Annotated in this window: 99 protein-coding genes (2 of these 99 cut by a window edge); 31 read left to right on the top strand and 68 right to left on the bottom strand. The window is 34.5% G+C overall.

The window, feature by feature from the left end:
- The 3 genes from MPR_RS02855 to MPR_RS02845 all read left to right on the top strand — a co-directional run.
- Positions 1 to 477, top strand: partial view of a tetratricopeptide repeat-containing sensor histidine kinase gene (locus tag MPR_RS02855; protein ID WP_041888942.1) — the end only. The gene continues 1263 nt to the left of window position 1, outside the view; 477 of the gene's 1740 nt are visible here — the last part of the coding sequence; its start codon lies off the left edge, out of view; its stop codon occupies positions 475 to 477.
- Positions 470 to 1141, top strand: coding sequence for a response regulator (locus MPR_RS02850; protein WP_041888939.1), 672 nt, complete (start codon positions 470 to 472; stop codon positions 1139 to 1141). Before MPR_RS02855 ends, MPR_RS02850 begins: the two co-directional genes overlap by 8 nt.
- 147 nt (positions 1142 to 1288) lie before the next feature.
- On the top strand, positions 1289 to 1627 hold the full coding sequence (locus MPR_RS02845; RefSeq protein WP_006260559.1) for a hypothetical protein: 339 nt from the start codon (positions 1289 to 1291) through the stop codon (positions 1625 to 1627).
- 33 nt (positions 1628 to 1660) lie between these two features.
- On the opposite strand, the gene clpX is transcribed toward MPR_RS02845, so the two are convergent.
- The 14 genes from clpX to MPR_RS02775 form a co-directional block, all read right to left on the bottom strand.
- A complete protein-coding gene (gene clpX, locus MPR_RS02840; protein ID WP_041888936.1) occupies positions 1661 to 2902 on the bottom strand; it encodes an ATP-dependent Clp protease ATP-binding subunit ClpX in 1242 nt (413 codons plus the stop codon).
- 3 nt (positions 2903 to 2905) lie between these two features.
- Positions 2906 to 3565, bottom strand: coding sequence for an ATP-dependent Clp endopeptidase proteolytic subunit ClpP (clpP, locus tag MPR_RS02835; protein WP_006257315.1), 660 nt, complete (start codon positions 3563 to 3565; stop codon positions 2906 to 2908).
- Between the two features lie 93 nt (positions 3566 to 3658).
- Positions 3659 to 4981 (bottom strand): trigger factor, encoded by a 1323-nt coding sequence (tig, locus tag MPR_RS02830; protein ID WP_006257316.1) that lies wholly within the window; start codon positions 4979 to 4981, stop codon positions 3659 to 3661.
- Positions 4982 to 5078: 97 nt separating this feature from the next.
- Positions 5079 to 5435, bottom strand: coding sequence for a phage holin family protein (locus MPR_RS02825; RefSeq protein WP_006266328.1), 357 nt, complete (start codon positions 5433 to 5435; stop codon positions 5079 to 5081).
- A gap of 33 nt (positions 5436 to 5468) precedes the next feature.
- Positions 5469 to 7097, bottom strand: a complete 1629-nt coding sequence (locus tag MPR_RS02820) for an SGNH/GDSL hydrolase family protein (protein WP_041888933.1) — start codon at positions 7095 to 7097, stop codon at positions 5469 to 5471.
- Between the two features lie 18 nt (positions 7098 to 7115).
- Positions 7116 to 8369: an OmpP1/FadL family transporter gene (locus MPR_RS02815; protein ID WP_041888932.1), complete on the bottom strand. Its 1254-nt coding sequence runs from the start codon at positions 8367 to 8369 to the stop codon at positions 7116 to 7118.
- A 321-nt stretch (positions 8370 to 8690) separates the two neighbouring features.
- Positions 8691 to 9470, bottom strand: coding sequence for a glutamate racemase (murI, locus tag MPR_RS02810; protein WP_041888930.1), 780 nt, complete (start codon positions 9468 to 9470; stop codon positions 8691 to 8693).
- 69 nt (positions 9471 to 9539) lie between these two features.
- Positions 9540 to 10055, bottom strand: a complete 516-nt coding sequence (locus MPR_RS02805; protein ID WP_006257321.1) for an OmpH/Skp family outer membrane protein — start codon at positions 10053 to 10055, stop codon at positions 9540 to 9542.
- A gap of 35 nt (positions 10056 to 10090) precedes the next feature.
- On the bottom strand, positions 10091 to 11350 hold the full coding sequence (locus MPR_RS02800) for an OmpH/Skp family outer membrane protein (protein ID WP_041888928.1): 1260 nt from the start codon (positions 11348 to 11350) through the stop codon (positions 10091 to 10093).
- A 32-nt stretch (positions 11351 to 11382) separates the two neighbouring features.
- The gene (locus tag MPR_RS02795) at positions 11383 to 14049 is read right to left on the bottom strand and encodes a BamA/OMP85 family outer membrane protein (RefSeq protein ID WP_041888926.1); all 2667 of its coding nucleotides are present in this window, start codon (positions 14047 to 14049) and stop codon (positions 11383 to 11385) included.
- Between the two features lie 12 nt (positions 14050 to 14061).
- Entirely contained in the window at positions 14062 to 14802 is a 741-nt protein-coding gene (gene uppS, locus MPR_RS02790) for an undecaprenyl pyrophosphate synthase (protein ID WP_041888924.1), read from the bottom strand.
- The gene (porG, locus tag MPR_RS02785) at positions 14803 to 15516 is read right to left on the bottom strand and encodes a type IX secretion system protein PorG (protein WP_041888922.1); all 714 of its coding nucleotides are present in this window, start codon (positions 15514 to 15516) and stop codon (positions 14803 to 14805) included.
- Positions 15517 to 15654: 138 nt separating this feature from the next.
- A complete protein-coding gene (locus MPR_RS02780) occupies positions 15655 to 16542 on the bottom strand; it encodes an NAD kinase (RefSeq protein WP_041888920.1) in 888 nt (295 codons plus the stop codon).
- Position 16543: 1 nt separating this feature from the next.
- Entirely contained in the window at positions 16544 to 17212 is a 669-nt protein-coding gene (locus MPR_RS02775; protein ID WP_041888918.1) for a CBS domain-containing protein, read from the bottom strand.
- Positions 17213 to 17306: 94 nt separating this feature from the next.
- Here MPR_RS02775 and MPR_RS02770 point away from each other — a divergent pair, with 94 nt between their 5' ends.
- Positions 17307 to 18020, top strand: coding sequence for a pyridoxine 5'-phosphate synthase (locus tag MPR_RS02770; protein ID WP_041888917.1), 714 nt, complete (start codon positions 17307 to 17309; stop codon positions 18018 to 18020).
- Positions 18020 to 18790 carry an alpha/beta fold hydrolase gene (locus MPR_RS02765; protein ID WP_041888916.1) on the top strand — a complete coding sequence of 257 codons (771 nt, stop codon included), beginning with the start codon at positions 18020 to 18022 and terminating at the stop codon, positions 18788 to 18790. Before MPR_RS02770 ends, MPR_RS02765 begins: the two co-directional genes overlap by 1 nt.
- 405 nt (positions 18791 to 19195) lie before the next feature.
- Here MPR_RS02765 and MPR_RS02760 read toward each other — a convergent pair whose 3' ends face one another.
- The 3 genes from MPR_RS02760 to MPR_RS02750 are packed head-to-tail and all read right to left on the bottom strand — an operon-like array spanning position 19196 to position 23392.
- The gene (locus tag MPR_RS02760) at positions 19196 to 19705 is read right to left on the bottom strand and encodes a gamma carbonic anhydrase family protein (protein ID WP_041888915.1); all 510 of its coding nucleotides are present in this window, start codon (positions 19703 to 19705) and stop codon (positions 19196 to 19198) included.
- Positions 19706 to 19755: 50 nt separating this feature from the next.
- Positions 19756 to 20760 carry a PorP/SprF family type IX secretion system membrane protein gene (locus tag MPR_RS02755; RefSeq protein ID WP_041888913.1) on the bottom strand — a complete coding sequence of 335 codons (1005 nt, stop codon included), beginning with the start codon at positions 20758 to 20760 and terminating at the stop codon, positions 19756 to 19758.
- Positions 20761 to 20767: 7 nt separating this feature from the next.
- Positions 20768 to 23392 carry a T9SS type B sorting domain-containing protein gene (locus MPR_RS02750; protein ID WP_235280518.1) on the bottom strand — a complete coding sequence of 875 codons (2625 nt, stop codon included), beginning with the start codon at positions 23390 to 23392 and terminating at the stop codon, positions 20768 to 20770.
- A gap of 114 nt (positions 23393 to 23506) precedes the next feature.
- Between MPR_RS02750 and MPR_RS02745 the strand changes: the two genes are divergently transcribed.
- On the top strand, positions 23507 to 24406 hold the full coding sequence (locus tag MPR_RS02745; protein WP_041888911.1) for a NifU family protein: 900 nt from the start codon (positions 23507 to 23509) through the stop codon (positions 24404 to 24406).
- A gap of 171 nt (positions 24407 to 24577) precedes the next feature.
- On the opposite strand, the gene MPR_RS02740 is transcribed toward MPR_RS02745, so the two are convergent.
- Positions 24578 to 26857, bottom strand: a complete 2280-nt coding sequence (locus MPR_RS02740) for an inorganic phosphate transporter (protein WP_041888909.1) — start codon at positions 26855 to 26857, stop codon at positions 24578 to 24580.
- Positions 26858 to 27009: 152 nt separating this feature from the next.
- Between MPR_RS02740 and MPR_RS02735 the strand changes: the two genes are divergently transcribed.
- Positions 27010 to 29013, top strand: coding sequence for a thioredoxin domain-containing protein (locus MPR_RS02735; RefSeq protein ID WP_041888907.1), 2004 nt, complete (start codon positions 27010 to 27012; stop codon positions 29011 to 29013).
- A gap of 2 nt (positions 29014 to 29015) precedes the next feature.
- A complete protein-coding gene (locus MPR_RS02730) occupies positions 29016 to 29783 on the top strand; it encodes a mechanosensitive ion channel family protein (RefSeq protein WP_041888905.1) in 768 nt (255 codons plus the stop codon).
- 64 nt (positions 29784 to 29847) lie between these two features.
- Here the strand turns inward: MPR_RS02730 and tsaB are convergent, their stop codons facing one another.
- The 28 genes from tsaB to MPR_RS02595 form a co-directional block, all read right to left on the bottom strand.
- Positions 29848 to 30519 (bottom strand): tRNA (adenosine(37)-N6)-threonylcarbamoyltransferase complex dimerization subunit type 1 TsaB, encoded by a 672-nt coding sequence (gene tsaB / locus MPR_RS02725; protein WP_041888902.1) that lies wholly within the window; start codon positions 30517 to 30519, stop codon positions 29848 to 29850.
- Positions 30520 to 30521: 2 nt separating this feature from the next.
- Positions 30522 to 31772 (bottom strand): efflux RND transporter periplasmic adaptor subunit, encoded by a 1251-nt coding sequence (locus MPR_RS02720; protein WP_041895134.1) that lies wholly within the window; start codon positions 31770 to 31772, stop codon positions 30522 to 30524.
- 4 nt (positions 31773 to 31776) lie between these two features.
- Positions 31777 to 33216, bottom strand: coding sequence for a TolC family protein (locus MPR_RS02715; protein ID WP_041888899.1), 1440 nt, complete (start codon positions 33214 to 33216; stop codon positions 31777 to 31779).
- Between the two features lie 86 nt (positions 33217 to 33302).
- Positions 33303 to 33536: a hypothetical protein gene (locus MPR_RS02710; protein WP_041888897.1), complete on the bottom strand. Its 234-nt coding sequence runs from the start codon at positions 33534 to 33536 to the stop codon at positions 33303 to 33305.
- Positions 33537 to 33548: 12 nt separating this feature from the next.
- The gene (locus tag MPR_RS02705; protein WP_041888896.1) at positions 33549 to 34088 is read right to left on the bottom strand and encodes a DUF420 domain-containing protein; all 540 of its coding nucleotides are present in this window, start codon (positions 34086 to 34088) and stop codon (positions 33549 to 33551) included.
- 10 nt (positions 34089 to 34098) lie between these two features.
- Positions 34099 to 34722, bottom strand: coding sequence for an SCO family protein (locus MPR_RS02700; protein WP_006266309.1), 624 nt, complete (start codon positions 34720 to 34722; stop codon positions 34099 to 34101).
- Position 34723: 1 nt separating this feature from the next.
- Entirely contained in the window at positions 34724 to 35344 is a 621-nt protein-coding gene (locus tag MPR_RS02695) for a hypothetical protein (RefSeq protein ID WP_041895130.1), read from the bottom strand.
- Positions 35345 to 35460: 116 nt separating this feature from the next.
- Positions 35461 to 35817: a cytochrome C oxidase subunit IV family protein gene (locus MPR_RS02690; RefSeq protein ID WP_041888894.1), complete on the bottom strand. Its 357-nt coding sequence runs from the start codon at positions 35815 to 35817 to the stop codon at positions 35461 to 35463.
- Positions 35818 to 35835: 18 nt separating this feature from the next.
- Positions 35836 to 36816, bottom strand: coding sequence for a cytochrome c oxidase subunit 3 (locus MPR_RS02685; protein ID WP_041888893.1), 981 nt, complete (start codon positions 36814 to 36816; stop codon positions 35836 to 35838).
- 44 nt (positions 36817 to 36860) lie between these two features.
- Positions 36861 to 37442: a cytochrome c oxidase subunit 3 gene (locus MPR_RS02680; protein ID WP_006257348.1), complete on the bottom strand. Its 582-nt coding sequence runs from the start codon at positions 37440 to 37442 to the stop codon at positions 36861 to 36863.
- 6 nt (positions 37443 to 37448) lie between these two features.
- Entirely contained in the window at positions 37449 to 38363 is a 915-nt protein-coding gene (gene cyoE / locus MPR_RS02675) for a heme o synthase (protein ID WP_041888891.1), read from the bottom strand.
- A 628-nt stretch (positions 38364 to 38991) separates the two neighbouring features.
- A complete protein-coding gene (locus MPR_RS18655; protein WP_158438865.1) occupies positions 38992 to 39153 on the bottom strand; it encodes a hypothetical protein in 162 nt (53 codons plus the stop codon).
- 152 nt (positions 39154 to 39305) lie between these two features.
- On the bottom strand, positions 39306 to 40052 hold the full coding sequence (gene deoC / locus MPR_RS02670; protein ID WP_041888889.1) for a deoxyribose-phosphate aldolase: 747 nt from the start codon (positions 40050 to 40052) through the stop codon (positions 39306 to 39308).
- A 57-nt stretch (positions 40053 to 40109) separates the two neighbouring features.
- Positions 40110 to 40490, bottom strand: coding sequence for a VanZ family protein (locus MPR_RS02665; protein WP_041888888.1), 381 nt, complete (start codon positions 40488 to 40490; stop codon positions 40110 to 40112).
- Entirely contained in the window at positions 40480 to 40860 is a 381-nt protein-coding gene (gcvH, locus tag MPR_RS02660) for a glycine cleavage system protein GcvH (protein WP_006257352.1), read from the bottom strand. Before gcvH ends, MPR_RS02665 begins: the two co-directional genes overlap by 11 nt.
- Positions 40861 to 40917: 57 nt before the next feature.
- Positions 40918 to 48417, bottom strand: a complete 7500-nt coding sequence (gene sov, locus MPR_RS02655) for a T9SS outer membrane translocon Sov/SprA (protein ID WP_041888887.1) — start codon at positions 48415 to 48417, stop codon at positions 40918 to 40920.
- A 3-nt stretch (positions 48418 to 48420) separates the two neighbouring features.
- Entirely contained in the window at positions 48421 to 49002 is a 582-nt protein-coding gene (gene ruvA, locus MPR_RS02650) for a Holliday junction branch migration protein RuvA (RefSeq protein WP_006257354.1), read from the bottom strand.
- A gap of 95 nt (positions 49003 to 49097) precedes the next feature.
- A complete protein-coding gene (locus tag MPR_RS02645) occupies positions 49098 to 51377 on the bottom strand; it encodes an NADP-dependent malic enzyme (RefSeq protein WP_041888886.1) in 2280 nt (759 codons plus the stop codon).
- A gap of 64 nt (positions 51378 to 51441) precedes the next feature.
- The gene (queG, locus tag MPR_RS02640) at positions 51442 to 52368 is read right to left on the bottom strand and encodes a tRNA epoxyqueuosine(34) reductase QueG (protein ID WP_041888885.1); all 927 of its coding nucleotides are present in this window, start codon (positions 52366 to 52368) and stop codon (positions 51442 to 51444) included.
- A gap of 19 nt (positions 52369 to 52387) precedes the next feature.
- Positions 52388 to 53416, bottom strand: a complete 1029-nt coding sequence (ruvB, locus tag MPR_RS02635; protein ID WP_041888880.1) for a Holliday junction branch migration DNA helicase RuvB — start codon at positions 53414 to 53416, stop codon at positions 52388 to 52390.
- Between the two features lie 90 nt (positions 53417 to 53506).
- Positions 53507 to 55309 (bottom strand): cytochrome c oxidase subunit I, encoded by a 1803-nt coding sequence (locus MPR_RS02630; RefSeq protein ID WP_006257358.1) that lies wholly within the window; start codon positions 55307 to 55309, stop codon positions 53507 to 53509.
- 29 nt (positions 55310 to 55338) lie between these two features.
- The gene (locus tag MPR_RS02625) at positions 55339 to 56505 is read right to left on the bottom strand and encodes a cytochrome c oxidase subunit II (RefSeq protein WP_041888878.1); all 1167 of its coding nucleotides are present in this window, start codon (positions 56503 to 56505) and stop codon (positions 55339 to 55341) included.
- Between the two features lie 17 nt (positions 56506 to 56522).
- Complete coding sequence (locus MPR_RS02620) at positions 56523 to 57836, bottom strand: hypothetical protein (protein ID WP_041888874.1); 1314 nt, start codon at positions 57834 to 57836, stop codon at positions 56523 to 56525.
- A 31-nt stretch (positions 57837 to 57867) separates the two neighbouring features.
- Positions 57868 to 58416: a c-type cytochrome gene (locus MPR_RS02615; protein ID WP_025125387.1), complete on the bottom strand. Its 549-nt coding sequence runs from the start codon at positions 58414 to 58416 to the stop codon at positions 57868 to 57870.
- A gap of 1 nt (position 58417) precedes the next feature.
- Positions 58418 to 58945 carry a DUF3341 domain-containing protein gene (locus tag MPR_RS02610; protein ID WP_006257362.1) on the bottom strand — a complete coding sequence of 176 codons (528 nt, stop codon included), beginning with the start codon at positions 58943 to 58945 and terminating at the stop codon, positions 58418 to 58420.
- A gap of 6 nt (positions 58946 to 58951) precedes the next feature.
- Complete coding sequence (gene nrfD, locus MPR_RS02605) at positions 58952 to 60361, bottom strand: NrfD/PsrC family molybdoenzyme membrane anchor subunit (RefSeq protein ID WP_041888873.1); 1410 nt, start codon at positions 60359 to 60361, stop codon at positions 58952 to 58954.
- A 38-nt stretch (positions 60362 to 60399) separates the two neighbouring features.
- On the bottom strand, positions 60400 to 63453 hold the full coding sequence (locus MPR_RS02600; RefSeq protein ID WP_041888872.1) for a TAT-variant-translocated molybdopterin oxidoreductase: 3054 nt from the start codon (positions 63451 to 63453) through the stop codon (positions 60400 to 60402).
- A gap of 34 nt (positions 63454 to 63487) precedes the next feature.
- Positions 63488 to 64762: a c-type cytochrome gene (locus tag MPR_RS02595; protein ID WP_006266302.1), complete on the bottom strand. Its 1275-nt coding sequence runs from the start codon at positions 64760 to 64762 to the stop codon at positions 63488 to 63490.
- Between the two features lie 217 nt (positions 64763 to 64979).
- Between MPR_RS02595 and MPR_RS02590 the strand changes: the two genes are divergently transcribed.
- Positions 64980 to 65360 carry an SPOR domain-containing protein gene (locus MPR_RS02590; protein ID WP_041888871.1) on the top strand — a complete coding sequence of 127 codons (381 nt, stop codon included), beginning with the start codon at positions 64980 to 64982 and terminating at the stop codon, positions 65358 to 65360.
- A gap of 159 nt (positions 65361 to 65519) precedes the next feature.
- Here MPR_RS02590 and leuS read toward each other — a convergent pair whose 3' ends face one another.
- A complete protein-coding gene (gene leuS / locus MPR_RS02585; RefSeq protein ID WP_041888870.1) occupies positions 65520 to 68333 on the bottom strand; it encodes a leucine--tRNA ligase in 2814 nt (937 codons plus the stop codon).
- A gap of 244 nt (positions 68334 to 68577) precedes the next feature.
- Between leuS and MPR_RS02580 the strand changes: the two genes are divergently transcribed.
- From MPR_RS02580 to truB, 4 genes are read left to right on the top strand one after another with little or no spacing between them, the layout of a single operon-like run.
- Positions 68578 to 69459 (top strand): cell division protein FtsX, encoded by an 882-nt coding sequence (locus tag MPR_RS02580; RefSeq protein ID WP_041888869.1) that lies wholly within the window; start codon positions 68578 to 68580, stop codon positions 69457 to 69459.
- Positions 69460 to 69461: 2 nt separating this feature from the next.
- Positions 69462 to 69704: a DUF3098 domain-containing protein gene (locus MPR_RS02575; RefSeq protein ID WP_006257370.1), complete on the top strand. Its 243-nt coding sequence runs from the start codon at positions 69462 to 69464 to the stop codon at positions 69702 to 69704.
- 14 nt (positions 69705 to 69718) lie between these two features.
- A complete protein-coding gene (locus MPR_RS02570) occupies positions 69719 to 70525 on the top strand; it encodes an undecaprenyl-diphosphate phosphatase (protein ID WP_041888867.1) in 807 nt (268 codons plus the stop codon).
- A gap of 2 nt (positions 70526 to 70527) precedes the next feature.
- Positions 70528 to 71244, top strand: coding sequence for a tRNA pseudouridine(55) synthase TruB (truB, locus tag MPR_RS02565; protein WP_041888865.1), 717 nt, complete (start codon positions 70528 to 70530; stop codon positions 71242 to 71244).
- Positions 71245 to 71307: 63 nt separating this feature from the next.
- On the opposite strand, the gene MPR_RS02560 is transcribed toward truB, so the two are convergent.
- The 3 genes from MPR_RS02560 to MPR_RS02550 all read right to left on the bottom strand — a co-directional run bounded on the left by MPR_RS02560 (position 71308) and on the right by MPR_RS02550 (position 73328).
- Positions 71308 to 71868: a helix-turn-helix domain-containing protein gene (locus MPR_RS02560; RefSeq protein WP_041888862.1), complete on the bottom strand. Its 561-nt coding sequence runs from the start codon at positions 71866 to 71868 to the stop codon at positions 71308 to 71310.
- Positions 71869 to 72210, bottom strand: coding sequence for a type II toxin-antitoxin system HigB family toxin (locus MPR_RS02555; RefSeq protein WP_041888860.1), 342 nt, complete (start codon positions 72208 to 72210; stop codon positions 71869 to 71871).
- 242 nt (positions 72211 to 72452) lie between these two features.
- On the bottom strand, positions 72453 to 73328 hold the full coding sequence (locus MPR_RS02550; protein ID WP_235280513.1) for an AraC family transcriptional regulator: 876 nt from the start codon (positions 73326 to 73328) through the stop codon (positions 72453 to 72455).
- A gap of 121 nt (positions 73329 to 73449) precedes the next feature.
- Here MPR_RS02550 and MPR_RS02545 point away from each other — a divergent pair, with 121 nt between their 5' ends.
- Positions 73450 to 74499: an MBL fold metallo-hydrolase gene (locus MPR_RS02545; RefSeq protein WP_041888858.1), complete on the top strand. Its 1050-nt coding sequence runs from the start codon at positions 73450 to 73452 to the stop codon at positions 74497 to 74499.
- Between the two features lie 262 nt (positions 74500 to 74761).
- Here MPR_RS02545 and MPR_RS02540 read toward each other — a convergent pair whose 3' ends face one another.
- Both MPR_RS02540 and MPR_RS02535 read right to left on the bottom strand, forming a co-directional pair.
- Positions 74762 to 75223: a hypothetical protein gene (locus MPR_RS02540; protein WP_041888856.1), complete on the bottom strand. Its 462-nt coding sequence runs from the start codon at positions 75221 to 75223 to the stop codon at positions 74762 to 74764.
- 813 nt (positions 75224 to 76036) lie between these two features.
- On the bottom strand, positions 76037 to 76405 hold the full coding sequence (locus tag MPR_RS02535; RefSeq protein WP_041888853.1) for a hypothetical protein: 369 nt from the start codon (positions 76403 to 76405) through the stop codon (positions 76037 to 76039).
- Positions 76406 to 76719: 314 nt separating this feature from the next.
- Between MPR_RS02535 and MPR_RS02530 the strand changes: the two genes are divergently transcribed.
- Positions 76720 to 77343 (top strand): YiiX/YebB-like N1pC/P60 family cysteine hydrolase, encoded by a 624-nt coding sequence (locus MPR_RS02530; protein WP_041888852.1) that lies wholly within the window; start codon positions 76720 to 76722, stop codon positions 77341 to 77343.
- Positions 77344 to 77455: 112 nt separating this feature from the next.
- On the opposite strand, the gene MPR_RS02525 is transcribed toward MPR_RS02530, so the two are convergent.
- Entirely contained in the window at positions 77456 to 78055 is a 600-nt protein-coding gene (locus MPR_RS02525) for a thioredoxin family protein (protein WP_041888850.1), read from the bottom strand.
- Between the two features lie 192 nt (positions 78056 to 78247).
- On the opposite strand from MPR_RS02525, the gene MPR_RS02520 reads away from it, so the two are divergent.
- The 7 genes from MPR_RS02520 to MPR_RS02490 all read left to right on the top strand — a co-directional run bounded on the left by MPR_RS02520 (position 78248) and on the right by MPR_RS02490 (position 85529).
- On the top strand, positions 78248 to 79045 hold the full coding sequence (locus MPR_RS02520) for a patatin-like phospholipase family protein (protein ID WP_041888849.1): 798 nt from the start codon (positions 78248 to 78250) through the stop codon (positions 79043 to 79045).
- A 45-nt stretch (positions 79046 to 79090) separates the two neighbouring features.
- On the top strand, positions 79091 to 79810 hold the full coding sequence (gene pyrH / locus MPR_RS02515) for a UMP kinase (RefSeq protein ID WP_041888848.1): 720 nt from the start codon (positions 79091 to 79093) through the stop codon (positions 79808 to 79810).
- 9 nt (positions 79811 to 79819) lie between these two features.
- On the top strand, positions 79820 to 80383 hold the full coding sequence (gene frr, locus MPR_RS02510; protein WP_041888847.1) for a ribosome recycling factor: 564 nt from the start codon (positions 79820 to 79822) through the stop codon (positions 80381 to 80383).
- Between the two features lie 160 nt (positions 80384 to 80543).
- Positions 80544 to 81641 (top strand): Glu/Leu/Phe/Val dehydrogenase dimerization domain-containing protein, encoded by a 1098-nt coding sequence (locus tag MPR_RS02505; protein ID WP_041888845.1) that lies wholly within the window; start codon positions 80544 to 80546, stop codon positions 81639 to 81641.
- Between the two features lie 259 nt (positions 81642 to 81900).
- On the top strand, positions 81901 to 83334 hold the full coding sequence (gene asnS, locus MPR_RS02500) for an asparagine--tRNA ligase (protein ID WP_006257388.1): 1434 nt from the start codon (positions 81901 to 81903) through the stop codon (positions 83332 to 83334).
- Between the two features lie 112 nt (positions 83335 to 83446).
- Entirely contained in the window at positions 83447 to 84901 is a 1455-nt protein-coding gene (gene rpoN / locus MPR_RS02495; RefSeq protein ID WP_041888843.1) for an RNA polymerase factor sigma-54, read from the top strand.
- A 13-nt stretch (positions 84902 to 84914) separates the two neighbouring features.
- Entirely contained in the window at positions 84915 to 85529 is a 615-nt protein-coding gene (locus MPR_RS02490) for a hypothetical protein (protein ID WP_041888841.1), read from the top strand.
- On the opposite strand, the gene MPR_RS02485 is transcribed toward MPR_RS02490, so the two are convergent.
- From MPR_RS02485 to MPR_RS02475, 3 genes are read right to left on the bottom strand one after another with little or no spacing between them, the layout of a single operon-like run.
- Positions 85517 to 86224 (bottom strand): porin family protein, encoded by a 708-nt coding sequence (locus MPR_RS02485; RefSeq protein ID WP_041888839.1) that lies wholly within the window; start codon positions 86222 to 86224, stop codon positions 85517 to 85519. The genes MPR_RS02490 and MPR_RS02485 overlap by 13 nt on opposite strands.
- Positions 86225 to 86236: 12 nt before the next feature.
- Complete coding sequence (locus MPR_RS02480) at positions 86237 to 87436, bottom strand: DUF3078 domain-containing protein (protein ID WP_041888837.1); 1200 nt, start codon at positions 87434 to 87436, stop codon at positions 86237 to 86239.
- 3 nt (positions 87437 to 87439) lie between these two features.
- Positions 87440 to 89206 carry a 1-deoxy-D-xylulose-5-phosphate synthase gene (locus MPR_RS02475; RefSeq protein WP_041888835.1) on the bottom strand — a complete coding sequence of 589 codons (1767 nt, stop codon included), beginning with the start codon at positions 89204 to 89206 and terminating at the stop codon, positions 87440 to 87442.
- Between the two features lie 72 nt (positions 89207 to 89278).
- Between MPR_RS02475 and MPR_RS02470 the strand changes: the two genes are divergently transcribed.
- From MPR_RS02470 to pbpC, 3 genes are read left to right on the top strand one after another with little or no spacing between them, the layout of a single operon-like run.
- Positions 89279 to 89722 (top strand): nucleoside deaminase, encoded by a 444-nt coding sequence (locus tag MPR_RS02470; RefSeq protein ID WP_041888833.1) that lies wholly within the window; start codon positions 89279 to 89281, stop codon positions 89720 to 89722.
- Positions 89723 to 89738: 16 nt separating this feature from the next.
- The gene (locus MPR_RS02465; RefSeq protein ID WP_041895126.1) at positions 89739 to 95264 is read left to right on the top strand and encodes an alpha-2-macroglobulin family protein; all 5526 of its coding nucleotides are present in this window, start codon (positions 89739 to 89741) and stop codon (positions 95262 to 95264) included.
- A 59-nt stretch (positions 95265 to 95323) separates the two neighbouring features.
- The gene (gene pbpC, locus MPR_RS02460) at positions 95324 to 97702 is read left to right on the top strand and encodes a penicillin-binding protein 1C (RefSeq protein WP_041888831.1); all 2379 of its coding nucleotides are present in this window, start codon (positions 95324 to 95326) and stop codon (positions 97700 to 97702) included.
- A gap of 471 nt (positions 97703 to 98173) precedes the next feature.
- Here the strand turns inward: pbpC and MPR_RS02455 are convergent, their stop codons facing one another.
- Together MPR_RS02455 and MPR_RS02450 are read right to left on the bottom strand one after the other, a co-directional pair.
- Complete coding sequence (locus MPR_RS02455) at positions 98174 to 99730, bottom strand: Rne/Rng family ribonuclease (protein ID WP_041895124.1); 1557 nt, start codon at positions 99728 to 99730, stop codon at positions 98174 to 98176.
- A 288-nt stretch (positions 99731 to 100018) separates the two neighbouring features.
- Positions 100019 to 100315, bottom strand: a complete 297-nt coding sequence (locus MPR_RS02450; protein WP_006257401.1) for an HU family DNA-binding protein — start codon at positions 100313 to 100315, stop codon at positions 100019 to 100021.
- 117 nt (positions 100316 to 100432) lie between these two features.
- On the opposite strand from MPR_RS02450, the gene mutY reads away from it, so the two are divergent.
- From mutY to gldD, 3 genes are read left to right on the top strand one after another with little or no spacing between them, the layout of a single operon-like run.
- The gene (mutY, locus tag MPR_RS02445) at positions 100433 to 101503 is read left to right on the top strand and encodes an A/G-specific adenine glycosylase (RefSeq protein WP_082027816.1); all 1071 of its coding nucleotides are present in this window, start codon (positions 100433 to 100435) and stop codon (positions 101501 to 101503) included.
- Positions 101504 to 101507: 4 nt separating this feature from the next.
- Entirely contained in the window at positions 101508 to 101951 is a 444-nt protein-coding gene (locus MPR_RS02440; RefSeq protein WP_006260551.1) for a single-stranded DNA-binding protein, read from the top strand.
- A 40-nt stretch (positions 101952 to 101991) separates the two neighbouring features.
- Entirely contained in the window at positions 101992 to 102582 is a 591-nt protein-coding gene (gldD, locus tag MPR_RS02435) for a gliding motility lipoprotein GldD (RefSeq protein WP_041888826.1), read from the top strand.
- A 264-nt stretch (positions 102583 to 102846) separates the two neighbouring features.
- Here gldD and MPR_RS02430 read toward each other — a convergent pair whose 3' ends face one another.
- From MPR_RS02430 to MPR_RS02410, 5 genes are all read right to left on the bottom strand, one after another.
- Entirely contained in the window at positions 102847 to 103716 is an 870-nt protein-coding gene (locus MPR_RS02430) for an IS3 family transposase (protein WP_432416612.1), read from the bottom strand.
- Positions 103717 to 103748: 32 nt separating this feature from the next.
- Entirely contained in the window at positions 103749 to 104282 is a 534-nt protein-coding gene (locus MPR_RS18080; protein WP_052472623.1) for a transposase, read from the bottom strand.
- Positions 104283 to 104418: 136 nt separating this feature from the next.
- Positions 104419 to 104778: a heavy-metal-associated domain-containing protein gene (locus tag MPR_RS02420; RefSeq protein ID WP_041888821.1), complete on the bottom strand. Its 360-nt coding sequence runs from the start codon at positions 104776 to 104778 to the stop codon at positions 104419 to 104421.
- A gap of 98 nt (positions 104779 to 104876) precedes the next feature.
- The gene (locus MPR_RS02415; RefSeq protein WP_041888819.1) at positions 104877 to 106928 is read right to left on the bottom strand and encodes a M16 family metallopeptidase; all 2052 of its coding nucleotides are present in this window, start codon (positions 106926 to 106928) and stop codon (positions 104877 to 104879) included.
- A gap of 19 nt (positions 106929 to 106947) precedes the next feature.
- Positions 106948 to 108267 carry a M16 family metallopeptidase gene (locus tag MPR_RS02410; protein ID WP_041888818.1) on the bottom strand — a complete coding sequence of 440 codons (1320 nt, stop codon included), beginning with the start codon at positions 108265 to 108267 and terminating at the stop codon, positions 106948 to 106950.
- A 369-nt stretch (positions 108268 to 108636) separates the two neighbouring features.
- On the opposite strand from MPR_RS02410, the gene rplU reads away from it, so the two are divergent.
- The 3 genes from rplU (at position 108637) to MPR_RS02395 (ending at position 110989) form a co-directional block, all read left to right on the top strand.
- Positions 108637 to 108999 (top strand): 50S ribosomal protein L21, encoded by a 363-nt coding sequence (gene rplU / locus MPR_RS02405; RefSeq protein ID WP_006257408.1) that lies wholly within the window; start codon positions 108637 to 108639, stop codon positions 108997 to 108999.
- Between the two features lie 24 nt (positions 109000 to 109023).
- A complete protein-coding gene (gene rpmA / locus MPR_RS02400) occupies positions 109024 to 109284 on the top strand; it encodes a 50S ribosomal protein L27 (RefSeq protein WP_006257409.1) in 261 nt (86 codons plus the stop codon).
- Between the two features lie 328 nt (positions 109285 to 109612).
- A complete protein-coding gene (locus MPR_RS02395; protein ID WP_041888817.1) occupies positions 109613 to 110989 on the top strand; it encodes a hypothetical protein in 1377 nt (458 codons plus the stop codon).
- An 88-nt stretch (positions 110990 to 111077) separates the two neighbouring features.
- Here the strand turns inward: MPR_RS02395 and dgt are convergent, their stop codons facing one another.
- The 5 genes from dgt to MPR_RS02370 form a co-directional block, all read right to left on the bottom strand.
- Positions 111078 to 112424 carry a dGTP triphosphohydrolase gene (gene dgt, locus MPR_RS02390; protein WP_041888815.1) on the bottom strand — a complete coding sequence of 449 codons (1347 nt, stop codon included), beginning with the start codon at positions 112422 to 112424 and terminating at the stop codon, positions 111078 to 111080.
- 14 nt (positions 112425 to 112438) lie between these two features.
- Entirely contained in the window at positions 112439 to 113155 is a 717-nt protein-coding gene (locus MPR_RS02385) for an AAA family ATPase (RefSeq protein ID WP_006257413.1), read from the bottom strand.
- A gap of 138 nt (positions 113156 to 113293) precedes the next feature.
- Positions 113294 to 114373: a hypothetical protein gene (locus MPR_RS02380; RefSeq protein ID WP_041888813.1), complete on the bottom strand. Its 1080-nt coding sequence runs from the start codon at positions 114371 to 114373 to the stop codon at positions 113294 to 113296.
- Positions 114374 to 114498: 125 nt separating this feature from the next.
- On the bottom strand, positions 114499 to 114723 hold the full coding sequence (locus tag MPR_RS02375; protein WP_006257415.1) for a hypothetical protein: 225 nt from the start codon (positions 114721 to 114723) through the stop codon (positions 114499 to 114501).
- Between the two features lie 83 nt (positions 114724 to 114806).
- Positions 114807 to 115343: the 3' end of a ribonucleoside-diphosphate reductase subunit alpha gene (locus MPR_RS02370; protein WP_041888811.1), read on the bottom strand. Its footprint extends 1857 nt past the window's final position; 537 of the gene's 2394 nt are visible here — the last part of the coding sequence; its start codon lies beyond the right edge, outside the window; the stop codon is at positions 114807 to 114809.

Genomic DNA, 115343 nt, shown 5'->3' with positions numbered 1-115343 from the left:
AATCATTTACTATCTGATCTGGAGTCTATCTATAAAAAAGCAAGAAACATTTCTCTGCAACATAGCTCTATTGCAACGGATGAAACCTTTGTTACGCATTTGACTAATTTATTCAATGAATACACTACTGATAACTGCCAGATTATCATCTCAGGGCTTGACAGCTTTGATTTTTCTCTACTTGATAAGAATCAAAAGATAACCATCTATCGAGTAATACAAGAATTATTAGTCAATATGAAGAAACATAGTATGGCTACTATAGTAGTGTTCAAATTCAATGAAGATAAAAAGTACTTTAAAATATTCTATTCTGATAACGGCGTAGGAATCATACAGGAAAATATTAAATCAAAAAATGGGCTTTCAAATGTGGAAAACCGTATTACTAATATTGGAGGAACATTTATATTTGATTCAACTAATAAACTGGGTGTAAAGTATAATATCCAATTACCGAAAAAAAATTATGTTTAAAAAGATATTAGTTGTCGAGGATTATGATAGTATCAATATTGGTATTGTACAAGCCCTAAGTGACAACATTCCACAGGTCGAAGTATACAGTACTAAATACTGTGATGATGCTTGGCTAAAAATTCAAGGTGCTAAGAACAATAACTCACCGTTTGATTTAATTATCTCTGACTTGTCTTTTCAAGAAGACTATAGAGAAACTAAACTAAAGGGAGGAGCAGACTTAATCAAATTAATACGTGAACAAGATGACAATCTTAAAGTCATTGTCTATTCTATAGAAAACAGATTTATAGAAGTAAGTGAATTAATAGATGATTTAAAAGTCAATGCTTATATCAGCAAAGGGAGAAATAGTATTAAAGAACTACTAACAGCTATCACCTATATCCAACAAGAGAAAAAACCTTATCTATCACCAGATATCAAAGATGTAAAAGACAATCCTGTCACGCTAGTACTACAAGAGGAAGATTTAACTATTCTTCGTCTACTAGCAGAAGGATACTCTCAAAGTGAAATGAGTCATAAGTTTAAAGAAGATAACCTATCAATAGCAAGTACAAGTAGTATCGAAAAGAGAATAAGCCGTTTAAGAGTTTCTTTTAATGCTAAAAACACAACACACCTTATTGGTATTGTAAAAGATATGGGAATCATTTAAACCCAGATTCTCATCCATTAGCCAAATACTACAGTAAACTCTAATACTCATCTATCTTTTTGACATAAATATTCACTAAATGAGGTTTTCCGTAAAACACTGTCATTTTTAGCCAGTACTTTTACCTTCCATAAATCATGCTGTATTATGCAAAAATATGTTTATCTATTAGTTATCTCTTTCTTTCTTCTTTTTTCTGGTTGTAATGAAGGGCGATATACAGTAATGGAGCCTACAGAAGAAGATAAAGCTTACCAAGTAGAAATAGACTCTATACTGACTATTTACAGTCAACATGCTTCTATCTACTCAGAAATATACCCGAAAGCGCTATATGGTAATAAAGAGGCTTTAAAAAGATACTCTGATCTCATGTTAGATATTAATGTATTAGATAATAAATTAAATCTATTAATTAATCAGAACAGAATAACATCCAACCAACTTAAGAAATATATGAAATTGAGAAAACAATTTACTCAATAAAAAAAAAGCAGGAAGAACTTTCCTGCTTTTTTATTATGATGCAACTTCTAGTCGTTGCAATAAGTTTTTATTCAATGCCTGAGCCGTGTAGTCTTTATCTACATTTAACTCTTTTATTCCATCTTGGCTAGGTAACTCGTACATAGCGTCTGTTAGAATAGCTTCACATAACGATCTCAATCCTCTAGCACCTAACTTATACTCTAGTGCTTTATCTACAATATAATCTAATGCCTCATCAGTAATAGAGAACTTAATACCATCCATTTCGAATAGCTTTTCATATTGTTTTATTAGAGCATTTTTAGGTTCCGTAAGAATTGCACGCAATGTCGTCTTATCTAATGGATCCATATGCGTTAATACAGGTAACCTTCCAATAATCTCAGGGATTAATCCATAGTCCTTAATATCCTTTGGAATAATATACTGCATTAAGTTAGTACGATCAACCTGATCTCCTTCTACTGTAGACTTATATCCTACAGCTTGCATATTTAATCGTTTAGAAATAAGTCTTTCAATACCGTCAAAAGCTCCTCCTGCTACGAATAGAATATTCTTTGTGTTTACTTCTATAAACTTCTGATCTGGATGCTTTCTTCCTCCTTTAGGTGGTACATTTACTATACTTCCTTCTAGAAGCTTTAATAAAGCCTGCTGAACTCCTTCTCCTGATACATCACGTGTTATAGATGGGTTATCACTCTTACGCGCGATTTTATCTATCTCATCTATAAAGATGATACCACGTTCTGCTTTTTCTACATCGTAATCTGCAGCTTGCAAAAGTTTAGTAAGAATACCTTCTACATCTTCTCCTACATAACCAGCCTCTGTTAATACTGTCGCATCTACAATAGCTAATGGTACATTCAACATTCTAGCAATTGTTTTTGCTACTAATGTTTTACCTGTACCTGTCTGTCCCACCATCAAGATATTACTCTTTTCGATTTCGATATCTTGATCATCTCCATTCATTTCTTGCAGAAGACGTTTATAGTGATTATAAACAGCTACAGACATTACTTTCTTAGTTTGATCTTGCCCTATGACATACTCATCTAAGAACGCTCTTATTTCCATTGGTTTCTTAAGTAATAAATCACTTGACAAATCACTTAAATGTTTTGACTGTTGTTCTTCTAATACTATACCATAAGCTTGCTCTACACAACGATCACAAATATGAGCATCTATACCAGCAATTAGAATATTTGTATCAGATTTAGCACGCCCACAGAATGAACATGACATTTCTTCTTTAGCCATAAATTATTTTCTAATTAAAACCTCATCAATCATTCCATATTCTTTAGCCTCTTGTGCAATCATCCAGTAGTCACGGTCACTATCATGATGTACTTTCTCCATAGATTGTCCAGAGTGCTTAGAGATGATTTCGTATAATTCATCTTTTAATTTTAATATCTCACGAGCTGTAATTTCGATATCAGAAGCTTGTCCTTGTGCTCCTCCTAATGGTTGGTGAATCATCACTCGTGAATGTGGTAATGCAGAACGCTTTCCTGCAGCTCCAGCACATAATAACACAGCTCCCATTGATGCTGCCATACCTGTACAAATCGTTGCTACATCAGGTTTGATTAACTGCATAGTATCATAGATACCTAATCCAGCATAAACACCTCCTCCAGGAGAGTTCACATAGATACTAATGTCTTTCTCGTTATCTACACTTTCTAAGAATAATAACTGCGCCTGTATAATATTCGCTACATAATCATCAATAGCTGTTCCCATGAAGATGATTCTATCCATCATTAAACGTGAGAACACATCCATAGAAGCAACGTTCATCTGTCTTTCTTCTATAATGTAAGGAGTCATACTACTAACGATTTTATCGTAGTACATACTATTTATTCCTTGGTGCTTTGTAGCAAATTTTTGAAACTCTTTACCAAAATCCATATTCTTCTTCAATTTATTTTAAATACTATATAAAAAAATAAGCGCCTCTCTTTAACAGAAAGACGCTCAAATATACTTATTTTTTTCCGGATATTATTCTCCGTACATTTCCTTAACGAAATCTTTGTAAGATACTTCTTTTACTTCAGCTTTTACTTTATCGTTAAATAAAGCTAATACTTTTTCATTCATTACTTGCTCAGAAATACGTCTAACTTCATCTTGGTTAGTCATTACTCTAGCAACAATATCTTCAACTACTTTAGCTTCAGGATCCATTTGTCCAAACTGAGCCATTTGATCTTTAATCAACTTAGTAGTATACTCTTTAATTTCTTCGAAGTTTAATTGTAAGTCATATTGAGACATTACTTTTCCTTCTACTAATTGGTAACGTAAACCTTTTTCTGATTTTGTGTACTCAGCAGCAGCCTCTTCAGCAGTCATTGGAGTCTCACCTGCATCCATTAACCATTTAGTTAAGAAAGCAGCTGGTAATTCAAATGAAGTATTCTCTAATAAATGTTCGTAAACATCGTTTAAGAATTTTTGATCTGCTTGACTAGCAAATTGCTTTTCAGCATCTTCTTTGATTTTTTCTTTTAATTGCTCAACAGAAGTAACAACTCCTTCTCCAAACAATTTATCGAATAACTCTTGGTTTAATTCAGCTTTCTCTGTTTCATTGATTTCGTTGATAGTAAATACTACATCAATTTCTAATCCGTGAACTTTATCGTGATCAACAGCTAAAACTTCCATTAATTTATGGTCATCTTCGAATAAACCTTTAGTACTTACAGTAACTTGGTCACCTACTTTTTTACCAATAAATTTCTTTTGGTTTGTTTTAGTTCTGATATCGCTTACAGCGATTTTAACTTCATTATTGATTCCCTCTTCTTCGTTAGCGAAAGTACCTACCATTTCTGATGTTTCTTCTACTACCTCTTTAGAGATCATTTTTCCGTATTGTTTTTGAATAAACTCAACTTGCTCGTCAAGCATAGCGTCATCAGCTACAACTTTGAACTTCTTGATTTTATTTTTACCTTCTAAGTCTAAAGAAAACTCAGGAGCTAATCCTAATTCAAAATCAAATTTTAATACATCTGCATCCCAGTTAATATCATTAGCTACTGGTAATGGATTTCCTAAAATATCTAATTTTTCTTCTACAAGATAGTTACTTAATTTTTCTTGCAAAATTTTGTTTACTTCTTCGAACAATACAGCTTTACCATATTGTTTTACGATTAAACTCATTGGAACTGCACCTTTTCTAAATCCAGGAACGTTTGCGTTCTTTTTGTAGTTAGATAAAACGTTATCTACATTACCTTGGTAATCTTCTTTTGCAAGCTCAATAGTTACGATTGCATTAAGAGCATCTACATTATTTCTTGTAATATTCATTTTTGATGTATTTACATATAAAATTGGGTTGCAAAAATATATTATTTTTACAACCCAAACAACTTTTTAAGTAATTGTATTTCAACTATTAATTTTTTTATCCTCTTCTAGGCTCATCTTTTTGTAAAAACCCATTTACTACAGATTGACAAAATGTCAATACAACACTAAATAGTAATGCAGTCCAAAATCCACTTACCGTAAATCCTTTGACAAAATAGGCTGCTAACTGTATGATAACTGCGTTAATTACAAGTAAGAACAATCCCATAGTAACAATAGTCGCAGGTAATGTCATAAACACTAAAATAGGTCTTAAAAACATATTTAATATCCCTAGCGCTACTGCCACCCATAGTCCAGTAGTAAAACTCTCTACAAAAACTCCTGGTAATATATTTGCCAATAAAACAACTAAACCAGTAGTAATTAATAATCTAATGATAAATCCCATATTTAATTTTTTTGTTTAAAATTAAAAAGAATTTTACTTATTACCAACCATTAATGTTGGCCCAGGGTATACAGCAGGATTAACTAATGGTATACTAGCCTTATAGTGTTTATTAATAGATCTTAAAATCTCTGAAGCTATAAATGCATATCCTCTTCCATTTAAATGTACCCCATCTAATGAGAACATAACTGTATTTAAATTCCCCATTCCCTGAAAATAATTAGCTGTATAGATTTGACCATCTTCTACTCTAAGTCCAGAAACTGCTTTATTTAAAATATCATTCATATCAGCTACAGCTAATCCTTTACTAGTAGCTGTTGCTTTAATAATACTATTAAATTGAACTGTAGCTTCTTTGATATTTGCTTGTTCTGTAGGATTAAGTACAAAAGAATCACTGATAGGGAAACTAACTCCTTTTTTCAGCATAGCATCCATTGTAGGATTTCCTGTTGATTGAGGTAATGAAGCTCCGATCTGTGCTTTGCTTGTTAACAGCATTAAATCTTTTGCAGTCGCATGTCTAGCTTGTCCATAAGACATCGCGATAAACTTGATTTGCTCAGGTGTTAATTTTACAGGAAATAAACCTGCCCCAACTACTTGTGTTAATCCTCCTTCTAATAAAGCAGACATATCTGCCAACGTTTTATCTTGAATTAAAAGTGGATTAGCTGAAGTTTTAGATATCAACTGAAGTCTATCCCCTTGTCCTCCTTTTGCTAAAATTTGCTTTAATAATCCTATTAGACTATTTAGTTGATCTATATTCCCTTCACCAATAAGTTTAGGAGATAATGGATTATAAGGTACTGTAGTAAAAAATGGAATAGCAGTCACATCAGGAATAGTAGCTACTACACCTTTTGCACCTTCAGAAGTTAGTGTATTTGTAATTTGCTCATACACTTGTTTAAACACTCCTGCATGAGTAATATCATTTGAACCATACATAGCAGGATTAGTCCCTCCTGCTTTATTTTGATCCACACCTTCTCCTCCTGAAGTAGCATATGCTAATACATCATTAGCCCCAATCCAGTTCGTAAAGAATGTTGGTTTCAAACTCATCGCATCACCTAATACTGTCGCATTATCAGCCGTAGCCGTACGTACAAAATATGGGTTAGCGGTAGCAGGAGTAGTTAATAATCCTGATGGATTACCATAACCAGGTGCTATTAAATGGAAAGTCTTAGCACCAGGTACACCAGCATTGTGATATGCTTTTTTCTGTTGCTTAGTTGCTTCTATAGTTACTGCTCTATCAATATTTTGAGGCCCTATAGCTTGTCCATCTGCTCCAGGCATCATATTAACAATCATTCTTGTTGGAAAGCCTGGATTCGCTTGCCCTGCGAATAATAAACCTCCTACATCATTAATATCATCTTCAAATGATGGTTGAGTAAACTCGCCACCACCTACTATCTTAAATTGGGTTGCTAATATATTAGGAAATGAGTTCTTCTGTCCTGATTTAAAAACAGTTCCGTCCATAAAACCAGAAGTAAGAGAGTTTCCAACAGCTACATATGAACTAAAGTCAGCTTCTCCTGCATAATAAGTTCCTGAATTAATCTCGTCTTTAATCGAAGGTTCACATGCTGCTAATAAAGCAATGGCAGGTAATAATAATAAATATCTTTTTTTCATGATTTCTTCCTAATTAAATTAAAAACTATAGCTTACTCCTAGACCACCACTGATTACAGAAGACTTATAAGTCCCTCCAAAAGATACATTCTGACCATCTTCCATAAAATAATCATAAGAACTATTTGTATCACTAAAGTGTAAGTAAGTCAATGACATATCTATTGCTATACCATTCTTGAATTTATAACTAAACCCTCCTGTATATGCACGAGAATCATTACGTGGTGTTTCTGGAGCAAAGTATCCCTCTTGTACAGGGCTTTCGTCATAATACCAACCAGCTCTAAGTGTTAACTGATCATTCATTGTATACTGTAATCCTAAACGATATGTACTTGAATCTTTATAATTACGAGGATTTACAGATGTTCCAATTGCAGGGTTGTCTACGAACTCAATCTCTAATGCTTTATATGCATTCCAGAATGTTCTATTATAATCAAAAGCAAATAACCACTTATTCCAAGTATAAGACGCTCCTACTGCCAATTCTGCTGGCAAAGGCATTTCTGCTTTAATTTTCCCGTTTTTAAACAATCCTTGACCATATCCTGGTACATCATAGAATTTTGACTTACCACTCTTCTCATCCATGACAATTTTAGAACGATAGTTTAATCCTAATCTTAGATGATCATCTACATTCACCATATATCCAGCTGTCCATCCCCAAGCAGTAACGTTTTTAGCTTCTACTGTTACATTCGTTCTATTCCCTTGCTCATCAGTCATACTACGAGACAAGTTTTTATTAAATGTAACTCCACCATTTACGAAAATAGGTCCCCCACCAAAACTGAAGTGTTTACTAACTTTAATAGCTACAGTTGGTTGAAAATAGATTGCCTTTAAATCAATATTATTAACTAAGTGTGAACCTTGCCAATCTTTATCCCATTCTACTTTACTACCGTATGGCGAGTAGATAGCTAAACCAACTGTCATCCAATCAGTAGCTTTATAAGTACCATATGCATAGAATGGTGTTCCTGGATTACGAGTTTCATTCTCCCATCCATAAGTTTTATTCTGAAATTTAGTATCAGCGACTAAAACGCTAACACCTCCTGAAAAATTAAACTTATCTTCCAAATAAACAGATGCAGCAGGGTTAAAGAATAAAGATTCCGCACCACTACTTATGACTGCTACTCCCGTATGTCCCATTGCAAGTTGTTTATTTCCTTGCATTGCAACTCTATACCCCCCAGCAAAGGCTGATGTAGATATCAAAGTAAGTAGAGACAGTGATAATAATTTTCTTATCATAATTAACTGTTATTTATAATTCGTTTATTTCAAATATATACAGTTCTATTAGTTTTACAAATATTTAAGTCTATTTTTAACATTCATATTTTTACTTTTTAATTATTATTAAAATATAACTCAAATAAACTCATTTTAATACAATACAATTAACAAATTAAAAGAATTATGCATGCATACATTAACAGCACATATATTTAAAAACCAACAACATCTTGCATTTTTACTAAATCACTGATTATCTAACAACAAAAACAGTCAATAAAAAAGAGATATACACTCGGTATATCTCTTTTTACAATATTTCTTAATCCACATAGACTAAAAATTTCTATACTCCACTATCCCATTAGAAGGAACAAACTCTTTAAGGATAGACACATCTGTATTACTAAAAAAATAATTAGTACCTCTACTTTCTCGAGTAGTAAGTAAATCCAACTCTTCTAATACTTTTTTTGTTTGTTTAGCAACTGCTTTTCCAGAATCAATAATCTTTATTTCTTTTGGAATAATCGTTTCTATAATAGGTATAAGATAAGGATAATGAGTACAACCTAAAACTAGAGTATCTATTCCTTTCTCTACCATAGGATCTAAATATGATCGCAGTAAATCTTTCATTTCTTGAGAATCAATACAACCACTCTCTATAAGGTTAACTAAGTTATAACCTATTTGCTCAATGATCTCAATATCTGGATACATCTTTACCTTAGAAGTAAAGAAGTCACTTGTAATCGTTCCTTTTGTCGCTAAAATACCAATCTTAGAAGTCTTCGTTAAAATAGTAGCTGGTTTAATAGCTGGTTCGATTCCTATAATAGGAATATGGCACCTAGCTCGCATCTCGCTTATTGCATTAGTCGTTGCCGTATTACAGGCTACTACTACAATCTTACAATTCAGAGAGACTAAATACTCAACATTTTTAAGAGATAAATCTATTATTTCTTGTTTTGTTTTGATTCCATAAGGAGCATAAAGTTGATCACCTATAAAGATAGTATCTTCGTTTGGCATTAAGAGATTAATCTCTTGCCAAATAGTTGTTCCTCCAATTCCTGAGTCAAATAAACCTATAGGGTTGTTCTTAGTCATATACAAATATAAAAAAAACCACTCTTTAATAAGAGCGGTTTTTTTTATGATTATCTAGTTAAACTAAAATTAATTAGCTCCTAATTCTTTTTTTACATCAGCTAAAAGATCTGCACCTCCTGCTAATAAAACTCCAGAACCATTAGAAGAATCTAATACATAGTCAAATCCTTTAGATTTTCCTACTTTCTGGATAGCTGCTAAAGCTTTTTCTACGATAGGTTGAGTTAACTCTAATTCTTTTTTACCGTAATCTTGTTGAGCAGTTGTTTGGAACTGTTGAATTCTTTGTTGTAATTCGTCGATTTCTTTAGCTCTTTCTTCATTTTTAGCATCACCTGCAGTAGCAGCTTCTGCTTGGTATTGTTGAATCTTAGTTTGGTAAGTAGACATCATTGTAGAAATTTCTTTCTCGTATCCCTCACCTATTTTCTTTAATTCAGCATTAGCGTTTTTCATCGCTGGTAATTCTGTCATTAAAGCTCTTACGTCGATATGTGCTACTTTAGATTGAGCCATTACCGCTGTAGTACTAACTCCAAAAAACATTGTAGCTGCAATTAATAAAGATTTCATTTTTCTCATCTTTCTCGATTTTTGATTTATATTTTATTGTTATTCTATTTTTTATTAGCTTCTTCAGCTTTCTTTCTCGCCTCTTCTTGCTTTTGCAAGATTAATAATTTTCGGTCTTCTTGTTCCTTTAAGATACGCTGTCTTCTTTCTTCTTGCTTACGGAGAGACTCATCTATTAACTCTTGTCGTCTTTTCATCGCCTCTTCCTGCTTACGCTTTTGATCAGCTTCTCTTTTCTCTTGAGCTAGTCTACGTTCCTCTTGTAATTTCTCGATATCCACAGAAGATTTCTTTGACTGATGATCTAAAGCTTGTTGTTTTCTTCTCTCTAGCTCATCTTGTATCAGTTTATCTCTTTCTGCTTTACGTCTATCAGATTCCGCCTGTTGCTCCTCCATCATCTTTAGACGCTCTTGAGTTGCCTGCTCTCTGTTCTTCTCATTTTGAAGACGTTTATCCTCTGCTTGTTGTTGACGCTCTTGAATCAACTTCTTCTGAGCTTCAATCTTATCCGCCTTCTCTTGTTTCAGTTTCTCCTGTCTCTCTATCTGCTCTTTGATTTGTTCCTCTTTTCTTCTCTGAAGTTCTTGCTCTTTTTGATAGTTAACATCATTTGCTAGCTCTTCTTTTCTCTTCTTCTCCTCAATTCGCATAATACGTTCAGCTTCTTCCTTACGTCTCTGTTGCTCTTCACGTCTACTCTGTCTTAGAGACATTGCATCCTCTTTCTGCTCTTCTTCTTCAACAGCTTGTGCTTCTGATTTAGTCATACCTTGCTTCCTACGAGCAGTAGCTAGTCTACGTAAAACTAAGTCGCTAATATCGTGTTTTTTTGTAGCAATCACCATAGTAGCTTCAGAATTTTTATCTAAAACGTAATCAAATTTACGAGCTTCAGCAATATCTTCCACTACAGCAAAAACTTGATCTTGTATTGGTTTAGCCAACATGATTTTCTGTGTTATCAAATCACCTGACGTTCCAAATCTTTTTTGTTGATATTGAAAAAGTTCTTCCTCTAATATTGATATCTCTTCTTCTTTCTCTTCTATCAAATCTCTAGTTAGAAGAATTCGCTCAGCAGCTAAGTTATCTTTTAGCTTTTTGATCTCAGCCTTCTTTTTATCAACATCACCTTTCCACGTATTCGCTCTTTCATCTAACTGGGTAGTAGCCTGTAGATACTCAGGTGTCTGACTTAAGATATACTCCATATCAATGTAGGCTACACGAGCACTACCACCTTGAGCCACTACCGATACTAATCCAAAAATACTAAATAATAAAGTTAAATACGTTTTCATTCTAAATCAAGTTTTATGATGTAACTAGTACATTAAAACGATTGCCCAAGAATAAAGTGTGTTTGGAATCCACTCTTCTGAGTAGTACCTGGTACAGAATCGAATCCATATCCAAAATCAATACCTAACAATCCGAACATCGGCATAAACACACGAACACCAAAACCAGCAGAACGTTTTAATTCAAACGGACTATAGTCTTTAAATGATGCAAATGAGTTCCCTGCTTCTGCGAAAGTCAACACATAAACTGATGCACTTGGCTTTAATGTAATAGGGTAACGTAATTCTAACGAAAATTTATTATAAATAGTACCTCCGATTTGTTCTCCTCTATCATTATATGGAGTTAATGTCTGATTTTGGTATCCTCTTAACTGAATTACCTCACGACCATCTAATGAATAATTCGCTAGTCCATCACCTCCTACATAGAATCTTTCAAACGGAACTACTCCTCTATTATTGTTATAAGCCCCCATATATCCAAATTCTCCTAGTGCACGAACTACTAATTTATCATAGATAGTTGTGTACCAATCTCCTTTGAATTTTAGTTTATAGTATTCTAACCAATTAAATTTCTTTTGATCCACTTTAGCTACATCTGCTGTCGCATCTTCCCAATTATTAACTGGTCTATAGCTAGAATCTAAATAAGTTCCTACAGGGATAGTCGCTCCAGTAACTGGATCTATCGCTCCTGCTTTTGCTCTTAATTTATATTCTTGTTGATCACCAAGGTTTTTATAATCTACATTGTTAAACAATGAATATGGAGCAGTAAACTTACCACTTACACTAAAGAAAGAACCAAACGTTGGGAATATCGGGTCATTACCACGATTATCACGTCTTAATTCAATCTGATAAGCTAAGTTACGAGAGTCTCCATCTCCGAATGTAAATAATCCTGTATTATAATTTTTCATATTATAATACTGGAAACTCAAAGTATGAGATAATACAAAGTTATCATCTGGCACACTTAATTGTTTAGCAATACCAAATTGTAATGTTGTAATATCAAATCCTCTACTTCTATCTGTACGACGGTTTACATAATCATAAAGATTCTGTGTACTATACGCTACTGTACCAAAGAAGTTAATAGGCTTACGTCCTCCGAACCATGGCTCAGAGAAACTTATACTATATGTTTGATAGTAAGTACTTCCTTGTAGACGTAGTGATAAAGACTGTCCATCTCCCATTGGGAATGGTTTATAAGACTTCTTGTTAAATATATTTCTCAACGAGAAGTTATTAAATGATAGTCCTAATGTACCGATGAATCCTCCTCCACCATATCCTCCTTGTAACTCAACCTGGCTTGATCCCTTTTCAGTTACTTGCCAATCGATATCAACTGTTCCAGAGTTTGGATCAGCATTTTTTACATCTGGAATAATAGCTTGTGCATCAAAAATATTTAATCCTCCAAGTCTACGAATTGTTTCCATCACTAAAGACTTACTCCATATCTCCCCTGGACGAGTTCTTAAATCTCTATGAACTACGTGATCGTGTGTATTATCATTACCAGAAACAGTGATATTATTAAACCTTGCGATAGGACCTTCTACAATTCTTACTTCGAAATCGATTGTATCATTTGCAGTTTTAACCTCAACAGGGTTAACGTTAGAGAACAAATATCCGTTGTTCTGATAAACGTTTGTAATATCATAAGCATCAGGATTAGTTTTATCTTGGATACGTTTATCTAATAGAACACCATTATAAACCTCTCCTTTATCGATACCTAATACTTGCTTTAATTGACTATTGGTATAAACAGTATTACCAATAAAACGAATATCACCGAAGTAATATTTATTCCCTTCAGTAACGTCAATATTTATACTGATTCTATTCGTAATTGGGTCATAGCTTGTTGTATCAGCTATTACACGTGCATCACGGTAACCACTTTCTTTATACTTATCAACAAGTTTACCTAAATCCTCTTCATATTTAGCTTTAATAAACTTAGAAGGTTTGAAAATACGCAATGGATTAAAAGGACTACGTTGTTTAGTCTCTTTCATTGCTTTTTTCAATTTCTTATCACTTAACTGTGTATTACCACTAAAAGCAATCTCTTGTATACGAACCTTTTTACCTTTATCTATTCCAACTACTAAATCCACTGTTCGACCAGTCGAATCAGCAGGAATAGTATTTAAAGTTACTTTTGTATTATAGTAACCATCCTTCTTATACTTATTTAATAAGAAATACTTAGTTGTAGACAAAAAGTTATCATTAACTATTTTTCCTCTGTTAAGTTTTGCCTCTTTAATAAGAGCTTCAGACTTTGCCTTTTTAAATCCTTTAATCTTTACACTTTTTAAACGAGGTAGCTCGTTTAATGTAAGTTCTAAACTAATAGTATCATTTACGACAGATGTCTCATAGAAGTTAATATCTGTAAATGAACCTACTTTCCATAACTTTGTAAGAGCATGTGAAAGCTCTTCACCAGGCACAGCTATTTTTTGGCCTTTAGAAAGCCCTGTAAAAGTAACTATCGTTTGTGGGTTTAAGCTATATTTTCCTGTCACAGTTATATCTCCTAATGTATAGATTTTAGGAGCTTCAAAAGAAGGGGCTTTTATACTGTCCTGTGCATGCACATGAGAGTATACTAAACCAGCAATAAACAGTGCAAAAAGAGATGTACCTTTTTGAAACATTAGATTCGTTTTTTATTTTATTTGTTCACTTGTTTTTCCAAACCTTCTTTCTCTATTTTGATAAGTAAGAAGGGCTTTATAGAGTTCCTCTTCCGTAAAGTCCGGCCAGAGTACCTCTGTAAAATAAAGCTCAGAATAAGCTATTTGCCATAACAAAAAGTTACTTATTCGTTGCTCTCCACTTGTTCTAACTAATAGGTCAACATCAGGTAGATCACTCGTGTAAAGATGATTATTTATAACTGATTCATCTATATCAGCCTCCGAAATTAAGTTATTTTTAACTTTAAATGAAATTTCTTTTACAGCTTTTATTAGTTCAGCTCTAGAACCATAACTCAACGCTAATGTTAAAGTCATTTGAGTATTGTCTTTAGTCTGATCTAATACCTCTCTTAATTGAGCTTGCACTTTCTCAGGTAATAAAGATAAATCACCTATCGCATTAAGCTTAATATTATTTTTTGTAAAAGTTGGGAGTTCCTTTTTTAGTGACTTCACTAACAATTTCATTAGCATTTCTACTTCTAATCTAGGACGATTCCAGTTCTCTGTAGAAAATGCATATAAAGTCAAGTTCTTGATTCCTAACTTAACACATGCGCTAATAGTAGTACGCACGGACTTAACACCATTCTCATGGCCTAGCGTTCTTAAGAATCCTTTTTGTTTTGCCCATCTACCGTTACCATCCATAATGATAGCTAAGTGATTAGGTAAGTTGTCTGTGTTAATCTGTTCTTTCAAATTCATTTAATCTGCACAATAACATGGATTATTTCCAAAAGTATAACTTATAGATATACCTGAGTAAAAAAACCAATCATTTCCGTTTTTACCAAAGCTATAAGACTTTTTATTTGCATCTGTAGGACTACTTCCATCTAAATTATTAGTAAAAGTATAATGTGCAGCCACTTCTGCGTTCAAATTTATCTTAGGAGTGAGTCTTAATTTTAACCCACCTGCAAAAGGTATAGTCATTGAATTTTTCTTTCCTCCTTTTACTAAATCCACACTTGTCGACTCAAACCCTTCAACAGGGGTACTAGGTCTAAAGTAAATATCATTATATCTTATACCTGATACTCCAACAAAAAGATAAGGTGTAAAACCAAAATTCTCCTGATGTAAATCAAATTCAAAAAAATTGAATTCAACTCCAACTGACAATTGTTGAATAGTATTAGTAAAACTATATCCTCTTTCTTTTCGGCTTCCCATATCAGACTTAGCATCATCGCCTCCTATTTTATGGTGCGAATAGCTAACTCTAAAAGAATGCCTAGGACTTCTATTCCAACGATAAAACACATTATACCCCATATCCTTTGGTGCTATATATTGAGTAGAACCAATATCTCCTACATAATTAGAACCCCCAAGCCCTACACCGAACTCGTGAATCTGAGCTTTAGCTATAACTGTTGTAAGTAGCAGTAATAGAGATATAAGAATTTTATTCATTCTGTTAAAATAATTTACAAATATAGTAATATAGACCTTTCAAAATCTAATTTTTTCTCACGGATTGCCCAAATGAGGTTAAGCTATTTTGTTCTAAACGTAGAAAACCCTTAAAAAGTATATAGTTTGTTGACTTTTTTAATTTCTCTTATCCTCTCCCCACAGTAATTTATTTCTCAATGTCTTAATAAAACTTTGAGTAGGAAACTCCACTAAATCTACTGTGAAAGGTGCTTTAGTAATAATTAATTCTGTATCATTATCCACAGCTTTTGTAGTCGTGTCAAGTGACACTAAGAACTGTTTCTCTCTAGAACTTACTTTTAACTTAATTGTTAAATTATCTCGGATAACCAACGGTCTCACATTTAAATTATGTGGTGCCAATGGAGTTAATACAAAACACCCAGTCTCTGGTTCTATTATTGGTCCTCCACAGCTTAGAGAATATCCTGTAGATCCTGAAGGAGTAGATATAATCAAACCATCTGCCCAATAAGTAGCTAAAAACTCATCATCTAAATAAGTTTCTACTGTGATCATGGAAGTTGTATTTTTTCTTGATACTGTAACCTCGTTTAAGGCATATTGAATGTCAAAAGCATTATTCTTTTCTGGTAAACAACTTAAGCTCAACAAGGATCTTTTCGATCTCTTAAACTTATTTTCAAACAATAAAGGAATATGTTCCTCTAAATTATCGTGTTGTACATTAGCTAAAAAACCTAATCTCCCTGCATTAATCCCTACTATTGGAATATTTGTGTTTTTAATAAAATTAGCAGCACGTAGCATTGTTCCATCCCCTCCTACACTAATAAAGAAATCCACTTCACTAGTCAATGGGTTATTCGTTCCAAACGTTTGGTATTCTTTATCTAGAATATCCTGTTCATTCAATAGACTGTAAAACTTTTCTTCAAACACTACTTCTGTGTTCTCGTATTTTTGAAATAAGTTAAATAACCTACGTACTATATTTTGTACTATAGGTTTGGCAGTCTGTCCATAAATCGCAAACTTCATATTATATGTTTAGATATTTATTAAGGTATTCTGTTCTTTCCTTTAGATCATTAATATGCGTATCTTCAGAAAGTGTACTGACTATCTCATAACCATAACGTCTTAGGTCATCTAGAATAACCTTTGTATTGATACTATTAGTTTTAACTAATAGTTGAGTATTATGATTATTATTAGACAATAGTAATAGACCTATCATTTTAGCATTGTTACCTTCTACTATTTGTGTTATTTCTGAGAAGCTGTAATCTAAATGTCCTTTTTCGATGACAAAAGTAGTACCCTTTTCATCAAAAAACATTGTTTTACTCCATTCATTTAACAAATATTCTTTAGAATATATTCCTTTTATTTTTCCCTCTTCGTCTAATAGCGGAATTGTATTCGTATCACACTGACTAAACAAATCAAAAAAATCAAAAGGATTCAAATTAGAAGATTCTAAAAGATAGAACTTATCTAAATCATACATAACATCCTGAATAGTGCTATCGATATCAGCTGTATAAATATCTTCAGTGTTAATATTACCTATCCATATATCATCTTTATTTACCACAGGAAGATGAGAATAATTACTTTTTTCTAGATAAGGCAGAATATCTTTAATCAGTGTATTCAATTTACAGATCGGATAATCTGTTAGTAGAAAGAAGTCAGGAGATAACATAATTCAAGGTTATTATTTAGAAGTGCAAAATAATCAAAAATAAAACAATAGACGTTAATTATAGTTTGTATTTTTGTCTTTAAAACTTAATTTTATGACTAAGCTATCTGTTAATATCAACAAAATTGCTACTCTAAGAAACTCAAGAGGAGGAGATGTTCCTAATTTATTGCAAGTAGCCAAAGATGTACAAAAATTCGGAGCTCAGGGAGTAACTATACACCCTAGACCTGACGAAAGACATATTCGTTATCAAGATGCACGTGATTTAGTAGACGTAGTCTACACTGAATATAATATAGAAGGCAATCCTATGGATAACTTCTTAAACTTGGTATATGAGTGCAAACCTACCCAAGTAACATTAGTTCCTGATGCTGTAGATGCACTTACTTCTAATGCAGGATGGGATACTATTAAGCACAAAGCATTTTTACAAGAAGTAATTCAAGAATGTAAATCTCGCAATATCCGTACTTCTATTTTCGTAGACCCTGTATTAGAAATGGTAGAAGGTGCTAAAGTTGTAGGTGCTGATCGCATTGAGTTATATACTGAAAACTTTGCTGCTGAATATGCTAAAGGAAATGAAAACGCTATCATACCTTATACTAAAGCTGCTGAATTAGCGAACCAACTTGGATTAGGAATTAATGCAGGACACGATTTAAGTCTTGAGAATATTGAATTCTTTAAAAACAATATTCCTAACCTACTAGAGGTTTCTATAGGTCATGCTTTAATTTCAGAATCTCTTTACTTAGGATTAGAGAATGTAGTGAATATGTATATCAGAAAATTACAATAATGGCAGATATATTATACTCTAAAATAGAAGGCGAAGGCATCCCATTAATCGTCATGCATGGATATATGGGAATGTCTGACAACTGGAATACTTTTGGTAAACAAATGGCCGAAATAGGTTACGAAGTACACCTATTAGATCTTAGAAATCATGGTCGTAGTTTTCATTCTAACGATTGGTCTTATGACTTTATGGTAGAGGATATCGTTCGTTATATGGATCATCACGCTATATGTGATGCTATTATATTAGGACACTCTATGGGAGGAAAAGTAGCAATGAAGTTAGCCACTCGTTACCCAGCTAAAGTAGAAAAACTAATTGTAGCAGATATTTCACCACGTAGCTATGCCCCACATCATCAGGATATATTAGCAGCACTTAATGCTGTTGACTTTTCTACTAAACCAAGTCGAAAAGAAGTAGAAGAAATCATCGCCTCACATATTCCTGAAATAGGTACACGATTATTCTTATTAAAAAGTTTATACTGGGTAGAACCAGGACAACTAGGTTTCAGATTCAACCTAAATGCTTTTAATCAAAATGAAGATGTAGTAGGTGAAGGTGTAGAAGAAGGTGCTGAATACACAGGAAATACGCTATTCATTAGAGGAGGAGACTCTAAATACATTCAAGAAAAAGATGAAGTTCTTATCCAAGCACACTTCCCTAATGCAATCATCAAAACGATTCCAAATACCGGACATTGGTTACATGCAGAGAACCCACAAATGTTCTTTGATATCGTTAAAGAGTTTCTAGGATAGACACAAAAAATATCACTTATAATAAAGGTCTAATACTTCATCAGTATTAGACCTTTATTTATATATAAAATGTAGTTCTAAAACGCATTGGTTCTTCATTACATGACTTATAATCTATCATACTTTTTGTAAACATAAAGTATATAATTATAAATTAAACGCTACAAATTTACCTATTGAATAAGACACATGATAAACAAAGAAAGTAAATATCGTTAGCACACAAAATAGATAACAAAAAATTTCAAATCTAGAATATTCTCTTTTCATAAACAGTACTATTTAGTTAATATACTGTAATATACTACTTATTTTTTTATAACAACTACTTTCTCGTATTTATACTCCCAACAATTATTTATAGTACCTCTAGCTTGTATATTAATTGTACAAATTCTTAATTAATCATTTGTACCAACTAGAATACATCACATAATTATCTGCTATACGCTCTACCTCACCCCCAAAGTCTGACGCACTTATATCTTTTATCTTTTTAGCAGGCATACCAGCATATATAGAACCTGCCTCTACTACCGTATTCTGAGTGACAACAGCGCCAGCAGCAATTATTGTATTGCTGTGTACAACACAATTATCCATTACAATAGCTCCCATACCGATTAATACATTATCATGTATTGTACATCCGTGCACCATAGCATTATGCCCTATAGAAACATTATTACCGATCACAGTCGGATGCTTTAAGTAGGTACAATGGACAATAGCCCCATCTTGTATATTCACCTTATCCCCTATCGTAATAGAATTCACATCACCGCGAATGACAGCATTAAACCATACACTACACTTCTCTCCGAATGTAACATCACCTACTATAGTTGCATTCTCTGCCACATAGCAGTCCTCAGGTATTTGAGGATATTTTCCTCTTATCTCTTTTATAATCATAATATATAGCAATAAAAAATCCCGATAAATATCGGGATTTTTTTTATTATTTAATCTTTTACTGTCGGACAATTACACTCTAAACTTGTTCGTTTAGGGAATATATTAAACCCTACTGTGAACTGATGGAAAGCGCCATCACCGAAAGTAAGGTCTCCCATTAACTTAGTATAAGAGTATGCAAAACTAACATTCTTATAGTTTCCTCCTAGCATTGGAGAAATATACTGATAACGTTGTGTTTTAGATTTCCCATTCTCAAAATAGTCTGTTCCATTAAAATTAGATCTAAAAGACGCTCCAGCCCAAATCTTACCGAAATCAAACTGTCTATAAACCTTCATATTAACATCTAGTGCAAAATCTTCACGCTCTTCAGTATACTGAGCTAATATAGATGGTTCATAAATCCAACCTGTTCCATATCTCGTATTTCCAAATGCATACCCTGCACCTAAAATATATTTTCTAAAATTATTGCTTTCTGTATCCGAGTATAATTTACTAGAACTTGTTACTGCATTCTTCACTGTAAACATAGAGAAGAAATTTTGATAGTGATAAGCAGCACCAAAATCAACTGAGAAATAAGAATCTTTTAATTCTAGTCCGCCTGCTACATTAGGATCAAATCCTCCAAACTCACTCTCATCTAACTTCGTCTGAGCAAAACCTGCACTTAATCCAAATGACAATTGGTTTAAATCATAACGTGATTCACTAAAGGTAATATGGTGAGCATACGTCGCTTTAAAACCAGTCTGAGAGTGATAACCATTCTTATCATTGAATCCGATAATTCCGATAGCTGATTGATCAGTTAGACGAGTACTTGCATTCATCGTCATCAAACGAGGAGCATCATCTACACCACTCCATTGTTGTCTTACAGTCAATCTAACATTCGTACTATTCTTAATACCCGCCATAGCAGGATGTAAAAGATAATAATTATCTGCTAAATATTCAGAATTTACCGTTAGTCCTTCTTGTGCAAAACCAATTTGAGAAATCAATAATGCTATAGCTAAATAGCGCTTCTTTATTATATTCATAACTTAATTATCTTTTTAAAGAAAAGTGTCCTTTATAACTTACCTTACGTCCATTCATCTCATTCGGAGCTTTAAAATCATTCACAAACTCCACAGTGAACCAATAATCAGTAGACGGCATCGGTTTTCCATTCCATGTTCCATCCCATCCCTCTGTATGTGGGCTTAACTGCTTTAATAATCTACCTGAACGATCATAGATATAAATACGAGCCTCATTGTGTCCTTTTAGACCTGGTATATTCCATGTATCATTATATCCATCTCCATTAGGAGTAAAATACTTAGGATAACCAAACACTGAGAATTTAACTGATGTAGAACATCCTGTTATTCTATTTCTTGCATAAGCAATATGTTCTCCGATTGGTATATTATAAAACTGACTTGAAGGTTGGAATGCACTATTATCAATAGCAAAATCATAACCATCTGTAATAGGACTTGTTCCTCCATCCAATACACCTAATCGCACCATCGTCTCTCCTTTTTCATCAATCTCCATACTATTCAACATTCCTGTTGCATCTACTCCTTCCACTACAGCTACTGGTGGTGCTTTTACTGTCCATACTATCGTCTCTGTTGAACAAGATTGTACTCCTGGATAAGGAGAAGTAGCATAACTAGCTATTGCTCTATAATTACCAGATTTATCTATTTTAATCGAAGTCTGGTTCCCACTTCCAGGCACTGTATTATACACTATCCACCCATTCTCTCTACTTACTTCATATTGCCATGTTATAACGATAGGTCTACCTTTTACATCTTTATTCTCTACACTTAGCACTACAGGAGATATTTCATTCGTTTCTGTATTAATACATAATTGTTGAGTGCTTTCTTTAGGGAAATAATCTATAGCTAATTCTACTCCTAACGACACCTTGAAAGAAGAGTAATTTTCCGCCTTACAATCAAAACCTTCCGTCATGATCACTCTAGTATAGATTGGTCCTTTTACTTCTCCCATCTTAATAGGGTAAGCCGTTACTTTACTCTCAGGCATACGGTTTACATCAGCTTCTGCATCCTTTTCATTTTCATAATATACAGTTGTTATCTTATCTGTAGGATTTAAGTTTGGTGTATTTGTAATAGAAGTTTTCCCCATTACAGTCCCCTCATATCTTCTTAAATTTATAGTAGATTCTCCTGTATTATTCTCTACTTGACAGTAATGAAAAATTTGAGACGATACTTTTGCTGTCTCTAAATTATCATATCCTAAAGAAGCGTAGAAAAAAGCAGTATTAAAATTCTTATCTTCTAGATTCGTTAAACGAGTCCATATCTTACGCGCTTCATTTAACTTCACTGTTATCTCTACTCCTACTATTTTATTTGTATTCGCAATTGCATCTTCCTCTGAATTAAAATATCCAATAGAATATTTCCCTTTAGGATCAAATCCTTCTGCTGCTTGTTCTTCATCTGTAGCTATAGTACGCCCATCAGCTATTACTTTTGTTTGACCATCTATAGTCAAGCTGTACGATGCAATCTTGCTATCACAATAAGATATATTCTTAAGAGCTGGAATAATTGGTTTATCAATTACTTTAAATATAACTTTCTGACTTGTTGATACAATAGGGGTAGTTGATTTCGCTAGCTTATAAGAAATACGTGTTGTCACATCTGTCCCATGTGCTCCCTCATAAGGTTTAGAGATATCTATTGGATTCTCATTTCTCTGAGCATCATAAGCAGTCTTGTGAAAAGTAATTGTATAATAATCTGGGTTTTCTCCTGTGACTAATAAAGCAGGAATTGTCTTTTTCAAGTCGTAATTACCATATCTATTTGTATCGTCTTTTCTTGTCTCTACAGATTCTAATACTGGGTTAACACCACTCACCTTTAGCTTCTCTACATAAAGTGTGAACTGACGTGTAGCAGTTTCTCCATCAAGAACGATCTTCGCTTCGATTAATTGATTCTTATTGGTTGTAAACTTATCAATCTCAGCATCTGTTAGCTTAGTTCTACTAGCACCATCTACTTTGAAAAGCTCTGTATTAGAATTACCATAATACAATTGGTTTTTATCCTCTAACAAAACAAATGTAGCATTACCTTCTTTATCTGCAGATTTATACTGATCAGGACGTCCTGTAACCCTATCATTTAATGTAGCTCCTTCTTCTGGCTTCACTTTAATTAAAAATAGACTAACCGTTACTTTAGTAGCATCTACTACAGATTGTACTCTAAGAAACCTAGTCAATGGTGCTGTAGTAGGATTAAACTTATCTACATAAAGAATTTCGTCTAATTTATTAGTATTGCGATTAGCTTCCTCTTGAGTATTGTGAAAACTATAGATATAACCTTCAGGAACAATAGCATTTCCTTCAGCATCTACAACTAATCCAGTTGTTTTGTTTTTTATTGCCTCACCTAAGAATACTCTAAAATTCCCTGATGCGCTATTCTTTGGAAGAGCCTGTTCTATATCATGAGGTTTCCCAACTTTCACCTCAGGTTTTGGCTCATCTTGGTCATTATATACCTCAACTATCTCTCTATTACCTAGATATTCAAAAGGGTTTATACCTCCAGCTACAGCTCCTACTGACAGAACTCCTGAAAGTACAAATAATGAAAGCCACATTCTTTTGCCCATTTTATCGCTATATTAAATTGTTAGTGCTTACTAATGTTAATTAATTGTTTAAAAATCTTATCTTCGTGACGCTTAGCATTTTTCTTTGCTAATTTTGAAAAAAACTAAATTAACATGTCAAAAATACAAATTCAAAATACGTCAAACCCAACAATTATAAAATTTGTTTTACCAGATTTTATAGCTAAGGGTGAAAACCACGAGTTCAAAAATATTGATGAGACTGCAGAATCACCTTTAGCGAAGGAATTATTCTATCTTCCTTTTGTTAAAACGGTTTATATCTCAAATAATTTTATCGCCATCGAAAAATTTTCAATTGTCGAGTGGGATGATGTAAAAGAAACCGTTGCAGATCAGATAGAACTATTCTTGGCTAAAGGTAAGAAAATCTTAATAGATTCTAAAAAAGAAATAAAAAAGCAACCAATTACTATTTACGCTGAATCAACTCCAAATCCTTCAGTAATTAAATTCGTTGCTAATAAATTATTAACAAAAAAAGGTGTAGAGTTTAAAAATATAGATGAAGCTAGTGCTTCTTCTCTTGCTAAAGAGCTTTTTAAACAATCTTTCGTTAAAGAAGTATTCATTGATGAGAACTATGTTTCTATTTCTAAATATGACTCTTTCGAATGGGATCAATTAGTACAAGTTACTCGTGCATTTATCAAAGAGTTCTTAGAAAATGGTAATCTAGCAGTAGACGAATCTCTAATTCATGATGTTAAAGCAATTGAAGCGGCAGCTGACGAGCACTTTGACTCTTTAGATGAAAAGTCTCAACGCATCATTAATATCCTTGAAGAAAACGTAAAACCTGCTGTACAAGCTGATGGTGGTAATATCGCTTTCCAAAAATATGACCAAGAGTCTAATATTGTACATGTACTTTTACAAGGAGCATGTAGCGGATGTCCTTCTTCTACATTCACTTTAAAGAATGGTATAGAAGGAATGCTAAGACATATGCTTAACGATGAGAAAATCATTGTAGAAGCTTATAACGGATAGTAAACAACTAGATATAAAGAAAAAGGTAGCATTTATAATGCTACCTTTTTTATGCCTTATTATCTGAGTAGAAGGTAGAAAATCATAAATCTACTTCATTACACTAAATACCATAAAAACAAAATGAGGTTGCCTAGACAACCTCATTTCTTCACTTAAATTAAATATAGATTAGCTCATTCTTTTGAATGACTTCCTCTTAACGTCAATTTCGAAATCTCGAAACAATTCTAACAATCCAATTGTAGACTTGATTAGATCATCAGTCTCAAATAAAATAGAGAAGTATAACTTACTATTTTTAGGACTTGTCTCTGTCGTACGTATACGAATGATTTGTTTTTGGATTAACTTATCTACAGTAGCGATTAAATCGTCTTTTTCCTGTAGGATTTCTTCTATCTCAGAGAATTTCTCTTCTGTAAATAGTACGATTACTTTATCAAATAATATTTGAAGTTTTTTATCAATTAGTTTTAAATCTCTAATTTGATTAAACTTCAGTTTCTTATGGTTATTATCAATATGCGTATAACTATTCTGAGCAATAAAATTGATAGACTTAATCATATCTTGTAGATACCCTAGTGTCAATACATAGAATTTACTAGCTTCCACAGAAGTTTCATCTAGATTTTTAATAAAGAAGTATACATTACCACGTAAGTTATCCACTTCTTTCTCTAGCTTCTTAAGTTGCTTTCTACTTTTCTTTAATTCTGTCAATTCTTGTAGAGCCACGCCATCTATCACCGAAGTATATAGTTCATTTGCTCTTGTAATCACATTAGCAATTTGAGAAGAACTTTCTGAAGCTACCCCTTGGATAGTCATAATATCAACGCTATCTAACTTTGCTTCATTATCTGCTTTTTCTTTTGTCTTCTTATTATACATTTTATTACTTCTGTATAATAAAATTCCCACTAGAATTAACATTCCTACTAAAGCGTAGATCTCTCCTATTTTTAACACATAAGCGATCACAAAAGAAGCAATAAATGCTACAATAGCTGTTACGAACCAACCACCTATCACATTAAACACCCCTGCTACACGATACACAGCTGAGTCTCTATCCCATGCTCTATCGGCAAATGATGTACCCATCGCCACCATAAAGGTCACATAAGTAGTTGATAGTGGTAATTTCATAGAAGTACCTATAGAAATCAAAATACTCGCTACAATAAGGTTCACTGAAGCACGTACCATATCGAATGCTGGTTCATCCTTTGGAGTTCTACTCTTTGGTTTCTTAGGAATCTCAAAGCGCTTATCCATTTTGAGCTGTAGTGATTTTGGCAAGAAGTAATTCACTCCCATACCGATTAACACCATACCTCTAACGATAACCTTAGACAGAATATTAGGTGAGAATTTCTCCTCTGTACTTCCTGTATCTTGTCTTGCCAAGCTCATTTCTGTCTCGATTACATTCTTCGCTTTCTTAGATGTCCATAAAGTATACACCATGATAATACCTGCAATGGCTAAGAAATAGAAAGGAGCAACTACACTCTCTTCTGCTAACTTATTCATCATATAAGTATCAGGAGACTGTCCCGATGCCATAAAGAACTCAAATGATTGGAATGCTGCAATAGGCACACCTATAAAGTTCACTAAGTCATTACCAGCGAACGCTAATGCTAACGCAAATGTTCCGATAACGATGATTACTCTAAGTATATTTAACTTAAATATACTCATTAATAATTGAGAGAATATAGTCCAGAATACTAAACTAAGTCCTATAATAGTTAACTGATTATTACCGATCCATGTGCTAGTTTCTTTGGTAATAAAACTTGCACCTTTTAATCCTTTTACCAAGATAAAGAAAGTAATAGCAGTAATAGCTACCCCTCCGAATATCGCTCCGAAGTATTTCAACTTTTGTTCCACTTGGAAGGTAAAGATCAACCTAGAAACGTATTGTACTAAAGTACCTAACGTAAAAGAAAGTATTACTGACAGTAATATACTGACTACAATCTCGGTGGCCTTCTCCGTATTGATATAATCTGGCAACATAGACCAGCTATCGTTATTAGATACGATTTTGATTACAGCAAGACATACTGCAGAACCTAATAATTCAAAAACAATAGATACTGTCGTAGACGTTGGTAACCCTAAAGAGTTAAACACATCCAGAAGTAGTACATCGGTAATCATCACCGCGAGGAAGATGACCATCACATCATTAAAGGAGAACATACTAGGGACGAATATACCACTTCGGGCTATCTCCATCATCCCTCCTGAAAATATCGCTCCTACTAGAATACCTAGTGAAGCTACAATCATAATTGTCTTAAAAGTAACCGCTTTTGAACCCAATGCTGAATTCAAGAAGTTCACCGCATCGTTACTTACTCCAACAGTTAAATCGATAATAGCTAATACCCCTAAGGCTATAAGCATTACAATAAAAATCTGTTCCATTTATAAATTCTATTTAAATTAAGTGTGCCGCAAAATTGATTATAATAATTCATACCTATGTTAACTTAACGTTATTAATCCTTCTGCTTCTTTTTATAGTTAAAATACATTTGACTACTTTTGTTAAGCAACAACAATATCAAAATCTCATCATGAATTTATTACACTTAGAATCAAGCCCTTATTTATTACAACATGCCAATAACCCTATTTATTGGAAAGCATGGAATAAGGAAACTTTAACACTAGCTGAGCAGGAAGACAAACTTCTTGTTATTAGCATAGGATATTCGACTTGTCACTGGTGTCATGTTATGGAGAAAGAAAGTTTTGAGAACCAAGAGGTGGCAGATTTAATGAACGAACATTTTATCTCTATCAAGGTTGATCGTGAAGAACTTCCTCATCTAGATAACTTCTATATGAAAGCAATCCAAATTATGACGAAACAAGGAGGATGGCCTTTAAATGTTGTTTGTTTGCCTGATGGTAGACCGATATGGGGAGGAACTTATTTTAAAAGACAAAATTGGATAGATTCTTTATCACAGTTACATCACCTGTACAAAGAAAAACGTGATACTGTACTAGATTTCGCAACTCAACTACAAGAGGGAATCTCTATTCTTAGCCAAGCTCCTATAGCACAAGAGGAATCTAGATTCAATACTCAACTTGTATTAGAGAATTGGAAGAAGAGTTTTGATTGGGAATATGGAGGATATACACGATCGCCAAAATTCATGATGCCTACTAATTTAATATACTTACAGAAAAAAGGAGTATTACACAGAGACCAACAACTATTAGAATACATAGACCTTACGTTAACTAGAATGGCATGGGGAGGTCTATTCGATACAGTAGAAGGAGGTTTCTCTAGATATTCTGTCGATCATAAATGGCATATTCCTCACTTCGAAAAAATGCTTTATGACAATGCACAACTGTTATCTGTATATGCAGATGGATATAAACGTACTCACAATAAACTCTACAAAGAAGTTATTGACAAGACAATTAATTTTATTACCAACAATTGGGCTAATGGTGAAGGAGGGTATTATTCAGCACTAGATGCAGACAGTTTAGACAGTCACAACCAGCTAGAAGAAGGTGCTTTCTATATTTGGACCATAGAAGAATTAAAAGAATTAGTCCAACAAGATTACCCTTTATTTAGTACTGTATTTAATATCAACTCTTTTGGACATTGGGAGAACAACCAATATGTATTAATCCAAACACGTGAATTAATAGATATCGCTAACGAGAATAATATCTCTCTTGAAGACTTAGAAAATAAAAAACAGCAATGGGAAACAGCTCTAAGACAGTATAGAGCGAATAGACCTAAGCCACGCCTAGATGACAAAACACTCACTTCGTGGAATGCTATGTACATCACAGGATTATTAGATGCGTACACAGCTACTCAAAATACAACTTATCTAGAACATGCTAAAGCATTACACCTTTTCATCCATAATAACCTATGGTGTGAAGAGCGTGGACTATTGCGTACATATAAAGATGGAAATGCCAAGATAGAAGCATTCTTAGATGATTACGCCTTTTATATACAAGGATTAATTTATCTATTTGAACACACAGAAGAACAACAGTACATCACAGAAGCCAAAAATCTTATGGACTACTCTTTAGATCACTTCTTAGATCACGAGAGTAAGTTCTTCTATTTTAGCAAGCACAATCAAGGAGATACTATCACACCAGCGATAGAAACAGAAGACAATGTTATTCCTTCATCTAACGCGATCATGGCTATGAATTTATACAAACTCGGTTTGCTATATGAAAATCGTTACTACAGTGATCTTACGTTTAATATGATGAATACTGTACTATCTACGGTTGATTACCCTTCAGCATACTCACATTGGCTATTGCTACAACTATATTTAGAGCAACCATTTGAGTTAACATGGGTAGGTGCAGATGCTCTTCAACACAACCTATCGAGAAGAAGAAATATAATAACGAGAGCTTCTGTATTCTCAGTATCCTCACCATCGATTGTCCCTTACTTAGCTAAATATACACCTACAGAAGAGACTTTACATTATATTTGTATAGAGAGAGCGTGCTTAGCACCTGATACAGATCATACACAGATAGATAATTATACTTTATAAATATGCAAAAATTAGATACTTTATTATCTAGATACATTGAAGATATTATTACCTATATACCTGAGATAGTAACTTCACTTATTATCTTAGGTATAGGACTATGGGTTATTCGTTTCTTACAGAGATTAGCAAAAAAAATATTCTTAAAAAAGAATATAGATCCAACTTTCTCTAGCTTTATTCTAGATGTATTGATCTGGGGAATGCGAATACTCCTATTTGTCATCATCGCCTCAAAACTTGGTATACAGACCAGTTCATTCGTAGCGATTATTGGTGCGATGAGTTTAGCCATTGGTCTTTCATTACAAGGGTCATTGAGTAATTTCGCTGGAGGTGTATTAATTATACTGTTTAAACCATTTAGAATAGGTGATATTATAGAGGCGCAAGGAGAAACAGGTAAAGTACTTACCATACACATCTTCTCCACTCAGATACTTACCTATCAGAACAATATAGTGTACATTCCTAATGGGGTACTCTCTAATGGTAAAATCAAAAATATAACCCAGAACAACCTTAGAAGAGCCGAAATAGCAGTGCAAACAACACTACTTAAAAACACAACACTCTTTATAGAAAAACTACAAGAAGAATTAGACTCCTATGATAAAGTACTTTCACAACCAAGACCTCGAATATTAATCAAGGAGTTATTAGACACTAAGATTACATATACTGTACAGATATGGGTAGAGAATGATAACTTTACAGTTGCCACATCTTATGTACTCTTAAAGGCAAGAGAAATAAGTGATGCGCTATAATAGATAATCATTCAATAAATAAGGGCTAATAATCTATAGATTGTTAGCCCTTATTTATTATTATTTATTTCTTCTTTTGAATTAGAACAAAGTCTTTCAGATAGAAAGGCTCAAAGTAAGCCACATCCACAAACTCTTCTTTCACATACTTATCATAAGCCATCACTCCCATTTCACTTGCAGAAGGGTATGTAATCTCAGGATAGTACATAAAACCTTCCGTACCTAATGTTTCCTTACACTTCATCGCTCCATCTCCTATTAAGTGTAACATTGTTCCCTTATAGCTACTAAAAGAATTCTCATCAATAACGATTGCTTCTATTTCGCTTAGTTTATTGTACTCTTTATCAAAGACTGCTGAGAACACTTCCATTCGCCTAGCATCCAACATCGGTACGATAAGTCCTTCTGTCACCTCCACCTGTCTTGCTAAAATCTCTAAAGTGTCTAATGCTATTAAAGGAATAGATAGTCCATAACACAATCCCTTCACAGAAGATACTCCAATACGCAAACCAGTATATGACCCAGGTCCCTGACTAATCGCTATAGCCGAAAGGTCTTTTAAAGTCTTATTATTCTCTTTTAATATTTCTTCTACAAAAACATGTAGTTTTTCGGCATGAGAGAAATTCTCCTCCGCGATCTCCTTACATGCTATTACCTCTCCACTTACTGATAATGAGACAGAACAGTTCTTAGTAGCTGTCTCAATAGATAAAATCGTTATCATTATTATTTTTTACTTTCTACTTCTATTTTAGCTCCATGCTGAAGGATTCTACTCACAGTCGAATATGGTCCTGTAATAATTACATCCTTAGCATTAAGCCCTTCTATAATCTGAATATTCGAATCGTCTTTTATACCTGTTTTGACAAACTTAATCTTAGCAGTACCTCCGTCATTAACGAATACTGCTTCTCTCATTAATTCTTTGTCAAACACCTTTTTCCCTTCTGTTTTATTCATCACAGTATCCGTAGGTGTTTTCATAACTACTGCACTAATAGGTACCGCATAGATGTCATTCTTAACATCAGTAATAATATCTACAGCTGCGGTCATACCTGGTCTAAATGGAGAGTAATTCTCTATATCCTTTTTCACCAAGTCTTGGTATGATTCTGCTAAGATTTTGATCTTTACTTTAAACGTTGTTACCTGATCAGCAGATACAGTCTGATTAGAAGCCGAATTAGAGATACTAGTCACTACACCTCTAAATTCTTTCTTTAGATAGGCATCTACATTGATTCTTGTCTCATCGCCTAACTTCACTTTTACGATATCATTTTCATTAATATCTACTTCTACTTCCATACCACTAAGGTTAGCCACTCTTAATATCTCCGTACCCGCCATCTGTTGTGTACCTAATACTCGCTCTCCTAACTCTACATTCACTCTAGAGATTGTACCATAAGCAGGCGCATAAATTGTAGTTCTAAGAAGATTAGCCCTAGACTCTGCTAGTGCTGCCTTAGAGCTCTCTACATTATAGTACGCTGAAGACTGAGCTGCTTTTGCTACTTCATACGTTCTCACTACAAGATCCCACTCAGAACGAGAGATTACCCCTTTATCATACAGTCTACTATTTCGGTCATAATTAGACTTAGCCTCTTTTAACTGAGCTTCAGCTTGTGATAATCCAGCTTTACTCGTAGCCAACATCGCTTCCACTCTCTCCATAGCAGAAGTATACAAGTCTGGGTTAATCACTACTAGTAGATCACCTTTATTAACGACCTGTCCCTCTTTGATTGGCAAATTTATGATTTCTCCAGATACTTCTGAAGATATTTTAATCTCTATTTCTGGTTGTATCTTTCCTGTACCTGATACAGTCTCGATGATATTAGTCTTTTCTAATTCTAGTACCTCTACTTGAGTGCGGTCTTCCTCTTTACCGAAGACAAACTTACTGATTACTAGAGCAGCTATTATAACAATACCAACTATTACGATGTATTTTTTCTTCATCTCTCTAATTTTTAAAAAGTGGAATACCAAAATAGTACTCTAGTATCTTGGTTTTAAAAATATATTCATATTTAGACTTTAATAAGTCTGACTGTGCTGTCACAAATAAAGTCTGATTTTGATTTAGTTCAAAGATATTAATTAAGCCAACAGAATAGCGCTCTTTTGAGTACTCGAGAGACAGCTTCCTTGCTTCAAGACTTGCATTACTCGCCTCATACTTCTGATAAGCACTCTCTGTATCTGTATAAGCCTTAAATACGAGCTGTTCTAAATTCAGTGCAATTACCTCTCTTTCATTCTCGATCTGCTGTAGCGTAAGTTTCTTTAATTTGATATTATTTCTCGTAGAAAAACCATTAAAAATAGGTATCGTTAGACTTAAACCAAAATTTGAATTAAAGTTATCACTAAATTGATTAAAAAAGGAATTAGGTCCACCGTATACAGCCATACTATTCTGTCTCAATACACGCTGATTAGAACCTTCTACATATCCCACTTCAGAAGTAGACTCTAATAGGCGACTCCCCACTAATCTATCTTGGTAATTAATATTCGTCCCTAGATTATAAAATGCTTGTAGAGTAGGGCTATAAGCAGACTTAGCTATACTTACATCCTTTTCTGCCATCAGTACATTCGTCTCTGCTGTCTTAATATCTGTCAATACCTCAGTAGCTCTATCCGTAATATCCTGAGGACTATAACTAAGCATACTCGACTCTGACACTTCATAGTCTGTATCTACGATATCAAAAGACTCATAAGACCTTATTTGAAGCAATTGAGCTAAGTTTAAACGAGCCATCACTAACTCATTCTGTGAAATAATTAAGCGCTGTGTATCTATAGCTACAGTAGCTTTGGCTTCTAATAAATCACCTGCAGGTACCACACCTTCGTTTACTAACTCTTGTGTACGTTCTTGTTGGCTCTTGTCGTATTCTAATTGTGTCTGATTAGTCTTTACCAACTCTTTATTAAACAAGATTTGCAAATAGGAATTAATCACATTTAACGCAATATCTTCCTTCATCTTTTGCAGCTTATATTGAGAAGCTAACTCTGATAAACGAGCTTTCACAAGCATATTCTGTTTCTTCAGTCCACTGTACAAGTCCACATTTACCCCAAGCCCCACAGTGGTAGCTTGAATAGTCTTACTTCCCAGAGCTCCTGTTAACTGATCTGGCTGATCTGTGATAGTCCACGAATGGTTTCCTGTTAGATTGACATTAGGCATAAAGCTACCTATCGCGATATCTTTATTAATCATAGCACTCTGCTCGTCTAACTCATATTGTTTAATGCGTATATTATTCTCTATTGCATAGTCGATACACTTCTCTAATGACCATAGAGTACGCTCTTGTCCCCTCGCAAAAGAACAATATAAACACAACATTATACAAGCTCCTTTTAGGAGGTAGCGATTTATCATACTCAATATACTCTTCAGAAATTTATAAATATTTATAACTCAAGTATAAAGTAATAAAAAAAACCGCTACTATTAGCGGTTTTCGGTTATGATTTTGTACTTTTTTTGTTTTTATATATTCTGTAACTAAAATACATAGCAAAAGCAACTAGCAAATACGGAAACATCATCAGATAAACTATTCCGTCATTAACAGCCTCTGCTTTCACTCCTCCATCTTCTGTCTCTAACGTAGCACGACACATCGCACACTGAGCAAAAGCTTCTCCTGAAAAGAAAAACACAGAAAAGAGTATACTCCAAACTAACTTTTTCATCATTGCTTAATACTATTAGTTAATATAATAAGGTGAAATCATCAGATAAACAATAACACCTGTCACAGCTACATATAACCACATAGGATAAGTAATACGAGCTAATTTCTTATGTCTAGCATAAGATCCAGAAATACCACGTACGAATGTAAATAATACAAAAGGAATAATGATAATAGACAATAAGATATGCGTGATCAAAATAAAGAAGTAGATAGGACGTATAATTCCTTCTCCACCGAACTTCGTTTCTATCGAAGTCATGTGATAAGCCACATACATCGCTAAGAATGCTAAAGAACATGCAATACACACTTTTATTAAACGTTCGTGTAACTGTTTATTCCCTTTTTTAATAGCCATTACTGCCCATACTAATAATACTGCAGTAAGCCCATTAATACTAGCATAGATTGGAGGTAAAAATGATAACGGTTTTACATCATATCCTAGTTTCTGTAGATTAACTCCGAATAGGATAGCTACTACCACAGGTATTACGATAGAAAGTACCCATATCCACTTATTGTACTTTTGTTCAATATTGTTTTCCATTTTAATAATATTATTCTTCTAATAATGCTTTTATATCCTCCTTTAACCAAGCTACACCTTCATCACTTGTCCCATCGTAATAAACTACAGGATTTCCGTGCTCATCTTTACGAGAGCGGATATTCCCTTCCTTATCTATCAGAGCAAATAAACCTGAATGTTCAAACCCACCTGGTGCATCAGGATTAACTCCTGTGTATAGATTAAACTTCTTAGCTAAATCATAAATGTACTTAGCATCCCCAGTCATCATATGCCAGTAAGGGTTCTTCACACCTAATCCTTCTGCATGAGCATGTAGAGCTTCTACAGTATCACGAGTAGGATCTATCGTAATAGAAGCGATACCAAAGTCTAATTTGCCATAGAATGTATCTTGTATTTTTAACATATTCGCATTCATAATAGGGCAGATAGTAGGGCAGTTAGCAAAGAAGAACTCTACTAAATATACTTTCCCTTTATAATTATCATTGGTAATCGTCTTATTATTGTGATCCACTAATTCAAATTTAGGAGCTGTACCTATAATCTCTAAATCAGCTTTCTCAAACTTTTTAATAATCTTAGGCACAGCCCAAATTCCAAATATTAAAATAATAAGTGAGATCCAGATATACGACTTGTCTTTCATATTATTCGTTTGTATTAATTCGTTTATATTGTTTTAAAGCTAATCGATACTCAGCTAAAAGCACTTTTACATCATCCATCATATCATTATTTAACTCTGCTGCTGATATCGTTGAGTATCCTTCCTTATACTCATAATTTCCTATTTTATTCTCACCCTTACGGCCACGTACATTTCTATCTTTATCCACTAGATATACATTACTACTAGCTAAGTCGCTATCTAGCTTACCGACTAGACCTAATGATGTGAAGAACTCTTGTATCTCCTCTGGTTTTAAGAATAGATAATTCCAATTAGACATATCAGAGATCGGACTTAACTCATCCACTACCTTCTGAGCGGCTTCTTCACTTCCGTAAGGCAATACCATCACTAACTGAAAATCTTCAAAATCCTTATATCGTTTATATATTTTCTGATTTAAATTAAAGGCATCTCCTCTATCGCGGAACAAATGCGCTCCTGGGAAACCTAATACGGTAATCTTACCGTCTAAAGAAGGTATCTTATCCAAGGACGAGGTTCCTTTCGGGAAATCCTGAACACCTTCAGTAATTATAGGCAAACGCTTAAATTGATTAACACCTGTTGCAAAGAATAAGTATGCACAAATAGGCATCACAAACAGTAACGTTAGAATTAAATATTTTTTCATTTTTACACAATGTTGACTAACTAACAAAAATAAAAAAAGGCGGTCAATAAACCGCCTTTAAAATATATAATAATATGTTATTAAAATATCCACTTATATTGTGAGTTATGGAATACATCGAAGATGTAATTACCTTCTGTCAATACTAAAGTGATTAAATACACACATAAGAAAGTAAGAACTCCAGCTACAGACCATCTGAATGCTGATTTCTCTTGCTCTAAGTGCATAAACGCCCACATAATGTAGTATGCCTTAACAATCGTTAAGATAATGAAGATATAGTTCAATAAACTCAATCCAAAAATATGAACATGGTGTAAAGATTCTGGTTTAATAATACCTAAGATAACCTCTACTAGAGTAATTACAGACATGATTACGAATACTGTCCATATTCTCTTTGTATTTGAATGATGTGCTCCTTCTGCTGCCATTTTACTTTATTTTTAAAATTAAACTAAATAGAAGAATGTAAATACAAACACCCATACTAAATCCACAAAGTGCCAGTATAATCCTCCTTTTTCAACCATTTCGTAAGAACCTCTTCTTTGGTAAGTTCCTAATAATACGTTGAAGAAAATTACTACATTAATTAAAATCCCTGTAAATACGTGGAATCCGTGGAATCCAGTAATGAAGAAGAAGAAATCTGCGAATACTTTATGTCCGTACTCATTGCGGATTAAGTTAGCTCCTTCTACTACAAGAACTGCATCTTCTAAACGTTTAACTGATTGCTCTCTAGTTAAAATTTCTTTGTGCTTAGCATCTGTAGTTAATTGAGTTCTAATTCTTACGTTAGGATTAGCTTCAAAACCTGCTTTTACTTCTGCTATAGAATATGTAGGTGCATTCGCTCCTTTTACAAACCAAGTAGCTTTAGCTCTTGTTAAAGTAGCCTCATCTCTGTTTGGATCTACTTTTGCAAAATCACCTAATGCAATCTGCTTACCATCTTCTCCTACGAATTGTAAGATAGATCCTCCACGAGTCTCTACTGCTCCGTAAGTTCCGTTAATAAAGTTTTTCCACTCCCATGCTTGTGATCCTAAGAATACTAAACCTCCTACGATCGTTAAGAACATGTACACTGCTACTTTATTCTTTTTCATTTGATGTCCAGCATCTACAGCTAATACCATAGTAACCGAAGAGAAAATTAAAATAAAAGTCATCAATGCCACATAGAACATCGGCGCATCTACACCGTGTAAAAATGGAAAGTGATTAAATACTTCGTCCGCAATCGGCCAAGTATCCATGAATTTGTAACGAGTAAACCCGTATCCTACAAGGAATCCACAAAAAGTTAATGAATCTGATAATATGAAATACCACATCATCATTTTACCATAGCTTACTTTAAGAGGCTCATTTCCTCCACCCCAAGTAGTTTCTTTAGTAGCTGCTGTAGTAACTGTCGCTCCCATAAAATGTTGTTAGTTATAAAGTTTTCAAATTTAGTTTATTTTTTTTATTTAAAGAATGTAAAAAATAAAAACAAATAAATCCACAATAAATCCAAAAAGTGCCAAAACCATGCACACAATTCAATTCCAATATATTGCTGTGAATTGTACTTTTGTTTAAAATGATTATAAATTACATACAATAGTGATAAAACTCCTCCAGCTAAGTGAGCAATGTGCACTATTACGATCACATATAAAAATGATGTAGTAATCGTACTCTCACTCCCAGTGAAGAAATATCCCATAGATATTACCTCATTAAAGCCTTTGAACTGCAAAAAAACGAATAACAATCCTAATATCAAAGTAGAAACTAGATAAGTAGTTGTTTTATTGCGATCATTTTGTTTTATAGCCTTATATGCTAAGTGCATAGTAACGCTACTTATTGCGATTGCTAATGTACTATATAAAAAAGAATTTGGCAATTGAAACTCTGCTAACCAGTCTGGACGAGACTTACTTACTACATAAGCACTCGTTAGACCAGCGAAGACCATCATAATACTACCTATACCGAAAAGCATCATTACCTTTAATGCCTTCCCTTTTCTTTCGTATTGTTCTTGAGCTGTTATATCCATTTATTATTATCTTAAAATTTTATCAAGTATATAGATTATCTGTATTAACGAAATATACGTCACACTCACTAACATCAGTGAACGTGCTGCCTTATCTGTTCTTTTCTTATACAGTTTTATTCCTGCCCATAACATCCATACTCCTGCTAATAACACTAGTACTGCTGATATCGGTGTTAGGTATAATCTACCTGTAACTCCAAATGCAGGGAATACAGACGCAATGATTAACCAAATCGTGTATAAGATAATCTGTGTCGCAGTCTTAGAATCCTTCTCTCCTGTTGGTAACATAGAGAATCCTCCTTTTTTATAATCATCGTATAAGAACCATCCTATAGCCCAGAAGTGTGGAAACTGCCAGAAAAACTGAATAATAAATAATGTTCCTGCCTCTATACCAAAGTTATTAGTAGCGGCTACCCATCCTAACATGAAAGGAATAGCACCTGGAAAAGCTCCTACGAAAACTGATAGAGGGGTAATAGTCTTCAACGGTGTATATACACTCGTGTACAAAAAGATAGAGATAGCACCGAACATAGCCGTCTTAGGATTCACTACATAAAGGATAGCAATACCTAATACTGTAAGCGTACAAGCTAAAATAAAAGCTGCACTAGGCTTAACTCTTCCAGACGCGATAGGACGATTCATAGTTCGTGTCATCTTCGCATCTAGATCTCTCTCTATAATTTGATTAAATACATTAGAAGCACCTACCATACAGTACCCTCCTATTGCAAGAGCTGCTACTGTAAGAATGTCAATACTTCCTAAATCGGGTATAGCTAAAAAGTAACCAGCTATGGTAGAAAAAACTACGCTGAGTGCCAACCCCATTTTAGTCATTTCTTTAAACTCCGTCAACACAGAAGTTGACGTATTTTTTTCAGACGATAAATTCAAAGCTGTTTTCATTTGTTTTTAATGATGTGCAAATATAGTTCAATTTTTAAAACAATACCTAAAAACAAACGTTACAGCCTTTAATATAACCTTTTTTTAAATATCCTCAGTCTTTAGTGTTCTAAAAAAAAAAACATTCAAATAAATCAGCACTTTCACAAAAGAAACATTGATGATAATCACAAACAACTAAGATTGCTATGACTATCAAAACGAATTAAATATGTTTTTTAACAATTCTCACGCTTATACCAACAACTACTAAGTCAAGTTAATCCAATTCGCAACCAAAATTATACAACTCTTATCCTCTTTTTTTCTAAACTTCAACACTAAAATATAGAAACACAAGGATAATCGTTTTAAACATAAAACACAATTATGCTATCTCATTTCTGACTTAGAAATAAAAACTCAACATGTCTTTATAATTAGTCAATCACAATAAAATAGAATGCAACCATCCTATCAAAGTAATCCTAATAACAAAACACCTATTTATAAAACATACAATACTATTCACGCCAACATTAATATGCTGCACAACTCTATTACCTATTCAAAAACAGACATAAATAAACATCATTAAAAAAAAACCAATAATCCACTTATTTACAACTTAAATCTTTCTAATCGGCAGTTATTGCATAGTGGTCGCATAGTGATAGCATACTGCTCGTATATTTTTGGCTAGTTTTAATGCGATCACTACCCTATCATTATTCCATAACCATCTCATCGTACCAAAAATGATTGCTTGTACATATACGATATTATACCCCTCTTCGCTATTTCTAATCAAAGACAATAAGTTTAAAAGCTTATCTAAACATTCAATACACTTATCTAATACTTGTGATAAAACTCCTTAAAACCGCAAAAAAACATTTCACAACAAGGCACAAAAAAAGAGCATCTAAACTAGATGCTCTTATATAGAACTAAAATATAATCTTAGTAATTATCTACTGTACCTGATCCGTCAACAATGATCTTAGCAGAAGAAGTTCCTAGACGTTTCACTCCTAAATCAATTAATTTGATCGCAAAGTCTTTATCACGTACTCCTCCAGAAGCTTTTACAGGTAGAGGCCCAGCGTTCTCTAACATTAAAACCATTGCTTCTAGTGTAGCACCATTTGGTTTACCACCTTCTGTTTTATAGAATCCTGTTGAAGATTTTACAAACACTTTATCATAATCTTTCTCATTGAACTTCGATAACACCACATTTTTAATCAATGCTGTTAACTGCACAATTTGATTATCTGTCAAAGCAGCAGTCTCTATAATCCACTTCACTACTTTACCAGCATCAAGACCTAGCTTAGTACACTCAGCTACTTCTTTTTTTACTTGTTCTACTTCTCCTTTTTGGAAAGCAGTATAATCAACTACATAGTCAATCTCATCCACCCCATCAGCAATGGCTTGTTTAGCTTCAGCTAACTTCGCCTCTAGACCGCGGTTCCCTTCTGGAAAATCTATAACTGTACCGATCGCTACCTTTGAGTTAGCAGCATCCACCATTTTTCGTCCCATCTTTACTTGGTCAGGGCGAATCATTGCTAATTTAAATTTCTCATCAATTGCTTCTTGAATTAAATCAGCTACTACCTGATTATTTTCTACTTCAGTTAAACCAGCTTGATCAGCTAATTTTAAATAAGTAGAATCCATAAATTCCCTTAAGTCTCTCATAATCTAAATATATTTAAAACAAAAAAAATGACCCCTTGATGGGGTCATTTTTAAATCTTATTTCTTTCTTCTAAAAAGAGTCAAACATAGTAATACCCCAAATAAACTACCTAGACAGTTTGCTAATTCGTCAGCCCATTCTGCACTTCTCGAAGAAGTGAAGTAATACTGTAATAACTCTACAGTGGCTCCCATTAAACTAGCAATAGTAAAGATAAGAATACTTACCCAAATTCTAGATCTATTTGGCTTACTTTTCACTAAATATACAAACCAAATTATGGAAAATACAAAATAAAAAGTAAAATGTGCTACTTTGTCTTTATATGGGATATCAAATCTTGGTGCTTTTGCAATAGTATCACTATCCAACAGGCAACCTGCTAACACAAGACCTGTCCATAGTATTCCTAATACAAAAAAAGTTTTACGCCCCAATCAATTCTTTATATTGTGCATCTGATAATAAAGATGATACTTCATCCATATTAGACACTTTTACTTTAATCATCCATCCTGCTCCGTAAGGATCAGTATTTACTAACTCTGGCTCAGTATCTAAACCTTCGTTAAACTCGATCACCTCTCCTGACAATGGTAAGAATAAGTCAGAAACGGTTTTTACTGCTTCTACAGTTCCGAAAACTTCATCTCTATCTAAAGTTTGATCCAATGTCTCAACTTCTACATAAACGATGTCTCCAAGTTCTCTCTGAGCGAAGTCAGTAATTCCAATTGTAGCAACATCTCCTTCGATAGCTACCCACTCGTGATCTTTAGTGTACTTTAAATTAGCTGGTATATTCATTATAATAAGTTTTTAGCAAATGTATAATATTATTACATAATGTGGAACCAATATCCGTTAATTTCCAAAATTATATCGCATTGTAAAACCTGCTCGAATATTCGTGATTGGATACATAGTCGAAATTACCGCTTTAGAGAATGAATGATCATAGAAGAAGATCGCTGTAAGGTTCTTACTCAACATATAATCTGCTGTCAGTCTCAACGACCACATATCTTGTCCTCCTCCTGTCTGGCTATTTCCATAATCCAAATAACGTACTACAGTCTCTCTCTTGGTCAATGTGAAGTCTGCCTTAATATTAATATCACTAGCAATCCTTCCTCCCATTCCATTGTTAGCATACATCGAGTTAAATCCTACGTCTTTTACACGATATCCCAATCCTAATACAAAGTCGTTCCCATTAGTCTCTGTCAATAAATTATTGTCAAAACTCAACGATAACATTCTATCCTTTCTCATCTCTAAAGACATTCTGATCGAAGATTTGGTCTCCACATCAAAGCGGATTAAAGGATTAAACTGCTCAAATAGTGTAGCGTTGTTTACTACATATTTACTAGGGTAATTACCAAATTTATTTACTTCATTCGGAGCTTTATAATAGTCTGTATTATAACTATAAGACCCCAATGTATAAGATGCTCTATATCCATGATTAATAGAGAAGTTTTTGAAATTATCTTTAAACCAACCTATTTTCATCAATCCTCTATACTTCAAATTCCAGTTAGGCAAAGGCATTCCTTTAAACAATCCTGTAGAAACCTTATTCGCATCTTTACCTGTATACGCCGCTACAAAAGACGGTAATAATACAGATTGACTTCCCTTACTATATCCGATCGGGAATCCTTCTCTATCTAAGTTGGCTGGATTAGTAATATCAATACCACGCTCTACAGCTAATCTATTCGCTACGATAATACGATTGTCCAACATTCTGTCAAAAGTAGCCGAACTCATTAAATCACTACTAGAGAACGCTGTACTTATCATCACTGTAGACATACTGAAGTTACCATAACTATAAGGCGCTTGTCCTATATACTCTCCGTTCTGTACTACGAATTGTTCTGAATAGTTATCAGACTTCATACGCTCAGCATAAAGATCAATAGTCAAATCAGGTATTAAAGAAACTGAAGCATTCAAATTAAGTGTCTTATTACTAATCGTAGTATAAGGTTGATTCATCTCTGGGTAATCTGTTAAATACCCTTTGCGAGCAGCATCATATCTAATGTCTGCTTGGTTACCGAATACGAACCCTAAATCAGGTTTAGACGTACCAAAGAAACCTACAGTAGGTAAGAAACCTGGTAACATCGTACCACTATTCTCAGAATAATTAATCTGGATATTCTTTACTGATGTTAATACCCCTATTAATAAATCTTTCGTAGCTGTACCAAATGCTGATGGCTCCCCTTTCTCCTTGTTGTCTTTTTTCTTAGTATCTTCTTTCGCTTGTACTACTTTCTGTCCAGGAACGATAGTTGCTTTTTTCGCTTTAGAAGGAGTTCTTTTGCGATCTGAGCTTTTCACTAATCCTAAATAACGATACAAAGTCTCCATACCTAAAGTAGTGTTCAGACGTTGTGTTCTAGCATTCTGAATCGTGTTCCCCAAAGAATAATTAATACCGTCTATGTCAATATTAGAATAAGCGTCTGATGCACGTTGCCAGTTAAAACTACCTGTATAAGCATAGTTAGAACGGATAAAAGACAATACTGGAATCTTACTAAAAGGCAATTCATAGTTCACTGTTAACTGTTGGGTAAACTGATTAGGCTCACCAATATTAAAGTAATCATCCCATATTGTATTCGTATTATCTACGATTCCATTTACACTGTCATAATAATTTCGAACAATATTATTACTACCTCCGATATAGCTTAGACGAAGAGATTTAGTCAAGTCAAAGTTGAATCCAAAGTTATAATTAAAGAAATAGTTTCTTCTATACAATGGATCTAGACCTATCCCTTCTACGTCTATCAATCTAAACTCTTGTCTATTATACTGACGCATAATATTAGAACTAAACGATATATTAGTAGGCACATAATTAAAGTTAAAATCTCTAAGTAATCCCCAATATTGCCCTTTCATAAAACCGATATTTTTAAAAGGTTCTACAGACTTCGTTTCGAAAGCATAAGTATAATCAAGTGATGATCTCACTTGTTGTTCTAACATTGACTCTATTTCAAAATCGTGGTGTCTCACCTCATTATACGAGTGAGATACTGTGATATTCTCTATATCATAAATACGGTTCTTTTGTTCTGGCCCTCTCTGCTTATTAACGCCGATAAAGTTTATACTCTTACGCTTAGTATAGTCCATCGCTCTCTTCTCCGCCTCTTCTGTTTCTGCAGATGTCTTCGCTCCAGATTTAATGTAACTAAGCTTTAAGTCAGGGTTCATCGGATCGTACTCAGGTGTAATAAACTCTTCACTAATAGCATAGTTAAATGGCAATGTGATTCCCCAGCGTTTTGGTAACAACTGTCCTAGGTTTACATTCGTCATTACACTATACGACTTTCTATCTTCACGACTACGGTCATGAGGTCCTTGCTCTAATCCTCCGAAACCAATAGTAGACTTCATCCCTGTCAAAGAGATATTAGCAAAGTCTGCAATATTAGCATCGATAGTAGCTGTAGCTGCCCATCCTCCTTTATTATCCATGTCTGACATACGTAGTTCATCGAACCAGAACTCTCCTGATAAGGCTTCTGCTCCTGGCGAGATATTACGTATCCCTATCATCATCATCCTTACTTTTCCAAAGTTTGGATTCCCTTTTATCCCTAGTCTTACTTTATTAGGTTTATCTCCTGCGCTTGGATTTAACTCCTCTTCATTTACATAAAATATCTTAGAACTATCAAAACCAGGTCTAGATACTTCTCCCATCTTCATCACTTTTAGCTTCGCTAGTAAATCTATTGGAAGTTCTAATTCATTCTCTTTTGGCCAAATCGCATCAGGATTAGTTTCTCCACCATTTGTTATTTTTAAAGGTATCTCTACTTCATAGAAGTTCTCAATAACATCACTACCTATACGGATGAATGCTGCCATCTCATAATCTTGTAAACGTCTAGATACACCACTTTCTAATGACTCTCCATGGATAAACATTCTCAGTTTTTTATACTGACGCATGTCTACGTTAAAGTTCTTAAATACACCTCTAGCATCATTTGGCATCAAACCAAAAGGAGAGGCATTTTGATCTTTTGGATAAATCTTTAATGAAAGTGATTGTTCATTTTGATTAATCAATGTATTGTTCATATAAACCTGTTCTCTTCTCACTCCAGGAGGAGTTACATAAGGAATAGGTTTACGATCATAGTTATCAGTAAGGTTTACAGAAGATACGTTTATTCCTGTATTAGGATATTTCTCTTCATTATTCCCTGAAGTATCTTCCATAAGGTTTCTGTCATATCGCTTCCAATCCGATCGAACCAAATTTAAAGTTCCAAAACGAAGTGTTACTTGTTTCTCGAAACCTGTAAGATACATTCTCATAAACTTCATCGATCTCGTATCTTCTATAAGACCAACTTTCTTCCCTTTAGTGTCAATTGGAATTTTATACTGAATCCATCTCACATCAGATACAGATCCATCTGGCAACTGTACTTTTGTTTCTCTAATATCAGTTACGTATTCATCCCCTACTATAGTATTAGGTTTCACTTTCACCTTATACTCATAATAAGCGTCAATAGTATTCATGGTATTATCACCATCGATATCTTCTGTATCAGGTTGGTTATTACCTGCACGTCCACCGCCCGCTGGACTGTTATTTTCTAAACCATTATAATCTCTATAACGCTCTAGTATCCCACCTTGAGCATCTAAATAATGAACAAAGTTATCTGCTGCTGGATCGCTGAATCCTGCAAAATCTTTAAAGAAAGCTCTTTCTTCTTCATCATTTAAACCATCTAAACCTACGTCTTGTAGTCTTCTATTCTGTGCATTATTATCAAATGCATAAACTAAAGAAGGCGCTGAAGGTACTTTTCCCCAAATAGTATTAATCGTGGTAACAGCATTAGCACCTGTATCAGGTAGTCCATTCTCATACTGCTTATGTCCATCTCTTAAAATATCTTCAGAGATAAAACCTAAGTTTAACCTAAGCTCTCCTGTATTCTGAACAGTCAATGCATCACCACTCTTTCCTACATAAGGGTCCATTACCCAAAACTCTACAAACTCAATATTGGCTTGTTCAAAGTTCGTAGTTGCCAAACCACGCATAATACCTGCCCAGTTTTTTCTAGGAGTTAAAGAACGAGGATTAGTCAGATAACTTCTATCAAAGTTATAAGGCCCTCTCTCTTCTGGATAATAGGTCAAGTCTAATGTGTTAATCACACGACTCTCTCCATAAGCAATATCTTTATCAGGGAATAGCTCATTACTATAAATTCGACGAGTTCTATTAGATGATAGATCGTACTCACTTACCCCGTTTGGTTTATTCCCAACATAGAAAGTAGGGTCTATCGAATACCATGACATCTTAGACCTTCTATATCCATCTTCTAGTGAATATGCTGGTAATGCAACATCCTTGTCTTTATCACTATCGACTTCATTTAATTTATGAAACCCTACTGGCACACTCGATAACTTCCATGAAAGAGGTGACTTAACATCAATCACAGATTGCATCCCTTCGAAATCATCAATATAAGAAGTCGCTTCACCATTCATCTGATCTAATTTAGACGAACCTGGTTTTAAATAAGCGAACTCTCCTCTAAATGAAATTCTAGATTCTACATCTGTATCAATATTAGGTAATTTATTAACCATTCTAGTTAAGAAAGGGACCTCTGTAGAATACTGAGCGTTCAATCCCCAGATAGTATTATTCACAGCTTCTTGACCATAACTCGATTTATGAGTAAATGGACGTTCTGACATCTGTAAGAATGTACCTCCTAATATAAAGTCTTTGCTAAACTTATGCTCTACGTGCATTCCAAAGAAACGCTTAGTCTGCTGACCAAACATCGTATTATTCTCAACAGAAACTTCGATCGGTGTATTAGATGCTTGTAGTCCTGGATCTAATATCATCACACGTCCTCTACTATAATCTACTGTATAGTCGACTCCTTCTACTAATACCCTACCTGCAGCTCTAACAATAACTGATCCTGGAGCTACATTAAATGATCCAATAGGAATACCTTCTCCCATTGAACTAGAGAATTTCCCTTTTAACTGAAACTTATTCTTCTCATTTTGGCTTCGTAGAGCTTCTGCTTTAGTAGTACGATACATACTTCTAAAGACATATTTCGATTGGTTTTTATTATATGAACTAGATTCGTTATAATCTTCACTTAACTGATTAGCCGAAAGCTTTTTAAATAAATGTTCTCCAAAAGGCTCAACAGTTGTAAAAATAATACGACCATACATTGGGTCTATCGTAATCCCGTCAAATGTATTGCTGTTGTATTGGTTATTATTATTTCCGTATCCTCCACTGTTGCCATACCCACCGTTATTGCCGTATCCGCCATTATTTCCAAAACCACCATTGTTTCCAAAGCCGCCATTATTTCCACCATAACCTCCGTTATTACCACCATAGCCACCATTATTATTATTCCCGTAGCCGTTATTCATATTCCCTGCATTATTAGGGTTGTATGTATTCTGCATACCTCCATTAGGCAAGAAGTCAAAGAAACCATCTCCTCCTTGTTGAGGGTCATTCGTATAATTCAATCTATCTAAATGGAATACTTTTAATAATGGTGTACGCTCTACATCTGGAGGCAACGGTTTACCATCCACAGAACTAATATAATTCAATGGACTAGGATCTGTATAAAGAATATTAAATCTAAACTTATCTTGTGAGATATACATCGCATTCGGAATCTGATAGATATTCTTCATCATCAGTTTCCAAACAGGCTGACCTACTAAAGTAAAATTACTTTTTAATAACTTCAGAATAAGCGATTGACTTTGTGGTACATCAGGATTTACTTCATCTACACCAGGAGGCAATACAGTCATCCCACCATCTGTACCAAACTCACCCACTTGATATATCTTATCTCCAATAGAATATTGGAACGCTACAGCAAGAACTTCGTCATTAGAAAGTTTTTGTTGTAATGATATGTATCCTAACTGAGGATGGAATGTGAACTCATTGGCATTTAACTTACGTGCTCCCTCTAAACGTACAAAATCTCGTCCTTCTTGTACAGGTACAGTAAAACCACTTGCACCTGATGTATTTAATCGAATAGATGAATTTAAATAATTACTACCAATATTCCCTGGGTCATATTGGTTATTCGCATTATCAGGGTATGCATTAGGTACTCCATTAATAGTAAAGAAATCAGGCTCTGGCTTAGAAACAACATCTGTATTAGGTCTTCCTAATTTATTCTGTCCTTCTCCTAAATCCTGTATAGCTATAATATTACGTGCATTATTACCTGTTTGATTAACGCGTCCATATCGATTCGTTATCCATACTTCTACACGGGTAATACGTACTCTACTTTTTATAAAAGGATATTTCTCTAAAGCCTCATCATAGTTATTTCTAAAATAATGAGATAAAAAGAAGTGTCTATCCTCATCATAATCTAATGCATCTAATTCAAACTCTTCTAATGTTCCTGCTCCGTCAGCACGAATAGAAGTCGTCTGAGACTTCTGCTCTGAGAACACTCCTGTAATAGTGGTTCTACCAAACTGTAATTCTGTCTTTACTCCAAATAAACTCTGTGCTCCTCTAACAAGTGAACCACTAATAGGCATACTTACATTACCTACTTCTACTTTACGTACGATATCATCTTCGTCTGGTGCGAAAGATAATTTCATCATATTCTGAAAGTCAAAAGTAGCCTGGGTGTCATAATTAATATTCACAGCTAGTCTAGTACCTACCATTCCTTGTAATCCCATACTAATGCGTTGATTAAAATCAAACGCCATATTCTTACGATTACGCGTAGATACTACCGGGTTATCCTGTTTACTATAACGAACTCCCATATCAAACTCTACAGATCCTGTAGGTTTAACATCAATAGTATTGGATCCAAAAATAGTACTGAATAACTTCGAATTCACATAATAACGCGGTAACATATCACGCTTGATCTCTTCATTCTCCTCGCGTCCATGCATTACATTAAATCGCTGCTGAAAGTACTTACGCAACTCTGCACGCATAATAAGCTCCTCAAACTCTTTACGAGTTAGTACAAGAGGATAATTGACATTAAATCCGTCAAAGGTTTTAGTAAAGTAGTAACTATCCGTTAGAGGATCATAGGAATATGCTTCCTTAATAAGGTTAGGATCAGGTATGACAATTTTCCCAATATCATATTGAGTTTGTAAACTATCAGCTACTTGTTCATCTGGATCTTGAGCATACATCCCATGTACGCTCAAAAAAAGAACAACTAGCCAAAAAAAAATTGACTTTGATATAGGAAATTGCCCCCTCAAAATTTATAAGTTTTTTAAAGCTTGCTTAATGATGAATTCAACAGATGCATCAGGTGTTTGCTTCATAATCTTATCAACAACTTTCTCAGCTGATTTACGTACAAAACCTAATACCTCTAAAGCTGATAACGCTTCATCTGCATTTGTATTGTTAATAACAGGAGAAACTTCATCAATATTATACAATTTTATTACCTTTTCTTGTAAGTCAAGTATAACACGCTGAGCAGTTTTAGCCCCAATCCCTTTTACAGACTGGATTGTTTTTACATCAGCAGAAGCAATGGCTTGTAGAAGCTCTTTAGGAGCAATAGATGAAAGCATATTACGTGCAGTATTACCACCAATACCAGAAACTGATATCAATAGTTTAAATAATTCACGTTCTATTTTATCTATAAAACCGAACAGAGTATGTCCGTCTTCTTTTATTTGTAGGTAAGTATATAATCTCAAATTTTCTGAGGAACCAATTTGAGAAAAAGTATGCAGGGAAATATGGATAAGATATCCTACTCCCCCGCAATCTATTACCACTTCCGTGGCTGTTTTTTCTACTAGGCGTCCTTGAATATGTGCTATCATTATTATATCGAATTTTACTTCAAAAATAACAATAAATATTAACTATTTACTAACAAATAACTAATCGCACAACTACTATTCAGAGTACCAGTATATTATTTCTTTTTGCGATTCTCGCGTACTTGAGCATCTACTACAGCTACAGCTGTCATATTAACCATCTCGTCAACACTAGCACCTAGTTGGAATACATGAACAGCTTTATCTAAACCTAAAATAATAGGACCAATAGATGTCGCTTTATTCAATTCTTTCAACATTTTATAAGTGATATTAGCAGAATCTAGGTTAGGGAAAATAAGTGTATTTACTTTCTTGTCCACTAACTTAGAGAAAGGGAATTTCTTCTTCAACATTTCACTATTTAAAGCGAAGTCGATTTGAATCTCTCCATCTACAATCATATCTGGATGTTGCTCATGTAAGATACTAACTGCCTCTTTCATTTTTGTTGGAGAAGCATTAGGTGCAGATCCAAAGTTAGCATACGATAACATTGCCACAACAGGTTCCATACCAAACATACGTACAGTCTTCTCTGTCATCACAGCTATTTTAGCTAAATCTTCAGCTGTAGGATCAGGGTTAATAGCAGTATCTGCTAAGAACATTGGCCCTCTCTTAGTCATCATTAAGTTCGTTGTAGCTACTCTACTTACACCTTGTGAACGAGGTATTAACTCTAAGATAGGTTTTACTACATTAGGATAACTACGAGAATATCCTGTCAACATAGCATCTGCCTGTCCTTCATTTACTAACATAGATGCAAAGTAGTTTCTTTCTAACATTAGTTTACCTGCATCATATAAAGTAACTCCTTTGCGCTTTCTAGTTTCCCAATAAGCATTAGCAAAAGCAGCTCTTCTTTCTTTTTGTTCATCTGACTTAGGATCAATAATCTCCACATCGTCATTAAACTCTATTTCTTTCTTAAGCTCTAAAATAGTTTCTTTATCACCTAATAAGATTGGAGTTACCATTCCTTCTTCATAAGCAATCTGAGCAGCCTTTAATACATCTAAATGATCTGCTTCAGCATATACTACACGTTTTGGTTCAGTCTTAGCACGGTTGATTAACATACGTACTAATTTATTATCTGATCCCATTCTCTCTTCTAAAGAAGATTTGTACTCTTCCCAATCTGTAATTGGAGCAAGTGCTATTCCACTTTCCATTGCTGCTTTAGCAACTGCAGGAGGAACAACAGATATAAGTCTTGGATCGAATGGCTTAGGAATAATATACTCTCTACCGAAAGTAAACTTAGTCTCACCGTAAGCGATATTTACTTGTTCAGGCACTGGCTCTTTAGCTAACTTAGCTAAAGCCACTACAGCAGCCATCTTCATTTCTTCGTTAATCTTAGTAGCACGTACGTCTAATGCCCCTCTAAAGATATAAGGGAAACCTAATACGTTATTAACTTGGTTAGGGAAGTCAGAACGACCAGTAGCCATAATAACATCCTTACGTGTAGAAGTTGCAAGGTTATAGTCGATTTCAGGTCTTGGATTAGCCATCGCAAAAACGATTGGGTTATCTGCCATTCCTAAAAGCATCTCTGGTTTTAATACATCTGCAGTAGACAATCCGATAAATACATCAGTTCCTTTTAAAGCATCTGTCAGTGAAATATCACTATCAACAGCGAACTCTCTTTGTAAATCTGAAATACGTGTATCGTCTTTCTTTAAAACACCTTTACTGTTAAACATTTTTATATTCTCTTGTTTAACACCAAAAGCTACATATAACTTAGCACATGCAATAGCAGCTGAACCTGCACCTGAAACTACCATCGTAATTTCTTCCATCTTCTTACCAGCTAACTCTACTGCATTTAGCAGAGCTGCTGCTGAGATAATAGCAGTACCATGTTGGTCATCGTGCATTACAGGAATATCTAACTCTTCTTTTAACCTTCTTTCAATTTCAAAAGATTCTGGAGCTTTGATATCTTCTAAGTTAATTCCTCCGAAAGTTGGAGAAATGTTTTTTACAGTTTCGATAAACTTATCTACATCAGTAGTATCTACCTCAATGTCAAAAACATCAATATCAGCAAAAATCTTAAACAGCAATCCTTTTCCTTCCATTACTGGCTTAGATGCCTCAGCTCCGATATCTCCAAGTCCTAGTACTGCAGTACCGTTAGAGATAACAGCAACTAAATTTCCTTTTGCTGTATATTTATATACATTATTTACATCGCTTGCAATTTCCAGACAAGGCTCTGCTACACCTGGTGAATATGCTAAGGCTAAGTCTCTTTGTGATGAATACTTCTTCGTAGGAACAACTTGTATCTTACCAGGCGTTGGTTCAGCATGGTATTTAAGTGCTTCTCTACGTAAACTATCTTTATTCATATATTTACATTTAACGTGATGAACAAAGATAACCTTTTTGTAATATAATTCGGATTTACGAAATTCACTCCCCTAAAAATTGCATATTTCGCAACAAGCCCTCATATTTCGTCCTTTTAATTGCGGATTTTTTAAAAATTTCATTAAAAGTCTCCTTCGTAAGTTCTTTCCATTCGTGCTTTGAATACTCTATTAACGCATTATTAGGAATAAATCTCTGCTCTTTATGGGGAGATGCAAACCGATTCCACGGACAAACATCTTGACAAACGTCACAACCAAACATCCAATTATCTAATTTTCCACTAAATTCAGTTGGAATATCATCTTTCAATTCTATGGTAAGATAGGAAATACATTTACTCCCATTTACAATATGAGCACTTTCAATAGCTTCTGTAGGACAAGCATCTATACACTTGGTACACGTTCCGCAATGATCAGTTGTAGGGCCGTCTTCTTCTAATTCTAAATCAATTATTAATTCAGCAATAAAAAAGAAAGAACCACTTTTTCTATTAATCAAATTGTTATTCTTACCTACCCATCCTAAGCCAGCCTTAGCTGCCCAAGCTTTATCTAAAACAGGTGCAGAATCAACAAATACTCGTCCATCTACAGCCCCAATTTCACTTTCTATAAAATAAAGAAGCTCTTTTAACTTATCTTTAATCACATGGTGATAATCCTCTCCATAAGCATACTTTGATATTTTATAACTATCGCTAACCTGCCTTTCTTCTGGATAGTAATTTAAAGTTAATGACACCACACTTTTTGCTCCTTCAACAAGTAGTCTAGGATCAAGACGTTTATCGAAATGATTCTCCATATAAGACATCTGTCCATGCATCTGTTTATTCAACCACTGCTCTAAACGAGGAGCCTCTACTTCTAAAAAATCAGCTTTAGAAATACCACAAGACGAAAAGCCAAGGCGTTTGGCCTCGGCTTTTATCATATTAGAATATTTACTTTTATTTTCAATCATTTAATCACTTCTATGACCACTACATATCAAAAAGCCCTCCTTGAGGATGAACTCTTTCTCTACCTAAGTGCTTATAAGCTTTATCAGTTACCTCACGTCCCCTAGGAGTACGTACAATAAAACCTTCTTGAATTAAATAAGGCTCATAAACTTCCTCTATCGTTTCACCATTCTCAGAAACAGCAGTCGCTAATGTAGATAGTCCTACAGGTCCACCTTTAAACTTATCTATAATCGTACTCAGTATCTTATTATCCATCTCATCTAATCCAAAAGAATCTACATTCAATGAATTTAAAGCATACTTAGAAATCTCTATATCAATATCACCGTTCCCCTTGATCTGTGCGAAATCACGTACACGTCTCAACAAAGCGTTTGCAATACGAGGTGTTCCTCTACTTCTACCCGCTATCTCAATAGCAGCTTCTAGATCTATGTGAACCCCTAATATAGAGGCACTACGTTCAATAATAGTTGCTAATAATTCTTTATTATAATACTGAAGACGACTTTGAATACCAAAACGTGCTCGCATAGGTGAGGTCAATAAACCAGAACGAGTAGTAGCTCCTACTAATGTAAAAGGATTTAAATGAATCTGAACCGTACGTGCATTCGGACCAGACTCTATCATAATATCAATCTTGAAGTCCTCCATAGCAGAATATAAATACTCTTCTACTATAGGACTTAAACGATGAATCTCATCAATGAATAAAACATCGCGTTCCTCAAGATTAGTTAATAATCCTGCTAAATCACCTGGTTTATCTAAAACTGGTCCAGAAGTAATCTTAATTCCCACATCAAGTTCATTAGCTAAAATATTAGCTAATGTAGTCTTACCAAGTCCTGGAGGTCCATGAAACAAAGTATGATCTAAAGCTTCTCCCCTTTGATTAGCAGCTTCAACGAAAATCTTTAAATTCTCTAATACCTGATCTTGCCCAGCAAAATCATCAAATGACAGCGGGCGTAACTTCTTCTCAACATCTAATTCATCAGAAGAAAAGTGCTTATTAGTTGGGTTTAAATTCTCATTCATAGTACAAATATAATTCAAATATCAGAGTCTACACTAACAAAAAAAGTCATCCTTTCGGATGACTTTTTAATATCTATAAGAAATATAATCTTAGTGATGTAATTCCTCTTCACCTGCAACGAATGGCATGTTTTGAGGAGCGTAATCTTCTGGTAATCCAGGTTTACTATAGTCATAAGGCCATCTGTAAACAACTGGTAATTCTCCAGGCCAGTTACCATGAATATGTTCAACTGGTGTAGTCCACTCAAGAGAGTTACTTCTCCATGGGTTCTGAGTAGCTTTCTTACCATAGAAAATACTATAGAAGAAGTTCCATAAGAACACTAATTGGAAAGCAGATCCAACTAAAGCGAATACTGTAATTAACACGTTTACATCGTAGAACTCATCAAATAATGGGAATGCAGTATTTGAATAATAACGACGTGGTAAACCAGCTAATCCGATGAAGTGCATTGGGAAGAATACTCCGTAAGCACAAACTGCAGTTACCCAGAAGTGGATATAACCTAAGTTTTTGTTCATCATACGTCCAAACATTTTAGGGAACCAGTGGTAGATACCAGCAAACATTCCGTAAAGAGCAGAAATACCCATTACTAAGTGGAAGTGAGCAATAACGAAATATGTATCGTGAACGTTGATATCTAATGTTGAATCTCCTAAAATAATCCCTGTTAAACCTCCTGTAATAAACGTAGATACGAATCCAATACAGAATAACATTGCAGGGTTCATTTGGATATTACCACTCCAAATTGTAGTGATATAGTTGAATGCTTTTACTGCTGAAGGAATTGCAATCAACAATGTAGTAAATGTAAATACAGATCCTAAGAATGGGTTCATACCAGATACGAACATGTGGTGTCCCCATACAATTGTTGATAAGAAAGCAATACCTAAGATAGAAGCAATCATCGCACGGTAACCGAAAATAGGTTTACGAGCGTTACAAGCAATAATTTCTGACGTAATACCCATCGCTGGTAAAATTACGATATATACCTCAGGGTGACCTAAGAACCAGAATAAGTGCTCATATAATACAGGAGAACCTCCTTGGTAATGTAATACCTCTCCAGCTAAATAAATATCAGATAAGAAGAATGATGTTCCAAAACTTCTATCGAATAACAATAATAAAGCTGCTGATAATAAAACTGGGAATGATACGATACCAATAATAGCTGTAGTAAATAAAGCCCACACTGTTAATGGTAATCTTGTCATAGACATTCCTTTAGTTCTTAAGTTAATTACTGTAGCAACGTAGTTTAACGATCCCATTAAAGAAGATGCGATAAAGATTGCCATAGATACTAACCATAATGTCATCCCCATTCCCGAACCAGGAATAGCCTGAGGTAATGCACTCAGCGGAGGATATACTGTCCATCCAGAAGATGCTGGTCCTCCTTCTACAAATAATGAAATAATCATTAATACTGCAGAGATAAAGAATAACCAATAAGATAACATATTTAAGAATCCTGAAGCCATATCACGTGCTCCAATCTGCAATGGAATAAGTAAGTTCGAGAACGTACCACTTAATCCAGCAGTTAAAACGAAGAATACCATTATGGTACCGTGCATCGTTACTAGGGCAAGATAAGCATCATTTTTCATAACTCCATCAGGAGCCATTTTATCACCTAAAAACCATTTGAATACTGTGAAAGATTCTTCTGGCCAAGCAATTTGCATTCTAAATAACAGAGACATTCCAATCCCGATGATTCCCATAATAATACCTGTAATCAAGTATTGTTTAGCAATCATCTTGTGGTCTAAACTAAACACATATTTAGTAAAGAAGTTCCCTTTATCGTGATGATCATGATCATGTGAGTGATCGTGATTGTTTTCGTGTCCTTCTACTGACATAGTTATAGATTGATTTTAATATGTGAGTTTTATTTTCCTACTTGAGCGATAGCTTCAGTTTCAACTTCTTCAACTGCTGCAGGAACTTCCTCTACTGCTGGAGCAGGTGCATTACTAGCTTTTTCAGCAGCAACTTGCTCTTTTAATGTAGGAAGCTCTTTCAACCAAGATTCGAATTCTTCAGGAGTCTCTACAACAACTTTCATTTGCATGTTATAGTGAGAAGCTCCACAAATCTTATTACATAAAATTAAATAATCAAATGAATAAGGTTCTAATGCCTCTTCTCCTTTAGCAATTAACTCTTGGCTTCTTTCAGCTCTAATATCGTTAATATTACTAACTTTTTTTACAATCGCCTCACGTTCTCTCATTTCTGCTGTAGTAACAGTAGGAACGAAAGCAAACTGAGTAACCATACCAGGAACACAGTTCATTTGTGCTCTAAAGTGAGGTAAGTAAGCTGAGTGAAGTACGTCTTGTGAACGGAATTTCAATACTACTTTTTTACCTTTTGGTAGGTGTAATTCTTTTGCCATTTTATCATCAGCAGCATTCGGGTCAGACATATCCACCCCTACTAAATTGATACCTTCTATAAAACGAACGTTAGCTTTACCTAAAGTGTTATCTGTTCCAGAGTAACGAACATCCCATCCGAATTGTTTAGCATATACTTCAACAATAAGAACGTCTTCTTCTTCATCTACAAACATAATATCATTCCAAGCAAATAATCCATAAAGAATTAAACCTGATAATGTAATTACAGGAATAATTGTCCAAAGAGCTTCTAATTTATCATTATCTGAATAGAAACGAGCTTTTCTACCGTTTATTCCACGTCCTTTGAATGCAAAGTAGTGTAATAAGAACTGAGTAAAAATTTGAACAACTCCAATTAATCCCATTGAGATCCACATTAAATTGTCAACCTCTTTTCCGTGCTCTGACGCAGGGTTATCCATCAAAGGAAAGCTTCCATACTCAACTAAACAGAAGATAGTAAAGATATAGATGAATCCTAAGAAAGCGAAAGTCAAATAACCATTGATGTTATTATCCTTCTCATTAGCGATCTCTGTAGAAATATCATCAGGATGAGAACCTACTTGAGTTAAATCAAATATTTTCGTCAATTGCCATACAGCAACTCCTAATAATACAACCGCAGCTAATATTAATAAACTTGTCATTTGTTTATTTTTAAATATTAATAGTGAAAATGTTTACTCTCTTCAATCAATGGGTTATTCTTAGCTAATAATGGTGCTTTAGCAATTGCACTAAATCCTACATAGATAAATAATCCAATGAAGAAGATAAGTGAAGCTATCTCAGAAACACCAATAAACCAAGAACCTCCAACTGTACCAGGAGAGATCATCATAAAGAAGTCAATATAGTGACCTACGATGATACAAGATCCTGCCATTACAACAATCCAAGTTAAACGTTTGAAATCTGTATTGATCAATAATAATAATGGCAATAAGAAATTCAATACTAACATTCCGAAGAATGGTAAGTTATACTCTTGAATTCTGAAGATGAAGTAAGTTACCTCCTCTGGAATATTAGAATACCACTGTAACATGAATTGAGAGAACCAAAGATAAGTCCAGAATATACTTAATCCAAACATAAATTTAGCTAAATCGTGAATATGACTAGTATTAACATATTCTAAGTATCCTTTGTTCTTTAAATAAAGAGTAACAAAAGCGATAGTTGTAATAGCTGTTACGAAGAAACTAGCGAATACATACCATCCGAATAATGTACTATACCAGTGAGTATCAATCGACATAATCCAATCCCAAGATGCCATAGACTCAGTAACGATAAAGAATACTAAGAAAGCAGCTGAAGCTTTAAATATCTTTTTGTAGTAAGTTTGATCACCACTCTCATCTAAAGCTAAAGATTGTTTACGAGCATAAATTCTATAAAAGTTCCATCCTGCTAAATAGATAACTGTTCTAATTAAGAAGAAAGGTACGTTTAAGTATCCTGCTTTTCCTTGAATAATTGAATCTGCATCAACTACTGCTTGGTCAGCCCATATAAATAAATGGTTACCTCCCAATACAGATATTAATAAAATCACGAAGAATATAACCGATCCTGGTAATACATAAGCAGATAATCCTTCCATTACTCTGAATAATACTGGAGACCATCCAGCACTAGCAGCATTGTTAATAGCATAAAAAGCTAAAATACCTACAGCTACTAACATAACGAAAATACAAGCTACATATAACGCAGTCCAAGGTTTGTTTTGCATTTGACCAAGAACATGTTCTAAATGTTTTTGATGTTCAGCATGATCAGCGTCAGACACAGAGTGGTCTGCAGCAGATACATGATGCTCACCACCATCATGATGAGCTTGCTCAGTTAAGATCTGCTCTACTTCAGCAGTTGTCTTAGGGGCACTGAAGAAACCATATGCAATCCCCACAAGTCCTAGAACCATAAGGACGATTGCAAAAGTCTTCAAATTTTTTGAAAATGTGTACATATCTAAACTTTCAAATAAGTTTTACAATTTATTATTCTGATTTCAATTTTAATACGTAATCTGTAACTAACCAACGTTCATGTTGAGTTAATTGGTTAGCATGAGATCCCATTGAATTCAAACCATAAGTAATTACGTGGTAGATTCCTCCTTCTGTAAGTTCTCTATCTTTATAGTTAGGAACCCCTAAGAATTTTTCTTTTTTCACTAAATTACCTTTTCCATCCCCAGCTCCTCCGTGACAAACTGAGCAGTAAATTGTATATAACTCTTTACCTTTTTCTAAATCTTTCTCCTCAGCAGATAATGGTGATTTTAGATTTAATCTAGCCATTGCTAAACCTTCTGTAGTATTCTCATACTCCTCAGGTGAAAATCCGCGTGGTATAGATCCTTCAGCAGGTAACTGACCTTCTTTACCATTTTTAAAAACTGTAGTAGGAACTTCAGAATATGTCTCATATGCAGATGACTCATACATATTTGGCATGAATTGATAGTTTGAACGTTCTTTATTAAAACAAGAAGTAGTCAAAACTGATACCCCTACTAAAGCTACTATTTTATATATCGTTTTCATTCTACAATTGCTTTTCAATTACTTTAACTTCAACTGCTCCCGTTTGTTTGAAGAACTCAATCGCTGCTGCTTCATCAGTTTTCAAAGCTACTTCCATTAAGAAGTGATCATCTGTAGTTCTTACATCAGGATTTTCAGCTTTCTTGAAAGGCCATAATTTACTTCTCATAAAGAAAGTAAGAACCATTAAGTGAGCTGCAAATAATACAGTCATCTCAAACATAATTGGAACGAATGATGGCATATTCTGAATGAAGCTAAAACTTGGTTTACCTCCAATATCTTGTGGCCAATCTACAATCATAATATAATACATCATGAATGTACCAAAAGAAAGTCCAACTAAACCATACAAGAAAGCACAGATAGCTAATCTTGTAGGTTTTAATCCCATAGCCTTATCTAGACCGTGTACTGGGAATGGTGTATAGATTTCTTCAATATGATGATGAGCATCTCGTGTTTCTTTTACAGCATGTAACAACACATCATCATCGTTGTATAGTGCGTGAATTACTTTATTACTCATAATATATTAATGATTTAAAGATTGATGATTCTCTTTGCTGTCTCTTTCTTTTTTGTAAAACTCTCCTGAAGATTTCAAGATTGTTTTTACCTCTGCTTGTGCAATTACAGGGAAACTTCTTGAATATAATAAGAATAACACGAAGAAGAAACCAATTGTACCGATGTAAATACCAGCATCTACGAATGTAGGTTGGAACATTGTCCATGAAGATGGTAAGTAGTCTCTGTGTAATGATGTAACGATAATTACGAAACGCTCAAACCACATCCCCACGTTTACTACTAAAGAGATAACAAACGATGCTAAGATATTAGTTCTAATTTTCTTGAACCACATTACCTGTGGAGAAATTACGTTACAAGTCATCATTAACCAGTAAGACCACCAGTAAGGTCCTGTTGCACGGTTTAAGAAAGCGTATTGTTCATACTCTACTCCTGAATACCAAGCAACCCATAACTCAGTAATATATGCTACCCCAACGATAGAACCAGTGATCATTACAATAATGTTCATTAATTCAATGTGTTGTACTGTAATATAATCTTCTAAGTTAGAAACTTTTCTCATGATGATAAGCAGGGTATTTACCATTGCGAATCCAGAGAAGATAGCTCCTGCTACGAAGTATGGAGGTAAGATTGTAGTGTGCCATCCAGGAATAACTGAAGTAGCAAAGTCAAAAGATACAATCGTGTGTACAGAAAGTACAAGAGGAGTAGCTAAACCAGCTAATACTAATGACACTTCCTCAAAACGTTGCCAGTCTTTTGCACGACCTGACCAACCAAATGATAAGATTGAGTATATTCTTTTTGTAAATGGCGTTATAGCTCTATCACGTAACATAGCGAAGTCAGGTAGTAAACCAGTCCACCAGAAAACTAATGATACTGATAAATACGTAGAAATCGCGAATACGTCCCATAATAATGGTGAGTTAAAGTTAACCCATAACGATCCGAACTGGTTAGGAATAGGTAATACCCAGTATGCTAACCATGGACGTCCCATGTGAATGATAGGGAATAAACCAGCCTGAACTACTGAGAAAATTGTCATTGCCTCAGCAGAACGGTTGATCGCCATTCTCCATTTTTGTCTAAATAATAATAATACTGCAGAAATTAACGTACCAGCGTGACCGATACCTACCCACCAAACGAAATTGGTAATATCCCAAGCCCATCCAACGGTTTTATTTAATCCCCAAGTTCCAATACCTGTACCTACAGTGTAAGCCATACAACCTACTCCCCATAGAAACGCTAATAAAGCTAAAGTAAAAACTCTCCACCATAGTTTATTCGCTCTCCCTTCTACAGGTCTAGCCACATCCACAGTTATATCGTGATATGATTTCTCACCAATAACTAAAGGTTTTCTAATGGGTGCTTCGTAATGTGACGACATAATCCTTTATATGTTTCTTTAATTAATAATTCTTTTAACTAGATATTTCTAACCTTAACGTGATAGAATACATTTGGTTTTGTTCCAATGTGCTCTAATAAATGGTAAGCTCTATCTGACTCAGCTAATTTAGTAATTTCTGACTCTTTATCATTTACATCACCAAATACCATCGCTCCACTTGAACAAGCTGCAGAACATGCAGTTTCAAATTCATTTGGACGAATTGCTCTTCCTTCATTCTTAGCTTTTAAGATTGTAGATTGAGTCATTTGGATACATAATGAACATTTCTCCATTACCCCTCTTGAACGAACTACAACGTCTGGGTTTAATACCATACGTCCTAAATCATCATTCATGTTGTAATCGAAAGCATCGTTCTGAGAATATAAGAACCAGTTGAAACGTCTAACTTTGTAAGGACAGTTGTTCGCACAGTATCTTGTACCAACACAACGGTTATAAGCCATATGGTTTTGTCCTTGACGACCATGAGATGTAGCAGCTACTGGACACACAGTCTCACATGGAGCGTGGTTACAGTGTTGACACATTACTGGTTGGAAAGCCACTTGTGGGTTTTCAGCTGGATGTTCTAATTCTTGGAACACTTCACGGTATTCTCCGAATCCATTTGCATTAACTTTCTTCTCGATATCTCCTGCGAATGTATCTTCTGAAGAGTAGTATCTATCGATACGTAACCAGTGCATATCTCTACTTCTTCTTACTTCTGACTTACCTACTACAGGTACGTTATTTTCAGCGTGACAAGAGATAACACAAGCACCACATCCAGTACATGCATTTAAATCAATTGATAAGTTGAAGTGATGTCCAACTGATCTATCAAATGATTCCCAGATATCAATAGTAGAAGCTTGTACAGTCTGGTGATCGTAAGAAACCACAGGTTTAATATTCCAGTCTTCAGCATCTTTTGTATTGAAGATCTCTAATGTAGTATCTTTTAAGATATCACCTCTACTCATTAAAGTGTTTTGTAACTGAACACAAGCGAACTCGTGGTCACCACCTACTTGAGTAATTGCAGCACCTTGTACTCCATTACAGTCTTTGTATAATGTGTAAGCATTAACACCTACTTGCATTTCTTCTTTTAATGCAGCTTTTCTACCGTAACCGAATGCTAAACCGATAGTACCTTGAGCTTGTCCTGGTTGGATAAGTGCTGGCACTTTTTCTAATTTAACACCGTTAGCTTCGATAGTAACATAGCTACCATTAAGACCACCATTAGCAACGTGGTAGTTCTTGATTCCTAATGACTCAGCATCAGCTTGAGCTACAGTTACGTAGTTATCCCAAGATACACGAGTGATAGGGTCTGGAAACTCTTGTAACCAAGGGTTATTAGCTTGTTGCCCGTCTCCCATACCAGTTTTAGTATAGAATACTAACTCTAAACCATCTACTTTCTTAGCAGAAGCTAATGCAGATGCAGCAGCTGAGAAATCAGCAGAAGCACTTACTTTAGAGTTTGTTCCAACAACAGCAAAACCATCGTGTACTAATTGATTCCAAGTTTTATCAGCTACATAAGACTTACCTACATTCTTAACATAGTCATAGTAAGCAGTATTGCTTCCTGACCATAATAATAATGAATCTTGTAATTGTCTAGTATCAAATAATGGACGGATTGTAGGTTGAGTTACAGAGTAGTGACCTTTTCTGATCATTACATCTCCCCAAGACTCTAAGTAGTGTGGAGCTGCAGCAGCAACAGTAGAAAGTAAAGCTGTTTCATCTTCTTTTAATGAGAAAGAAACTGAAGTTTTTACTTTTTTCAATCCTTCTACGAAAGCAGCAGAATCAGCTAAAGTATACACTGGGTTAACACCTGACATAATCAATGTGTGAACTTTACCAGCGTTCATATCTTTTACTAATTGTCCTACTTGAGTAGCATTACCTTGTCTAACATATTTTGTTTGCTCTGGTAAGAAAGCTTCTGATTGTAACGCTTCGTTGATTGCAAACACTAATAATTGAGCATTTACATCATCAAGACCTGTTACAACAACTCCTTTGTTTCCAGCAGATTTAAGTTGACTAGCCGCTTTTTTAATAGCATCTTCGTACTTATCTACAGCTGGAGCAGAAGCACTTCCTCCTACGATAGCATTGTATAACTTAACTAAAGCAGCTTTTTGATTAACTACAGTTAAAGGAATTCTCACGTCAGCATTAGCTCCTGATAAAGACATATTTGCCTCCATTTGGATATGCTTAGACATTTTTCCATTTTTAGGAATACGTTTTTGAGCGTAAGCTGAATCGTATCCTCCACCTTGCCAATCTCCTAAGATATCAGCGCCTACAGAAACGATTACATCAGCAGCACCGAAATCGTAATCTGCTAATCCACGTACACCATAAGCTTTCTCATAAGCATCTGCAGCAGCAGATGAAGATACAGCATCATATACAACGTGTTTAGCTGTTGGGTTAGCAGCGATAAACTCTGCTATAATTTTATCAGTAGATGGGCTAGCCATTGTATTTGTTAATAATACAACGTTTCCTCCATTTGCTTTTGCATCTTGTAGACTTGCTCTAACTTTTGCATCTACTTCATCCCATGAAGCACTTTTACCACTGATTTTAGATCCTTTCAGACGAAGGCTATCATACATTGATAAAACTGATGCGTTCACACGAGCGTTAGCTCCTGAGTAAGCATTAGCTAGTCTGTTATTATCAACTTTGATTGGACGCCCCTCACGAGTTTTGATCAGAACGTTTACAAAGTCAAATCCATCAGCAATAGTTGTTGCATAATAATCTGCAACACCAGGAATAATCTCCTCTGGCTGTACTACATACGGAATAGATTTCACAACAGGTCCCTCACATGCAGCTAAAGTTGCTGCTGCAGTAGAAAAACCTACATATTTCAAAAAGTCTCGACGAGTAGTTGATGAAGAAGACAATTTACTTTGATCTCCAAGAAATTCATCAGTAGGAATTTCTTCAACAAACTCATTGTTTCTTAGCGACTCAACAATAGAACTATTTTCATTCAGCTCCTCAACACTTTTCCAGTATTTTTTGTTTGATGCCATTGTATATATATATTAGCTTCTTATTCTTAATTTATTAATAGTGACATTTACCACACTCTAAACCTCCCATTTGAGCTACAGTCAATTTCTCAACTCCGTACTTCTCTGATAATTCTTTGTGAATCTTAGCGTAGTACTCATTGCTCTCTAACTTAACGTCAGTTTTTCTGTGACAGTCAATACACCATCCCATTGTTAATGGAGAGTGTTGTCTCATAATTTCCATTTCTTCAACTGGTCCGTGACAAGTTTGACATTCTAAACCTGCAACATTTACGTGTTGAGAGTGGTTGTAGTATGCGAAGTCAGGAAGATTGTGAATTCTAACCCACTTAACTGGTTTCTCTTTTCCAGTATATTTATTTGTCGAAGGATCCCATCCTACTGCATCATATAATTTTTGAATCTCTGCAGTATAGAATTCTGGAGTGTACTTACCGTAGTCTTTTCCAGCTTCACCTGTAAACTCATTGATATTCTCATGACAGTTCATACAAACGTTCAATGAAGGAATACCTGAAGTTTTACTAGATCTTGCAGCAGAGTGACAGTATTTACAGTCAATACCGTTATCTCCAGCGTGAATCTTGTGAGAGAAGTGAATTGGTTGTACTGGCTCATACCCTTGGTCAACACCTACTTGCATCATCCATCCATACGCAAAGTATGACCCGAATAACACTAATACGATAACAGAAACAATCACTAAAAATTTATTTTTAACGAATGCTGTACACAATGGAATTGATTTACGTACTTCAGGAGTTAATCCATTAACCTCTACTACTTTGTTTAATACTCTCTTAACGAAGAATAGCATAGTCACTAGAAGCATCAATACAACAACTAAAGCCCCTAATACAATAATATTAGAAACACCGTCATTGTTAGCTTGACTAGTAGCTCCACCTTCTGCACCAACTACAGGAGCAGGAGCAGCTTTCTCTTCTGAAGTATAAGCTAAAATGTTATCAATGTCTTCGTCTGACAATCCAGGGAAGTCATTCATAACAACCTTATTCCAGTCGTTAAATAATTTAACAGCAGCAGCATCTCCAGATTTAATCAATGAAGAACTACTTTTAATCCACTTGTGTAGCCAAGCTACATCATGTCGTTCAACTACTCCACGAAGAGCTGGTCCAGTAGAATTTCCATCCAACTTGTGACATGCAGCACAGTTAGAGTTAAACAATTCCTTACCTTTTGCTACATCTTGAGCAAACGAAATTGTAGTAAACGATAGCATTAACGCTAAACAAAAGAATAAAATCTTTGAAAACGAATTATGGTTACCCACTTTTTTCATAGTTATAAAATGATTTTCAACTAAACTTGGTCTTATTTAACAGCCAATTAGACCGCTATCTTATACACCTTATTTACAAACTCCGACAAAAATACAATTTATGAGTTACTCTTAAAACCTTTACTATGCTTAAAATACAATTTATATACGTTCTAAATAACATACGATTACCTCATTATCAAGATAATTTGTAAATTTGCCATAAACATTATTCATTATGAGATTTTTAAGAAATTTTCTTGTCTTAATTCTAGTTCTATTTACTAATCACGTAATTATAGCTCAATCGTCTAAAACCACTTTAAACGAACCCTCAGCCATAAAAGAACTACTAAATAAGAAGAAAAATACAAATACGTCAACAACCGTTAACGATAAATACAAAATTCAGATTTTTTATGGCAAAAACGCAGAAGCGAGAGCTGCCTTAAACAACTTTAGAAGACTTTATCCAGATGTTAATGCTACGATAATTTATACCAATCCTTCTTACAAAGTTTTAGTAGGAAATTATAAAACTAGACTAGAAGCAGAACGCAACCTGAGAGCTATTCAAAAAGACTTTGAACTCTCACTTTTATTGCGCCCAGGCAAATAAATCACATCATATAATACAAAGGGTTATTAGTTAAATCTAACAACCCTTTTTAATAAAAAGAAACATCCTTCTAAAAAAGAAAGCCCCAACATCACTGTTGAGGCTTTTTATTTATCTATGATTCTAAGTACACTTTAAGACTTAAAATCATTCCGTAATTTATCCAACTAAGTTAATAATCTTACCAGGAACAATAATTACTTTCTTAGGCTCTCTCCCCTGAAGTTGAGCTACTGTTCTTTCGTCTGATAAGATGATTGCTTTTATCTCTTCTTCTGATAAGTCTAATGGCAACTCAATCTTGAATCTCATCTTTCCATTAAACGACACAGGATACTCTTTTGCACTCTCTACTAAGTATAATGCATTGAATTCTGGAAACTCTGCATACGTTACAGATGTAGTATGTCCTAGCATAGACCATAACTCCTCAGCAATATGCGGAGCATAAGGAGAAACCACAATTGCTAATGGTTCTAAAATAGCTCTGTGATTACATTTTAGCTGTGACAATTCATTCACACAAATCATAAACTGTGAAACTGAAGTATTGAAAGAGAAGTTCTCTATATCCTCAGTTACCTTCTTGATTGTTTTGTGAAGTGATTTATACATCTCAGCTGTTGGTTCATCATTTGTCACGATCACACCATTATCATCAGCATATAATCTCCACAATTTCTTTAAGAAACCTGCTACACCAGAGATACCAGCAGTATTCCATGGTTTAGCTTGCTCTAATGGCCCTAAGAACATTTCGTACAGACGAAGTGTATCTGCTCCATATTCATCACAGATATCATCAGGATTCACTACGTTGAAGTAAGACTTAGACATCTTCTCTACTTCATGTCCTACGATATACTTACCACTCGCATTTAATATAAACTCTGCATTTGCATAATCAGGTCTCCACGCTTTAAATCCTTCTGTATCTAATTCTGATGAAGAATTAACCAATCCAACATAAGCATATAGCTGTTGAACCTTCTCATCCTTGATCATATCTTTAGAAATGAATTTATTCGTTCCCTCTATTCTATAAACAAAGGCAGAAGTACCTAAAATCATTCCTTGGTTAATCAATTTCTTGAAAGGCTCTTCTGTTGGAGCCACTCCCATATCTTTTAAGAATTTGTTCCAGAAACGGCTATATAGTAAGTGTCCTGTAGCATGCTCACTACCTCCTATATATAAATCTACATTTTGCCAATACGCTAATGCCTCTGGAGAAGCGATATCTTCTGTATTCTGAGGATCCATATAACGCATCCAGTACCAAGAAGAACCAGCCCACCCAGGCATTGTGTTTAACTCTAGAGGGAATACCGTTACCCCGTCTATCTTTTCATTTTCTACTACTTTATTATTGACAGTATCCCACGCCCATACAGCAGCATTACCTAAAGGTGGTTGACCATCTTCTGTTGGCAAATACTTCTCTACTTCAGGAAGAACGATTGGCAAATATCTTTTATCAATCATCTTAGGAAGGTTATTCACATAGTACACTGGGAATGGTTCACCCCAATAACGCTGACGTGAAAATACTGCATCGCGCAAACGGTAGTTTGTTTTCCCCTTTCCTTGTCCTATTTTCTCTAATGCTTCGATAGCCTTAAGAGTAGCTTCTTTAAACCCTAATCCATTTAAGAAATCAGACTCTACTAATAAGAAACCTTCTTTCTCTGCATACGCCTCTTCTGAGATATCTTGGTCAAAGATATTTTTGATTGTAATACCGAAGTGTTTTGCAAAAGCATAATCTCTTGTATCACCAGATGGAACAGCCATTACAGCTCCTGTACCATATCCAGCTAATACATAATCGCCTATCCAAATTTCGATAGGCTCTTTTGTGAAAGGATGCTCCGCATACGCTCCCGTAAATGCACCAGAGATAGTCTTCACATCAGCCATACGATCACGCTCACTTCTCTTAGAAGTAGCATCTATGTAAGCTTCTACAGCTTCTTTTTGTTCTGCTGTAGTAATCTTTCTTACTAAATCGTGCTCTGGAGCAAGAGTCATAAAACTCACCCCAAAGATAGTATCAGGTCTAGTAGTAAACACTTCTATTGTATCATCACTTTCTTTCAAGTTAAATACTACAGATGCTCCCACAGATTTCCCTATCCAGTTTCTTTGGCTCTCTTTAATACTTTCTGTCCAGTCGATATCTTCTAGCCCTTGAAGTAGACGTTCTGCATAAGCAGAAATACGCATACTCCATTGCTTCATTTTTTTTCTAACTACAGGATGCCCCCCTCTTTCAGACAGACCATCTTTAATCTCATCATTCGCTAATACCGTTCCTAAAGCAGGACACCAGTTTACTTCAGTTTCTGCTAAGTAAGTCATTCTGTATTTTAATAGAATTACCTCTTTCTCATCGGCTGATAACGCATTCCACTGAGCAGCGCTAAAGATCTCGATTGCATCATCAGACACAGCTTGTACATTTGCATTCCCCTCTTTTTCGAAGATAGCTACTAATGTATCTATAGATTCCGCTTTATCACTTACTTTATTATACCACGAATTGAACAATTGGATAAAGATCCATTGTGTGTGTTTATAATAATCCGCATTCGAAGTACGCACCTCTCTACTCCAGTCAAATGAAAAACCGATCTTATCTAACTGTTCTCTATAACGATCAATATTTACTTCTGTAGTCACAGCAGGGTGTTGTCCTGTCTGGATAGCATATTGCTCAGCTGGCAACCCGAAGCTATCATATCCTTGTGGATGAAGAACATTAAAACCTTTTTGACGTTTATAACGAGTAAAAATATCCGAAGCTATGTATCCGAGTGGGTGCCCCACATGTAATCCTGCTCCAGATGGGTAAGGGAACATATCTAATACGTAATACTTAGGCTTGTCAACATTATTCTCTGTTTTGAAAGTTTGGTTTTCTTTCCAAAATTTCTGCCATTTAGCTTCAATTTCGTTTGGATAATACTTCATACTATTATATATATCAATTTTTATACTTTGGTTAGTTCTTCGATCACACTATAATAACCTAGAAAACTAATCTTGAATCCTAAATAGACAAAACCATTTTTCTAACACCATTCTAAGTTTGACAAAAAAAACCGTCAATTCAGGCAAAAATAAACTATATTTATAACAATTAGAAAACTTTAATCGTTATTGTCTCAATAAAAACATTTTTGTTTGTTATTTTTACGCACTTAAAATTTGATATATGGCTAGCTCTTATGAAAAATATCAAAAGCGAAAACTAATTTCGTCTTATTTTTCAGTTATACTTAGTATTTTCTTGGTTCTATTCCTATTAGGATCGCTAAGTCTATTCGTTATTAATTCTAAAAAAATCTCTGACAACTTTAGAGAGAATATACCTATGACGATATTCTTTGAAAAGAACACTTCTAAAGCTGAATTAGAGAAATTTGGAAAGAAACTAGAAAAGCATACTTATATAAAGGAGCACCGCTTCGTATCTAAAGAAGATGCTGCTAAAGAGCACCAAGAGACATTAGGTGAAGATTTTGTAGATTACCTAGGGTTCAACCCATTACAAGACTCTTACGATATCCACTTAAAAGGAGAATATGTCGTTAATGACAGTATAGATATTATCCTTAAAGAATTCAATGCTAATACAGCGATAAGCGATATAAAATATGACAAACAGCTAGTAGATCTAGTCAATGAGAATGTAGATAAGATCACGAAGTGGGTGCTTATTATAGCAGCTTTTCTTACAGTTATCTCTATGTTATTAATCAATAGTTCTCTACGTCTATTAATTTTCTCTAGCCGTTTTACGATTAAGACGATGCAAATGGTAGGAGCGACAAAGCGCTTCATAAGACGCCCATTTATCAGACATAGTATGAAGCTTGGGCTAATAGGCTCTATACTAGCTATCATAGCTATCACAGCACTTACATTCTATGCAGACAGTAAGTTACCTGATCTAAATATCAACCCTAAAGAAGACTATATGCCTCTAGTGATCGTATCCTGTGGAATATTAATCTTAGGAGTGATCATCACTAGTATCAGTACATTCTTTGCAACACAAAGATTCTTAAACCTAAAATCAGACGAACTTTATTAAATATGAAAGATCAAGATCAAAACCAGAATGTACTTCTTTTCACGAAGAAGAACTATATTATACTACTGGTAAGTATAGCTTTAATTGCACTTAGTTTTTTCTTAATGGCTGGTGCTACTAACGATGTTCCTACAGAGTTTAATGAAGACATCTATAGCTTTAGACGTATTCACCTAGCTCCTACAGTATTCTTTATCGGGATAGGAGTAGCAGTTTATGCAATATTTAAAAAAGACAATAAATAATATAACTACATTAAATGGATTTAATACAAGCTATCCTCCTAGCCATAGTAGAGGGATTAACAGAGTATCTACCAGTATCTTCTACTGCACACATGATATTTGTAAGTTCTGCTTATGGTATTCAAGAAGACGAATTCGTAAAATTATTTCAAACAGCTATACAGTTCGGAGCTATCCTAGCCGTAGTGGCACTATACTGGAGAAAGTTCTTTGACTTTAGTAAACTGAACTTCTATAAAAAACTAGTCTTAGCAGTTATCCCTGCTCTAGTATTAGGAAAGCTATTTGACGAAGCTATTGACAAGGTATTAGGAGAGACTATCTATATCGCGATTATGTTGATTATTGGTGGTTTTGTATTAATCTTTATAGACAAATACTTTAAAAACCCTAAGACAGTACGCGAAGAAGACATTACTGTTAGACAAGCTGTTACTATTGGATTCTGGCAGTGTCTTGCGATGATGCCAGGTACGAGCCGTTCTGCTGCATCTATCATTGGAGGTATGCAACAAGGACTTTCTAGACAAGTAGCTGCAGAGTTCTCATTCTTCTTAGCTGTGCCTACCATGGCAGCTGTGACTGTGTACTCTATTGTACTAAAGAAATATGAATCAGGAAGAATCGGATATGAGATACTACTTGACAATCCTGAGAATATGAAGTTATTCTTACTAGGGAATGTACTAGCTTTTATCGTATCGATTATCGCTATTAAATTCTTTATCGGAATCATCAAAAAGTACGGTTTTAAACCTTGGGGATACTACAGAATTATAGCTGGAGCTATACTATTATTATACTTCGGATACCTTAAATAAGAATGATACAATACAATACAGAAGCCTTTCAGAGTGGGCAAATACTATTAATAGACAAACCACTGCACTGGTCATCATTTCAGGCAGTAAACAAAATTAAATGGCTATTAAAAAAGCACTTTGACTTAAAAAAGATTAAAGTAGGACATGCAGGAACTTTAGATCCCTTAGCCTCTGGACTTCTTATCATCTGTACAGGTAAAGCCACAAAACAAATCAGTGAATTACAGGGACAAATAAAAGAATATACAGGCACCATCACACTAGGAGGTACTACTCCATCTTATGACTTAGAGACAGAGATAAACCAGACCTTCCCTACAGATCATATTACAGAGGCTCTGCTAGAAGAAGCAAAACTATCTTTTATGGGAACTACAGAACAGCGTCCTCCTATCTTCTCTGCGCTTAAGAAAGATGGTAAACGTCTGTATGAGCACGCTCGTAAAGGAGAAGAAATAGAGATAGCAACTAGACCTATCACCATAGAAGAGTTTGAATTAACGAAGACAGCTCTTCCTAATGTTGATTTTAGAGTCGTGTGTTCTAAAGGAACTTATATCCGCTCTCTAGCTTATGACTTTGGAAACAAAGTAAACTCTGGAGCACACCTAAGCGCCCTACGCAGAACCAAAATCGGAGACTTCGATGTCATCAACGCAGTCACTCCAGAAGAGTTCGAAGAACAAGTATTAAAAGCAATCGCTGACAATATATAATCAAAAAGCTACAAGATATCTTGTAGCTTTTTTTGTATCGCATCCTTTACTCCTATTAGTATTCTAACTGAATAATAACTCATCTGTTACTAGCTTAATCTTTGGTTTATTTAACACCTCAACAGCCTTATTGACCTTAACTTGATCTTCTTTAGATAAAAACCTAGGAATAAGCACACTTATATCTATTTGCAAAACCCTGTTGATTATAATCAAATCCTTTAAAGTAAAAGGCTTTATACCATTCATTAATTCTGACATATGCGTCTTACTCTTATGCCCTAGAACAAAACCTAAATTCTCTTGTGTCAAATCTAATTCCTTTAGTTTTTTTCTAATCAATTGCTTTCTTTCCTCAAAAAACGCTCTCTCTACTTCAGCAATACGCTCTGCCTCATCACTCTCTCTCAATTTCTCTTCAGTCAAAGTATCTACGTCACTCCATTCTTCTTTCTCATAACCCTCTATCAGCGCTCTAAGCTCCATACGCAACTTCTTTAGCTTACTATTTTCTTTAGCTAATATATGTAGTTTCCTATCAGCGATCAATGCACGCTCATACTCTAGCTCACTTCTAATCAAGCCTGACTCAACCAATGCGTCTATATCAAAATATGCCTTCATCTATTCAATGTAATTATTATTCCTCAACCACTTCTCTATTGTCTTTTTATTATTTTTAAAGATACTTTCATACTCTTGATGAGCACCAACCCATAATATAGTCGCCTCCCCTTCCTCATCAAACTCAATCAACACAAGAGTTCTATGGATATGAATATTAAAGAAATAGAATCCTTCACTGTGTACACAATCCATATCTGCTCTCAGCATATACAGATCTTCTTTAGAAGAATCAAACCGTTCTAAGTCCTCCATTAATTTATCAATTGCAAGGCAAAGTAATTTATTTCCAATATTCTTCTTTTTTGCTTTAAGAAGTAATTTCTTACCGATTAGCCTCATAGTTAATGATTACAAAGATACATAAGTTCGGTTTATTACCGAACTAAAACAATTAATTATTTACTTAAAACACTAATATTAAGTATTTTACAACCAAATAATCTTATCAATAATCACACCATAAAATCGTCTTTCGGTGAAACTGTGAAATCGTTTAGCTTACTATCTCAATCATTAGTCTATCCTATCATTTAAGCACATGATGCCCGAAGGGCAAAACTGTAAACTGTAAACCAAAAAACTCACACTTTAAGTCCTCGATATTGGTTAGGTGTCATATCAGTATAGCGTTTAAAATAACGACAAAACAAGGTAGTCTCCTTAAAGCCCAATTCTTCAGATATCTCATTAATACTCATCCTAGAAGACTTCAACAAGGACTTCGCATATAATACAACAGCTTCACTTATCCAATAAAGAATAGAATGCCCTGTCTGCTTGCGAATAGTGGTTGTCAAATAAGCAGTCGAAATCCTTAATCTATCCGCATAAAAACTCACCGCCTTTTCGGTCTTATAGTGTTTATACAACAACACAAAGAAATCCTCTGTAATACATTCTGCACGACTACTACTTTTTCCTTTAGACTTCAAGGTTTTCATTAATTGACTAATCTGAATAATCAATGCGTAAAGCAGATGCTCTAACACATCATGCGGAGTAAAATTAACCGTGTCATAATAGCATTGACTGATCAGCTTATAAAGCCTCTTTACAACACTATAATTTGCTTCATTTAAAGTGATCACTGGAGATTTATACAGCTGTAAATCAATACTAAAATCGTGTATCAAAGCGAGTGGAGCCACAAAATCAAAAGTGAACATAATAGATCTCATCTTTAAATCTTCTGTAAAACTAATCGGCACCACTATAGCATTAGGAGGCAGTACGATTAGCATTCCTTTCTTTAGATGATATTCTCTCAAATTAATACTTACTTGTGCCTCACCAGCTGTCACTAACCCAATAACACAAGCATCTATACTATGAGGAATAAGCGCAAAATAGTCTTTTATATCTTCCTCTCCATTTGTTATAAAAACACCAGACACAGTTAGATCCGTATGATTCTTTATAATCGAATTAAAACTATATCTCTCTACTTTTTTCATCATACTCAAATATAAATTCCACAACTACAAGATAATAAATTGCACATTATTAACCGCTATATTGTGCATTCCTTTTCTAATTATCATCTTAATTTTGTCTTATAAATCATTTAAACATATAGCTATGAACAACTTAAAGAAAAGAGGAAGAGTTATCCAAAAACAAAGGATAAAAATCTATGAAATAGCAGATAATGTATTCGCTGCTATATCACCATACAGAGGAATAAGTTGGGCTAATGCTGGTTTCATTAACCGTGGAAAAGGTCTGGTATACGATACGTTCTTTGATCTATTTCATGCACAAGAAATGAAAGAGGCATATACTGAAGTAAGTAATAATAAAACTCCTGCTTATGTAGTAAACTCTCACTACAATAGCGATCATACATGGGGAAACAAGGTATTTGAAGACTCGTGTATCATTATGCATCACAACGCAGTACAAGAGCGTCTAACAGAGAATATCCAATGGATGGATGCTGTTATTAAACGTGGTAAAGACTCATTAGAGTCTACTATTGGTGAACGCTTCTTCGCTGCCGAATTTGAAGGTTTTGATTTAACAGGAGTTGAATGGATAAATCCAGACATACAAATAACTGACGACACAATTATCAACCTTGGTAACACTGAGTTACAATTACTAAATGTAGCTCCATCCCACTCTAATAGTGATGTACTATTATGGATGCCAAAGGAGAAAGTTCTCTTCGCAGGAGATGTGGTATTCAATGGCTGTTCTGCTTATAGTGAAAAAGGTATCTTAAATTGGGTAAAAGTATTAGATCGCATCATCAATGAGATAAAGCCCGAAATAGTAGTTCCTGGTCATGGCGCTATATGTGGTGTTGACTTTGTACAAGAACAATACAGTTATCTAATGAATATTCTAGATACCATAGATAAACACTACACAGAAAATATTGATGCTCTGACTATGTCTAAACTAATCGACATCACTCCTTTTACACATTGGATACAACCAGAGCGTATCTATGCTAGTGTAGATGCTATCTTAAAAGGCAAACGCAATCAATCTGCAATACCTAACTGGAATGAAATACCAGAAAAACTGAAACTAATGCAAGCATATCAAAAAGAAAAATATGGAGACAGCTTAATAAACTGGAATCCTAAGTCTACATGGGAACGCGAGTATTATGAGATATAAACAATTAGCAATGCTTGACTAATTAATTACGAATTTCAAATTACGAATGACGTGTTGTTGGGGCTACCCTTGTGGCAGCTCTTTCTAATTAAGAATGTTTGACTGCGCCAATATAAACACATTGTGAGACTCCCCTAAACATCAAAGTAGAAACGCATTATTATGCGTGTCACATAATACCATCATCTGGAATTATCTAATAAATAACAAAGAGCTGTGAGGCTGTTAATTATACACTCTCACAGCTTCTTCTTTTTCCATATCACTTATAAGATACTGTTATCTTTCCTGTCAAATACATACTATGCCAAGTAGCAAAAATCAGTTCGTAAGCACTCTCCTTATTGATATAGTTTATTTCAACCTTATAAAATGAATTTTCAAATTGTATCTTATCTACCCATCTTTTACATACTTCCTCAATAAACTGTATAATATAAATCTCCCTATCACATACAATGCATTGAACTGTCAACATCTGTTCCTTATTTGATAGTATTGATCTAAACTTCAAATCATCAAGTTTCTTAATACCAGCTAATCCATACTCAAAATACATTATAAAACCTTCTATATTCTCCTCATCATATGGTCTACAAGTCGATGGCAAACCAGTAAAGAACGAATCAAAATCCCAATAATTAAAATCTTCTCTTAGAATCCTAGTAATTCTTCCATTCCCTACTACTTTACTTCCTTCTCTTACCTCAAATAGTTTTCCCACATAAAATTGTCCGACATGAAAGAGAGGGCTTAGCGTTTTAAGTCTAACAATAACTGTATCTCCAAGTTCACATACATCTTTATCTATAAATTCTTGTAATGCATTTCACTCTTTTAAATCATACTTCTACCTTCATACTAACACAATAAAATCTTGGCACTAAATTATATGACTATAATAACTAGTCCTAAAAAACTATACAAAACATCTTCTAGTTTTTTAATTTCATATCATTTATTATAATAACCTATTCTATACCACCTGAATTACCACATCCTATTCCAAATCGAACTATCATTCTGAGCCTGCGAAGAATCTCATGTTATACAGAAATACTACTGATATGCTTCTCAAATCCTCCGACCTCGATGTCATTTAGCTTGCACTTTCTAGGGGTTTGCTAGGAGTATCCTTGGAGTTTACTTGCCTAGAAGGCTGTTTTGTCGAAGGAAGGTGCAAGAATACCTCAAGCAATGTGCTAGGACAGTAAAGTAAAATAGAAAAATCAGCTAGTAATAATCATAATAAGACCTTTACTGAAAGAAAAGAAGCACAGGAAATTTGGAGACTGAAAAAAAGAACTAGCACCTGAGCTCATCCGTCAAGTCAAAAAGAAGATTATAAAAGAAATAAAGTCAAGAGAATATTCTTCTAGAGATAATACGTATGAAAGTATTATTTATGGAGCACGATCTGTATTAGAAGTACTGAAGGCTGAAGAGGAACAGAGAGAATAAGAAAAAGGAAAAAAACTATTGATTTTATCTCCAATGTATACATTGGAACAATACTATAACTAAATCATCTAGGAGCCTACTCCTCTCTTTTAAAAGCAAGTTGATAGACATTACCATTCGTATCCATACCTAAGAGTCCTCCCTCTTGAGAGCGCTCTATCTCTATGTAGAACCTAACACCAAGAGTATCATTCGCTATATACCCTGCACCGACATCTCCCTTTAGTTTTACTTCACCAGTATAATGTCCTCCATCACGATCCATGCCTTCTACAAAGAAAAAAGACAATTCACTTTCTTTCTCTTGATGTATATATTCGATTTTATCTAACTCCTTGTTGTCTTCTACTACTTTAAGGTCTTCTTTACCCCCTTTGCACCCCAATAAAATAGAAAGCCCTAGTAAGGATAAAAAACACTTTTTACTATTTACAATCAACAACATAACATTTTTTTCTTAGTACGAAAATAGTCATACTAATATGTATCCTCCACTACAAATAAGTAAAGCATGACTTTTTATGAGTAAGCCACATATTATAGACCAAAACGATTTGAAAATCACTAATGTTCCTCCTATCTTTGCCTGAAACCAAAATAAACAATAGCTATAGCGTACTAAGTAATTCTATTTCAAAGCTTATTCTTGACTTCTAATACACTATTAGAAATACAGAAATAACTACTTTAGACTTATACACTATCATTCATATTAATCTTTGTACCTGCTAGTGTATTTTTGGGGTAAAAACACAACTTATGCGTAATATACTTTTTCTATTTATCTTAATTACACAACTGTCTTGGGGACAAAAGACAGAATTGAAAGAAGGAGACCTTATCTTCCAAAACATTAATTGTGGACCGCTATGTGATGCTATTAATGAAGTGACTTATGGTTATAATGATTTAAACTTTAATCATATGGGAATGGTAATCGAACACGAGGGTAGCCTACAAGTCATAGAAGCGACTTGGCCTGAAGTATGCATTACACCTATGGAAGACTTCTTAAACAAAACAAAGGAGCCTATGTATGTAGGTCGTCTAAAAGGAAAACTAACTAAACTAATCCCTGCTGCAAAGGAATTTGCTATAAAACAAGTAGGTGTTCCTTATGATGTAAATTATCTATATGCTAATGGCAAGTACTATTGTTCAGAGCTTATCTATGAAGCATTTAAAGATTCTAATAAAAATAAAAGTTTCTTCTACTTATACCCAATGACGTATAAGTCAAAATACACTAAAGAAACATTCCCTGTTTGGGCAGAGTATTTTGAAAAACTAGGACAGACTATACCAGAAGGAGCACCTGGTTGTAATCCAGCTGGAATATCATTAGACCCTAGATTAAACATCATAGGACCTATCGTGAGATAATTATACACACTGTATTGACAACATTATATGATAGGCTATAGATAGCTTCTGTCATACTGTAATCAAACAAAAAACGCTCTATCATAAATTTGAAAGAGCGTTTTTTTAGTTATTATTCAAAAGAAGTCATTAACTCTATTACTTCTCTTTGTACTTCATGTCCTTTATCTTTAGTGTACCACTTCTGTAGTTCTACTTTACCAGCTTCGTCTACTACACCATGAGCCGCTTTATAATCTGTCACTACCTTTTGTCCTAAAGCAGGTCTTGGTCCCCAGTGTCCTAATACTTTTAAAGTATCTTGCTCTACAATGATCATCTTTGGGATAGCTCTTCCACCGTTTGTTAAGAATGCATCCATAAGTTCTAAATTACTATCTCTTAGTACTAATCTCATCTCCACATTAGGAGCTACTTCTGCCATCTTATTTAGGATAGGAACGATCTGTGCTGCATCACCACACCAGCTCTCTGTTATCACGATCCAAGTATACTTTTTCTTTAAACTAATTAACTTATTAGCTACCTCTTCTTCTACCTTCATCGTTTTGTCTAATCTATGTAATCTCGCTTCGTTTAACTCTGCATAGGCTAAATAATCGTCGCTAAGCCCTAAAGAGGCTTTATCATTAGTCAATGCATTAGTAACAAATTCTCTAAATTCAGTATAACTAAAACTTTTATCAATGTATTTTGAATCAATGTTTATCATTTTGTGTACTTTTATTGTTTGTTATTACCAAAGATAAACCTTTTACAGCAAATAAAATGATGACATAAGTCAGAGAGGTAAATTGTCCAAGCAAATTTAACGTCTAAGCGACATGCTCAGACCGTTAATAGCTTAGGATAATGTATTTCCGAATAGAATAAATCATTTTAGACGTGCTTAATAATTTAAATTATGATACATAAAACCAAAATCGGATTAGTGTTATCAGGTGGTGGTTATAAAGGAATAGCCCATGCAGGAGTATTACAGTTTTTAGACGAACAACATATCAAACCAGACTATCTAGCAGGTACTAGTGCAGGCTCTATAGTATCTTCATTATATGCAAGAGGTATAGAACCCAAAGAGATATTAATGTTCTTTAAATCTGTCAATATCTTTAACTGGCAACACTTTACCCTAAAAAAAGCAGGGTTAATGGATGTAAACGCATTTGATAAATACCTAAACAAAGTATTTGGAGACTTAACTATTGGTGAGTTAGACATTCCTGTTTACATTAATGCTACTGATATCGTCAATGGAAAACTGCACGTATTCACTAAAAAAACAAAAGTAGTAGATGCAATCCTTGCTTCTAGTGCCTTTCCAGGTATATTCTCACCTTATCAAATAGGTAATAAAATATATAGCGATGGAGGTATTATCAATAACTTCCCTATCGAGCTCCTAAAAAGTAAATGTGATTATATCATCGGAAGTAATGTAACGCCTATTCAACAAGTCACTGCTGATAGCTTAACATCTATACGATCTGTAACCTTCAGAGCGTATGAACTGATGACAACGATCAATAATGCTAAACTAGGTAAGCTATGTGATTGGCTAATAGAACCTCAAGAGCTTACACTCTACTCCACTTTTGAGCGCAGTAAAAAGAAAATGGAGGAGATCTATGAGTTAGGATATCAAACAGCGAAAGAGACATTCGAAGAGAATCAACATATTTTTAAAAAAGCTATTCCATAGAAGCATATAATCTTTATATTTGCAAAACTTTAAAAATATCTTTCAATGAAGTACAAAAGAATTCTACTAAAATTAAGTGGAGAAGCCTTAATGGGAGATCAACAATATGGTATTGATCCTAAGAAATTAGCAGAGTATGCTGCTGAAGTAAAAAAAGTTCACGATTTAGGTGTTGAAATTGCGATTGTAATAGGTGGAGGAAATATTTTTAGAGGCGTTGCTGGAGCAAATGTAGGGATGGACCGAGTACAAGGTGACTACATGGGAATGCTTGCTACCATTATCAATGGTATGGCATTACAAGGAGCATTAGAAGCTGCTGGAATGTTAACTAGATTACAAACTGCTTTAAAAATAGAAGCAGTAGCAGAACCTTATATCAAAAGAAGAGCTGTTCGTCACTTAGAAAAAGGAAGAATCGTAATCTTCGGTGCTGGTACAGGTAACCCTTACTTCACTACTGATACAGCTGCTGTATTAAGAGGAGTAGAGATTAACGCTGATGTAATCTTAAAAGGAACAAGAGTGGATGGTGTATATACTGCAGATCCAGAAAAAGATCCTACAGCAGTTAAATTTGAAAAAATCTCTTTCAGCGATTGTTTGACAAAAGGACTAAATGTAATGGATACTACAGCATTTACTCTAAGTAGAGAAAATGAATTGCCTATCGTAGTATTCGATATGAATAAACAAGATAATTTATTAAAAGTTTGCAAAGGAGAAGATTCAGTAGGAACTACTGTATCCGTAAACGTTAATTAATCTATAGTTATGACAGAAGAAATCAATTTAATAATCGACGCTGCCAAAGAGTCTATGGACAATACTGTAGCTCACTTAGAAAAAACATTATTAAACATCCGTGCTGGGAAAGCATCTCCACAGATGTTAGGAGCAGTATTCGTAGACTACTACGGATCACAAACTCCTCTATCTCAAGTAGCGAATGTAAATGCAGCTGATGCACGTACATTAACAGTTACTCCATGGGAGAAAAACATGTTACAACCTATCGAAAAAGCGATTATGATCGCTAATCTAGGGTTGAATCCAATGAATAACGGAGACAACATTATCATCAATATCCCTGCATTAACAGAGGAAAGACGTAAAGACTTAGCTAAACAAGCTAAAACTGAAGCGGATGATGCTAAAGTAGGTATCAGAAATGCTCGTAAAGACGCTAATAACGATATCAAAAAAGAAGAGAAAAACGGAACATCTGAAGATATCTGTAAAGATGCTGAAGAAAGAGTTCAGAAATTAACTGATGGTTTCGTAAAAAAAATAGATGATATTCTAGCTGCAAAAGAAGCAGAAATCATGAAAGTTTAAAAAAATCCGCAAGTATGCGGATTTTTTTTTGTCATATACTTTCTAATTAGAGAGTTGTTATTGCGATATCCCTATTTTTATCAGAATCGAAAGTTACTACACTCATAATCAACACATATTACTTATCTTTATAGATAACTAACACCAAAATACATTGATTATGAATACAACAATCTATTCACCAGACGAGCTCAAAAAGATAGCACCTGTATTTGGTCAACTATCCTTTGATGATCACGAGCAGATCATGTTCTGCCATGATAAAGATTCTGGCTTAAAAGCAATAATCGGTATCCACAACACTACATTAGGTCCTGCACTAGGTGGAACACGAATGTGGAACTACACATCAGAGTGGGAAGCTCTAAATGATGTACTACGCCTCTCTAGAGGAATGACTTATAAATCTGCTATCTCTGGACTAGACTTAGGAGGAGGAAAAGCTGTAATCATGGGAGATTCTAAAAAGGATAAAAGCCCAGAACTCATCAAAGCTTTTGCTCATTATGTCAACTCTCTTAGTGGAAGATATATCACAGCTGAAGACGTAGGTACTACCACTGCTGATATGGATCTAATCCATACTATCACACCTCATGTGACTGGTATATCAGAAAGTCTAGGAGGATCAGGCAACCCTTCACCAGTGACTGCTTACGGAGTATTTATGGGATTAAAAGCCGCAGTACATTATCAGTTCGGGTCAGATAACCTAGAAGGCAAAAAAGTGCTCGTACAAGGAATAGGCAATGTAGGCGAGACATTAGTAAAACACTTAACTGCTAGTGGAGCTATAGTTACAATCACTGATATCAATGAAGAGAGAGTGGCTGAAGTTGCAAAAAAATATAATACTAAAATATTTACAGGTACAGACCTATACTCAGAAGAAGTAGATATTTATTCTCCTTGTGCTTTAGGAGCAACTATCAATGATGATACTATCGAAAAAATCAAGGCAAAAGTAATAGCAGGAGCGGCAAACAATCAATTAGCAGTAGAAGCAATACACGGCAAAAGACTACAAGAACGAGGTATCGTCTATGCTCCAGACTTTTTAATCAACGCAGGAGGGATTATTAATGTTTTTGGTGAGATAGTTCACTATGGACTAGATGAAGCTTTAAAACACACTGAAAACATCTACAATACCACTTTAGAAGTACTTAACTATGCTAAAGAACACAATATAACTTCTCAACAAGCTGCCATGAAAAAAGCAGAAGACAGAATCAACAAAAAGAAAAACGCTAAATAATGATTTAAAAGCAGTCTATAATTAGGCTGCTTTTCTTTTATAACTCCCTTCTAACTCCCTTCTAACTCTCGTCCATTAACTCTTCGCTAGGATTAAAGTACTTCCATTCTTTATCTATAATCCCTAAATTCTTTATTCCCCCTCAATTATTACTTGATTATCGCAATTTCTTTATTCCATAATACACAATATTTTACTATTTTTGCAAGTATTTGAAATTGTCGAAATAAGACACTGATTATTAAAATTATAAATCACGATGAAACATACGAAAATTAACGATCTACTGGCAGGCAAAGGTCTACTCCATGAAGTTAAAGCAAAAGGATGGGTAAAAACGTTTAGAAATAACCAATTTATCGCCTTGAATGATGGATCTACGATTAACAATATTCAATGTGTTGTTGATTTAGATAAGTTCCCAGCAGAGTTGTTAAAAAAGATTCACACAGGAGCTGCAATCTCAGTTAGAGGAACATTAGTAGAGAGCCAAGGGGCTGGTCAAACTGTAGAAATACAAGTTGAAAATCTTAAAGTATACGGAGAAGCAAATCCAGAAGAATATCCGATACAACCTAAAAAACACTCTCTAGAGTTCTTACGTGAGAATGCTCACTTGAGAATCCGTACAAATGTATTTGGAGCAATTATGAGAGTGCGTAGTGTTTTATCTTACGCTGTACATAAATATTTCCAAGAGAATGGATTCTTCTATTTCAATGCACCTATCATTACAGGATCTGATGCAGAAGGAGCAGGAGAAATGTTCAGAGTAACGAACTTAGACTTAAATAATCTACCTCGTACAGAAGAAGGAAAGATAGACTTCTCACAAGATTTCTTTGGAAAGACTACTAACTTAACTGTATCAGGACAATTAGAAGCTGAGACTTATGCTATGGCATTAGGGTCAGTATATACATTCGGACCTACTTTCCGTGCTGAGAACTCAAATACATCTCGTCACTTGGCAGAGTTCTGGATGATCGAGCCAGAAGTTGCGTTTAATAACTTAGACGACAATATGGACCTAGCAGAAGACTTTATCAAATATGTAATCAACTACGTATTAGATAAATGTGCTGATGACTTAGCATTTTTAGACAAACGTTTACAAGATGAGGAAAAAACAAAACCTCAAGCTGAACGCAGTGAAATGAGTCTATTAGAAAAACTTCGTTTCGTAGTAGATAACAACTTTAAACGTGTTAGCTATACTGAGGCTGTAGATATCTTAAGAAACTGTAAGCCTAATAAAAACAAGAAGTTTAAATATATCATCGATGGATGGGGTGCAGACTTACAAAGTGAGCACGAGCGTTACTTAGTAGAAAAACACTTTAAATGTCCAGTAATTTTATTTGATTATCCAGCTGAGATTAAAGCATTCTATATGAGAATGAACGAAGATGGAAAAACAGTAAGAGCAATGGATATTTTATTCCCTGGTATCGGAGAAATCGTAGGTGGTTCTCAAAGAGAAGAGCGCTATGATGTGCTACTAGAGAAAATCGAAAAAATGGGAATAGACAAAGAAGAACTTTGGTGGTACCTAGATACAAGAAAATTCGGAACGGCTCCTCACAGTGGGTTTGGACTTGGTTTTGAACGTCTTGTATTATTTGCGACAGGAATGACGAATATCAGAGACGTGATTCCTTTCCCTAGAACACCTCAGAACGCAGAGTTTTAATATAATAAGACCTTTATAAAAGTGTTTACTTTATCACATATTTTCATTAAATTTGAAAAAGAATATGTTTTAAAGTAAACATTTTTTTTATTTGTAATTAATATTCAAAAGAATGCTTAAACAAAGTTTACAACTCAAATTATCTCAAAAATTATCTCCTCAACAAATCCAGTTGATGAAGTTAATACAATTGCCAACTTTAGCTTTTGAACAAAGACTGAAGGAAGAGCTAATTGAGAATCCTGCACTAGAGACTGGTAAAGAAAACGAGTCTACAGATGTGGATGAATTTGACAATGACTTTGAAGACTATGACAATGAACGCATAGAAGCAGAAGACATCAATATAGATGAATATCTAAGTGATGACGAAACACCTGACTATAAATTACAAGCGAATAACTACAGTAAAGACGATGATGAGTACGAAATGCCTATCATCGCACATGAATCATTTCATCAAGATCTGTTAAATCAATTAAACACCTTTATGTTAAGCGAAGGCGATAGAAAGATTGCAGAGTTCTTAGTGGGAAGTATCGATGATATAGGATACTTAAGACGTGAGACTCAAGATCTAGTAGATGACTTAGCATTCACTCAAGGTATTTATACTGACGAAGAGACGGTAGAAAGAATATTACTAATCGTACAAGAATTAGATCCTGCAGGTGTGGGTGCTAGAGACTTACAAGAGTGTCTTCTGCTACAGCTAAAACACAAAACACAATCTGATGCTGTAGATCTAGCTACAGAGATTATAGCGGATCAATTCGATGCTTTTACAAAAAAACATTACGATAAGCTATTACAGAGATATGGTGTCTCAAAAGAAAAACTTAGAAACGCTATTGATGAAATAGAAAAGCTAAATCCTAAACCAGGAGGAGCTTATATAGGTAATGAACGTACTATAGAGCACGTAGTGCCTGACTTTACTATTAAGATCAATGAAGGTGAACTTGAACTTTTATTAAATGGAAGAAATGCGCCTGAACTTCACGTCTCTAAAGATTATCAAGAGATGCTACAGTCGTACAAGGAATCTGCAAAATCTTCTAGTGCACAGAAGGATGCTGTACAGTTTATCAAACAAAAGCTAGATGGTGCTAAATGGTTTATCGACGCAATAAAACAGCGTCAAGAAACTTTATTTGTAACTATGCATGCTATCGTAGAATACCAAGAAGAATACTTTCTGACAGGAGATGAGACTAAACTAAAGCCAATGATCTTAAAAGACATTGCTGACTTAGTAGGACTCGATATCTCTACTGTATCTAGGGTAGCTAACAGTAAATATGTAGACACACCTTATGGTACTAAACTAATCAAGAACTTCTTCTCTGAAGCAATGGTTAATGATCAAGGTGAGGAAGTCTCTACATTAGAAATTAAAAAGATATTGCAAAATATCATCGGTGAAGAAGACAAGAAAAAGCCTTATCCTGATGACAAACTAGCAGAGTTACTTAAAGACAAAGGCTATCCTATCGCTAGACGTACAGTAGCTAAATATAGAGAACAATTAGACATTCCTGTAGCGAGAATGCGTAAACGTATTTAATACTGATTATTAAATGAAAAAAACAGCGAAATTATTCTCTTATATTTTTCATCCAATAACAGTCCCTTTCTTAACGACTTTATTGTATTTTTCATTAGCTCATTTCTACTTTTCTTCAGTAGAAATGTCTATTATATTAGGGCAAGTTCTAATTACAACCTGCCTATTGCCTATATGTATTTACTTTTTGTTGAGATCTCTTAAGCTTGTCAATACTTCTGTTATGGTCAGCTCAAGAAAAGAGCGTATCATCCCTTTTATCATCAACATTGTTTTACTGTTTATGCTAAAGGATTATATTCTATATAACAATAGTGCTTATACAATACGCTTATACATTTGGGGGTTAATGAATAGTTATCTCCTACTTCTATTATTTGGATTATTAAAACAGAAGTCAAGTGTCCATATCACTACATTGGTCACTAGTTTTATGTTTTACATTCACGTATTAATAGAACTACAACAGCCTAATATTATCGGGGTAATTCTTTTCGTCTTTTTAATTGGGATAGTTGCTAGTTCAAGATTGCTACTAAGAGCACATACAGCCAAAGAAATTATCCAAGGTTTTTGTATTGGAATTATACCTTCACTAGTCTATATTTTTATCAATTATAAAATATAAAACATTACTCCTACATTTAGAAGTCTTAGTTTATTAGAATCCCATTTCAACACCTCATCTTTATATACACTATTAAGTCCATAATACATATAAACGTTCCATGTATTAAACCCTGCTGATAGATAGACTCCATACAGCCATTTATTCACATTAGGATCCCCTTTATAAGTAGCAGAGTAATCACTTGTAGTAGTTTTCGTACGATCCCCAAAAACATAACTAGCCTTAAACCCTAAATAAACACGCCAAAACTTATGACTATATGGTGTTGAGTTTCTCCAGCGAAGTTCAATAGGAAAATCAATAGCATGCAATGATAAACTACTTTTCTTATACGAACCTAAAATAACATGTTCGTTCTCTGGTGTTATCCCGAGATTACCTCTTAGGTTCAGATAAGAATATCCTACTCCAGGAGCTATAGCTACAGTCCTAGATTTATTAATAGGGAAGTCTCTTAAGAATCCTCCATTCATTCCAATAGATACGGAGCTAGGAGAAAAACCAGCAGGCTTACCTTGCATTAGCGTATGTGTGATACCAAAATAAAACTGATCTTCTCTATATTTAAAATCAACTGTTTTTAAAGAATCTTGAACAGTCTCATTTATATTTTCATTTGACTCAACGTATTCTTGTCCGTGAGCGATAAAACTGCTCAACAACACAATACCTATAACTAGTAATTTTCTCATAGCTTCTTAGAATTAAAACGCGTAAGTTAACCCTACTCCTAAAGTTTGTTTAAACTGCACCTTAGGGCCTTCCATAACCTGCACACCATCTCTCACAACTTTATTCTTTACATTATCATCATAAATCATATACGTTCCTACATTAGCACGTACATAATCATTAACCTTAAGGTCTAACTTCATCTCAAACATGACATTTACATTACCAAAGTTGTTTAGATAATCACTATACAAAGTTAGTTTATGTTGATAAAACATATTTTTAAATATCTCTCTCTTCCATTCACTACTCAATAAAAAACCTATTTCTGCTTTATGATTAGATCCATGTCTAATAATATTACCTAAGTCGTCTTTCTCTGCTTTAGTCACACCGAATGCTCCTTGATCTGCTAATGTCTGATCTAAAACGAATGTTGCTTTATGCGTTAATGGTGAAATATAAAACTTCATCTCTGTCTTAGGATCTATATACTCAGCTCCGACCCCGACGAATAAATATGCAGGAGCAAACCAAGCTGATACAGGATTATCAGTATCAGGATAATTATATCCGTTGGTAAACTGCGTTTTGAAGTTTAGCTTCGCTACATAATACCAATCCGAAATTGCAGAAGACTTATACCCAAAAGCAGAGTTTAATTCTAATACATCATCTGTCTTACGAGATTCTCTTCCAGACTGCTTATTCAGTCCATATCTTAAATTTAATGTATTTTCCCATAATAAACGTCCCTTAATATACTTTCGTCCAAATTCCCCTTTTAAAAGTCCTGAAATAGAATTATCTCCTCCAGCACTCCAATTGACAAAAGCAATCTGATTAAAGTCTAACCCTAAGCGATTTTCTTTTTCCCAATAACCTATTATCTCGTTGTTAATAGGTAAAAGACTTAAATTTATATTAGGATTATAATTGGTCTTTATCTTATTCATCTTAGGCTTCTTTCTTTCCACATATACCGCAGGTTTTAAGAAAGATTCTCCCCTATCATTCTTATCATATATAATCGTTCCCCCACTGTAATCTTTATACGGGATCACTCCCATTAAGGGATTAAATGGATTCTCTTCTACGCGTAAAGTATCTTTCTTTACATTTTGAGCATTCTTATTTTCTGGTTGTTTACCTTCTGTTACTTCTTGCCCATACATCTGTAAACAACTTCCTAATACAACTAAACCAAGTAAACCGTTCTTAATCTTTCCCAAAACTTAATTCTTTATTATTGCAACTAAACTTTCTGTATCTATTCCACATAACTGTTGTTGTTCTAGCACAGTCGCATGTTCTATAAATTCATCTTTAACTCCTAGCACCTCCACAACAATATGAGGATAATACTTCGTAACAAACTGACTCACTGTACTACCAAAACCTCCTACTACAGTTCCATCTTCTATAGTTACTATTTTTTCATATTCTTGACAGATATGATGTAATACTTCTTCATTCAATGGTTTTACAAACATAAAGTGATAATGTGACCAAGCAGTACTATCACATACATCCATTGCCTTAACTACATTATTACCAATAGTTCCTGTAGAGATAAATGCAAATTTATTTCCTTTTTTGATTTGAGAAACACTTCCTACATTAATTTTCTCAAATGGCAATTTCCAAGAATATTCAATAACGCCTTTCCCTCTAGGATAACGTATTGCTATCGGATGATTTAGCCCTAACTGAGCTGTATATAATAAATTGCGCAACTCTAATTCATTTAAAGGTGCTGCAATAATCATATTAGGAATACAATTTAAATAAGCAATATCATACACCCCTTGATGTGTCGCTCCATCCTCACCCACTAATCCAGCTCTATCTAAACAGAATATCACAGGAAGATTCTGTAAAGCCACATCGTGAATAACTTGATCATAGGCACGCTGTAAAAAAGTAGAATATATCGCACAGAAAGGAATTAAACCTTCTGTAGCCATACCCGCAGCTAATGTCACTGCATGCTGTTCTGCTATCCCTACATCTATTGCTCTATCTGGATAAGCGTCCATCATAAACTTCAATGAACTACCCGTAGGCATCGCAGGAGTAATACCTACTATCTTCTCATTAGCATCAGCAAGCTCAACTAAAGTTAATCCAAAAACATCTTGGAACTTAGAAGGGAACTCATTCTCTTTCTTAGGTATTAACTCTCCTGTGTCTTTATTAAACTTACCAGGAGCGTGGTATTTTACCTGATCTTCTTCCGCTTGTTTTAGTCCTTTTCCTTTTGTTGTAATAACATGTAGAAACTTAGGGCCTTTTATATTCTTTAATCTTTCGAGTTCTTTTATTAATCTAGGCAAATCATGACCATCTATTGGTCCGTGATAATCAAAGTTTAAAGACTTAATCATATTATTTGCACGTGGATTACTTCCATCCTTCACCGATGTCAAATAATCTTTTAATGCACCTACACTAGGATCTATACCTATAGCATTATCATTAAGCACCACTAACATATTAGTATCTGTCACCCCTGCATGATTTAATCCTTCAAAGGCCATTCCTGATGCAATAGACGCATCACCTACAACAGCGATATGACATCTATCTTCTTCCCCTTTTAACTTAGCTGCGATAGCCATACCTAAAATAGCAGAAATAGCAGTAGACGAATGCCCTACTCCGAAAGCATCATAAACACTCTCTTCTCTCAAAGGAAATCCACTGATACCGCCTTTTTGTCTATTGGTGTGAAATACTTGTTGTCTACCAGTAAGTAGTTTATGTCCATAAGCCTGATGGCCAACATCCCATACCAAATTATCACTAGGAGTATCGAATACATAATGTAGCGCAATGGTCAATTCCACTACACCCAAGCTCGCTCCTAGATGCCCTTCTTTACTAGCAACTATATCAATAATAAATTCTCTCAACTCCACAGCTAATCCTTTCAATTCTTCAATTGTAAGATTCTTTAAGTCAGCTGGAGTGTTAATATGTTCAAGTAAGTTTTTAGACATTCTAAATAAAATAAAAACAAAATTACAATTTTGTTTTTACTTTTGACTTTGCATTTATGTTAACACAAAAGAATGGATACATTTTTCACAGATGAATATTTTATGCGTATTGCTCTAAGCGAAGCAAAAGAAGCGTATGATAAGGGAGAAATCCCTGTAGGAGCAATCGTAGTTGCCAACAACCAAATTATAGCTAAAAGTCACAATTTGACAGAGCTATTACACGATGTGACTGCTCATGCGGAGATACAAGCTATCTCTTCTGCTGCTAATTACTTAAACGCTAAATATTTGAAAAACTGCACTTTATTTGTAACTTTAGAACCTTGTCAGATGTGTGCAGGAGCCCTTTATTGGAGTCAAATAACCAAAGTTGTTTATGGTGCATCTGATGATAAAAGAGGATATAAAGCCATAGGAGGACAACTCCATCCAAAGACTGAAGTAGTCTATGGCGTTCTTGAACAAGAATGTACGGCTTTAATGAAATCGTTTTTTGAAAATAAAAGAAAATAAAAAACTGCTTATAACTATGAAATTCAGAAATCTACTTATCCTCATCTGCTGTGCTTTTATAGCACTCCAGTCTTGTAAAAAGAATGGGGATTTAAATGTCAATTTATCCAACCCTAAGCTTTTTAGTGAATATATACTTGCTTTTACGGCAGGTGTTATCTCTACTAAAGATCCTATCGATATCAGTATTCCTAAAAACTGGAAAAACTGGGCTCCTAATGAAGAATTGGACAGTGACCTATTTACAATTACACCAGCTGTAAAAGGGAAAGTAGTATACTTACCTACAGATGTGATCCGTTTTATCCCTTCTGAGCGATTAAAACAAGATCAGAGATATAATATTACTTTTCATTTAGACAAAGTTACAGAGACAGAAGATGCCTTAAAGAACTTCTCTTTTATGGTGATGACTGTACCTCAGACATTCCATACACAGTTATTAGACCTTCAGAGTGTATCTGATACAGAATATGTTCTTAATGGTGTACTGACTACAAGTGACTGGCTAACTACTGCTGATGCAAAAAAAGTACTTACTGCAGTACAAGAAAAAAAGAACTTAGATCTAAAATTTGATAGTGATGATAAAACAGAAGCTAAAGAATTTAAGTTCACAATCAATAAGATTAAGAGAAACCCTTCAGAATCATCGATTGATATCGTTATCAATGGTAAACCTGTAAATAATGCTGCTAAAAGCACTGAAATACACACAGTACCTCAACAGAATTACTTTGATCACTTTAAGGTTGAACCTGTAGCTGATGACGCACAAGCTTTTTGGATTAACTTTTCGAACCCTCTTAAGAAGAATCAAGACTTTAATGGTCTTATAGACTTAGAGAATAACGACGCAAAACTAACTTTCTCAACAGATGGAAACGTATTAAAAGTATTTGCAGACAAACCGTTACAAGACAAAATCAATATTAGAATCAGTTCAGGTATTGAAGATAACAAAGGGAATAAAACGCTAACTACGGAAGTAGTAGAGCTAAACTTCGGTATTCCTAAACCTGATGTACAACTAATCAACAGTGGTACAATATTACCTAGCTCAGAGAATTTAAAAATAAACTTTAGAGCTACTACTCTAAAAGCTGTAGATGTAAAAGTTTACAAAATATACGAAAACAATATTCTTCAATTCTTACAAGAGAATAATATAGATGGAAAATACAGCCTTAACAGAGTAGCTGATCCTATCGCAAAAACTACAATTAAACTGACGAATGCGAACCCTAAAGCATTAATGCAGTACAATACTTATGCCTTAGACTTATCTACTCTTATTAGTCCTGATCCAGGAGCAATATACAGAGTGGAGTTCTCATTTGACCGTTCGCACTCACTATATGGATGTACTGAGAGTCAAGACAGCGAGACTACAGATGAGGATATAGAAGAAGATACAGATGAGGAACTAAATCAAGATGACGAGTATTATGATGATGATTACTACTATTACTATGACTGGAGCGAGAAAGATGACCCTTGTTCTAAATCTTACTACTACTATCACGAGAAAGCAGCTACTAATGTATTAGCTACTGACTTAGGTGTGATTATTAAAGGTGGTAATAATAACATCTATACAACGATTGTTACAAATCTAATTACAACAGATCCTGTTGCGGCAGCTACAGTAGAATTCTATACCTATAGACAACAATTAATTACTTCTGCGAAGACAGACACTAACGGTATACTTACTGTTAATTTAGAGAAAAAGAAACCTGCCTTTGCTATTATAAAAGATGATAGAAATACAACTTATGTAAAAATAGATGAGGCAAACTCTCTATCTATGAGTAACTATGATGTAGATGGTACTACATTACAAAAAGGTATCAATGGATATATCTATACTGAAAGAGGAGTATGGAGACCAGGAGACAACATTTACCTAGATTTCATTCTTGATGATCTAGCTAATCCTCTACCTGCTAACCACCCGATCAAACTAACTTTCTCTGATCCTTATGGGAAAGTAGTTGACCAGATAGTACAGAAAAAGAATGCTAATAATCACTACGCTTATGTTTTAAAAACAAACCCTGAATCTCTTACTGGGAATTGGCAGGCAGTTGTAAGTGTAGGAGGAGCTAAATTCTACAAGCAAATTAAAATCGAAACGATAAAACCGAATCGTTTAAAAATTAAAAACACAATCGAAGGCAAAACTGTTTACAGCAATAGTAACAGTGCTAGAGTCGACTATAACGTACAGTGGCTACAAGGAAGTGTTGCTAAAAACTTAAAAGCTGAAGTAACCCTTAAGTTACTTCCTCAAACAACAACTTTCTCTAACTATAAAGCGTATTCATTTAGTAACAGCTTGAGTTCTTATGGTTCTCAAGAGATAAATGCTTTCTCAGGATCAACTGACTTTGAAGGTGACTTTGCCTTTTTTGTTAATCTAAACAATATACCTGAAAACACAGGAATGCTAAAAGCAATCTTCACTTCTAAGGTATATGAAAACGGAGGTGATGTATCTACTGATGTATCTACAGCTACGATCTCTCCATACAATACCTATGTAGGGATAAAGGCACCGGACGCTAATAAATACGGATATTATCAAACAGACGAACCACTTAAATTCTCTTTTATAACTGTGAATGCACAAGGGGCTCCTAAATCTCATGATATCAACGTAACTGTTTATAGAAAAAAAGGATATTGGTGGTGGAGCTCTAATAACAATGGAGCTTCTAGCTACAGTAGTTCAGACTACTACTCTGTGTATAAAGATGCGGTGGATTATACTACATCTTCTAACGGTACAGCTACTATGTCTCTGACTATTCCAGAACAAGACTGGGGTACTTATGAGATTGTAGCTCGTGATAAATATGGTAAACATATAGCTTCTTCAGTAGTATATGTAGACTACCCTTATTGGTCTGGTAAAACCAAACATTCACAAGGAAAAGAAGCTACAGTATTAGCCCTAGCTACAGATAAAAAAGATTATAATACAGGAGAGAAGATAAAACTATCTTTCCCATCTAGTGAAGGTGGTAGAGCATTAATCTCTATAGAGAATGGATCTACTGTATTAGAGACACATTGGGTGAAAACTCAAAAAGGAGAAACTACATTCGAAATCGCTACTACAGAAGCGATGTCGCCTAATGTATACATCAATGTATCTGCTATACAGCCACATGCTTCTACGTTAAATAACTCTCCTATACGTATGTATGGAGTAGCTCCTATCAATGTATACAATAAGAAGACTAAGCTAGAGCCTGTTCTGACTATGCCTGACAAACTAAAACCTGAACAAGAATTCACTGTTCAAGTAAAAGAAAAGGCAGGTCAAAAAATGACCTATACTATAGCGATAGTAGAAGACGGTCTACTAGATCTAACACGTTTTAAGACTCCTAATCCATGGGATAACTTCTATAGCAAAACTGCCTTAGGTGTGCGTACTTGGGATATTTATGACAACGTTATTGGAGCTTATGGTGGTGCTATTAATCAAGTATTCAGCATAGGGGGAGATGAAGACCTTGGAGCTGGTCAAGTGAAGAAAGCAAATAGATTTAAACCTGTTGTTATCCACTTAGGTCCATTCGTTCTTGATGGAGGAAAAACTGGAACTCATAAAGTAAAACTACCTAAGTACATAGGATCAGTTCGTACGATGGTGGTTGCTTCTAATGTAGCTACTAAAGCATACGGAAGTGTAGAAAAAACGGTCAAAGTAAACAACCCTCTGATGATACTAGGTTCTCTTCCTAGAAGAGCTGTACCAGGAGAGAAAGTAACGCTACCGATTACAGTATTCGCTATGGAAAGCCATGTGAAAAATGTAACTGTAAAAGTAAAAACAGATGACAAGTTTAAGATTCAGAATAATGCTACACAGGAAATAACATTCAGTGAACCTGACGAAAAAGTAGTGTACTGTGACTTAGAAGTACAACAAAAAACAGGTATTTCTAAGATAGAAATAGAAGCTATATCTGGTAAAGAGAGAGCTACTTATGTAGTAGAATTAGATGTACTAAATCCTAATCCTATCACTGTAAAGACAGAAGATATCGTATTAGAACCGAATAGTACAAATAAAATCGAATGGGAGAAGTTTGGAGTGACAGGTAGTAATAAAGCTACTCTAGAGCTATCTACTTTCCCTGGTATCAATCTAACATCTAGATTAAACTTCTTGATTAAATATCCTCACGGATGTAGTGAGCAGGTGACTTCTGGAGTATTCCCTCAGATCTTCTTAGAAGACTTAGTTTATGTAAGTAAGAGCAAAAAAGAAAGTCTACAGCGCAATATCAACGAAGGGTTAAAGACATTAGCTCAACGTCAGATGGCAGATGGTAGCTTTAGATACTGGAGCAGTGATTCTTATTCTGATGACTGGACTACTTCATACATCTTACACTTCTTAATCGAAGCTGAAAAAAGAGGCTATGCATTACCTATTGGAAGTAAAGCTAATGCAATCGCTTATCAACAAAAAGCTGTAAGATCATGGTCATACAGCAGTCGTTATAATAATGATATTGCACAGGCTTATAGATTATACACACTAGCACTAGCTGGTAATGCTGATTTAGCTTCTATGAACAGACTAAGAGAGACTACTGGTATTTCTGCTGATACGAAGTTACGTCTTGCAGCAGCCTATGCTTTAGCGGGTCAAAAAGAAGCTGCTAATAAACTAATAGCAAGCTCACCTATTATAGAGAATAATCAATCTCAGTATTACTATTATGGTTCTTATGAGAGAAGATTAGCGATGGCATTAGAAACACTTATTCTGACTAAATCGAATAATAAGTTAATGCATGAATACGCTAATACATTGGCAAAAAGATTAGGTTCTAATACATGGATGAGTACACAGAGTACAGCATTTGGACTGAACGTGATCTCAGCTTATGTAAAGAATAATAAATCAAAAGAAGGTATTAATGTAGACTTCACAAGTAATGGAACGACTACAAATGCTACGACAAAAAACAATATGTATGAGTATGACTTTAAAACGATATCTTCTACTAATGAAGTTAGTTTAATCAATAAGAATACTTCTACTGTTTATGCTCGCGTGGCTTATAGTGGTATCCTTCCTGTAGGAAAAGAATTGACAGACGAAAGTAATATCAGTATTCGCACCTCATTTAGAGATGCAAGTCAGCAAGTAATTAACCCTACTCAGCTGAGCCAAGGAACAGAGTTCTCTGCTTATATTACGATTACGAATACCACTGTTAACAGCATTGATAATGTAGCATTGACACAAATTATCCCATCTGGATGGGAGATTGTAAACCTGAGATACACAGATGCTGGTGAAGTGAGTAATCCTGTACAACACACAGATATCAGAGATGACCGTTCTAACTTCTACTTCAGTCTTAATCCAAGAGAGACGAAGACATTAAGAGTAGTATTAAATGCATCTTACCTAGGTAAATATTATATGCCAGGAGTCTATGCAGAAGCGATGTATGACAATTCATACAGATGCCGTACAGCAGGACAATGGATAGAAGTAGTAAAATAATAAATTGACAATCATTAAATAAATACAGGGAAACAAAATTCCCTGTATTTTTATTTTATATGAAACTGAAACCTAACTTTAACTGGAAAACATGGTCTTTAAAGAGAAAAGTGATGACGATCATCGCTTTTATTCTCTTAGTACTCTATTACTTTTCGCTACCTAGCGAATTGTTCACTAAGCCCTATTCCACCGTAATAGAAAGTAATGATAACAAACTTCTCGGTGCACAGATAGCGACAGATGGGCAATGGCGTTTTCCTGAAGTAAACTCTGTACCTCATAAGTTCAAGGAGTGTATTATTGCCTTCGAAGACGACTATTTTTACTACCACTGGGGAGTTAACCCAGTTTCAATGATAAAAGCCTTTAGAGCTAATCTTCAGTCTGACAAGGTAGTCAGAGGAGGAAGCACACTTACACAGCAGACTATTCGTTTATCTAGAGATGGTAAGAAAAGAAGCTATTCAGAGAAACTTATTGAAGCGATACAAGCTACTCGTCTAGAGTTTAAGTATAGTAAAGATAGAATATTAAGCCTATACGCATCGCATGCCCCTTTTGGAGGTAATGTAGTAGGTATAGAAGTAGCTGCTTGGCGTTATTTTGGGACAACACCAGAACAGTTATCTTGGGCAGAGAGTGCTACATTAGCAGTGCTACCGAACGCTCCAAGTCTTATCTACCCAGGAAAGAACCAAGAAACATTACTTAAAAAAAGAAATGCCTTACTGAAAAAGCTACTAGACAAAGGTACTTTTGATGAGAGCACCTATCTACTAGCATTAGAAGAGCCTCTACCACAGAAGCCTCATGAGCTACCTCAGATAGCACCTCACCTATTACAGTATGTAGCTAAGACGAATAGTCAAGAGAGAAATCATACTACGATAGACTATAATATTCAACAGCGTGTCAATGATATCGTGAAGGGATATTATTTTAATTATAGTCAGACCGAAATCTATAATATGGCTGTTATAGTCATAGATGTAGAAACACGTAATATCATCAGCTATGTAGGAAATACCCCTACTACAGTACAACATAAAAAAGATGTAGACATCATCCATGCACAGCGCAGTACAGCGAGTATCATTAAACCCTTCTTGTACGCGAGTATGCTAGATGATGCAGAACTCCTACCCAAAACATTAGCTGCTGATATACCTGTAGTGATATCGGGCTATAAACCTGAGAACTTTAATAGCTCTTATGAAGGAGCAGTACCAGCAGACGAAGCCTTATTTAGATCACTAAATATTCCATTTGTATTAATGCTTCAGAAATATGGCATCTACAGATTCTATAATCAATTGCAAAACTTAGGTTTCAAGTCCATTTCTAAACATCCAAATCACTATGGTCTATCCCTGATATTAGGGGGAGCTGAGAGCAATCTATGGGAGATAACAAAAGCATATACAGGACTAGCTTCTACCCTTAACTATTACAACAAAACAAAAGGTCAATATAGAAGTAACGAAATACAAGATCTAAACTGGAATAAGAACGTTCAACTTGACTTTGGACAGGATAGCAAAGAGAAAGCACATCTTGGTGCAGGAGCCATTTACAATACTTTTAAGGCACTTACACAAGTTAATCGACCAGAAGGAGATGAAGCATGGAGATACTATGACTCATCCTTTAAAATAGCTTGGAAGACAGGTACAAGCTTTGGAGGTAGAGACGCATGGGCAGTCGGTGTTAATAAAAAGTATGTAGTCGGTATATGGGTAGGGAATGCCTCTGGAGAAGGTCGTCCATCTATCAGTGGAGTGCGTATGGCTGGTCCTATACTATTTGATGTATTTAATCTATTACCACGTACGAGTTGGTTTGAACAACCACTAAATGATATGGAAGAGATAGAAGTATGTACACAATCTGGCTATCTCGCTAGTCCGTATTGTAACAAGAGAACAGAGCTAGTACCCTATCGTGCTAAAAAGACAGAACTATGCCCTTATCACAAACTTATTCACTTAGATCAGTCGATGAGCTTTCAAGTCAATAGTATGTGTGAACCCATTGATAATATCATTAATCAGCCTTGGTTCATCTTGCCTCCGACTATGGCTCACTTCTATAAGCGACATCACAGTGATTATAAGGACTTACCTCCTTATAGACCTGACTGTATAGATTATAACGCGCAGAATACAACAGAGTTTATCTATCCTAAGCACAATGATCTAATCTATCTGACTAAAGACTTCTATTCTAATGTACAACCTTTTATAGCTAAAGCAGCCACTAGCAACCCTGCCAAAACACTGTACTGGTACCTAGATGAAGAATACTTAGGCGAGACCTCACTATTTCATGAACAGGCTATACAGGCAGATCCAGGTACGCACTATCTAACCATAGTAGATGCTGATGGAAATACTAAAACGATTCAGATCACTTTAGAACTCAGTAGCCCTAAATAAAGTAGAGGAGCTATTCAAGCTCCTCTACTCCCCAATTGCACTCAAAACAGCTTCTAATCTTCTTCTTCTATTTTTTATTCACAGCACCTAATCAGTATGATAAACATCTCTAATCCAAAACAATAAATACCAAATAGTTCTGATGAAACCTTTTGTAGTACTAAATTACTTTTTTAAGTACTGAAAAAGTTATAAAAAGCAAATCATAAAATAGAAAACACCACAAATAAACTACTAAGGATAAGTCTTCTAACTTAAAATCATACATTCTTCCTCTATTTACCAATAAAAACTTATAATTAAAAAAAGCATACCCTAAGAGTATAACAGTGTATTAAAAACACAAAAAGTGATTTTATACTTCTTTCAAGCTGATATAAAAGGAAAAAATATTTGATTATTAAAAGGCAATAACCCTATAAAAAGGCTAGAAACAAAAAAACCACTAATCTCTGACTAGTGGTTTTTTTGTTATTCTGAAAGTTCATTTCCTTTATCATCTAAGAAATGGTATTCTAGATACGTGTAAGCGTCACGTGGAATTATTTTAACCCATTTTTTAAACTCTAAGTACCACTTAGCTCTAATAGATGGAATTCCTTTAGTTAAATAAGCAGCAACAAACGGATGCGTATTTAAGATAATTTTTTTCGACTTATCTTTCGAAATAATATTTTCTAGGTCAGCCTTTATTTTGTCAATTACAAGAATAGGAGCTTCGATTTCACCGTGTTCATTCGGATCTTCTTCTCTTGTTTCTATACTGACTTCAGGTCTAACACGTTGTCTAGTGATTTGAATTAACCCAAATTTACTAGGAGGCAAGATCTTGTGTTTTGCTTTATCATCACTCATTTCTTCTTTTAAGAAGTCATATAGTGTCTTTCTATTCTCTGGGTTCCCCATATCAATAAAATCTACTACGATGATTCCACCCATATCTCTTAATCTAAGCTGTCTAGCTATCTCAGCTGCAGCGATAAGGTTAACTTCAAGGGCAGTGTCTTCTTGAGACTGAGCTTTGTTTGAGCGGTTTCCACTATTTACATCTATGACGTGTAACGCCTCTGTATGCTCTATGATTAAATAAGCTCCCTTACTCATAGAAACAGTTCTACCAAAAGAAGTCTTAATCTGACGTTCGATATTGTATTTTTCGAAAATCGGCACTTCTAATGATTGATAGTGTTTCACAATAGAAACTTTCGAAGGAGCTATCTCTTGCAAATAGTCTTTCGTTTGGTAATACATATCTTCATCATCAGTCATGATACCCGTGAAAGTATCATTAAACACATCTCTAAGAATAGATGATGCTTTATTAACCTCTCCTAATACTTTAGAAGGATGATGAGCTACGCTTAATTTTTTGCACATATTGTTCCAGCGAGTCATTAGGTTCTGCAGATCTTTTTCGATCTCTGCTACCTTCATTCCCTCTGCTACCGTACGTACTATTACTCCAAATCCCTTTGGTTTGATTGTTTGAAGAAGTTTCTTTAAACGCTCTTTTTCTTCTTTAGATTCTATCTTTTGAGAAATAGAGATTCTATTAGAGAAAGGAACTAAGACTACATAACGTCCTGCTATAGAAAGTTCAGAACTAATACGAGGTCCTTTAGTAGAAATTGGTTCTTTAACAATCTGAACTAATAAAGACTGATTAGCACTTAATACATCACTAACCACTCCATCTTTATCAATTTCTTCCTCAAAAGGAAAGTTTTTTAAGGAGTAATCTTTTAATTTACCTCCGCTTACAAGTTTAGTGAACTTCAGTAAAGTTCGAAGATTAGGACCTAGATCATGATAATGCAAGAAAGCATCCTTCTCAAATCCTACGTGAACGAATGCAGCATTAAGTCCTGCTACAGGTTTTCTAATTTTAGCGATAAAAATATCACCAACTTGGAAACCATCATCCTCACTCTCTTCTCTCTCTCTGTGTAGTTCAATTAGTTTTCCATCTTTTAATAAGGCAAAATCTACTGTATCAGAATTCGACCTAATAATTAGCTCTTTATTCACACTGTACATTTTTATCCATACTCATCCATTACGATGTCTATAAGACCAAATGAGTTTGTATAGATGGATTAAACATTAATACAGATATTTCTATCTGGAAAACTTACCTTTTGCAAGGCAAGTTTTTTCAGTATCTTTTTTCTACTAAAAGAAAAAAGTAGTTTTAAACTACTTTTTCTTTTTGTGACGGTTAGCTCTCGCTCTTTTTTTACGTTTGTGCGTCGCTACCTTATGTCTTTTTCTTTTTTTACCACTTGGCATAATGTGTGTAATTTAGAGATTAATAAATTATTTTACTTTTACTTCTGTGTTTGACTTTACGCCTTCTACAAACACCTTAGCTGGTTTGAATGCTGGGATATTGTGTGCAGGGATTCTGATAGTCGTGTTTTTAGAGATGTTTCTTCCTGTTTTCTCAGCTCTAGTTTTAATAATAAAACTACCGAAACCTCTTAAATAAACATTTTCACCAGCTTCTAAAGATCCTTTTACTTCTTCCATAAAAGATTCTACTGTTGCCTGTACTTCACCTTTCTCAAGCCCTAATTTTTCTGAAATTTTAGCTACAATGTCTGCTTTCGTCATTTTAGATATAAATTATTTTGTTGTTGTCTGATATTTTTAGAGTGTGCAAATATATTAATTTATATCCCAATAATTCAACCTTAATTGATTAAAATTTAAATATATAAAGTTTTAAGTTTGCGTTCAATACTTTTTACAATGATTTTTTCTAATAAACTCATTACTTGGTACTTAGAAAACAAACGTTTTTTACCATGGAGAGAAACTAAAAACCCTTACGCCATTTGGTTATCAGAAATAATACTGCAACAAACGCGAGTAGCGCAAGGTTTACCCTATTTTGAAGCCTTTTTAACCACTTATCCTACTGTAAAAGATTTAGCAGATGCACCCGAAGATGATGTAATGCGCTTATGGCAAGGACTTGGCTATTACAGTAGAGCTAGAAACCTTCATGCAACAGCAAAAAAGGTGGCTTATGAGCTAAATGGAGTATTTCCTCCTAATTATAAAGAACTACTTACATTAAAAGGAGTAGGAGAATATACTGCAGCAGCCATAGCTTCTATCGCTTATGATGAAGTAGTACCTGTAGTAGACGGCAATGTATTCAGAGTATTATCACGTGTATACGGTATCACTTCTGATATCTCTACCAATACTACTAAAAAAGAATTTCAAGCACTAGCAGCTACTCTAATTCCTCAGCACGACCCTGCAACCTTTAATCAAGCGATCATGGACTTCGGTGCGATACAATGCACTCCGAAGAGTCCTGACTGTCCATCATGCCCTTTTATTAAAGAGTGTGTAGCCTACCAGACTAATCAGGTGGCTGTACTCCCTATCAAACTAAGCAAGGTAAAGGTAAAAAAACGCTATTTAGACTTCATCATCTTCATTGATAAAGATGGTAATACTCATATAGAACAACGCACAGCTAAAGATATCTGGCAACAGCTATACCAATTTCCAGTATTCGACAGTTTCACTCATCATGTAGAAGACATAGACTCTGCACTGAGAGAGCGATACGACACCTTATATATAAAGGAGATAAAAGAACTGACGACTGACGCTATCATACACCAGCTATCACATCAGAAGTTACACATCAAGTTCTGGTGCGTACAAATAGAAGCAACACCTTCTGTACAAACACGTTGGGAGGATTTAAATAAATTTGGATTTCCGATTGTAATTCATAACTTTATTACATCCTTAGATTTAAAAACACTAATATCCTAACACTATGAACGGCACCCTAAATAAAGTTACATTAATAGGTCACTTAGGTGATAACGTCAAGATGCATTACTTCGAAAATGGTAATTGTATAGGTCGTTTTCCGATTGCGACTAATGAAGTTTATGTCAATAAAACCTCTGGAGAAAAATATACTTCTACAGAATGGCATAATCTAGTAGTCAAAAACAAAGCTGCTGAAGTGTGTGAGAAATATCTATCTAAGGGAGATCGCATCTATGTAGAAGGGAGAATACGCACCCGTCAATGGCAAGGTGAAGACGGCATGAACAGACAGACAGTGGAGATTATGGTAACAGAATTTATGTTCTTAGATACCAAAAAAGAAAATGACTACAGACAAAAAACATCTTTTGAAGAAGAGAAAAAAGAGGCTGTAGATAATTTTAATATTCCTAAAGAGACTAATAATGACAATTTGCCGTTTTAAGTAGGTTACTACTTAGTAAACCTTAATCGAAATAAGAAAGATGAAATTCCAATATATAAGCACTTTACTATTATCTGTAGTCTTCTTCGCTGCCTGCAAAGAGGATACTACTCCTAAGCCAAATGCTTTCTTAGCTCTAGACTATCCTAATCAGGAATACAAGACTTATCAAAACGAAAACGGTTTTGAGTTTAGTCAGAATCAATGGTCTACTATTAAAGAGACTAAAAAGAACTCGCTAGAGATACATTACCCACAGATGAAGGCCACCATCTTCATCAACTATAAGCCTGTAGAGAACAACTTAAATCTACTGCTAAAAGACGCACAGAAGCTTACTTATGAGCACTTCGTGAAGGCTGATGAGATTATAGAACAACCTTATATCAACTCTGATGACAGAGTATATGGTATGCTATATGATGTGCAGGGGAACGCTGCCACGAATGTACAGTTCTACGCTACAGACAGTGTAAAAAACTTTATCGTAGCCTCTCTATACTTCTATGCTAAACCAAACTATGACTCTATCTTACCCGCTACAGAATATGTAAAGAAAGATATGAGAACACTACTAGAGACACTTAAATGGACTAGTAAGCAGGAGGTAAACACACCTGCTATTAAATAGAATACATCTCGATTTTTATATTCCGATGGAGCTAGTCTTTATAGATTAGTTCCATTTTGTTTTTATAGGAGTCTTCTTCGTTATGCTAACTTCATTTCTACATCATCAGTACATCACAACTCCGTTAAATCATCCAAAATAACGGACTCACTACGGACTCACTACGGACTCAAAGCGAACGAAATCTGTCTCGTCCTACTATAACTGTACAGTTATAGTTAATAATCCTACTTAATACTGTACAGATTTTTATTAATCCTTTTATTACTGTACAGGTTGTTGTTTTTGTTTATTAGTCTTGTAATAATTCTTCCATCTCTTAGTTAGAATACCTGTCTTTAAATGAGCTTGATTTGGAGTTAACCTATCACAACTATCATGAGGTCTAATTTGGTTATAAGCTTCTATACTATTCTTAATTTTATCAATCGTTTTTTGATAACCTAAACTTGAATAGTTTAAATCAAATTCACCTTTAATTATACCATTTACACGCTCAGCTATTGCATTATCTCTTGGTTCACCACCTTGTGTTGTACTAATAGATATGTTGTTTTCTATCAGTATTTTAGTATAAACACTACTGCAGTATTGACATCCTCGATCTGAATGATGAATAAGTTTCTCTGTATAAATCCTGTTCTTTAATGCCATTTTCAAGGCTTGTAAGCATCCATTAGTAGTTAAATCTAAGCTAAAACTATAGCCCATTATTTTATGAGAATAAGCATCTGTGATTAAACTTAAATAGCCCCAAGTATTATTTAACCTGATATAGGTGATGTCACTTACCCAAAATTGTTCTGGTCTAGTAACTTTTACTCCATTATACAAGTCTAAATACTGTCCTCTCCAAGCTCTGGAGTCTGTTGTATATGCTTTGCGCTTTCGTTGCCTAACCAACATTTTATGACTGTCTAATAAATCAAACAGATAATCTCTTCCTACGCTTATATTGTGCGAACCTAAGCGTTCTTGTAACATATGTTGAAGTTTTCGAGTACCTACTCTTGGTAGAGTAGCTCTAATATTTAAAACTTCTTGAAGAATAATCTCATCTTTAATAGATTGACTTGCGTATCTGTCTATTGACTGATAATAAGCACTTCGAGTTTTACCAAACAGTTGACATATTTTTTTTATTCCCTTATTAGGGTATAAGAGTTTTACTTCTTCAACTGCTTGGAACCAGACTTTTTTCTGATATCAATATCCAAACTTTTCTCTGCTACATCTATCAATGTATTTAAAGCTACTATCTTAAATTGTGCCTCTGATAAAGCCTTTTTTAAAGCTTTAATTTCTAAAGATTCTGTATTGGATGTTTTTTCTTCCATAAGTGACGGAATAACAATTGCATTACAAATATCTATGTTTTTATTATAATTAACTAACAACCAGTTATTTATTGTACTTATACTTTCTACACCATACATTATACAGGCTTCTTGTGCTGTCATATGGTGTTCTGTAATACTATGAACTACTTGACGTTTAAGGCTTTCTGAATAAACTTTATTCTTACGTGTAGCATGATACTCGGGACTTGCATATTTCTTAACCCAACGATTTAGCGTAGATTTATTTAGGCTATACTCGCGAATTACCGAATTTTGACTTGCTCCATTCTCTATTTCTTGAACTATTTGTTCTATGAATTTTAAATGATAACGCTCTTTGTTTTTTGGTTCTCTTCCCATCTTTTAATGTTTTAAAAACTGTACAGTTTTTTTAGGACGGGTCAATCAATAAAAAAAGCGAGTATGTCTCAACACACTCGCTTTAGATCAAATATTTAAACAGATGAGGAATGCCCCTACTCTTATATTGTTCTTATTATTTAGTAGCACTAACGCTCTCTACCTTATAAATTCCATTAGCGATCTTCTCTACAGTACCTACTAACGACTCTACACTCTGCTTAGATTCATCAAAGTCTATCTCTGCAGTCTTAGTATCAAAGTCAACTTTAGCTAACTTCACTCCGTCTAACCCTGCTAACTTACCTTCTATAAGCTTCGCACATCCTATCTCACACGTCATCCCGTCGATCTTAAATGTAGTGTGCTCCACATTACCAGCTACTTCTGTAGATGCAGTAGATACTGACGCATCAGCTGTCTTCTCTTCATTCTTACACGATACTAATAATATAGCTCCTAACATCATGAAGCCTATTGACTTTACTATTTTCATCTTTGTGGTTTTTTAAAATTACATTCTTGATGGTACAAAAATAAAAAAAGCAACTGATAAATCAGTTGCTTTTTCAATTCTATTATTTAGATAATCAATTATTTAAAATCTGCATCAGTCACTCCTTCGTTGATTTTAACTTCAGAAACTTTGTTTATGATCTCTATTCCTACATTCATTACATTCTTAAAAGGCATTTTAATTCCTTTTACTTCTTTATAATCTTCGTATGTAGTTACGATATTCATTACTTGTCCTCCTTGCTCTTGTGTAGCTACAGATGATACCTTAAGCCCAGTCTCTAAATCATAGTATGTTACTACTTTTCCAGATTTGATACCTACAGCTTGTTTACCATTCACTACCTCTACTCCAGCGATAGAAGCTTCACTATTAGCCTTTAATTTTAACTCTGGAAATGGTGTTGCTTCTGCCTGTAATGCTTTTAACTCTTCACCTTTCATCTCCATTTTTTGTCCTTGAGCTACGATGTATGCACCTTGAGGATTCACTACTTGCTTAGAAACAGTATTTCCCATCATCTTTTGTTCAGATAATAAATACCCCTCTTTTAGTTTAGTAACAGACTCTAGCTTCATCCCTTGTACTTCAGCTTCGCTAATAACCATAAGAGATTTCACCTCAGATAATTTCTTCGCTCCACCGATAGCGTTAATGTACTTATCTACAACAGTAGCAACTGTAACATCTTTAGACAATACTTTTTTGTCTGCTGGCTTACTAGCTTCATCAGCCTCTTTAGTATAGTACTTAATAGGATAACCTAATTTCTCTAATCCTGGTAATACGTCACTACCTTTACCTACGATAACGATACGCATATTATCCTTAAGGAAATACTTCTGAGCAGCTTTCTGTACATCTGCTATCGTTACAGCATTGATATTCTTAATGTAGTTCTCATAAAAATCCGCTGGAAGCTTATACAACTCTTTATTAAGAGCATACCTAGCTACAGTAGCAGGTTTCTGGATTTCCATCACGAAGTTACCTACATATTTAGCTTTTGCTAACTTCAGTTCTTCTTCTTTAACAGGAGTCGTACGGATAAGGTCTATCTCTTTTATAAACTCTGTTACAGCGCTATCTGTAACTACGTTACGCACTGCAGCTGTCGCTCTAAATTTACCAGGATACTTACGAGCTGTACTTATAGAAGAATACGCTCCATACGTCCAACCATGTGCCTCACGTAAGTTTAAGAAAAGACGACCTTCTCCTCCACCTCCAAGAATTTGGTTAGCCAAAATAACAGCAAAATAATCTTTGTCAGTCATTTTTAATTCCACCTCATTCACTAGTGCTATTTCTGACTGAACAGCGTTAGGCATATCTACGAAGTTAATCTCTGTAGCACTAACGTTCCCTTTATAAACAACATCTTTGTACTGTGTATTCGATTTATTCCAAGCCTCAAAAAGTCCCTTGATAGATTTCTCTGTCTTTTTATAATCAATATCTCCTACCACTACTAAGTATGCGTTCTCAGGAGAGTAATACTTCTTAAAGTATGCTTGTACATCAGCAAAAGTTACATTACTTAATGTCTTCTCCGTTTCGAATTCTCCCACTGGAGTATTCTTTCCGTATAATACTGCATCTTCTACTCTATGAGCGATATTAGTCACACTGTTCTCACCAGACTTCACACCTTCGATAGCTTTTGCTTTTGCCTTGTCGAATTCTTCTTGTGTCAGTACAGAATTGATTACTCCATCAGCTAATAAGTTAAGAATAGTCTCATTGTGTTTAGACAATCCATTCGCTGAAGCACCACCTGTATGGAAATTAATTCTAGCTCCTAAGAAGTCTATTTCTTCTAAGAACTGATCTTTATTCATCTTCTTAGTCTCATTCCCTAACATCTCTGATAAGATAGTAGCTACCCCAGCTTTATCCCCATCATAGATTAACGGATTATCAATACTCAATGTATATGATACTCTAGGTAATTTCGTATTCTGAACAACCATCACCTTCATCCCATTCTTTAGTACAAAAGAAGTAGGCTGTCCTACATGCACTACTGGCGCAGGCCCCGCTACAGGCTGTTTTCTATCTTGAGCTTGTACTTCTAAAGCTGCCAAAGCAAACACTACACTTGCAGCATAAATATATATTTTTTTCATTTCTAGTCTACAGTTAAAATTAGTTATTAGCTTTCTTTGTAGGGATATAATCCAAAATTAACCTTTGATTTTTATTTAGGTATTTTTTAGCTACATCGCGAATCTCTTCTCTAGTGATACTTCTATAGATATCTATATTCGTATTAATTAGATTAACATCACCGTACAATAGGTAATAAGAAGCAAGATTCTCAGCTAATCCTTCTACATTAAAGTTAGAATCAACATATTGCTTTTCGAAAACGTTCTGAAGTTTCTGGAAGTCGCGTTCTGAAATTAACTCAGTCTGTAATTTCTCGATTTCTTCATCAATTTCTTTAATTAAATCAGCCGAAGCAAAACCTTGCATCGGAATACCATAAATGAAGTAGATTCCATAGTCTTCTTGACTTAAGTTAAATGAAGACATTTCTAAAGCCATCTTCTTCTGGTCAACTACTTTTTTATACAATCTAGAGCTTTTTCCTCCTGATAAAATAGAAGAAATCATATCTAATACACGAGCATCACGAGTCTTCATAGAAGGCGTACGATAAGCTTCAATCAACATTGGCAATTGAATATTCGGGTCCTGAAACTCAGCGTGAATTTCTTTTGTAATAGGATCTTCCTCAAATTTGTTTTTTACAACTGGAGTTCCTTTAGCGATAGGTCCAAAATACTGTTTGATCCACGTCTTAGCTTGATCTTTCTCAAAATCACCAGCTACAACTAAAACAGCGTTATTTGGTAAATAAAACTTCTTATTAAAAGCTAAGAACTCCTCTAATGTAGATGCATCTAAATGTTCCATAGAACCAATAGGTGCCCAACGATAAGGATGCTTAACGAATAGATTTTTCTTCACTTCTGAGAATAATTGACCATAAGGCTGATTATCTACACGTAGTCTCTTTTCTTCTTTTACTACTTCATTCTGAGTAGTTACTCCTATCTGATTAATAATAGGGTGCATCAGACGCTCAGACTCCATCCAAAGTCCAAGCTCTAAATTATTAGAAGGGAATACTTCATAATAATAAGTACGGTCATCAGAAGTATTAGCATTATTATTACCTCCATTAGCAGTTACTATCTTAAACCACTCACCGCGCTCGATATTCTTCGTTCCTTCAAACAATAAGTGTTCAAAGAAGTGAGCAAATCCTGTTCTATCAGGGTTCTCATCTTTAGCCCCTACGTGGTACATCACTGATGTCACTACTACAGGAGCTGATTTGTCTTGATGTAAGATAACGTGTAATCCGTTATCTAAAGTGTACTGCTCGAATTCCACTTTTTGAGCTAAGGCAGATATTCCGAAGAATAATGAGCCTAGAACCAATAAAGATTTTTTCATTCTACAATATTTTGAAATTAGGTTATAACCTAATAAGTAGCTACATTTTAAATTATGTTACACTATTTCTAAAATATTTTCAAACTTTATTAAATAAATACTTAAGTAATTTATAAAAATGACAATCTACGTCAGCTACAAACAAGACTTACATTCCTTATAATACCGTCATCAAAAGAGGATATCTACTACTAATGATCTATCACACCCCACCTTAAACAAACTTTATAAGATAATAAAGTATATCAGAACTAACTCATTTACACCAAAATAGAAATAAAAAATATTATAAATGGGAGGTGTAAAACTTTTGTAAATAAGAAATTAAATGTATATTTGCACCCTTAATAAACATTTTAATTTTTTGTTATGTACGCAATCGTAGAGATAGCAGGGCAACAATTCAAAGTTAGCAAAGACCAAAAAGTGTATGTACACCGTTTAGCAACTGAAGAAGGATCAAAAGTTACTTTTGACAAAGTTCTTTTAGTTGATGACAACAACAACATCACTCTAGGCGCCCCAGCTATAGAAGGTGCTTCTGTGGAAGCTAAAGTTTTACAACACCTACAAGGTGACAAAGTAATCGTTTTCAAAAAGAAAAGAAGAAAAGGTTACAAAAAGAAAAACGGACACAGACAAGCTTTAACTCAAATTGTTATTGAGGGAATCAATGCAGGAGGAGCTAAAAAGAAAGCAACTAAAAAAGAAACTGCTGAAGCAGCTGAGTAATTAACAAACTAAATTTAAAACGTCATGGCACACAAAAAAGGTGTAGGTAGTTCTAAGAATGGTAGAGAATCAGAATCGAAACGTTTAGGCGTTAAGATTTATGGTGGTCAAGCAGCTATCGCTGGAAATATCATCGTTAGACAAAGAGGTTCTAAGCACAATGCTGGTGAAAACGTTTACATGGGGAAAGATCATACTTTACATGCAAAAGTTGACGGTGTTGTTAAATTCCAAAAGAAAAAAGACAACAAGTCTTACGTTTCTATTTTACCATTTGAAGCTTAAGAATCAAACTTATTTATTTGTTTAATACAAGTAAATAGAAAACATAGAGAAGGCGCTATAATTAATTATAGCGCCTTTTTTTGTGCGCTTTAGTCTAGCATCTTATCTCCTTACTTTCTTTGTTCTTCAAAAACAACTAAATAAAGCTCCTTAGACCATCTATTTTATTTAGATTCACTACAATAAACACCAACTCTTAAAAACAACACAACATCTTATATATCAGTACTTAATATTAATTATTTAGACAAAATAAAAATAACTATTGTAGGTTTAGATATTTTATTTACATTTGTTCTAAATAATTAAACAATCTAACTTATTAAAAATGAAGATTAAAAAAGTACTTTCGTTATTTGCAATCACTGCATTTTTGTTGACGAGTTGTTCTAGTGATGATAACGAAATCATCAGACCAGAACAAAAAGATCAAGTAGAGGTAAGTAAAGAATCTCCAGTTCTAGGTGATTATTCATTCAATCACGCTGGTAACCCTATCCCTTTTCATTTTGAAAAGACTACAATCACTATGAAAATGTCAGGAATGGCAGGTAGTGGTCAAGATGATGAAATATTTAATGTTATTACAACATACAAGAATGCAGAAGGTGTTCTAAAAACTGTTGCTAAAAATAAAGACAACAATGAATATAAAGCATTCTTCTTTAGAGATATTAAAGATGATAAGAGTACATTCTTACTTAATACAGACTTATCAGCGTCATCTGAAATAGAAGCTATAAAAGCTGCATATCCTGCTAAAGATATTATAGTAGATCATGGTGCAGGTCAATTTGGATGGTTACCTATGACTCAAGGAACTATTGTGGAACCAATTCTATTACCTGTCAATGGTAAATACTCATTCTCTGCTACTACTCCTCAAGGGACATTCTCTTATTATTACAATTTCTCTAATGATGTAATAAACTTTAGTGGTGATTATGATATGACTGTACTAGCTCACAATAAAAACACCAATAAAATCCTACTAGTAGGTAAAGATGAAAAAGTAAAAGACTTTTACTACGTTATTCAGTTAAAAAATATTGTTGATAATAAAGTGGATGTTGCTCGTCTAACGTACAAAGCTACTTCAGAAGGACTTACACCTAAACAACAAGCTGAAAAAGAATTCGCTAGTCAAGAAGAGATTAAAGCTAATTTCACAACATATACTAAAGACGAAGGAACAAACAATACAGCCTTCGCTAACTTAAAAGGAAGTTATGTTACAGAGAAAATGGGACCAACTAAAATAGGTTACTATACTTTCAGAATGGGAGAAGATAAAGATGCTTTTCTTTTTGTTGCAGATATGGCAGGTTCTGGAGAATTCAAAGAAAGCGCTTCTTTTAACTTAGAAAGAGTATTCGCAGATGAAAAATCAGGACAACTAATATACAAAGTAATCTCTGCTAAAGGGTATTATGAAGGAAGAGAAGGCCAATACTTAACTTTTTATGTAAAAGACATCGCTACTGATGGTTCTAAAGCTACATTTGCTATAGCTACTAAACAAGTTAAAGATGACAAAGGGAACTTATTAGATAGTAACTCTATATTAAAAAGCAAAGGAGACGTTGTAGGAAAAACTTTAGAGGAAGCTAAATCAATTAAAGCTCCAGAAGAGAACAAAGTATTCGTTCCTAAAGATGGAATGTCAAAATACGCACATCTTTGGATACCAACTACAAGAGAGTAATTTAATTTCACTGATATTTTAAGCTAAAAAAAGAGGTAATAGTTAAATACTATTACCTCTTTTTGATTGTATTATAAATGATATAATCTTATTTATCGTTTCCCTTTATCATATTATATAACTCTAAAGCCTTACCGTCAGTCAGCATAGAGATAAAGTGACATATATTCATTAAGCGTATATACACACTATCACTCTCTATTCTATACTTATCTGGTAATAGAGACATAATCAATAGATCATACTGACTCTCCTCTCCATAATACACATTATTAACAGCAGAAGTAAACGCTTCTAATAAAGCATTGATCACTTTATATCCTACTATTTCTTTTTCTATAACTTCACGGCTCTGGTATACTTTATTAATACTCACAGAAAGAATATCTTTCATCTGAGCGATATAACTACACTTCTCCGTTAAGGCATAAGGATATTCACCAGCTAGTATTTTATCTTCATTCTCTAAAAATACTCTACATACATCCTGGATCAAACTCCCTATCGCTAAGGCTCTTAAATAACTTACTCTATCCTCTTTAGAAGCTAACTGAGCATAAGTCTGTGGATTTATACTATTCTGAACGATCTTGATTAAAAACTCTAGAGCGTGCTCTTCTGGTATCCATCCAAGATTAATACCATCTTCGAAGTCAGTAATAGTATAACATATATCATCTGCTGCTTCAACCAAGAAAGCCAAAGGGTGTCTAAAATAAGCTGCTTCAGTACGATCATCTTTAGATATAAGACCTAACTCATTGGCTACATCAATAAATGCCTCTTTATCCTCTTGAAAGAAGCCATATTTCTTATCTGAGATATCTCTAGTCAATTTCTTAGGCAAACTCTCTTTAGGATACTTCATAAAAGCTCCTAGTGTAGCATAAGAGATTCTCAAGCCACCTGCCATACCAGGACGACTCTTCGTCAGTATAGCAAAACCATTTGCATTACCTTCAAAGTCTATCAAGTCTTGCCATTCCTTATCTGTTACCTGATCTCTATACTTAGCTCCTAGTCCTCGTTTAAAGAAGTCACCTATCGCGCGTTCACCTGAGTGCCCAAATGGAGGATTACCGATATCGTGTGCTAATGAAGCCGCTGCTACTATAGCCCCGAAGTCATTTACTGTATATCCATATTCTTCTGCTAAATAAGTATATTTATTTAAAAGACTAGAACCTACTATTCGTCCCAATGAACGCCCTACTACAGACACTTCTAAACTATGTGTCAATCTAGTGTGAACGAAGTTCGTCTTAGACAGAGGGATTACTTGTGTTTTATCTTGTAAACTTCTAAATGGTGATGAAAAGATGATTCTATCATAGTCCACCTCAAACCCGATACGAGTCTCTAGTTCATCTAATCTATTTCTAACAAAAGTGTCACCATACTTCTTTAGTGATAGTAACTTTTCCCATTTCATCATAAGCAAATGTTCAACTAGTTATTTTGATCAGCCTCTAATAATAATTGGCTATTTATAATATTATCTTTTACTGTTTTGAATACATGATTCTTTGCCTCTGCATAAGACACGTCATATATCCTCGTTAACGTTCTGTATTCTTCTGGATATTCCTTAAGTAACTTATCGTAATAGAAGTCAAGAGCTTCTTTATTCGGAGCGGTATATTCTAACTGTAACTCAAAGCGTCTAACTAAAGCTTCGTCAATCATGTGTATCTGATTCGTAGCTGCCATAAGAATAGACTTCTGTGGTAGATTATCTATCAACTGTAAGATAGCATTCACTACACGTTTCATCTCACTGTTATCCTTATTGTCATAATCCCTAATCTGACCTAATGAATCAAACTCATCAAAGAATAGCACAGAACTCTCGTATTGAATTTCTTTAAATAAACTCTCAATATTCTTAGCCGTTTCTCCTAGCTTGGAAGAAACAATAGTAGCAAGATTAACAATGATAAGTTTCTTATCTAAATGTTTAGCAATAGCCTTAGCTGTCATGGTCTTACCACATCCTGTCTTACCATAAAGCAATATCTTATTACTAACAGGAAGATTATACTTCATCAGTATATCACGGTATTTATACTCTTTTAGAAATTGAGTAATCTCAGCTTTTACGTTGTCATTAAACATGACATCATCTAAAGAAATCTTAGTGCGATCTATATAATATAAAGAACTCATATTAAACAATAAATTTGTTGTGTGTTAATCCACAAATATACTGCTTATATTCCTCGATTAACTCCTCCAGAAAAGAGAAAAAAAGAACATTTTAGTATATTCACAACTAATCCCCTAAACAAAACCATTCCTCCTCGATTAGAAATAATGAGCGCGAATAGTAATCTGATAAAGAGTCATTCCTCCTTCTTTATTTCTATAGAAATCAAAGTGATTAGATCTCTTCTGTTTGTCCTTAACTTCCTTTATATTTACACTAAACACGGGAAACTCAGCACTTCTCCATTTGCCTTCTTCATCTAAATATAATTGTTTGTCTTGCTCAGATGTGATTTCTGTATCATCAGTTATCACTCCATCTTCTATATAATAATCAATGTGATAACGACTATTATCCTCCGTTCTTACTAAGTCAAATGCTTGAGTGATTAGTTCTCTCTTATCTTCTAACAACTCCTTTTTATCAATGACTATATAATCACCTATATTATTATTATCTATTTCTAAGTTCACTTTCAGATTATCTGATAGATACTTCTCCCATTTACTTCCTTCTGTACTTGGTAAGAATACCTGCTCTGTGAAATGTTGCAAATACTTCTCTAATTGAACGAAGTTATAATACTTACCATTTACCCCCTTTAAGCTAACATAATAACTATCTTCTAGAGGTTCGTCAGTAATTTTCAAACTAAACATATCTAAATCAATATGAGGTTCAAGCATATCTTCAATTAATACTTCCCCTTTTGTATTTAAAAGATAGGTATCTCCTCCTAGAAGTACATTATGTCTATCACCATTTCTCCCTATATTATCTTTTACAGCACCTTTTAGAGCATATAGCATACCATTATGTACTTTGGTTAACCCAGAATATATAGGTTCTATGACCACTTGTCCTTTATCATTATACAAACCAACTAACTCTCTGTCTTTATCTGTAAAACGAATATAATTCTCACTAGAATAATCAGGAGCGACTACATCATAATAATATACATGATCTACTCTTATATCTTCTCCATTATCTTGTTTAATCAGATAATATATATCCAATCCTATCTCTTTCTCATCTATTATAGTGCGGATACGATTACTATTTTTGACAACTTTAGGTTTAGAAGGGTAGTTGTTCTCCTGATAATAATTCTGATACACAAAAACACCAATACCCAATAATAACAATCCTCCTACAATAGAGAATATCTTTCTCATAGCTTATTTCTTTAACAGTAAATATAACGATTATCTTACAGAACATGAACAAAAAAAGGAGTGACTATTCATCACTCCTTACCTATTCTTATCTATAGTTCTGGTATAACTCCGTCTCTATAATCTTATTCTTCACCTGCTAAGAAGAACTTCATTGACTTCATTGGGTAGTCTTCTCTACTCATATTACTAGGGTTAGCAATAGCTTTCTTAATGCTGATCACATCACCTACTTTGAAGTTTGCTTCTGTATATTGGTAATCTAATAAATAAGGCCCACAGAAATAATTTCCTTTAGCATCTTTCTCTATCGCTCCTTTAAAAATACCTTTTTTAGTTTCTTTAGACATAGTATATAACTGTTAATGGTACAAAGATACAACAAAAAAGGTAGCTCAATAAGCTACCTTTTAATATCAGTATAATATGTTCGTTATGATCCACACATTTCACAATCTTCGTCATTATTAGCAGCCATTCTAGCACGCTGTAACATCGCTTGATAATCTTCTACAGACACCTGCTCTACTTCTTCTATAGCATTTGGATTAGCTTTCTTCTCATTATTTAAAGTAAACTTAATCGCGTCTACAGCAGACTTTGTACGCAAATAATACATTCCTGTCTTTAAGCCTGACTTCCAAGCATAGAAGTGCATAGAAGTTAACTTAGCATAGTTCGCTCCTTCCATAAACAAGTTTAGAGATTGAGACTGATCAATGAAATATCCACGTTGACGGGACATATCAATGATATCTTTCATACTAAGTTCCCATACCGTTTTATACAACTCTCTAATATCAGCAGGTATAAAGTCAATATGTTGAATAGAACCATTCGCACGCATGATTTCTTGTTTTAAATCTTCATTCCAAAGCCCTAACTCTACAAGGTCTTTCAATAAATGTTTATTAACAACAATAAACTCTCCTGACAACACACGTCTAGTGTAAATATTCGATGTATAAGG

This window comes from Myroides profundi, from assembly GCF_000833025.1.
Classification (GTDB): domain Bacteria; phylum Bacteroidota; class Bacteroidia; order Flavobacteriales; family Flavobacteriaceae; genus Flavobacterium; species Flavobacterium profundi_A.
The sequence above is the reverse complement of the archived record's forward strand: the minus strand, read 5'-3'. Positions and strand labels throughout refer to the sequence as shown.

Coding starts and splice junctions, on each gene's coding strand:
- cyoE (WP_041888891.1), bottom strand. CDS start 38,363: ATGAAAACAGCTTTGAATTTATCGTCTGAAAAAAATACGTCAACTTCT.
- MPR_RS02710 (WP_041888897.1), bottom strand. CDS start 33,536: ATGATGAAAAAGTTAGTTTGGAGTATACTCTTTTCTGTGTTTTTCTTT.
- MPR_RS02415 (WP_041888819.1), bottom strand. CDS start 106,928: ATGAAAAAAATATATATTTATGCTGCAAGTGTAGTGTTTGCTTTGGCA.
- MPR_RS02625 (WP_041888878.1), bottom strand. CDS start 56,505: ATGACAAGTTTATTAATATTAGCTGCGGTTGTATTATTAGGAGTTGCT.
- MPR_RS02745 (WP_041888911.1), top strand. CDS start 23,507: ATGTCAAAAATACAAATTCAAAATACGTCAAACCCAACAATTATAAAA.
- truB (WP_041888865.1), top strand. CDS start 70,528: ATGATACAATACAATACAGAAGCCTTTCAGAGTGGGCAAATACTATTA.
- MPR_RS02525 (WP_041888850.1), bottom strand. CDS start 78,055: ATGATAAACATTGATTCAAAATACATTGATAAAAGTTTTAGTTATACT.
- MPR_RS02555 (WP_041888860.1), bottom strand. CDS start 72,210: ATGAGGCTAATCGGTAAGAAATTACTTCTTAAAGCAAAAAAGAAGAAT.
- gcvH (WP_006257352.1), bottom strand. CDS start 40,860: ATGAATATACCAGCTAATTTAAAGTACACTAAAGATCACGAGTGGGTA.
- MPR_RS02735 (WP_041888907.1), top strand. CDS start 27,010: ATGAATTTATTACACTTAGAATCAAGCCCTTATTTATTACAACATGCC.
- MPR_RS02795 (WP_041888926.1), bottom strand. CDS start 14,049: ATGTTTCAAAAAGGTACATCTCTTTTTGCACTGTTTATTGCTGGTTTA.
- rpmA (WP_006257409.1), top strand. CDS start 109,024: ATGGCACACAAAAAAGGTGTAGGTAGTTCTAAGAATGGTAGAGAATCA.
- MPR_RS02695 (WP_041895130.1), bottom strand. CDS start 35,344: ATGCCTATTTGTGCATACTTATTCTTTGCAACAGGTGTTAATCAATTT.
- MPR_RS02380 (WP_041888813.1), bottom strand. CDS start 114,373: ATGAGAAAGATATTCTCTATTGTAGGAGGATTGTTATTATTGGGTATT.
- rplU (WP_006257408.1), top strand. CDS start 108,637: ATGTACGCAATCGTAGAGATAGCAGGGCAACAATTCAAAGTTAGCAAA.
- MPR_RS02730 (WP_041888905.1), top strand. CDS start 29,016: ATGCAAAAATTAGATACTTTATTATCTAGATACATTGAAGATATTATT.
- MPR_RS02685 (WP_041888893.1), bottom strand. CDS start 36,816: ATGGGAGCGACAGTTACTACAGCAGCTACTAAAGAAACTACTTGGGGT.
- porG (WP_041888922.1), bottom strand. CDS start 15,516: ATGAATAAAATTCTTATATCTCTATTACTGCTACTTACAACAGTTATA.
- ruvA (WP_006257354.1), bottom strand. CDS start 49,002: ATGATAGCACATATTCAAGGACGCCTAGTAGAAAAAACAGCCACGGAA.
- MPR_RS02815 (WP_041888932.1), bottom strand. CDS start 8,369: ATGATAAGAAAATTATTATCACTGTCTCTACTTACTTTGATATCTACA.
- MPR_RS02700 (WP_006266309.1), bottom strand. CDS start 34,722: ATGAAAGACAAGTCGTATATCTGGATCTCACTTATTATTTTAATATTT.
- MPR_RS02375 (WP_006257415.1), bottom strand. CDS start 114,723: ATGTCTAAAGAAACTAAAAAAGGTATTTTTAAAGGAGCGATAGAGAAA.
- clpP (WP_006257315.1), bottom strand. CDS start 3,565: ATGGATTTTGGTAAAGAGTTTCAAAAATTTGCTACAAAGCACCAAGGA.
- MPR_RS02645 (WP_041888886.1), bottom strand. CDS start 51,377: ATGAATAAAGATAGTTTACGTAGAGAAGCACTTAAATACCATGCTGAA.
- dgt (WP_041888815.1), bottom strand. CDS start 112,424: ATGATGAAATGGGAAAAGTTACTATCACTAAAGAAGTATGGTGACACT.
- MPR_RS02770 (WP_041888917.1), top strand. CDS start 17,307: ATGACTAAGCTATCTGTTAATATCAACAAAATTGCTACTCTAAGAAAC.
- MPR_RS02505 (WP_041888845.1), top strand. CDS start 80,544: ATGAATACAACAATCTATTCACCAGACGAGCTCAAAAAGATAGCACCT.
- leuS (WP_041888870.1), bottom strand. CDS start 68,333: ATGAAGTATTATCCAAACGAAATTGAAGCTAAATGGCAGAAATTTTGG.
- MPR_RS02560 (WP_041888862.1), bottom strand. CDS start 71,868: ATGAAGGCATATTTTGATATAGACGCATTGGTTGAGTCAGGCTTGATT.
- MPR_RS02720 (WP_041895134.1), bottom strand. CDS start 31,772: ATGAAGAAAAAATACATCGTAATAGTTGGTATTGTTATAATAGCTGCT.
- MPR_RS02490 (WP_041888841.1), top strand. CDS start 84,915: ATGAAAAAAACAGCGAAATTATTCTCTTATATTTTTCATCCAATAACA.
- MPR_RS02465 (WP_041895126.1), top strand. CDS start 89,739: ATGAAATTCAGAAATCTACTTATCCTCATCTGCTGTGCTTTTATAGCA.
- asnS (WP_006257388.1), top strand. CDS start 81,901: ATGAAACATACGAAAATTAACGATCTACTGGCAGGCAAAGGTCTACTC.
- MPR_RS02420 (WP_041888821.1), bottom strand. CDS start 104,778: ATGAAAATAGTAAAGTCAATAGGCTTCATGATGTTAGGAGCTATATTA.
- uppS (WP_041888924.1), bottom strand. CDS start 14,802: ATGAATTTGAAAGAACAGATTAACACAGACAACTTACCTAATCACTTA.
- MPR_RS02740 (WP_041888909.1), bottom strand. CDS start 26,857: ATGGAACAGATTTTTATTGTAATGCTTATAGCCTTAGGGGTATTAGCT.
- MPR_RS02470 (WP_041888833.1), top strand. CDS start 89,279: ATGGATACATTTTTCACAGATGAATATTTTATGCGTATTGCTCTAAGC.
- MPR_RS02385 (WP_006257413.1), bottom strand. CDS start 113,155: ATGAGTTCTTTATATTATATAGATCGCACTAAGATTTCTTTAGATGAT.
- MPR_RS02680 (WP_006257348.1), bottom strand. CDS start 37,442: ATGGATATAACAGCTCAAGAACAATACGAAAGAAAAGGGAAGGCATTA.
- pyrH (WP_041888848.1), top strand. CDS start 79,091: ATGAAGTACAAAAGAATTCTACTAAAATTAAGTGGAGAAGCCTTAATG.
- MPR_RS02760 (WP_041888915.1), bottom strand. CDS start 19,705: ATGATTATAAAAGAGATAAGAGGAAAATATCCTCAAATACCTGAGGAC.
- MPR_RS02485 (WP_041888839.1), bottom strand. CDS start 86,224: ATGAGAAAATTACTAGTTATAGGTATTGTGTTGTTGAGCAGTTTTATC.
- MPR_RS02800 (WP_041888928.1), bottom strand. CDS start 11,350: ATGAAAACGTATTTAACTTTATTATTTAGTATTTTTGGATTAGTATCG.
- MPR_RS02580 (WP_041888869.1), top strand. CDS start 68,578: ATGGCTAGCTCTTATGAAAAATATCAAAAGCGAAAACTAATTTCGTCT.
- MPR_RS02765 (WP_041888916.1), top strand. CDS start 18,020: ATGGCAGATATATTATACTCTAAAATAGAAGGCGAAGGCATCCCATTA.
- MPR_RS02690 (WP_041888894.1), bottom strand. CDS start 35,817: ATGGCAGCAGAAGGAGCACATCATTCAAATACAAAGAGAATATGGACA.
- MPR_RS02715 (WP_041888899.1), bottom strand. CDS start 33,216: ATGATAAATCGCTACCTCCTAAAAGGAGCTTGTATAATGTTGTGTTTA.
- MPR_RS18080 (WP_052472623.1), bottom strand. CDS start 104,282: ATGGGAAGAGAACCAAAAAACAAAGAGCGTTATCATTTAAAATTCATA.
- gldD (WP_041888826.1), top strand. CDS start 101,992: ATGAAATTCCAATATATAAGCACTTTACTATTATCTGTAGTCTTCTTC.
- nrfD (WP_041888873.1), bottom strand. CDS start 60,361: ATGTCGTCACATTACGAAGCACCCATTAGAAAACCTTTAGTTATTGGT.
- MPR_RS02550 (WP_235280513.1), bottom strand. CDS start 73,328: ATGATGAAAAAAGTAGAGAGATATAGTTTTAATTCGATTATAAAGAAT.
- queG (WP_041888885.1), bottom strand. CDS start 52,368: ATGATTGAAAATAAAAGTAAATATTCTAATATGATAAAAGCCGAGGCC.
- MPR_RS02395 (WP_041888817.1), top strand. CDS start 109,613: ATGAAGATTAAAAAAGTACTTTCGTTATTTGCAATCACTGCATTTTTG.
- MPR_RS02630 (WP_006257358.1), bottom strand. CDS start 55,309: ATGTCAGTAGAAGGACACGAAAACAATCACGATCACTCACATGATCAT.
- MPR_RS02620 (WP_041888874.1), bottom strand. CDS start 57,836: ATGTACACATTTTCAAAAAATTTGAAGACTTTTGCAATCGTCCTTATG.
- frr (WP_041888847.1), top strand. CDS start 79,820: ATGACAGAAGAAATCAATTTAATAATCGACGCTGCCAAAGAGTCTATG.
- MPR_RS02825 (WP_006266328.1), bottom strand. CDS start 5,435: ATGGGATTTATCATTAGATTATTAATTACTACTGGTTTAGTTGTTTTA.
- MPR_RS02780 (WP_041888920.1), bottom strand. CDS start 16,542: ATGAAGTTTGCGATTTATGGACAGACTGCCAAACCTATAGTACAAAAT.
- MPR_RS02750 (WP_235280518.1), bottom strand. CDS start 23,392: ATGGGCAAAAGAATGTGGCTTTCATTATTTGTACTTTCAGGAGTTCTG.
- MPR_RS02845 (WP_006260559.1), top strand. CDS start 1,289: ATGCAAAAATATGTTTATCTATTAGTTATCTCTTTCTTTCTTCTTTTT.
- murI (WP_041888930.1), bottom strand. CDS start 9,470: ATGACTAAGAACAACCCTATAGGTTTATTTGACTCAGGAATTGGAGGA.
- MPR_RS02530 (WP_041888852.1), top strand. CDS start 76,720: ATGCGTAATATACTTTTTCTATTTATCTTAATTACACAACTGTCTTGG.
- MPR_RS02410 (WP_041888818.1), bottom strand. CDS start 108,267: ATGAAAAAATCTTTATTGGTTCTAGGCTCATTATTCTTCGGAATATCT.
- MPR_RS02475 (WP_041888835.1), bottom strand. CDS start 89,206: ATGTCTAAAAACTTACTTGAACATATTAACACTCCAGCTGACTTAAAG.
- deoC (WP_041888889.1), bottom strand. CDS start 40,052: ATGAGAGACTTAAGGGAATTTATGGATTCTACTTATTTAAAATTAGCT.
- MPR_RS02600 (WP_041888872.1), bottom strand. CDS start 63,453: ATGGCATCAAACAAAAAATACTGGAAAAGTGTTGAGGAGCTGAATGAA.
- MPR_RS02440 (WP_006260551.1), top strand. CDS start 101,508: ATGAACGGCACCCTAAATAAAGTTACATTAATAGGTCACTTAGGTGAT.
- pbpC (WP_041888831.1), top strand. CDS start 95,324: ATGAAACTGAAACCTAACTTTAACTGGAAAACATGGTCTTTAAAGAGA.
- MPR_RS02820 (WP_041888933.1), bottom strand. CDS start 7,097: ATGAAAAAAAGATATTTATTATTATTACCTGCCATTGCTTTATTAGCA.
- MPR_RS02450 (WP_006257401.1), bottom strand. CDS start 100,315: ATGACGAAAGCAGACATTGTAGCTAAAATTTCAGAAAAATTAGGGCTT.
- MPR_RS02575 (WP_006257370.1), top strand. CDS start 69,462: ATGAAAGATCAAGATCAAAACCAGAATGTACTTCTTTTCACGAAGAAG.
- MPR_RS02535 (WP_041888853.1), bottom strand. CDS start 76,405: ATGTTGTTGATTGTAAATAGTAAAAAGTGTTTTTTATCCTTACTAGGG.
- MPR_RS02755 (WP_041888913.1), bottom strand. CDS start 20,760: ATGAATATAATAAAGAAGCGCTATTTAGCTATAGCATTATTGATTTCT.
- MPR_RS02805 (WP_006257321.1), bottom strand. CDS start 10,055: ATGAGAAAAATGAAATCTTTATTAATTGCAGCTACAATGTTTTTTGGA.
- clpX (WP_041888936.1), bottom strand. CDS start 2,902: ATGGCTAAAGAAGAAATGTCATGTTCATTCTGTGGGCGTGCTAAATCT.
- MPR_RS02775 (WP_041888918.1), bottom strand. CDS start 17,212: ATGTTATCTCCTGACTTCTTTCTACTAACAGATTATCCGATCTGTAAA.
- MPR_RS02705 (WP_041888896.1), bottom strand. CDS start 34,088: ATGGAAAACAATATTGAACAAAAGTACAATAAGTGGATATGGGTACTT.
- MPR_RS02850 (WP_041888939.1), top strand. CDS start 470: ATGTTTAAAAAGATATTAGTTGTCGAGGATTATGATAGTATCAATATT.
- MPR_RS02520 (WP_041888849.1), top strand. CDS start 78,248: ATGATACATAAAACCAAAATCGGATTAGTGTTATCAGGTGGTGGTTAT.
- MPR_RS02610 (WP_006257362.1), bottom strand. CDS start 58,945: ATGAGTAATAAAGTAATTCACGCACTATACAACGATGATGATGTGTTG.
- tig (WP_006257316.1), bottom strand. CDS start 4,981: ATGAATATTACAAGAAATAATGTAGATGCTCTTAATGCAATCGTAACT.
- MPR_RS02615 (WP_025125387.1), bottom strand. CDS start 58,416: ATGAAAACGATATATAAAATAGTAGCTTTAGTAGGGGTATCAGTTTTG.
- MPR_RS02595 (WP_006266302.1), bottom strand. CDS start 64,762: ATGAAAAAAGTGGGTAACCATAATTCGTTTTCAAAGATTTTATTCTTT.
- tsaB (WP_041888902.1), bottom strand. CDS start 30,519: ATGATAACGATTTTATCTATTGAGACAGCTACTAAGAACTGTTCTGTC.
- MPR_RS02545 (WP_041888858.1), top strand. CDS start 73,450: ATGAACAACTTAAAGAAAAGAGGAAGAGTTATCCAAAAACAAAGGATA.
- MPR_RS02590 (WP_041888871.1), top strand. CDS start 64,980: ATGAGATTTTTAAGAAATTTTCTTGTCTTAATTCTAGTTCTATTTACT.
- ruvB (WP_041888880.1), bottom strand. CDS start 53,416: ATGAATGAGAATTTAAACCCAACTAATAAGCACTTTTCTTCTGATGAA.
- MPR_RS02570 (WP_041888867.1), top strand. CDS start 69,719: ATGGATTTAATACAAGCTATCCTCCTAGCCATAGTAGAGGGATTAACA.
- rpoN (WP_041888843.1), top strand. CDS start 83,447: ATGCTTAAACAAAGTTTACAACTCAAATTATCTCAAAAATTATCTCCT.